Origin of the sequence: Plantactinospora veratri, assembly GCF_036421995.1 — a bacterium.
In the GTDB taxonomy this organism is placed as follows: Bacteria; Actinomycetota; Actinomycetes; order Mycobacteriales; family Micromonosporaceae; genus Plantactinospora; species Plantactinospora veratri.
On record NZ_JAZGQL010000001.1, the window covers coordinates 171,913 to 285,974 of the forward strand.

Consider the following 114,062-nt stretch of genomic DNA (forward strand, 5'->3'; position numbering starts at 1 on the left):
CGGCTGCGCCTGGTCGTCCACCACCTCGGCGCTGACTCCCGGCAGCGGGCGCATCGCGCTGCCCGGCTTGGTCGAGGTCACCCCGGGCAACGGAGAGATCATGATGCCGCCGGTCTCGGTCTGCCACCAGGTGTCGACCACCGGGCACTCGCCCCGGCCGATGTTCTCCCGGTACCAGATCCACGCCTCCGGGTTGATCGGCTCGCCGACGCTGCCGAGCAGGCGCAGCGAGGAGAGGTCGTACTCCCGGGGGATGTCGTCGCCCCACTTCATCATGGTGCGGATCAGGGTGGGCGCGGTGTAGAGGATGGTCACCCGGTGCTTCTGCACCAGCTCCCAGAAGCGGCCCCGGTGCGGGGTGTCCGGGGTGCCCTCGTACATCAGCTGGGTGGCGCCGTTGGCCAGCGGGCCGTACACGATGTAGGAGTGCCCGGTCACCCAGCCGATGTCGGCGCTGCACCAGTAGACGTCGGTCTCGGGCTTCAGGTCGAAGACCGCGTGGTGGGTGTAGGCGACCTGGGTCAGATAGCCGCCGGAGGTGTGCAGGATACCCTTCGGCTTCGCCGTCGTGCCGCTGGTGTAGAGGATGAAGAGCGGGTGCTCCGCGTCGAACGCCTCGGCGGTGTGCTCGGTCGAGGCGGTCTCCACCGTCTCGTGCCACCACAGGTCCTTCTCGTCGTTCCAGGCCACCTCCTGCCCGGTACGCCGGACCACCAGCACCCGTTCGATCGTCGGACACTTGGCGACCGCCTCGTCGACGGTCGGCTTCAGCGCCGACGGCTTGCCCCGGCGGAACCCGCCGTCGGCGGTGATCACGACCTTGGCGCTGGCGTCCTGGATCCGGTTGGTCAGCGCGTCGGCGGAGAAGCCGCCGAAGACGACGCTGTGGGTGGCACCGATCCGGGCGCAGGCGAGCATCGCCGCCGCCGCCTCCGGGATCATCGGCAGGTAGATCGCCACCCGGTCCCCGGCGGTGACCCCGAGGTCGGTCAGCGCGTTCGCCGCCTGGCTGGTCAGGGCCAGCAGGTCGGCGTAGGTGAGGGTGCGGGTGTCCCCGGGCTCGCCCTCCCAGTGGATGGCCACCCGGTCGCCGTGCCCGGCGGCGACGTGCCGGTCCAGGCAGTTGTAGGCGACGTTGAGCTTCCCGCCGACGAACCACTTCGCGAACGGCGGGTTCGACCAGTCGAGGACCTGGTCCCACTCCCTGGCCCAGTCCAGCCGGCCCGCCTGCCGGGCCCAGAACGCCAACCGGTCCCCGGCGGCATCCTCGTAGGCGTCCGCGGTGACGTTGGCGGCGGCGGCAAGGTCGGCCGGCGGCGGGAACTGCCGGGTCTCCTGCAAAAGGTTTGCCAGAGTCTCGCTCATGGTGGGTGGCTCCTCAGGCATCGCGTCAGTGTCGTTCGGTAGGAGGTTAATCGGGCCTGGTAGCCGGGGCGAGGGGTCCATGCCACTCGCGCGACCAGACGCGCCGAATGGCCGCGCTGCGGCGCTCGCCGGTCAGGGCCGCTTCCGGCGCCCGGCGCCGGCCCGCGCTGACCGGCAACTACGGTGACAGCATGGCCGCCGACCCGCTCGCCCCGCTGCTGGACCTCGCCGACGTCGCGCCCGCCGTCGACCGGGCCCGCGAGCGGGTCGACCAGGCGCTGCGGCACCGCGCGTTGCGCCGGCACGGCGGCCAGGTCGCGGCCGAGGTAAGCCTCCGGTCCGCGGTGGCCAGCTCCGCCCTCGAGGGGTACGCCCACGAGCGCGAGACGGTCCGCGCGGGCACCGTGACCGACCCCGTGCTGCAAGGTGCCCTCCGGGTCGCCGGTGCGCTGCCCGGGCTGGCCGACCTCTGGCCGAAGGCCCCCCGTCAGGTGCTCGCCCGGCTGCACACCCTGGCCGCCCGCGCAGCGGTACCGGAGGAGGCGCTCGGCCGCCCCGCCCCGGAGTACGCCGCCGAAGGGGCCGGCGTGCCGCACGCGCTCGGCGCCCGGCTGGACGGGCTGGCCGGACTGGTCGCCGGTGGCACGTCGGTCCCGCCGGTGGTGCTGGCTGCCGTCGTACACGGGGAACTGCTGGCGCTGCGACCCTTCGCCGGGCCGTCCGGGGTGGTCGCCCGGGCCGCCGCCCGGCTCACCCTGCTCTCCACCGGCTTCGACCCGCGCGGCCTGGTCGCGGTCGACCTGGGGCACCTGGAGCGCGAGCCGGAGTACGTCGGCGCGGCCGGCGCCTTCGCCACCGGTACGCCGGACGGGCTCCGCTCCTGGCTCCGGCACTACGCGACGGCGGTGGAGATCGGCGCGGAGCGGCTGACCGAGATCGGCGACGAGGTTCTGGCGAGCCCGCCGCCGGCCGACGGCAGGTAGGAGAGGCGACGGCAGGTGGTCAGGCGGTGGTGGCGCGGGCCCGGCGGTGCCGGCCGTACCAGGCGATGCCGATGGCGACCCCGACGCCGACCCCGATCGCCGCCGCCGCGACCGGCACGGCGGGACGCTCCCGGAGCCGGCGACCGAGCGGTACGGGGTGCCGGAACTCCAGCACCGGCCAGCCGTTCTCCACAGCGAGCTTGCGCAGCGCCCGGTCCGGGTTGACCGCGCTCGGATGGCCGACACACTCCAGCAGCGGGCGGTCGCTGATCGAGTCGGAGTAGGCGTACGACGCGGTGAGGTCGTAGCCGCGCTCCTTGGCCAGCTCGCCGACCGCGTCGACCTTGCTGGGGCCGGCGGCGTAGAACTCCACCTCGCCGCTGTACCGCCCGTCCACCACCGTCATCCGGGTGGCGATCACGTCGGCGACACCGAGGAGTTCACCGATCGGCCGGACCATCTCCTCGCCGGAGGCGGAGACGAGTACGACGTCCCGGCCGGCCGCCTGGTGCTCCTCGATCAGGGCGGCGGCCTCGGCGTACACGTATGGGTCGATCAGCTCATGCAGCGTCTCGGCCACGATCTGCCGGACCTGCTCCACCGGCCAGCCCTTGCACAGGGTCGCCAGATAGTCGCGGGTACGCGCCATCGTCTGCTCGTCGGTGCCACCCAGCCGGAACATCAGCTGGGCGTACGCGGACTTGACCACGTCGCGGCGTGTGATCAGCCCGTCCCGGTAGAACGGCCGACCGAACGCCAACGCGCTCGACTTGGCGATGACGGTCTTGTCCAGATCGAAGAAAGCGGCGCTTCGGCCCACGGCGCGAAAGTCTAGCCGGATGGTCTATGGTCAGCGGGTGCGCGGGGTCACGTTTGGCACCTGCCGACCGGTTACCCCCTGATCGGCCGATCAGCCTCGGCGTGATCACGGTCACAGGGTGAAGGCGGACTTTCGCAGGGAGTGGAAGTTAACGCCACTCGACGTATACGGGTCGACTCAGGCATGCTTGTAGTTGCGACACACTTTCATATCCTCTGTGCTCGGTAGACCTCGGCGGTCGCACCCCCCGTGACCGCCGGGCGGGTTCGGCTCGACCCCCCCGGAGCCGAACCCCAGACGACCCCCGTCTCCCCCCGACGGGGGTCGTCGCTTTTGGCGGTAAAGCGCATTCACGCTGGTCACGATGGTCGAGGCTGTTTCCGGTACCGGGTTGCGGCCGGTCCGCGTTCCCGGACGGCGCCCGTCGCGCCGCGCCACCCGTCGGGCGGAGCACCGGTACCGGGTACGGGCCGGAGCGCGATCCGGTGCTACTCAAGTGATCCCTCGCCTCCTACTCAAACAACGGGCCCCGCTACCCGTGCGGTCGACCCGGTCGCCCGGCGCAGGCGGTTGCCCGGCTCCAGGCCCCGGTTGCACGGTGCCGGCCCGGTTGCTATGCGAAGTCGGCGGCGGTGATTCCGTCGGCGTGTCCGGGTGGCCACTGCACCAACTCGATCCGGTAACCGTCCGGATCGGTGAGCCACGAGGTCTGCGGGCCGTGTGCACCGGCGGGTCGTTCCACCGGGCCCGGCCAGAGGCCAGCCCTGATCAGCGCGTCGACCGTGCCGGCGAGGTCGTCGACCTGGACGACGAGGTGGCTGAACCCGGTGCCCACGTCCACCGGTCCGGCGGCCGGCCGGTGCACCAGCTCCAGCGTCACGACATCCTCGTCCGGAAATTTCAGCACGGTCAGGCTCGCGCCGTCCCCGACGTCGATGCGGCCGACCGGGACGTACCCGAGCGCGGTGTAGAAGGCGAGCGACGCGGCGAGGTCCGAGACGCGGTACGCCGTGTGGAGGGTCTTCACCAGGCCAACCATACGAGGACGGGGCCGATACGGCGCGGCTCCCACCGCCGTCCCGGCCGGCCTGGCGTCGACGTGCGACGATGCGTCGACGTCCCGGCGGGCTACTCGTGGTGCAGGGCCTGGGCGAGCGTCGTCGCGGCCTGGGCGGTGATCGCCTGCGCGGCCTGGGTGGTGGCCAGCGGGTCCAGCATCGCCGCGTCGTGGATGATGCCCTGGTAGCGCACCTGGGTCACCGGTACGCCGGCTCGGCGCAGCTTCGCCGCGTACGCCTCGGCCTCGTCGCGCAGCACGTCCGCCTCGTTGGTGGTGATCAGGGTGGGCGGCATGCCCCGGAGCTGCTCCGGACCGGCCCGCAGCGGTGACGCCATCGGGTCGGACCGCTCGGCCCGGTCCGGCAGGTACTGGTCCCAGAACCACATCATCTGCTCCCGGGACAGGTAGTAGCCGCTGCCGAACTCCTGATAGGACGGGGTGTCGAAATCGGCGTCGGTGACCGGATAGAGCAGTATCTGCCGGGCGAAGCACGGCCCGTCGCGCCGGCTGGCCAGCATCGTCACCACCGTCGCCAGGTTGCCGCCCACCGAGTCGCCCGCGATGGCGATCCGGGTCGGGTCCAGGCCGTAGTCGTCGCCCTCGCTGGCCAACCACTGCGCGACCGCGTAACACTCCTCGATCGCGATCGGATAGCGCGCCTCCGGCGCCCGGCTGTACTCGGGAAAGACGATCGCCGAGTTGGACCGTACCGCGAGTTCGCGGATCAGCCGGTCGTGGGTGAGGGAGTCGCCGAAGACCCAGCCGGCGCCGTGGATGTAGAGCACCGCCGGCAGCATGCCGCCGACCCCGCGCGGCCGCATCATCTCCTCGGCGGCGGCGCGGAGGCGGTCGCCCAGCCCGCCGCCCGGACCGCCGAGCCGGCCGGCGCCCCGGGGCTTGACGATTCGGACCGGTACCTGCCCGGTGGGGCCGCCGGGCACCATGATGTCCTCGATGTCGACCTCCGGGCGGGGGGTGCTGCCCGACTGCATCTCGACCAGCTTCGCCCGCCCCTTCTCCGGTGCGAGCTGGAACGGATACGGCGGGTTGGCCGTCGCCCGGACCACCTCCTGCGCGGCCGGTTCCAGTACCACCGAGGTCATGCGCACGGACTGCGCCATCACGGCTCCCTCTCCCGATCTGCACGGTTGCGTCGCGCGGTAGCGACCACGCGGCTCGGTTACCCCCGCCGGTGGCGAATATGGCCTGGTCGCCGCAGGCCGGCGAACCCCTTCGGGTACGCGGGAAGCCGCTCGTACCCGTCGCCGGGATCGCCGCTGGCGGCGCTGGTGCGCATACCAGATCCACTGACTCGACGGGGGTTGTCCACAACCACCCCAGTTATCCACAGCACGGATTTCCGGTGCCGGCAACGGAGGTTTCGGGACGCCAAGGTGTGGCGGTAACCGGACCGCCCGTTGGAGCCGGATTCCCCCCGCTGGAGGACGTGATGCCACCGCGTACCCCGGTCCGCCCCGGACCGCGCCTGCCCCTGGTCGTGACCTCGGACAACGAGCTACTTGACGAGCTGCTCCGGCTGGCGGCGGCGGGCGGCGGCGAGGTGGAGGTGGCCGCCGAACCGGCGACCGCCCGGTCTCGCTGGGCCGCCGCACCGCTGGTGCTGGTCGGCACCGACCAGGCGCAGGCCTGCCTGCGGGCGAGGTTGCCCAGGAGACCCCGCGTCATCCTGGTCGGCCGCTCCGGGGAGGAGGACGGCGGCTGGGAGGTCGCCGGGCTGCTCGGTGCCGAACACGTCGCCGTGCTGCCGGCGGCCGAGCCGTGGCTCGTCGACCGGTTCGGCGAGTGCGTCACCGGTCGCGGCGGTGCGGTGGGTGGCCCGGCCCGGATCGTCGCGGTGATCGGCGGGCGCGGCGGGGCCGGCGCGAGCGTACTGGCCGGTGGGCTCGCCATCACGGCGGCCCGGTGCGGCCTGCGTACGCTGCTGGTCGACGCCGACCCGCTCGGTGGCGGCCTCGACCTGGTTCTCGGCTGGGAACAGTTGGAGGGGCTACGCTGGCCCGCGCTCACCGAGGCGGACGGCCGAGTCGACGCGCCGGCGCTGGTCCGGGCGCTGCCCAGCCGGGGTGACCTGGTGATGCTCTCCTGGGATCGTGGCGACCTGCTGGCGCTGCCGGTCGAGGCGATGGCGGCCACCATGGACGCCGGCCGGCGCGGCCGCGACCTCGTCGTCGTCGACCTGCCCCGGCAGCTCGACGACGCGGCGGTGATCGCACTCCAGGCGGCCGACCAGGCGTTCGTGCTGGTCCCCGCCGAGTTGCGGGCGACCGCTGCGGCGGCCCGGGTGGTCGCGGTCGCTGGACTGCACTGCGCCAACCTCTCGGTCATCGTGCGCGGCCCCGCTCCGGGCCGACTCAAGGCCCGCGAGGTGGCCCGGGCGCTCGACCTCCCGCTGGTCGGCACGCTGCGGCCCGAGCCGGGACTCTGCCGCAACCTGGAACGCGGCGAGGCCCCGGCGGCGGCCGGACGCGGTCCGCTCGCGGCGCTCTGCCAACGCATCATCACCGACCTCACCGGTGCGGCCGGCGTTCCGGTGGAGGCCCGATGAGCATCCGGAATGGTGCCGCCCGCCGTCACCCGGCTCGGAGGGGTGCCGCCCGCACCGAGGCGGCCCGGCCGTGAGGCACGACCTTGCCGCCCGGGTCCGGCGCCGGTTCGCCGCCGAGGGGACGACGGTGACCCCGGCCGCCGTCGTCGCGGCGGTACGTGCCGAGCCCGGCGCGGCCGTCCTCGGCGACACCACCGTGTTACGGATGGCCACCCGGGTGCACCACGACCTGGTCGGTGCCGGTCCGCTGACGCCGCTGCTCGCCGACGACCAGGTCACCGACGTGCTGGTCAACGGGACCAAGGTCTGGGTCGACCGGGGCACCGGGCTCTCCCCGGTGTCGGTTCCGCTCGGCGGCCCCGACGAGGTACGCCGGCTCGCCCAACGGCTCGCCGCCGCCTGCGGTCGACGGCTGGACGAGGGCAGCCCGTACGTCGACGCCCGCCTGCCGGACGGTACCCGCCTGCACGCCGTACTGCCGCCGGTGGCGACCAGCGGGCCCTACCTGTCGTTGCGTACCTTCCGCCAGCGCCCGTTCACCCTCGACGACCTGGTACGCCACGGCACCCTGCCCGGTGCCGCCGCCGCGCTGCTCGCCGCGGTGGTCGCCGCCCGGCTCGCCTACCTGGTCGTCGGCGGAACCGGTTCGGGCAAGACGACCCTGCTGAACACGTTGCTCGGGCTGGTGCCACCGACCGAACGGATCGTGCTGGTCGAGGACGCCGCCGAACTGCGGCCGGTGCATCCACACGTGGTCGGACTTCAGGCCCGGACCTCGAACGTGGAGGGTGCCGGCTCGGTCGGGCTGAGCGACCTGGTGCGACAGGCCCTGCGGATGCGTCCCGACCGGCTGGTGGTGGGCGAGTGTCGGGGCGCCGAGGTGGTCGACCTGCTCTCCGCCCTCAACACCGGCCACGACGGCGGGGCGGGCACCCTGCACGCCAACGCCCCGGCGGACGTACCGGCCCGGCTGGAGGCACTGGGACTGCTCGGCGGCCTGCCCCGACCGGCCCTGCATGCCCAGGTGGCCGCCGCACTCCAGGTGCTGCTCCAGGTACGCCGCGCGTCGACGGGACGGGTGTTGGAAGCGGTCTGCCTGTTGCTGCCGGCGGGTTCGGAGCGGCTGGTCACCGTCGTACCCGCCTGGCGTCGGGACCGGGGTCTCGGACCAGCCGCTCCGGCACTGGCGGCGCTGCTCGCCGAGCGGGGAGTGCCGGTGCCGCCCCTGCTGGAGGCCGTCGGCACAGGTCGGACCGGTTGCTCCGGTGTCGCCACCGGCACCGCGCCCCGGTCGTGGCCGCAGCCCTCCGCCCGTCGGGAGATCACTCGGGGTGCGCCGTGACGAACTGGTGGCTGGCAGGTGCCTGCCTGGCCGGCGCGGCGCTCCTGGTCGGCTGGCCGGCCGGCCGCGCTCGGGTCCGGCGCAGGGCGGTGGTCGGCCGGCGCGACGGCGTACGCCTCGGGCTGCGGCGCCATCCGGGAGGAGCCGGACCGGCAGCGGTCGACTCGGCAGGTCCGCCGGTCTCCTGGGCGACCGCGCTGGATCGGCTGCTCGCCTCGGTGCCGCCCTGGCGGGCCGTGGTCGTCGGTGTCGTGCTGGGCGGCGTCGGCGGAACGCTGGCCGGCGGCCCGGTCGCGGCGCTCGCCGTGGCCGCCTACACCGGAATGGCGGTCCGCGGTCTGTTGCGCCGCCGGGCCGGCCGGTGGGCCGAACGGGCACACCGCGGCCAGCTCGACGCACTCTGCGGCCTCGCCGCCGACCTGCGAGCCGGGCTGCCGCCGTCGACCGTCATGCTGGCGGCCGACGGATCGGACCGACTCGCCGGTCTCGCCCGGTCGGCGGTACGCCTGGCCGAGCAGACCGGCGCGCCCCTGGCCGACCTTCTGGAGCGGATCGAGGCCGACGCCCGGGCGATGGACCGGGGGCTCGCCGCCGCCGAGGCGCAGGCGGCCGGTGCCCGTGCCACCGCCTGGCTGTTGGCGGGGTTGCCGGCCGGCGGCATCGCGCTGGGCTACGGCATCGGCGTCGACCCCCTGGCGATCCTGTTGCACACCCCGATCGGTGCCGCCTGTGCGGTCGGCGCCGTCACCCTGCAACTCGCCGGCCTGTTCTGGGCGGGCCGGCTCAGCGGCGCCGTCCGTACCGGCAGAACCGACCGTGAGGCCGGCCAGTTCGCTTCGGCCGCCACCTCGGGGCGCTGACGATGATGCGGATGCTGGTCCCGGGAGTTCTGATCGGCCTCGCCCTGCTGCTGGCGCTGGTCGGGGTTCCTGCCCGCCGGTCGTCCCGGGGGCGGCTCTCCGCACTCGGCATCGTCGGGCCGTCCACCCCGGCGGCCAGGCCGGCGGAGTGCCGGGCAGGCCACGCCAGCACCTACCCGCGCAACGTTCTCGACGAGCGCGGCGACCGACAGTCGGGACGCGGACGGGACAGGGGTCGGCGCGGGTGGGGCGAGAGCACAGTGGGCTGGTCGGGCCGGATCGACCTGGTCCGGCTGGCCGCCGGGCTGGCCGGGCTGGCGGCCGGAGTTCTGCTCGGCGGCTGGCTCGGCGTACTGCTCGGAGCGACCACGGCGGTCGGCCTCGACCGGTTGCTCCGCCGGCTCGAACCAGCTGCCGTGCGGCGACGTCGGCTGCGTGAGTCAGCCGATCTGCCGCTCGCGGCCGACCTGCTCGCGGCGGCACTACGGGCCGGCGCACCGGTCGACCGGGCCGTCTGCGCGGTCGCGGAGGCACTCGCCGGTCCGCTCGGCGAGCGGCTCACCGAGGTCGGCCGGACCCTCCGGCTCGGCGGTACTCCGGAGGAGGCGTGGGCGCGCCTCGGGCCGGTGCCGGGCGCGGAGCGGCTGACGTCGGCGGCGGTCCGCTCCTCGGCGAGTGGGGCGGCGCTGGCCGGGGCGTTGACCCGACTCGCCGACGACCTGCGGGCCGACCGGGTCACCGGGGCCGAGGCGGCGGCCAGGCGGGCCGGGGTGCTGATCGTGTTGCCGCTGGGCCTGTGTTTCCTGCCGGCCTTCATTCTCGCCGGCCTGGTGCCGGTGATCGTCGCCGTGCTCGGCGACGTGCTCTGACCGATCCGAGAAGGGAACTCCATGCTGCGCAAGTTGACCGTCCGGCTCCGTGGCGATGCCGGGATGAACACCGCCGAGTACGCCGTCGGCACCCTCGCCGCCGTCGCCTTCGCCGGGATCCTGCTGAAGGTACTCACCTCCGGCCGGGTGCAGGCCGCACTGGCGAGCGTGATCGACCGGGCCCTGTCGTGAACCGGCGCCGGCCGGTCGACCACGACCGGGGCTCGTTCACCGCCGAGTTGGCGGCCGGCCTGCCGGCGCTGGTGTTGCTGCTGCTCGCCGGGCTCACCGCCGTCAACGCGGTGACCACCAAGGGACAGTGTGTGGACGCGGCGCGGGAGGCGGCCCTGGCCACCTCCCGCGGTGCGCCGGGGATACCCGCCGGGGCGCGGGCGGCACCGGCGGGGGCGACGGTGTCGGTCTCGGTGACCGGTGACCGGGTGGTCGCCACCGTACGGGCACCGGTGCGCGCATTTGGTGCGCGGTTGCCCCGGTTGACGGTCAGCGCGATCGCGGTGGCGGCGGTAGAACCGGGTGCACCGGAGCCGCTCTCATGAGAACGGCCGCGGACCGCATCCCGCCCCGGGCCCGTGACGGACTCGACTGGAGTCGGTGCGACCGGCCCCGGTGCCGATCAACTGTGCAGCGTCCGACTGGCCGAGGAGACCACCCGATCTCGCGATCCGGCGGGGCCGATCGGGGCAGCGCCACCCTCTGGCTGCTCGCCGTGGGACTGGTACTCGTGGTGTTCAGCCTTGGCGCGGCGGCGATCGGCGCCGCCCGGGTGGCCCGGCACCAGGCCCGGGTCGCGGCAGACCTCGGTGCGCTCGCCGGAGCCGTCCACGTGCTGGAGGGGCCGGATCGGGCCTGTGCCCGGGCAACGGCCATCGCCGCCGCGAACAGCGCCCGGATCACCGGCTGCACGCTGGACGGCCTCGATCTCCTGGTCACCTCCGAGGTGACGGTCGAACCCCTGCCGGGGATGACCAGGGTCGCCCGCGCGACAGCCCGAGCCGGGCCGGTCCGCGGCGAGGAGACCGGCCCGGTTGCCACCTAGGCGAAGATCACCGGCTCGCCGGCCCTACCGGGCAGCCGGCGGTGTCGGCGGTGGCAGGAGCTGCACGGTGGGACTGCTGCTGGCGTTCCACGACGCGTCGTACGCGACAACGTAGATCGTCTCGTAGCCGCCGCGCGGCGCGATCACGGCGGTGTTGGTGCTGACCTTGGCCTCGACCCGAATCTCGTCCACCGCGAACACGTGGTAGACGTGGTATTCGACCACGCCGATGTCGTCCGTCGCCGGTTCCCAGGCGACCAGGTACCCGTTCGGGGTGACGGCGGTGACCACGGGGGCGCCCGGTGGGCTGGGCGCGACGGTGTTGTCACCGCTGCGCGGGAAGCTCGGCGGCTGCCGGACGGAGGTACGGGCGGAGAACCCCGACGTGTTGCCGGCCGCGTCGCGAGCGGTGACCGAGAAGTGGGTCTGGGCCGCCGTCGGAGCCAGTTGCAGGGTCAGCGGGGCGTTGTCCGGTACGACCCGGGCCAGGTACTGCGTGTAGAACTGGTCGCCCTGGTAGACGTAGTACTGCGTCACTCCGACGTTGTCGGTCGAGACCGGCCAGGTGATGGTGACCGCACCCGGTACGACGGAGAGCACCTGCGGCCGGCCGGGCGTGGTCGGTGGCTGGATGTCCGGGGCCGACGGCTCCACCAGGACGTTGTCGAACCATCCGGTGGCGTAGCTGGTGCTCAGGCCGATCCGGCCCTGGCGGAACTGGCCGTCGATGGCGGTGACCGAGGCGGACCCGAGTCGCCCGACGAGTTGGTCGCCGCGGAGGGCGAGCCGCAGCGTCTGCCAGCCACCGATCGCCGCCGTCACCGGGGCGGAGGCGAGCACGGTGGTCCGACCGGAGACGAGCTTGCCGAGTTCGAGCTGACTGTTCCCGCGAAGGTTCAGGTAGTAGTGGCTGGTCGTGGAGTGGACCCGGGCGAGCAGCCCGATCGAGGAGCGCGCGCTGTCCAGCGCGGTCGGCCTGACCTCTGCGCTGACCGTGTAGTCGGTCCAGTTCGGGTCGCCACTGCGGGCAGTGGCGAGGGCGCTGCCCGAACGCTGCCGGTACGCCTGCGTGGTGTCGCCGCCGACCGACCACTGTCCGCCGACGGTCGACCAGCCGACCGCGTTGCCGTCTTCGAAGTCGTCCGTGAACAGCGGCGCCGCCACCACCCCGGCGCCGGTGAGCCCCGCGCCGTCCGTGAATCCTCTGGTGTCCGGGCGCGCCTTGACGTCCGCGTTCGCGGCCACTGCGGCTTCTGCGGCCACTGCGGCGTCGTCGACCGCGCTGGCGACGGTCGAGGGCAGGACGATCGCGAGGGCGGCGGTGCCGACCAGCACCAGCCCGGCGGCGATCGGAGCCATCGGGGCGTACGGGCGGCGGCGGGCGGGTCGGTCGTGGCCGACCACGGTGCTGACGGGGATGGACACGGCGGCGACCTGCCTTCGGGAGGGTACCGGGCGGAGCCAGAGCCACCGGACCAGCGGCGATGACTGAGCGTGAGGAATATCAACTGTATGTGTGGAAATTTGAGCGTGTCAATGCGATCACGAGGGGTGCGGCTTCGCCCGAATGTGATCGGTGCGCATCTATTGACTTAGTTTGGAGGCAAAACTAAATTTCCGGTGAGCGATGTCGCGCGCGCCATCTCCACGCCGCAGTCGAGCTGTTCGGCTGCTCCGGCCATCCCGGCGTCCGTCCCGTCAGCGCCGGGGGAGACAAGGAGGTCATCGTGCTGCGCACCGCACGTCTGACGATCGGCGCGTTCGCGCTCGCCGTCCTACTGACCGTCACCGCCGCACCCGCACCCGCCCAGGCCGTCGTCTGGAGTTCCAGCGACCGCTGGGGCACCTGGTCCAGCGGCGGTTACACGCTCTACAACAACATCTGGGGCTCCGGCCACGGCTCGCAGACCATCTGGGCCAACTCGCCGAGCAACTGGGGCGTCTGGGCCGACCACCCGAACACCGGCGGGATCAAGTCGTACCCGAACGCGACCCGGTACATCGGGCGCCGGGTGAGCGCCCTGGGCAACGTCACCAGCAGCTTCAACGTGACGGTACCGACCAGCGGCAGCGGCCTCGCCTACACCACGGCGTACGACATCTGGAGCAGCGACCACGCCCACGAGATCATGCTCTGGATGAACAGGTACGGGCCGGTCGGCCCGCTCGGCAGCTTCCAGGTCCGGGCCTCGGTCGGCGGGCACTCCTGGGACATCTACCGGGGTTCGAACGGGTCCAACCAGGTCTATTCGTTCATCCGGACCGGGAACACCAACTCCGGCACGGTCGACATCCGGGCCATCGCGACCTGGATCCGCGACCGTGGCTGGTTCGGTGACGTGACGATCGGGGACGTCCAGCTCGGCTACGAGATCACCTCGTCCGCCGGCGGTCGGGACTTCGTCACCAACAGCTTCTCGGTCTCCGGCTGACGCGGAGACCCCGGCTGCGCGGAAGGGACCCTCTCCGGGAGTACCCGGGAAGGGTCCCTCTGGCGCGCCTGCTCAGCGGATGCTGCCCTCGGTGGCCCGGCGCACCACCCAGCTGTTCAGCACCTGGTGGATGCTGTGCAGCATCTGGTGGATCTGGTCCAGGCGCTCTGCCTGGGCCAGTGCCGCGTACGCCTGGGAGAGCGCGATCTGCTGGTCGACGGTCAGATGTGACTGGTCGATGGTGTACAGCAGTTCGACGGTCTCGGCGATGGTGTCGGCCACGACGTCCTCCTCAGGCGGATCCGTGGAAGCGCTCCCAGCGTAACTTAACCGGTTCCCCATAGATCCATGCATGCGAATACCGACTATCCGCGATCAGCTTGCGGACGCTGGTCGTCGGGCTCCGCCGGAGCCACCCTGGCCAGGTTGGACAACACCACGTCGAGGACCCGGACCGCCTCCGGCTTGGCCAGCGGGTTGTTGCCGTTTCCGCACTTCGGGGACTGCACGCAGGACGGGCAGCCGGTCTCGCAGCCACACTCGGCGATCGCGTCCCGGGTCGCTGACAGCCACTGCGACGCCGCCCGGTACGCCCGCTCGGCGAATCCCGCACCGCCCGGGTGCCCGTCGTAGACGAAGACCGTCGGCGCCTCGGTGTCCGGATGGTTGGCCGTGGAGAGCCCGCCGATGTCCCAGCGGTCGCAGGTGGCGACCAGTGGCAGCAGCCCGATCGCGGCGTGCTCGGCCGCGTGCAGCGCGCCCGGCGCCTCGGCCGCCTCCACCCCGGCCGCCGCCAGCGACTCGGGCGAAACCGTGAACCAGACCGCGACCGTACGCAGCTCCCGGGCCGGCAGGTCCAGCGGGAAGGTGGCCAGCACCTCGCCGGAGGCGAGCCGGCGGCGCTGGTACGACACCACCTGGCTGGTCACGTCGACCTCGCCGAGGAACATCCCGACCGGCCCCGCGTCGAGGTAGGACCGGACCGAGACGACGGAGAGCGAGGTGACGTCCCGGGGATGGGTGGACCAGTCCGGCTCCTCGGCGTGCACCAGCGCGCACGCGTCGTCGAGATCCAGGGCGTCGACCACGTACGACACGCCCTGGTGCAGGTAGACCGCGCCAGGGTGGACCTGGAAGTGCGCCGACGCCGGGTCGACCGTGCCGAGCAGCCGGCCGGTGGACGACTCGACCACGTCCACCGGACTGCCGCCGGTGCCGCGCAGGTCCACCTCGGGCCGCCCGACGTGCCGCCAGTACCAGCCGGTCGGGCGGTGCCGGAGCGCGCCGCCGGCCACCAGCGCCTCGACCGCCTCCTTCGCCCCCTCGCCGAAGAGTTCCAGGTCGGCCGGGGTGAGCGGGGACTCGGCCGCCGCGCAGGCGAGCTGCGGCCCCAGCACGTACGGGTTGGCCGGGTCGAGCACGGTCGCCTCGACGGGCCGGCCGAACAGCGCCTCCGGATGGTGCACCAGATAGGTGTCCAGCGGGTCGTCCCGGGCCACCAGCACCGCCAGCGCCTCCCGGCCGGAGCGCCCGGCCCGGCCGGCCTGCTGCCAGAGTGAGGCCCGGGTGCCCGGGTAGCCGCAGATCAGCACCGCGTCCAGGCCGACCAGGTCGACGCCGAGTTCCAGCGCGCTGGTCGAGGCGAGCCCGAGCAGTTCGCCGCCGAGCAGCGCCTGCTCCAGCGAGCGGCGTTCCTCACGCAGGTAGCCCGACCGGTAGGCGGCGACCCGGGCGCCGAGGCCGGGCACCGCCTCGTCCAGCGAGCGCCGGGCGGTGGTGGCGATCACCTCGGCTCCGCGCCGGGACCGGACGAAGGCCAGCGTCCGGACGCCGGCCGCGACCGTGTCGCTGAGCAGGTCGGCGGTCTCCCGCAGCGCGGAGCGGCGTACCGGGGAGGCGTCGACCCCAGCCGGCACCTCCCCGGCGAGGCCGGCCGGCTCCGGGGCACCCGACGGCGGCGGCAGCAGCGGCGGCTCCCAGAGCGCGAAGGTCAGCCCGCCGCGCGGCGCGGTGTCCTCGGTGACCGCCGTGACCGGCAGCCCGGTCAGCCGCTCGGCCGCCGCGGCCGGGTCGCCGGAGGTCGCCGAGGCCAGCACGAAGACCGGCCCGTCCGGTGCCGGCCCGGGAGCGCCGGTCGCGCCCCGCTGTCCCGGCACCGGCCTGCGGGTACCCGGATAGCGCGCCGCCTGCCGCCGCAGCCGGCGCAGTACGTGTGCCACGTGCGACCCGAAGACGCCCCGGTAGGTGTGGCACTCGTCGACCACCACGAACGCCAGCCGGCGCAGGAAGGCGGACCACTTCGCGTGTCCGGGCAGGATGCCGTGGTGCAGCATGTCCGGGTTGGTCAGCACGAACCGGGAGTGCTGACGGATCCAGTCCCGCTCGGCGCGCGGGGTGTCGCCGTCGTAACACGCCGGTCGTACCCCGTCGAGGCCGAGCGCGGCGACGGCCCGGAGCTGGTCGGCGGCGAGTGCCTTGGTCGGGGCGAGGTAGAGCACGGTGGCCCGGGGGTCGGCCAGCAGCGTGGCCAGCGCCGGGAGCTGGTACGCGAGCGACTTTCCCGACGCGGTGCCGGTGGCGACCACCACGTGCCGGCCGGCGTACGCGTGCCCGGCCGCCTCGGCCTGGTGCCGCCACGGCGCGACCACGCCCTGCTCGGCGAGGGCGGCGCGCAGCTCTGCCGGCACCCACCCCGGCCAGTCGACCGCGGTGCCCGGCCGGGCCGGCACCCGTTCGACGTGCGTGACCGGGGTGCCGCCGGCCCCGCCCGGTGTGCGGGCGCGCAGCAGGTCCAGCAGCTCACCCGCGCCGGGGCGACCGGCCGGGCGGGAGTCCCCGCCCCCGGTCCCGGCCGATACTGTTGCTGGAAACGTCACGCCCTGCACTCTCGCACTCTCGTACGTGCGTCGGAAGGCCGGGTGGCGGCCGGCCGCCCTCGATGCGCGGCCCGCTGGTCGATGGTTAGATGCCCAGGAGCGTTCCTGGCCGGTCAGAGGAGGACTGATGGATCTGTCGCTGACGACCCGCACCATCGGTGATCACACCGTGTTGGAGGTCGGCGGCGAGGTCGACGTCTACACCGCCCCGCGGCTGCGTGAGCGTCTGGTCGAGCTGATCGACGGCGGGGCCCGGGCGATCGTGGTGGATCTGGGCCGGGTGGACTTCCTCGACTCGACCGGCCTCGGCGTGCTGGTGGGGGCGCTCAAGCGGCTGCGTCCGGTCGGCGGGACCTTCGGGCTGATCTGCGACAAGGAGCCGTTGCTCAAGATCTTCCGGATCACCGCTCTCGACCAGGTCTTTCCGATCTATCCCACCCTGGACGCCGCCACGTCGGGCGACTCCTCCGGTGCCGATGCCTGATGTCGACGGTCGACGCGTGATGTCGAGGGTCAGGCTCTCCTTCACCCCGGCCCCGGTCCACGTCCGTACCGCCCGGTTGGTCGGCGTCGCGGTGGCCCGGCGGGCCGGCGTGCCCGAGGAGCTGCTCGACGAGGTACGGCTGGCGATCGGTGAGGCCTGCGCCCGCGCGGTCGCCCTGCACCGGCAGTACGGGCTGAGCGATCTGGTGCTGGTCGAGATGTCGGACGGGCCGGCGTACACGGTCCGGGTGATCGACCGGGCGCCGATCGAGGCCGGGTTGGGGCTGGCCGCGCTGCCGCCCGACGAGTTGGCCGACGAGTCGCTGACCGACGAGGCCCTGACGGTGGGTGTCGGGTTTGCCCTGCTCGCGGGCTTTGTCGAGGACCTCCAGGTGCGCCCGGTGGACGAGGGCATCGGCACCGAGGTCCGGATGGCCTGGCCGCTCGGACGGTAGCCGTCCCCTCGCCCGCCCCCGCTCTAGCAGACCCGCGCGGCTAACACAGCGACGAAGATCATCGCGACCGGGCCGGTCCTAGTTGTGACCCTCAACACGACGGGCCGCTAGAGTACCCGGGGTTATCAGCAAGTGTGCTGGTCCCGTTCCTGTGGGTGGGGGAGCATCGCCGGTCCCGGGAGCCGTGGACCGGCGGAACGCTTGCGAGTTGGCGCTCCACGCGTGGAGACGTCGGGCCGGTTCGTCCGCCGGCCCGACGCGAGTGTTCGGTACAGGAGGACATAGATGTCCGTACATATGGCCGCCGATGGTGGCGGGCTGTCCCTCGGCGGTGAGAACCTGTCGTACGTCGTCGTCGCGGCGGTTATCGCGCTGGTGGCGCTCGGCTTCGCCGGCGCGCTGACCAAGGCGGTGCTGTCGACCGGCAAGGGCACCGACAAGATGCAGGAGATCGCCGGGGCCGTGCAGGAGGGCGCCTCGGCCTACCTGCTCCGGCAGTTCCGCACCCTCGCGATCTTCGTCGTGGTCGCGGTGATCCTGCTCTTCCTGCTGCCGGTGCACGAGACCGAGGGCAGCGAGACGCTGGTGAAGCTCGGCCGCTCCGGCTTCTTCGTGGTCGGTGCCCTGTTCAGCGCCTTCATCGGCGGCGCCGGCATGGCCCTGGCCACCCGGGCCAACCTGCGGGTCGCGGCCGCCGCCCGCGAGCACCAGGGCGGCCGGGAAGCGGCGATGCAGATCGCGTTCCGCACCGGTGGCGTCGTCGGCTTCCTCACCGTCGGCCTCGGCCTGGTCGGGGCGGCGGCGGTCGTCCTGATCTACGAGGGTGACGCGCCGACCGTGCTGGAGGGCTTCGGCTTCGGTGCCGCGCTGCTCGCCATGTTCATGCGGGTCGGCGGCGGCATCTTCACCAAGGCGGCCGACGTCGGCGCCGACCTGGTCGGCAAGGTCGAGCAGGGCATCCCGGAGGACGACCCGCGCAACGCGGCGACGATCGCCGACAACGTGGGCGACAACGTCGGTGACTGCGCCGGCATGGCGGCCGACCTGTTCGAGTCGTACGCCGTCACCCTGGTCGCCGCGCTGATCCTCGGCCGGGCCGCGTTCGGCGAGCACGGGCTGGTCTTCCCGCTGATCGTCTCCACCATCGGTGTGCTGATCGCCATCCTCGGCGTCTTCATCACCCGGCTGCGGACCGGCGACCGGTCCGGGCTCACCGCGATCAACCGGGCGTTCTACGCCTCCGCGGTGGTCTCGGCGATCCTGGTCGCGGTGATGTCCTTCGTCTACCTGCCGGCCACCTGGGCCGAGCTGCTCGGCAACGAGTGGCGCGACGCGCTCGGCCTGGCCGAGGGCGCGGCGGAGCCGATCGACCCGCGGATCCTCGCCATCGGCGCCGTCGTGATCGGCATCGTGCTGGCCGCCGCCATCCAGGCGCTGACCGGCTACTTCACCGAGACCAACCGGCGACCGGTGCAGGACATCGGCAAGTCGTCGCTGACCGGTCCGGCCACCGTGGTGCTGGCCGGGATCAGCGTCGGCCTGGAGTCGGCGGTCTACTCCGCACTGCTGATCGGCGCCGGGGTCTTCGGCGCCTTCCTGCTCGGCGGCGGCTCGCTCACGCTCTCGCTCTTCGCGGTGGCGCTGGCCGGTACCGGCCTGCTCACCACGGTCGGCGTGATCGTCGCGATGGACACCTTCGGGCCGATCTCCGACAACGCGCAGGGCATCGCGGAGATGTCCGGCGACATCGACGAGCAGGGCGCGCGTACCCTCACCGAGCTGGACGCGGTCGGCAACACCACCAAGGCGATCACCAAGGGCATCGCGATCGCCACGGCCGTGCTCGCCGCCACCGCGCTCTTCGGGTCGTACACCGACACGCTGGGCACGGCGCTGCGGGACGCGGGTTCCGACCTGTCGATCGACGCGCTGTTCAACGTGGCCAACCCGCGCAACCTGGTCGGCCTGATCATCGGTGCCGCGGTGGTCTTCCTCTTCTCCGGCCTGGCCATCAACGCGGTCTCCCGCTCGGCCGGCGCCGTGGTGATGGAGGTACGCCGGCAGTTCCGCGAGCTGCCCGGGATCATGGATTACAGCCAGCGGCCGGAGTACGGCAAGGTGGTCGACATCTGCACCCGGGACGCGCAGCGTGAACTGATCACCCCGGGGCTGCTCGCCATCCTGGCGCCGATCGCGGTCGGTTTCGGGCTCGGCCCGGGTGCGCTGGCCGCGTACCTGGCCGGTGCCATCGGGGCCGGCACCCTGATGGCGGTCTTCCTGGCCAACTCGGGCGGTGCCTGGGACAACGCCAAGAAGCTCGTCGAGGACGGCGCGTTCGGCGGCAAGGGCTCGGACGCGCACGCGGCCACGGTGATCGGTGACACGGTCGGTGACCCGTTCAAGGACACCGCCGGGCCGGCGATCAACCCGCTGATCAAGGTGATGAACCTGGTCTCCCTGCTGATCGCCCCGGCCGTGGTGGCCTGGAGCGTCGGCGAGGACAAGAACACCGCGCTGCGGATCGGGGTCGCGGTCGTCGCGGCGCTGATCATCGCCGCCGCGGTGGTCTTCAGCAAGCGCAAGCCGGTGGCCATGTCCGACGGCGACTCGGACGCCGGAGGTGCCGGCAGCGGCAGCTCCGACCAGCAGCCGGAGACGGTCAAGGTCTGAGCCAGGGCAAGTCCGGTCCGGGCCCGTCGCGTACGCGACGGGCCCGGACCCGTCCGCGCCACCGGCGCCCGCCCACCCGGCCGCCGGCCGGTCCGGCCGCTCCGACGTGCGGCGCCGCGAGCCGGCGCGGACGGTCCGGCGGGGGCGCGGAGGCGGCTCGGCCGATTACCCCCCTCGCGGAGCCGGCTCCAACCCGTACGCTGCAACGCATGCGTACCCCCCGCACGGCATCCGCCGGAAGGTTCACGGCGGCCCTGTGCACGATCGCCCTGCTCCTCGGGGGCTGCGCCGGGGGACCCACCCCGCAGGCCTGGGCCGCCGCCGTCTGTGCCGCACTGGCCCCCTGGCGGGCCGAGATCGGGACGCTGACCCGGAGCACCCAGCAGCAGATGACCGCGCAGACCAGCCCGGCGCAGGCCAAGGAGAACCTGGTTCGGCTGCTCCGGGGCGCCGAACAGGCCAGCGAGACGGCTCGACAGAAGGTGGCGGCGGCCGGCGTACCGGACACCGACAAGGGTGAGGCGGTCTCCAAGGGCTTCGTCGCCTCGCTGACCGCCGTCCGGGACGCCTACGGTCGGGCCGGCGCGGCGATCGAGGCACTCGGCACCGGGCAGCCCAGCGAGTTCTACGACGGCGTCAAGGCTGCGGTCGACACCCTCAACCAGGAGTACGACGCCAGTTCGCTCGACACCAGCGAGCTGGATTCGGTGGAGTTGAAGCGGGCCTTCGACGAGGTTCCGGAGTGTCGCTGACGCCGCCCGTCCCGCCCGTACCGGCCGAGTCGCCCGACCCGGCCGGCGCGGCCGCCGAGCCACCCGACCCGCCGCCGGAACCACCCCCGGGCGGAGCGCCCGCGGAGCCGACCGCGCTGATTCCGGCCCAGCCGGAGTCGGCCGACGGTGCGACGGGCGACTCCTCGTCGGTCGGGGTGGCGCAGGAACAGCCTGGGCCGGGTCCCGATCCGGCCGGTAGGGGACGGGAGCGGTCCGGGGCGTCCGCCGGGAGGGCCGCCGCCTCGCCGCCGGCCGTTCCGCCGGTACGGCAGCTCTCGCTCTTCGGGGTGGAGGCCGCCGATCCGTCCGTCGGTGATCTCGCCGGGCTGCTGGCCGGGCCGGGCGAGCTGGTCCGGATGGGCGGGACGGCCCGGATCACCGTCATGGTGGACGCCGCCTGGCGGGTGCACGTACTCGTCGCCGAGCTGGCCCGGCGGGGGTTGACCGCCAGTTGGCTGGGGCGGGTGGCGGAGCAGCACGGGGTGCAGACCTCCTACAGCACCCTGCTCGCCCCGCTGGCGACGAGTTGGCTGCGCGGCACGGTGAAGCGCCCGCCCGGCACCTTCTTCCTGACCGGTCCCCGGCTGCGGCTCTGGGCGGCGGCGGCCGGCACCCCGGAGCCGCTCGGCTTCCTGCTCCGGCTCGGTGCCGCCGACGAGGCGTGCTGGGAGCCGGTCGGCGCGGCGCTGGCCGCTATCGGCCTGCCGGCGGTACTGCTCGACCCGGGGGCGGGCGGTCCGGCGTACCGGATCACCGGGCGGCGTCGGCTGGCCCGGCTGGCGGAGTTGGTGGGTGACCGCCCGCCGACGGCGCCGCCGAGCCAGTGGCCGGGCGGTGTGCCGTGAGTAGTATCGATCGGGTGGCCCAGGTCACGGCTCGGAGGGATCGACCGGTGTCGTATCCCGGACAGCCGGAAGTCAGATTTGTTCGGTTAATCCGGTTACTGACCCACCGAGTGCGACGTGATCCGTCCGGTTGGTCCCGCGCAGATCGCCGGTGGGTGTACGGTGTCGCCGTCCGGCATGACCGCCCGTCCCTTGTTGTTGCACCCGGTGTCACCGCAGCGTAGCGGTGCTCTTCGCGGGCCGCGCAACTCGACGGTCGGGGAGCGCGTTACGTTGGACGTCTGGCCACCGGGCGGCCGATCCGGCCCCGGCGGCGGGCGCGGACAGGGCGGTCCGCAGGGGGAAAGATCGTGAGTGAGGTCAGGAGAGACGTGCCGAGCAACGCCAGGAGCACCCGTCTGGTCATCGTCGAGTCACCGGCGAAGGCCAAGACGATCTCGGGCTATCTCGGCCCGGGATACGTCGTCGAGGCCAGCCTGGGTCACGTCCGTGACCTGCCGCGCAACGCCGACGACGTGCCCGCCAAATACAAGGGCGAGCCGTGGGCCCGGCTCGGTGTGGACGTCGACAACGGATTCGCCGCCCTCTATGTCGTGTCGCCGGACCGCAGGCAGCAGATCAGCAAGTTGACCCGGCTGGCCAAGGAGGTGGACGAGGTCTTCCTCGCCACCGACGAGGACCGCGAGGGCGAGGCCATCGCCTGGCACCTGGTCGAGACGCTCAAGCCCAAGGTGCCGGTCAAGCGGATGGTCTTCCACGAGATCACCCGACAGGCCATCCAGGCGGCGGTGGCGAACCCGCGCGAGATCGACCGCGACCTGGTCGACGCCCAGGAGGCCCGGCGGATCCTGGACCGGCTCTACGGCTACGAGGTCTCCCCGGTGCTCTGGCGGAAGGTCCGCTCCGGACTCTCCGCCGGCCGGGTCCAGTCGGTGGCCACCCGGATCGTGGTCGAGCGGGAACGGCAGCGGATGGCGTTCCGCAGCGCCGAATACTGGGACATCCTGGCCACCCTCGCCGTGCAGGGCGCCGCCGACGGGCCGCGCAACTTCTCCGCCACCCTGGTCGCGTTGAACGGCGACCGGATCGCCACCGGCAAGGACTTCGAGCCGACCACCGGCCAGGTGAAGCCGGGCGCCGGGGTGATGCACCTCGACGAGGCGGGAGCCCGTGGCCTGGCCGCCCGCCTCGACGGGCGGCCTTTCACCGTGACCCGGGTCGACGAGAAGCCCTACCGGCGCCGGCCGTACGCGCCGTTCATCACCTCCACGCTCCAGCAGGAGGCGGCCCGGAAGCTGCGCTTCTCCTCGCAGCAGACGATGCGCACCGCCCAGCGGCTGTACGAGAACGGCTACATCACCTATATGCGTACCGACTCGGTGAACCTGTCGGAGACGGCCATCGCGGCCGCCCGCCGGCAGATCGCCGAGCTGTACGGCGAGCGGAACGTGCCGCCGGAGCCGCGCCGCTACACCGGCAAGGTCAAGAACGCCCAGGAGGCGCACGAGGCGATCCGCCCCGCCGGGGACAACTTCCGCACCCCCGGTGAGCTGGCGAACGAGCTTTCCGCCGAGGAGTTCCGGCTCTACGAGCTGATCTGGCGGCGGACCATCGCGTCCCAGATGACCGACGCGGTCGGCTCCAGCGTCTCGGTGCGGATCCGGGCGGTCTCCGGTGCGGGCGAGGAGGCCGACTTCGGCGCGACCGGCAAGACCATCACCGAGCCGGGCTTCCTGCGGGCGTACGTGGAGTCGTCGGACGACGAGAACGCCGAGGCCGAGGATGCCGAGCGGCGGCTGCCGAACCTGGTCAAGGACCAGCCGCTGACCGCCGAGGAACTGGCCGCGACCGGGCACCACACCCAGCCGCCGTCCCGCTACACGGAAGCGTCGCTGGTCAAGTCGCTGGAAGAGCTGGGCATCGGCCGTCCCTCCACGTACGCCTCGATCATGGCGACCATCCAGGACCGGGGGTACGTCTTCAAGCGCGGCCAGGCGCTGATCCCGTCCTTCCTGGCCTTCGCCGTGGTCGGCCTGCTGGAGCGGCACTACCCCCGGCTGATCGACTACAACTTCACCGCCGCGATGGAGAACGAGCTGGACGAGATCGCCGGTGGTGACCACGCGGCGGTGGACTTCCTGACCTCGTTCTACTTCGGCAGCGACAACGGCGGCGACCAGTCGGTGGCCCGGTCCGGCGGGCTGAAGAAGATGGTCACCGAGAACCTGAGCGAGATCGACGCGCGCAGTGTGAACTCGATCCCGCTGTTCCGGGACGAGGAGGGGCGCGACGTCGTGGTCCGGGTCGGCCGCTACGGCCCGTACCTGCAACGCAGCCTGCCCGGCGCGGAGCCGACGGCCCGGGACACCGGCGACGGCGGCCCGCCCGAGGACACGACTCCGGCCGGCGACCGGGCGCCGATCCCGGAGGGCGTGGCGCCGGACGAGCTGACCCCGGAGAAGGTGCACGAGCTGTTCCTCGGCGGTGGCGGGGAGCGCAAGCTCGGCGAGCACCCGGAGACCGGCGAGCCGATCGTGCTCAAGTCCGGCCGGTTCGGTCCCTACGTCGCCAGTGGCGAGCGCAAGTCGTCGCTGCTGCGCTCCCAGTCGCCGGAGTCGTTGACGATGACGGAGGCGCTGCGCCTGCTCACCCTGCCCCGGGTGGTCGGGACGGCCCCGGACGGTGCCGAGGTGCTGGCCGCGAACGGCCGCTACGGCCCGTACGTGAAGCGCGGCGACGAGTACCGTTCGCTGGAGTCGGAGGAGCAGCTCTTCACGGTCACCCTGGAGGAGGCGCTCGCCCTGCTGGCGGCGCCGAAGACCCGGCAGCGCCGGGCGGCGGCCCCGCCGCTGCGGGAGATGGGTGCGGATCCGCTGACCGAGAAGCCGCTGGTGATCAAGGATGGCCGGTTCGGGCCGTACGTCACCGACGGCGAGACCAACGCGTCGCTGCGGCGCGGCCAGACTCCGGAGGCGCTGACCCTGGAGGAGGCGTCGGAGATGCTGGCCGAGAAGCGGGCCAAGGGTCCGGCACCGCGCAAGCGGGCGGCGAAGAAGGCGACCGCGAAGAAGGCGGCGGCGAAGGCCACCGGCGGCGAGACCGCAGCCAAGAAGACGGCCGCCAAGAAGACGGCGGCGAAGAAGACCACCGCGAAGAAGACCACCGCGAAGGCGACGGCGGCGAAGAAGACCACCGCCGCCAAGAAGGCCGCCCCGCGCAAGGCCACCGCCGCCGCCGACCCGACCGACTGACCTCGCCCGCTCGTGGTCACTGGCCGGGGCGGGGGCGGCGGAAGCCGTAGGTCTGGTGTTCGCGGCGGAAGCCGAGGCCGGCGTAGAGCGCGGCGGCCGGCAGGTTGTCGGCGTCGTAGTTGACGGTCACCGTCGCCATCCCGGCTGCCCGCATCCGGTGCATCGCTGTCAGCATCACCGCCCGGGCGAGTCCGCGCCGGTGGAAGTCCCGGTGCGTGCCGACCGGCTCGAAGTGGCCGATCCGGTTGCGGGCGTCGAGCCAGTAGACGGTGAAGGCGGCGATCCGCCCGTCCGGCGCCTCCGCGACGATCTCCCGTTCCGGGGAGTAGCCGGGCCTGGTCATCACCGCCGAGCGGTAAAGCTCGCCGGTCCAGTCCGCCTCGAACGCGCGGTTGCGGGCCAGGGCGAGTCCGTCGGCGTCGGTCAGCCGGGCGGTACGCAGCACGAATCCCTCCGGCGCGACCGGCGCGTCGAGCGGGTCGGCGAGGTCCCGGACGGTGACGTCGTCCCAGGTGCGGAACCGGGTGAAGCCGAGTTCTTCGAGCAGCCGGATCCGGGTCGTGTCGCAGTCGAAGACGTCGGTCAGCACGTACGGCTCGGCGGCGTGGTCGGCGGTCATTGCCCGGGCGGTCGTCTCGTACGCCGTCCGCAGCATCGCCACCTCGGTGGCGGTGCCGCGCAGCGCCGGGGCGCAGAAGACGTCGAACGCGGCACCGAAGCGCAGGTTGATCGCCAGCCCGACGATCTCGTCTCCGGCCTCCCAGAGCTGGACCAGCTCGCCGACCGGCAGGCCCCGGAGGTTCTCGTAGATCCGGTGCGGCACCTCGCCGACGTGGTCGTATCCGCACCGGCCGGCCTCGGTGATCCAGGCCGCGACGGTCCGGGTCAGGCGGGGCAGGTCGGCGTCGGAGTAGGGCCGCAGCCGTGGCAGGTGGCTCGTCACCGGCCCTGTATACGGCATCGTCCGGGCCGGGGCCGAACGGTTTCCGCCCGGGTCAGGCCCCGAGCACCTGCTCGGTGTAGGAGTTGGCGAAGACCCGGTCCGGGTCGAGCCGGTCCCGCACGGCGAGGAAGTCGGCGAACCGAGGGTACGCCGGCCGCAGCGACTCGGCGTCCCGGTAGTGCAGCTTGCCCCAGTGCGGCCGGCCGCCCAGCCCGGTGGCGATCCGCTCGAACGCCCGGAAGTACGCCTCGGCGGGCATCCCGGCGTACTGGTGGATCGCCACGTACGCCGACTCGCGCCCGTGGCCGTGCGAGAGCCAGATGTCGTCCGGAGCGGTGAACCGGACCTCGACCGGGAAGAGCACCCGGAACGGCAGCTCCTCGATGACCCGGCGCAGCCCGGCCAGCGCCTCCGGCAGGGCGGCCCGGGGCAGGGCGTACTCCATCTCCTCGAACCGGACCCGGCGCGGGGTGCAGAAGACCCGGTCGGAGCGGGCGGTGTAGCTGCGCGCGGTGAGCGCCCGGGCGGAGACGGCGGAGATGGTCGGCACCAGGGCCGGGGCGGCCCGACCGAGCCGGCAGGCTCCGGCGAAGACGGAGTTGGCCAGGAAGTCGTCGTCCAGCCAGCTCCGGAACCGGGGGAGTGGGCGGTCGTCGACGGATACCCGGTTGTTGACCTTGACCTGCACCCGGTCGGTGTACGGGAACCAGTAGAACTCGAAGTGGTCGTTCCCGTCGACCAGTTCGGGCAGCTCGGCGAGGACCTCGGACAGCGGTGCCGGGCGCTCGTCGGCGCGGAGTACGAAGGCGTCGACGCAGTTCAGGGTCACCTCGGTGAGCACGCCGAGGGCGCCGAGCCCGACCCGGGCCGCCGCGAAGACGTCGGGGTTCCGGTCGGCGGAACACTCCAGCACCTCGCCGGTGCCGGTGACCAGGGTCAGCCCGGCGACGAAGGTGGAGAGGCAGCCGTAGCCGGCGCCGGTGCCGTGGGTACCGGTGGAGATCGCCCCGGCGATCGTCTGCGCGTCGATGTCGCCGAGATTGGCCAGGGCCAAATCGTGTCCGGCGAGCACCTCGTTGAGCGCGTGCAGGGTGATCCCAGCCGGTACGGTGATCAGCCGATGGCCGGGATCGACCCGGACCGGTCCGGCCAGCGCGGTGAGATCGACCCGCTGGTCGTCGGGGCGGGCGATCGCGGTGAACGAGTGGCCGCTGCCGACCGGCTTGATCCGCCGGCCGGCAGCCCGGGCGGCCCGAACCGTGGCGACGATCTCGTCCACGGTCGACGGTCGCAGCGCGTCGCCGGTGGCGCGCTGGTTGCCGGCCCAGTTCGACCAGGAGGAGGCGGCTCCGGGTGGTGCGGTACGTCCGCTCATCTGACCTCCGCCGGCTCTGACCAGGTCGCCAATGGATAAATATGAATTAGACTCACGTCAAGGTGTACCAGGGCGAGTAAATCAGGATCGTCACGGCGAGTAAATACCGATATCCGTTCGGCTCGTTAGTCCGGATAGCGTTTCGAAACCGTGACGCCTAGTAACCTTCACCCCGTCGAAAGGGAGTGGCGACGAGTGTCCACGTCAACCGCCACATCCGGTCCACTGCGCCGCGTACCGGTGCAGGGCCGCAGCGTCGCCCGGGTCCAGCGCATGCTCGACGCCTGTGCCGAGATAGTCGACGAGGTCGGCTACGAGGGGCTGACGACGACCCTGCTCGCCGAGCGCGCCGGAGTGGCCATCGGGTCGGTGTACCAGTTCTTCCCGGACAAGCGAGCGATCGTGCAGGCGCTGACCCTGCGAAACATGGAGGCGTACCTGGAGCGGCTCAGCGACCGCTTCTCGCGGGGCGACCTGACCCACTGGTGGGACGGGGTCGACGCCGCGATCGACGAGTACATCACCATGCACCGCAGGGTGCCCGGCTTCCGTACCCTGCACTTCGGTGACGTCGTCGACGTGCACCTGCTGGACGAGGACCGGGACAACAACGGCGTCATCGCCGAGCAGTTGGCCCGGGTGCTGGTCGAGCAGTTCGGCACCGCCGACGCACCCCGGCTGCGCTTCGCGCTGGAGATCGCGGTCGAGGCGGCCGACGCGTTGATCAAACTGGCCTTCCGGCGCGATCCGGAGGGCGACGAGAAGGTGCTGACCGAGGCGACCGCGCTGATCCGGGAGTACCTGCACCGGCACGTCGACGCCGCGCCCGCGGCCGGCTAGCGGGCCGCAAGCCCGTCCGCGGCCGGCCCGGTGCACGCTCAGAGGAAGGCCCGGCCCTCGCCGCGATAGGTCGGCACCGTGCCCACGACCCGGTCCGACTCCACCAGGTGCAGTTCTCCGACATGTTCGGCCAGCTCGCCGGCCTTGGCGTGCCGGAACCAGACCCGGTCACCGACCCGCAGCGACTCGGCGGCGGCACCGGTCACCGGGGTCTGCACCTCCCCGGCGCCCTCGGTGCCGGTCAGCCGCAGACCTGGCGGCAGCCACGGGGTGGGCAACCGGGTCGGGTCGGCCGGCCCGGACGCCACCCAACCACCGCCGAGCAGGGTCACCATCCTGGCGGCGGGACGGCGGACCACCGACAGCGCGAAGAACGCCGCCGGTCGGGGCCGCCAGCTCCGGTAGGCGTCGAAGAGCGTCGGCCCGTACAGGCCCGACCCGGCGGTGATCTCGGTTACCGCCGGGTCCGCCGCGGTCAGCGCGATGCTGCCGGTGCCGCCGCCGTTGACGAACTCCAGGTCGGCGTGCTCGCGTACCGCCGCGACCGCCGCCGCGCGGCGCTGCACCAACTCCCGGTACGACCGCCGTTGCAGCAGCCGGATGGTGGCACCGCGGACGGCCTGCCGGGGCGGTGCGTCGCCGAGCCCGGCGATCTGTGCCTCGTACGCCATCAGGCCGACCAGCCGGAAGCCCGGCCGCTGCGCGATCGTGCCGGCCAGGGTGCCGGCCTCGTCCGCCGAGTGCACGGGTGAGCGGCGGATGCCGATGTGCAGCCGGCCGCCGAAGGTGTCGGCCAGCGGGCGCCAGGACGCGTCCAGGTCGAGGCAGGTCCGGAGTTCCGCCCGGCTGCCGGCGGCCGCGACCGCGTCGACCAGGTCGAGTTGGGCGGAACTGTCCACCATCAGACAGATCTTGGCGGCCAGGTCCGGGTCGGCGGCGAGCTGGGCCAGCGCCTGCCGGTCGGCGGTCGGGTAGCCGAGCAGGACGTCGTCGGTCACGCCGCTGCGTACCAGCCAGATCGCCTCGGCCAGGGTGTACGTCATCACGCCGCCCCAGCCGGGTCCGGCCAGCGCCCGGCCGAGCAGGGCTTGGCAGCGCAGCGACTTGCTGGCGATCCGCAGCGGCTTGCCGCCGGCCTGGCCGGTCAGCGCGCGGGCGTTGGCGTCGAACGCGTCGAGGTCGACCACGGCGAAGGGGGGTTCGAGATGCGCCGTCGCCCGGTCCAGGCGTCGACGCAGCTGGTCGCGTTCGGTGGCCATTCGAGCACGCTAACCCCCGGAGCGATAATGCGAAACTCTCTCGTGTCTCCCGGCGTGGCGTGGCCCGCCCGTAGGAACGCGAGCCGGACCGTCCGAAGACTCGCGAGCGACCCCTAGGCTCCGGCTCCGGGGAATGTCGGGGTCGGGGCTGATCCGTACCGCGATTAGAGTGTGGTCGGGGGAGCCCAGCCATGGGCCGGGGCGCGGAGGGGTACGGCCATCGACGACAACGACAGGAGCGCGGAGCGCACAGCGCAGTCGCCGCCCGGTACACCCACGCCACCCGCCGCCGCCAGCCCGGTCGACCGGACCGGCTACCAGGCGCTCCGCTCGGTCATGCGGATCCGCCCGTTCCGCCGGCTCTGGCTGGTGCTCGGCGCCGCCTCGTTCGGCGACTGGCTCGGCCTGCTGGCCACCTCGATCTTCGCGTCCAGCCAGGTCACCGGCGACACGGCGAAGGGGCTCGCGTTCGGTGCCGTGATCGCGGTCCGGCTGCTCCCGGCCCTGCTGCTCGGCCCGGTCGCCGGAGTACTCGCCGACCGGTTCGACCGGCGCCTCACCATGGTCATCTGCGATCTGCTGCGGTTCGTGCTCTTCGCCTCGATCCCGCTCGCCGCCCTGCTGGACGTCGGCGGTGGACTGGTGGTCGGCTGGGCGGCGGTCGCCACCTTCCTGATCGAGGCGATCACCCTGATCTGGATCCCGGCCAAGGAGGCCGCGGTCCCGAACCTGATCCCCCGGTCCCGGCTGGAGATGGCCAACCAGCTCACGCTGATCACCACGTACGGGGTCACCCCGGTGCTGGCCGCGGTCAGCATCGCCGTACTGGACCGGAGCATCCGGGCGGCCTCCAGCGGTCCGCCGCCCGGCTGGGCCGACCCGACCCAGTTGGCTCTCTACTTCAACTCGCTGAGCCGGTTGGCCACCGCGCTGGTGGTCTTCTTCGGCATCCGGGAGATCAGCGGTCGCAGCGGTCGCCGGGAGAGCATCGAGAAGGTCGAACAGAGCGTGCTGCGCCAGTTCGTCGACGGCTGGCGGTTCATCGGCAAGACCCCGCTGGTCCGTGGCCTGGTGCTCGGCATCTTCGGCGCCTTCGCCGGTGGCGGCGTGGTGATCGGCACCGCGAACTTCTTCACCAAGTCGCTGGCCGCCGGTGACGCGGCCTTCTACCTGCTCTTCGGCTCGATCTTCCTCGGCCTCTCCCTCGGCATCGGGCTCGGGCCGATGATCGTCCGGGAGATGTCCCGGCGCCGCTGGTTCGGCATGAGCATCGTGCTGGCCAGCGCCTCGGTGCTGGTGCTGGCCGGTTCCATCCACCTCTCCATGGCGATCCTCGGCGCGGTACTGGTCGGCGCGGGCGCCGGGATGGCCTTCCTCTCCGGTACCACCCTGCTCGGCGGGGAGATCGCCGACGAGGTACGCGGCCGGGTCTTCGCCGTGGTGCAGACCGGGACCCGGCTGGTGCTGATCCTGGCCATCTCGGTGAGCAGCCTGCTGGTCGGCGTCGGCGGCTCCCGGCAACTGCGCATCGCCGATCTCGGCATCTCGGTCTCCTCGACCCGACTGCTGCTGCTGGTCGCCGGAGCGGCCGGCATCCTCACCGGGATCAAGGCGTTCCGCCAGATGGACGACAAGCCGGGCGTACCGGTGCTCTCCGACCTCTGGGGCTCGATCCGGGGGCGTCCGCTCTTCCCGGCCGAGCCGTTCGCCTCGGCCGGAGCCTTCGTGGTCTTCGAAGGCGGCGAGGGCGCCGGCAAGTCGACCCAGGTGGCCAAGCTGGCCGAGGCGCTGCGCCGGCAGCACCACGAGGTGGTGGTGACCCGGGAGCCGGGCGCGACCGGGGTCGGGGAGCAGATCCGTGGCCTCGTGCTCGGCGGGACCAGCGGTCCGGGCGCGCTCGCCCCCCGGGCGGAGGCGTTGCTCTACGCCGCCGACCGGGCACACCACGTCGCCACGGTGGTCCGCCCGGCGCTGGCCCGGGGCGCGGTGGTGATCAGCGACCGGTACGTCGACTCGTCCCTCGCCTACCAGGGGGCCGGCCGGACCCTGCCGGTCGACGAGATCTCCTGGCTCTCCTCCTGGGCCACCGGCGGCCTCAAGCCCGACCTGGTGGTACTGCTCGACATCGAGCCCCGGACCGGGCTGGCCCGGGTGACCGCCCGGGGTGGTGACCCCGACGTGGTGGAAACCGAGTCGATGGACTTCCACGACCGGGTCCGGTACGCCTTCCTCGACCTGGCCGCCGCCGACCCCAAGCGCTACCTGGTGCTCGACGCCTCCCGCCCGGCCGACGAACTGGCGGCGGCGGTGGCCGAGCGGGTTACCGGGATGCTCGCCGACCCGGACACGAACGGCCATCCGGAACCGGCGAGCCCGCCGGACACCTCGGCCCGACCGGAGTTATCCGACGCCGAGCAGCGGGCGCTGGCGGAATCGCGGGCCGAGGCCGAGACCGAGACCGGGTCGCGCGCCCGACCGGACCTGCCGGTCGCCACCGGGTCGGGCCGGGTCGGCCCGGGCCAGGTCGGTCCGGACCGCACCGGTGACACGACCGGCGGCTTCGAACTCGAACGGCGTACCTGATGCCGGAGGTCTTCGCCGACCTGGTGGGCCAGCCCGAGGCGGTCGACCTGCTCCGCCGGGCCGTCGCCGCAGCGGAGGCGGTCCGGGCCGCCGCGACCGCCGAGGCGGTCTCCGCCGACCGCACCGACCCGGCTGATCCAGCGGTCGGGGGCGACCGGGCCGCCGGTACCGTGGACCCGGCCGGCGCCGGAAGCGCGATGACGCACGCCTGGATCTTCACCGGTCCACCCGGCTCCGGGCGGTCGGTCGCGGCCCGGGCGTTCGCGGCGGCCCTGCAATGTCACCGGGGCACCGGCTGCGGCGAGTGCGCCGGCTGCCACACGACGCTCGCCGGGACCCACGCCGACGTACGGTTCGTGGTGCCCGAGGGGCTCTCCATCGGGGTCGGCGAGATGCGGGCCCTGGTGCTGCGGGCGGCCAGCACGCCGAGCGGGGGACGCTGGCAGGTACTCGTCATCGAAGACGCCGACCGGCTCACCGAGGCGGCCGGCAACGCGCTGCTCAAGGCGATCGAGGAGCCGCCGCCGCGTACCGTCTTCCTGCTCTGCACCCCCTCGACGCACCCGGACGACATCTCGGTGACCATCCGTTCCCGGTGCCGGGTGGTGACCCTGCGCCAGCCGCCGGCCGAGGCGGTGGCCGCCGTACTCCGGGACCGGGACGGCATCGCGTCCGACGTGGCGGCCTGGGCGGCAGCGGCGGCCCAGGGGCACGTCGGCCGGGCCCGCCGGCTGGCCCGGGACCCGGAGGCGCGCAAGCGGCGGGAGGCCGTGCTGGCCCTGCCGCGCAAACTGACCGGCGTCGGTGCCTGCTTCGACGCCGCCTCCGCGTTGATCGAGGCGGCCGAGGCCGAGGCGGCGGCAGCGGTCGCCGAGGCCGACGCGACCGAGCGGGCCGCGCTGGAGACCGCGCTCGGCGCCGGGGGGACCGGGCGGGGCGCGGCGGGCGCGATCCGGGGCGCCGCCGGGCAGCTCAAGGACCTCGAACGCCGGCAGAAGTCCCGGGCCACCCGGGCCCAGCGGGACGCGCTGGACCGGGCCCTGGTCGACCTGGCCGGGTTCTACCGGGACGTACTCACCGTCTCGCTGCGCGCCCCGGTCCAGCCGGTGCACACCGACGTGGCCGGGATCGCCAGCTCGGCCGCCGGGAAGTGGAGCGCCGAGGGCACCCTGCGCCGGCTGGAGGCGGTACTCGGCTGCCGTACGGCGATCGAGACCAACGTCAAGCCACGGATCGCCGTCGAGGCGATGATGCTCGCCCTCTGGCGCGGCTGAGCGGCGTCCCCGCGACCGGGCGCCGAGTCGCCGTACCGCTGGGAGTTCCGTCCTGATCAGGGAGATCTTGGGGCGAAGGGTTCCCTTCGGGCGGGTCGCCCGGTACGGTTCGGTGCCGTAACGCAGCGAAGGTGGCACGCTCGGTGAGCCGATCGGTGCGGTCTCGCCTCGTGCGTCGGGAGTCGGGAAGCGGGCATCGGGAAGCGGGAGGGACCTGCCGGTGACGCGGGAGATCGACCAGTCCTGGGTCGAGGAGGCGATCGAGCGCTATCGGCGCATCGAGGCGCTACAGGCGGAGTTCGACGAGGCGATCCGGCGGGTGCAGGTCACCGTCCGCTCCCCGGACGGGATGGTCGAGCTGGTCGTCACCGCGGACGGATCAGTCGACGACCTGCGGTTCGTCGGCACACCGCAGGTCCGTACCGGCCCGGACCTGGCCCGGTCGGTCCGGGCCGCCATCACGGCCGCCGACGACGCCGCCCGGTGGGCCCGGGAGAAGCTCTACACCGAGACGTTCGGCGAGTACCGCCGGCTGACGGAGGCCTGAGTGGACCGCCTACGGGACCTCGCCCGCCAGCTCGACACCGCCGCTGGGGACCTCGCCGGCCTCGCCCGCCGACTGCCGTACGCCGGGCCGGGCGGTGGTGCCTTCGGCGCCGACGGGCCGGGGCGGCTCGGCGAGATCGGTGCGACCCTGCACCGGCAGTGGTCCGCCGCACTCGACAACCGGGCCCGGGAACTGCTGGCCACGGCGGAGCGGCTCACCGACACCGGTACCGCGCTGCGGGTCGCCGAGACGGCGTACGCCGACAGCGACACGGCGGCGTACCGCCGACGGCCGGCGGAGGCGTGATGGACGTACTCGACCAGCTCGCCGAGCCCGCCGTCGCGCTCTCCGGGCGGGTCGACGACCTCCTCGCCGCCGCCGGTGCGCCGGACCGGCACCGGATCTGGCCGCTGCTGCGCCGACTCCGGGTGCTCCCCGGTGACGCCGTGCGGGCGGTGCTCGGGCTGCGGCCCGGGGCGCTGGCCGACGCCGCCGAGGTGAACGCGGAACTGCGCAGGGCCTGCCACGAGGCCGGGGCGGTGCTGGCCGACGGCGGCTCGTGGCAGGGCCCGGCCGCCGAGGCGTACGCGGCACACCGCACTGCGCTGGCGGGCCAGCTGACCGGCCTGGCGGGCCGGGCGGACGCCACGGCGGCGTACGCCGAGGCGGTCGCCGGGTGGATCGCCGAGAGCCGGTACGCGCTGGCCCGTACCCTCGCCGACGTGCTCGGCTCGGCGGAGGCGGTGGCCGTGACGACGGCCCGGACCGGCGGGAGTGGGTTGACCCCGTCCGGCCTCGCGTCGGGAGGGCTGCCGGTCGAGTCCGCCGCCGCCGAGATCGGCGCCCGGATCCTGGCCACGGTCGCCGAGGCGTACGACCGGGCGGAGGCGCTGCCCCGGCGGTGGGCGGCGGAGCTGGACCTTCTCGACCATCGCTCCCCGGAGTCCCCCGCGCTACGCGTCGACGGCGGCCGGATCGTCCTCTGACCATCGGGGCCCGACCGGCCCGCCGCTGACCTCCCGGGCCCGGGACGAGGTTCAGCGGATGGCCGGATCCGTCGTAGGGTGAGCGCATGGGCATGCTGTGCGCGGTCAGCTTCAACCGTTACGGCCGCCTCTACTACCTCGACCCGGGCGAGCTGCGGCCGGCGGTCGGCGACCGGGTGCTGGTCCCGACCGACGAGGGGACCGAGGTGGCGGAGTGCGTCTGGGCCGCGCAGTGGGTGTCCGAGGACACCAGCGGCTTTCCCCGGCTGGCCGGGCTGGCGGGCGAGGAGGACCTGCGCCGCGACGAGATGCTGCGCAAGCGGAAGGCCGAGGCGAAGGTCGCCGCGAAGCGGCTGATCCGGGAGCACGGGCTCCCGATGAAGGTGGTCGCCGTCGACCACGTCGTCGAGTCGGCGCCGAGCGGGGGGTCGAACAGTTCCCGCACCACCATCTACTTCACCGCGCCACACCGGGTCGACTTCCGGTCGCTGGTCCGCGACCTGGGCGCGACCCTGCACTGCCGGGTCGAGCTGCGCCAGCTCTCTGCCCGGGACTCGGCGCGGGTGCAGGGCGGCATCGGCTCCTGCGGGCGTGACCTCTGCTGCGCCACCTTCCTGACCGACTTCGAGCCGGTGACCATCCGGATGGCCAAGGACCAGGAACTGCCGCTCAACCCGCTGCGCATCTCCGGCGCCTGCGGCCGACTGATGTGTTGTTTGAAGTACGAACATCCCCTGTACCAGAACTTCCAGGCGTCGGCACCGGCGGTCGGCTCCCGGGTCTCCACTCCGGAGGGTCCAGGTCGGGTGGTCGCGCACAGCGTGCCGCGCGACTCCGTGGTGGTCCGGATGGACGCCGACGGGTCGCGCTGCTCGTGCAGCCGCGCCTCGGTCTGCGGCCCGCGCAAGGCCCACGACGAGCACTACGCCGGCTGAGCCGGCTGCCAGCCCCCTGCCCCGCCCTGTCCCGTCCCGGCTGTCGGTCCGGGTCAGCGGAGCGTGAACGGCGGTTCGGCGAGCCGGACCGGCAGCGGTCGGCCCGGCGTCAGCCAGGCCGCGTCCGGGGCGTCGGCCGGCTCGGGCCGCCAGCGCCGGCAGATCCTGTCGACCGCGACCGGATAGCCGGTGAGGGTACCGTCGGCGGCGATGTGCAGCCGGAGGAAGCACTTGGCGTCCTCGATGCCCTGGCCGGCGAAGAGTTCGTTGAGGTTGACCCCGAACGAGCCGGCGACCAGCAGATAGAGCGCGGTGAGCTGGGTGGCCACCAGCCCGGCGATCGGACCGTAGACCACCGCCGCGGCGACCACCGGCAGCGGCCATGGCCAGGCGTGGAAGAGGAACTGGAGCCAGATCCAGCTGCCTGCGGCGGCGAGCCCGATGTGCGCGAAGCCGTGACAGAGCCCGAGGATCCAGTGCCGGGCGTGTCGTTTGCGGCTGGCGCTGGGCGGCTGGGCGAAGAAGACCGCGCCGGCCAGCGTGACGATCAGCATGACGGCCAGCGGAATGCTGAACAGCCGCTGGGCCGTCGCCTCCGAACGCGGGGCCACCACGCCGATCATGGCCAGCATCAGCAGCGTGTGCAACCCGCCGAGCAGGGTGGCGAAGCCCGGGTTGCGCAGCGGTAGCCGGCCGAAGATGCCCCAGCCGTACCGGCGGGAGCGGGCGGCGTCCGGATAGCGGCCGGCCAGCTCGTACGACTGGCTGGTGCTGGCCCGGCGTACCAGGGTGTCCTTCGGGGGCACCTCGATGCGGCCGGGCAGCTTGTGGGTGGGATAGAGGTAGGCGCCGCCGCCACCGCAGGTGACCAGGTCACGGTCCGGTCCGGTGTACCGGGCGTAGTGGTGCAGGTCGCCGGAGAGCAGCAGTCGCACCCGGGCGCCGGTCGGGGCGATCACGGTACGGATGAAGTAGTCGATGGTGTCGTACTCGTGGGGCTTGTCGACGGCCTTGACCCAGCTCGGTTCCGGCACCGCGATGATCACCCGGGACTCGGCGGTGAGCCGCTGCGCCGCCTCCTCGAAGTAGCGCAGTTGCGGGTCGTCGAGATACACCCCGGACTGCCCGTCCAGCCCGAAGAGCCACCAGTCGGACGGCAGCTCGACGGCGAAGTAGGAGCGGCTCTGCGGGGTACGCCAGCCGCCGACGTTGTCGTCCCGGGAGCGGACGAAGAGCCGGAGGAAGGCGGTGAGGCCGTCGTACCAGTCGTGGTTGCCGGGGACGGCGTAGAGCGCCGGGGCCGGGCCGTCGGCCGGCGGCTGCGGCAGGGCCGCCTGGTAGGGGCCCTTGCACCGGTTCTCGTACGCCTCGCCGCTGGCCGTCGGATAGACCTGGTCGCCGCCCATCAGCAGCATCTGGCCGCGCGGCAGCCGGTGCCCGTCGACCTCCAACTCGGGGCGGGTGAGCAGGTAGGCGACCGAGTAGGTGGCGTTGAACCCGTCGCCCAGGTCGGCGACGAAGTCCAGCCACAGGTCGCCGTCCGGGCCGATCTGCCGGGTCACCGTGCCGGGCAGCGAGTTCTGCAACTCCCGCTTGTCCAGGTAGGCGCCGAAGAGCGCCGCCAGCAGGGTGCGCAGCCCGGTGCTGACCAGCAGCAGCGGCGCCAGCCAGGGCACCGGGCGCTGTGGGGTGAAGCCGAGTTCGCGCGGATCGAGGCTGCCCGGTCGGGGTGGGGCCGCCGGCTGCGCCGGGATCGGCGGCGCCTGGTGATCGGTCATCGATGGCAGCCTAGTCGGGGCGTCGCCCGGACCACTGTCCGCCTGCCGACCGATCCGGACGGCGCACCGGGTCACCGGGGCGGCGCCCGACTGTCTGCCCGGGCACACCGTCGGAAACCCCCGAGCCGGGTCGGCGCCCGGTGTCGTACACTTGCCGGCGTTGCCGCCTTAGCTCAGTCGGTCAGAGCGACGCACTCGTAATGCGTAGGTCGACGGTTCGATTCCGTCAGGCGGCTCGGTGAGGAAGCCCAGGTCATCGACCTGGGCTTCGCCGTTCCGGTGCGATCACTCCCCGTTGGCGGGCGAGTCGCCACCCGAAGCTCGCAGACGGCGCCCGAGCGCGGAACGAAGATGCACCCACGGGAGCCGCGGAACGGCCTCAGGCGGCGAACTCGACGCCACCGAGGGAAACGGCGCGATACGCGGCGAGACGTTCAGCCTGTTCGACGATGCTGTCGCGGACGCTGGCCGGCAGCTTCTGCCACGGCTGAACGGTGACCTGCACCGCCTTCCCGGACCTGCGGGGACGCCAGCTGCCGACCAGTTCGCCGTCGACCAGGACGGCCCCGGGACGACCCAACACCGGCCACAACTCCTTGGCGTGCCCCGTGTCGGGCACCAGGGTGGCGCGGTCCCTGGCCTGGAGGAAGAGGTCGAACGGGCCGAGCAGGCGGGTCGCCTTGGCGTCGGCCGATCCCAGCGCCGGCTCGTCGGCGGCGAGGAGCGACCGCCGCTCGCCGTCGACCATCACCTCGATCACATCCTCCGGCCAGCGCGCCTTCACCTCCTTGACCGGGGCATCGAGATGGTCGGCCACGTGCTTGGGGGGTGGCCGGGCCGAGCAGGCGGAGGTACGCGCGGATGACGTCGAACCTCTCGCCTGAGGTGCCGGCTTTCCTGAATCCCGTGATGCGTTCCAGGACCGGCGGCGACGTGTCGAGCCGCAACTCCAGCCCGGCCCGTACGGCGGCCAACCGGAACGGCATCTCGTAGAGGTGGGTGGCGTCGCATGGTCGGCAGAACCGCAGATAGGGCTCGGGCAACAACTCGGCCACGCGCCCGGAGACGTCCCCCTTGACCGTCGGCCTGGTGACGACGGCCCGCAGCTGCGCGGCGACCTCGTCCAGAGCGGCCAGGTTGCCGATGCCGGCCGCCTTCAACGGCTTGGCGGCGTCGTAGATGCGCTTGCCCGCGTCGGCTTGGGAGAACGGCTCGACGGCGGCAGCCACCTTCCCTACCCTCGGCCCGGTCGAGCTGCTGCGCCTGGATGCGGAAGTTCATCACCTGGCGCCGATCGATCATGCCCGCATCCTAGGGAGTGCCCCGGACAGAGAGCAGCATGCCGGCCCGGCACCCGAGAACCGCTGGTGCCGGCGTCCGGGACCCGAAATAGCGGAACAGCCCGGCACGGAGGGTTAGGGGCGGGACAATTCGGGTAGAGCGTCAGCAGTATGCGGAGACGTCGACCTGACGCATCACGACTGCGTCGGAGCCGACGGCTGCGGCGCCGGCATCCGCTGAGCCTGGGAGGCGACGATGATGGAGAGCCGAGTCAAGGTGCTCGGGCACCCGGTCCATCCGATGCTGGTGATGTTCCCGATCGCCCTCTTCGTGTCCGCCACGATCTTCGACATCATCGACGTGGCCGGCGGTCCGGCCTTCCTCGGCGAGCTGGCGTACTGGAACATCCTGGTCGGCCTGATCGGCGGGGTACTGGCGGCGATGGCCGGCGCGGTGGACCTGCTGGCCGTACCGGCCGGGACCCGGGCCAAGCGGGTGGGGGTGGCGCACGCCTCGACCAACATCGCCGTGCTGCTGCTCTTCGCCGCCGTCTGGGCGGTACGGCTGGCCGCGGACACCCGGGCGGCCGGCGGTGCCCTGGTCGCGATCGAGGTGGTGGCGGTCGCCGGTGCGGCGCTCGGCGCCTGGTTCGGTGGTGAACTGGTGGACCGGCTCGGCGTCGGGGTGGACCCGGAAGCCGACCTGAACGCCCCGAGTTCGCTGCGTCCCCGGACCACCGCGGCGGCGGCCGCGGACCGGCCCGAGGAGCGCTGAGCGCTCGGCCCGAGGAGCGGTGAGCGGCCCCGGCGGCGGTGAGCGCTCGCCCGAGGAGCGGGTGAACGGTCCCCGCCCGGACGCGTTGACCGCCCGCAGGACGGGTATCGGAGACGGTGCCGCCGCCCGCTGGAGGGCGGCGCTGCTCCGACGGGTGGCGGGATCGACGGGAGGGAAGACGGCGGGATGGACGAGTCAGGACGTGGCACCGGAGACCGTGGCTGGGATCCGTTGGGTGAGTTGCAGGCACTCCGCGCGGAACTCGGCCGGCTGGTCGGCTCCGCGCTGGTCGGAGGCCGGGGTGGGCAGTCGGACGTCGAGCTGACCCCGAACGACGACGGCTGGACGGTGGTGGCCCGGCTGCCCGGGGTGGCTCCGGAGGAGGTGGCCCTGGAACTCGACGACCGCGAACTGTGCATCCGGGCCCGCTCCGAGGCCGAGGTCAACGCGGACCACGGGATGGCCGGCAGCGGATCGCAGAGCCGGGCCTTCGCGCACCGGGTGCACCTGCCGGCACCGGTCGACCCGGATCGGATCGACGCCGTGATGGACCACGGCCTGCTCACCGTCACGCTGCCGAAGGCACCCCGGCCGGGCCGGCGGACCATCACCATCGGCGGCCGGCGGCACGACCCGGGCCAGCGCGCCGGGCGTACGACCGGAGCCGGCGTCCGACCCGAGGCCGTGGACCCGGCCGCCGACCGGGAACTGCACCGGCCGGACACCGCCGCCGGTACCCCGTCCTCCGGGTTCACGGGCTGAGCGGGCGGCGGAACCGGACCCGATGATCGGCAAGGTGCGGGATCTCGTCGACGACGTCGAGCGGATCGCCGTACTCCGGGCGAACGCGCTCGGCGACTTCATCTTCGCGCTGCCGGCCCTCGACGCGCTGCGGGCCGGCTATCCGGACGCCGAGCTGGTGCTGATCGGCGCGCCGTGGCACGAGCGCCTGCTCCGGGACCGGCCGGGGCCGGTCGACCGGGTACTGGTGGTGCCGCCAGCGCACGGCATCCGGGTGGCCGGACCGGACGAACCGGAGCCGTCGGCGGCCTCGATGGCCCGGTTCCTCGACGCCGCCCGCCGGGAGCGGTTCGACCTCGCGCTCCAGATGCACGGCGGCGGGGCGAACTCGAACCCGCTGGTCGCCGACCTCGGTGCCCGGGTGACGGCCGGGCTGCGCAGCGAGGACGCCCCGCCGCTGGACCGGTGGCTCCGGTACGTCTACTACCAGCCGGAGGTGGTCCGCTATCTGGAGGTCGCCGGCCTGGTCGGCGCCAGCCCGACCGGCCTGGTGCCCCGGCTCGTCGCCACCGAGGCGGACCTGGCCGAGGCCCGCATGGTGCTGGGCGAGCCGGTACGCCCCCGGATCGCCCTGCACCCGGGGGCGAGCGACCCGCGCCGCCGCTGGCCGCCGGAGCGCTTCGCCGAGGTGGCCGATCATCTGGCCGACGACGGGTACGAGGTCCTGGTGACCGGCACTCCGGACGAGCGGGCCATCGCCGAGCAGGTGGTGGCGGCGGCTCGGCTACCGGTCCGCTCGGTGGTCGGCGACCTCTCGCTCGGCGGGCTGATCGGCTGTTACGCCGGCTGCGAGGTGGTGGTCTCCAACGACACCGGGCCGGTGCACGTCGCCGCCGCGCTGGACACCCCGACGGTCGGGATCTTCTGGGTCGGCAACGTGATCAACTGTGCGGTACCGCTGCGCGGCCGTCACCGGCCGATCGCCTCGTGGACCCTCAACTGCCCGGTCTGCGGCCGGGACTGTAGCCGGGAGCTCTATCCGGCCCGGGGCGGCGGCGGCCCGGCCTGCCCGCACCGGGTCTCCTTCGTCACCGACGTACCGGTGCTGGAGGTGCTGGCGGCGGTGGCGGATCTGACGGCGCGGTGACCTCCCAGGCTTCCATGGTCCGCTCGGTCACCGTGGTCGGCGCCTCCAGGTGGTACGCCCCGCTGGGCAGGACGCCGGCTCCGGCGTACCGGGCCATCACGGCGAGCTGGGCGGCCACGTCCTCGCCCTGGTGCCCCGGGTCGAGCCGGGTCCAGAAGTCGAACCCGCCCGCCGCGCGCAGCCGGGACCGGTCGTAGAGCACGCAGCCGCCGATCCAGGAGACCTTGTACGCCCGCCACCGCCCGGCCGGCAGCCGCCGGGCCTCCGTCACGTGCAGCAGGTTCGCGGCCGAGTGGATCCGCGCCCGGTCCCACTCCGGCGTGCCGGGGTGCAGCCGCTCCGGCTCCGGGGGGCCGTCCCACTCGGCGTAGTGCCGATGGGTCTCCGGCCGTACGTCGTCTAGATAGGACAGTCCGTGCACCGCGTTGCCGACGAAGCCGCAGTCGAGTTCGCGGATCGCGGTGAGCAGCCGGTCGACGGTGCCGGGCTCGAGCCAGACGTCGTCGTCGAGGAAGAGCACGTACCGGGCCGCCGAGGCGTCCAGCAGGTAGGCGCGGTGTTCGGCCAGGCCCCGCCTCGGCAGCCGGCGGGTGAGCAGCACCGGATGGCCCCGGTGCCGGAGTACCCGGACCATCGCCGCCGCCGCCGGCGCGGCCCAGCCCGGTTCCCCGTCGGACTGGTCGCTGACCACCACGCCGAATCCGTCCGACCCGTCCCGTGCGGCCGGCGTGCCGTCCTCGGCGGGGCGCTGGGCGGCCAGCCCGGCCAGGGTGACGGCGAGTTCGGCGGGGCGGTTCCGGGTCGGCACCAGCACGTCCAGCAGCCGGGGCGTACGGAACTGGGCCGCACTGCCCCGATCGAGCGGCCGGGTGGTCGTCCTCGGCACCGCGCCGCCCGGGTCGGGGCGTGCCGCCGTACTCACGCCCGCCGGCTCGACCTGGACGCCGCCGGCTGGGTCTCCGCCGAGGCGGGTACGGCCGCCCGGTCGCCGTCCGGCGGGGTGCCCGCGCCGCCCGCGTCCGGGGCGGCGGCCCCGGAGCGGGCCGCCGCCTGTCGCCGGTCGTCGCCGTGCGAGCGGATCCGGTCGATCACCGCCGAGGTGGACCGGTCCGGTACGTAGCCCAGGGTGCGGACCTGGCCGCCGAGCCGGCGTACCAGGGGCGCCTCCGGGACCATGTCCGGCGGGTAGTCGCCGCCCTTGACGTAGACGTCGGGGCGGACCGCCTCGATCAGCCCGGCCGGCGAGTCCTCCTCGAAGACCACCACGTGGTCCACACAGGAGAGTGCGGCGAGCAGCGCGACCCGGTCCTCCACCGGGTTCACCGGCCGGTCCGTGCCCTTGAGCCGCCGTACGCTGTCGTCCGAGTTGACCGCCACCACCAGCAGGTCGCCGAGTTGGCGTGCCTGGTCGAGATAGCGCACGTGCCCCCGGTGCAGTACGTCGAAGCAGCCGTTGGTGAAGACGACGGCCCGCCCCTCGGCCCGGTGCCGCTGCACGAGTTCGACCAGGGCGTCCCGGTCGAGCACGACCCGGGCCGGTTCCCCGCCGGTCGAGCCCAGGGCGGCGAGCAGGTCCTCGCGCAGGCAGACGCAGGTGCCGGTGTCCGAGACGGTGGTGGTCGCGGCGAGCTGGGCCAACTGGGCGGCGGTGGGCAGCGGCGCGTCGGCGGCCAGCGCCAGCGTCATCGCGGCCAGGTAGGCGTCACCGGCGCCGACGGCGTAACTCGCCGGTACCGGAGTGGCGTGGCTGCGCCGGTACCGCCCGTCGGCCCCGCCCACCACCGCGCCCTCGGCGTCCAGGGTCACCGCCACCACGTCGGCGCCGGTGCGTTCCCGCAGCTCGGCGAGGCGGGCCTGGGCGACCAGCGCCCGGCTGGCACCGCCGGCCGCGACCGGACGCCCGCCGGCGGCGCTCGACGTCTCGTCGCCGGCCACCACGATGTCGTCGCCGGAGACCCCGATCTCGTCGCTGGTCACCGTGAGGCCGTCCCCGCCGCCCGGACCGCCGCCCTCGCCGCCGCCCGGCGGGGTGCCCTCCGGGGTGGCCGAGCCGTCGCCGTCCCGGCCGCTGCCCTCCTCGGCGCCGTCGGAGGCGACCGGCGAGGCTGCGCCCTCGGGGTCGTCCTTCCCGCCGGTGGCCACCGTCGAGCCGTCCTCGGCGATGCTGACCCGGGTGCTGGCGACCGCCGACGTCGGGCTGGCCGGGCCGGCCGACACCGCCTCGTTCAGCAGCCGGGTCGCCTCGGCGAAGCTCGGGGTCACCACCGTCGGGGCGAGCCCGCGCCAGTAGGCCAGGTCGTGCGCGTCCAGAGCGACCGTGGCGAAGCAGTCGCGGTGCCGGACCAGCCAGCTCCGTACCGCCTCGGGCAGGGCGCCGAGGCCGTAGTCGCAGACCACCAGGGTCGGGGCCTGCCCGTCGCGGTCGGCCCGCAGCTCCTCGGTCGCCCGGGCGAGCGCGTTCAGCATCCGGTGTACGCCCTCCTCGGGCAGCGTCTCGTCGGCGTCGCCCTCGTCCTCGCGGAGCAGGATCTGGTCGGCGGCGAGCAGTCGCCGTTTCACCGGGGTCGGCCGGCCGGGTTGGCTGATGGTCCGGTCCCAGACCCCGGCCCGGTCCAGGCAGTCGTGCAGTTCGTCACCGGCCACGTCCGCGCCGACCGGGGCGACCAGCGCCGCCCGACCGCCGAGCGCGGTGAGGTTGACGGCGGTGTTCGCCGCACCACCGGCCGCGGTCAGCCGGCGGCGCAGGGTCAACACCGGTGCCGGGGCCTCCCGGCAGAGCCGGTCCGACTCGGCGAAGCGCCATTCGTCGAGCATGGCGTCGCCGACCACGAGTACGCCCCTGCCGAGCCAGCTCTCCACCACCGAGGCCAACCGGCGCTGTTCCGCTGCGTCTGTCGCCATGTGGCGCGGGTCCCCGGTGCCCGGCCGGGCAAACCTGGTACCGCCGCGGCCGTGCGGCCCGGCGGCGGCCGTACGGCGGTTTTGGCGCCTGCCGTACCGGGAACGTCCTTTCCATGAGATGTGACTAAACGGCTTCTCGCCACATATTCCCGTTTTCCCTCCCCGGAAAGGAGAACCAAGATGACCGCGACCTTGCAGGGCAAGCGCATCGCGTTCCTGGCCACCGACGGCGTGGAGGAGGTCGAGTACACCCGTCCCCGGGAGGCGGTCGAGGCGGCGGGGGGCCGGGCCGAACTGGTCTCCCTGGAGGGCGGCCGGATCCAGGCCTTCAACCACCTGGACAAGTCCGGGACGTACGAGGTCGACACGACCGTGGCCGAGGCGGACCCGGCGGCCTACGACGGCCTGGTGCTGCCCGGCGGGGTGGCCAACCCCGACGCCCTGCGGGCGAACCCGGACGCGGTCCGGTTCGTCCGGGCGTTCTTCGACGCCGGCAAGCCGGTCGGGGCGATCTGCCACGCGCCCTGGACGATGATCGACGCTGACGTGGTCAAGGGGCGCACCCTCACCTCCTGGCCGAGCCTGCGGACCGACCTGTCGAACGCGGGCGCGCACTGGGTCGACGAGGAGTGCCACGTCGACAACGGCCTGGTGACCAGCCGCAAGCCGGACGACCTGCCGGCATTCTGCGCCAAGCTCGTCGAGGAACTCGCCGAGGGCCGGCACTGACCCCGTGCCCGGTTCGGCGCCGGCCGCAGGCCGGCGCCGAACCGTGGCCCGGGCCCTGCGACCTGCCCGGTTTTCGGCCGGAAGCAGGACGGGACCGGCGGTAGGCATCTTCTGTGCCATCGGGGGGAGAAGGCACTATGACCACCGCTGAGGACGCGCGGCCGGCCCTGACCCACCGGCAGATCCTGCTGCTGATGAGCGGTCTGATGACCGGCATGCTGCTGGCCGCACTGGACCAGACCATCGTCGGAACGGCGCTGCCGACCATCGTCGGCGAACTCGGCGGGATCAACCACTACTCCTGGGTGGTCACCGCGTACCTGCTGGCGTCGACCGCCTCCACCCCGCTGTACGGCAAGATGGCCGACATCCTCGGCCGCCGCCCGGTCTTCCTCTTCGCCATCGGGGCGTTCCTGGTCGGCTCGCTGGCCGCCGGCTTCGCCCAGGACATGACCCAGCTCATCATCACCCGCGGGGTGCAGGGCCTCGGCGCGGGTGGGCTGATGACGCTCGCCTTCACCATCATCTCCGACGTGGTGTCGCCCCGGGAGCGCGGCCGCTACCAGGGCCTCTTCGGCGCGGTGTTCGGGGTCTCGTCGGTGGCCGGGCCGCTCGTCGGCGGCTACTTCGCCGAGCACAACTGGCGCTGGATCTTCTTCCTGAACGTGCCGCTGGCGGTGGTGGCCATCGTCGTCTGCTACCACGTGATGCGACTGATCCCGTTCCAGCGCCGGCAGCACGCCATCGACTGGCTCGGCGCCGGCCTGCTGGTGGCCGGGGTGAGTTCGCTGCTGCTCGCGCTGAGCTGGGGCGGCAACGAGTACGCCTGGGGCTCCGGGGTGATCATCGGGCTCTTCGTGGCCGGGGGAGTGCTCGGCGTGCTCTTCCTGGTCCAGGAGGCCCGGGTGGCCGAGCCGATCCTGCCGCTCAAACTGTTCCGCCGGTCGACCTTCGCGCTGGCCAACACCGCGGGCTTCATCCTCGGCCTGGTGATGTTCGGGTCGATCATCTTCATCCCGCTCTATCTCCAGATCGTCAAGGGCGCCTCGCCGACCGACAGCGGCCTGCTGATGCTGCCGATGATGGCCGGCGTGATCGTCACCTCGGTACTCTCCGGGCGGGCGATGAGCCGGATCGGCCGGTACAAGTGGTTCCCGGTGGTGGGTGCGGTGGTGCTGGTCGCCGGCATGCTGCTCTTCACCCAGTTGCAGGTCGACACCCCGCTCTGGAACGCCTTCATCTACATGGTGATCATCGGAGTCGGGCTGGGTCTCTGCATGCAGTCGCTGGTCCTCGCCGTGCAGAACGCGGTGGAGATGCGCGACCTCGGCGCCGGTACCTCGGCCGCCACCTTCTTCCGGTCGCTCGGCGGCTCGTTCGGGGTGGCGATCCTCGGTGCGGTGCTCTCGGCCGGGCTCTCCGGCGGGCTGGCCGACCGGCTACCCGGCGCGGTCGCCCAGCTCGCCCCCGCGCAGCAGGCGCAGTTCGCCGGTGCCGGTACGGGCTTCTCGGTCAACGAGCCGGCCCGGATCCTGGCGCTGCCGGCTCCGGTCCGGGCCGCCGTGCAGGAGTCGTTCGTCGACGCGCTGCACACCGTCTTCCTGGTCGCCGGGCTGATCGCCCTGCTGGCGGTGGCGGTCACCCTGGCGATGCCGAACAGCGAGCTGCGCGGCGGACCGCCGGCCGCCTCCGGCGAGCGGCTGGTCCGGGACAGGAAGGGCGACGCGGCCACCGAGATGGAGGCGAACACCCAGACGCTGATCTGACCTGGTTGGCGGGCTACTTCAGGACGACCTGGCCGGTGCGCTCGAACGCGGCCAGGTCGTCCAGGGTCTCCAGCACCGTGTCGGAGACCGGCGCGGGCAGCGTCCCGGGCGGGAAGAAGCGCGCGTCGGTGGTCTCGTCGGTGCTGGTCAGCAGCTCGCCGGACCAGGCGTCGACCCGGAAGGCGACGACGAAGAGCTGGTACGTGTCGCCGTACATGTTGGTGAAGGTGCGCTCCGGGCCGGTGTACATGGCGAACGGGGTGACCTCGGTGGCCTTCAGCCCGGTCTCCTCCCAGACCTCGCGGACCGCGCACTCGGCGATCGACTCGCCGAGTTCCATCGCGCCGGCCGGCAGCGCCCAGTAACCGTTGTCGGAGCGCTCGATCAGCAGTACCTGGCCGGCCGTGTCGCGTACCACGCCGCGGGCGCCGACGAACATCAACGTACGGTCACCGGCGAGGGCGCGGAGCTGGCCGAGGTACGACTCGGCCCACGGGATACTGCTCATCGGCCTGCCTTTCAGGGTGGTCAAGGTGTGAGCTGCGACACTAGGTTGTGCTCCATGCGTAGCACGATGATGGACGCACCCCTGCTGATTTCCCGCATCCTCGAACACGGCAGCACGGTGCACGGCGGTGCCGAGGTGGCCACCTGGCTGGGCGACGGCTCGCGCCGGATGACGTACGCCGAGGTCGGTGCGACCGCAGCCCGGCTCGCGCACGCGCTCCGCGACGATCTCGGGATCACCGGTGACCAGCGGGTGGCGACCTTCATGTGGAACAACGCCGAGCACCTGGTCGCCTACTTCGCGGTCCCGAGCATGGGTGCGGTACTCCACACGCTCAACATCCGCCTCTTTCCCGACCAGGTGGCCTACATCGCCAACCATGCCGAGGACCGGGTGGTGCTGGTCGACTCGACGCTGATCCCGCTGCTGGCCAGGGCGCTGCCCGACATGTCCACTGTAGAGCACGTGGTGGTGGTCGGCGGCGGTGACCCGGCTCCGCTGCGCTCGGCCGGGGGCGGCCGGATCGCCGTACACCACTGGGACGACCTGCTGCGGGACCGGCCGGACCGGTACGACTGGCCCGAGCTGGACGAGCGGGACGCCGCCGCCCTCTGCTACACCTCGGGCACCACCGGCAACCCGAAGGGCGTCGCCTACTCGCACCGGTCGATCTGGCTGCACTCGGTGCAGATCTGCCTGCCGGAGTCCTTCGGGCTCGGCCCGACCACCCGGGAACTCGCCATCGTGCCGATGTTCCACGCGATGTCCTGGGGCATCCCGTACGCCGCCTTCCTCTCCGGCGCCTCCCTGGTGATGCCGGACCGGTTCCTCCAGGGCGCCCCGATCGCCGCGATGATCGCCGCCGAGCGGCCGACCCTGGCCGGCGCGGTGCCGACGATCTGGACCGACCTGCTCAACCACCTGGACGCCAACGAGGTCGACACCTCCTCGCTGACCGAGGTGATCGTCGGCGGCTCCGCCTGCCCGCCCGCCCTGATGCACGCCTTCGCGGAACGGCACCGCATCGACGTGATCCACGCCTGGGGGATGACCGAGATGTCCCCGCTCGGCTCGGTGGCCCGGCCGCCGGCCGGAGCGACCGGCGACGACGCCTGGCGCTACCGCTACACCCAGGGGCGGGTGCCGGCCGGGGTCGCCGCCCGGATCGTCGGCCCGGACGGCACGCAACTGCCCGCCGACGGCAAGGCGGTCGGCGAACTGGAGGTCCGCGGCCCGTGGGTGACCGCCCGGTACGTCGGTGACGACGAGCCCGATCCGGAGAAGTTCCGGGACGGCTGGCTGCGTACCGGTGACGTCGGCACGCTCTCCGCCGACGGTTTCATCACCCTCACCGACCGTGCCAAGGACGTGATCAAGTCCGGTGGTGAGTGGATCTCCTCGGTCGAGTTGGAGAACGCGCTGATGGCGCATCCGGCGGTGCTGGAGGCGTGCGTGGTCGGCGTACCGGACCCGCGCTGGGACGAGCGTCCACTCGCGACGGTGGTGCGCCGGGAGGGTGCCGGGACGGGCGCGGTGGAACTGCGGGAGTTCCTCGCCGAGCGGGTGGCCGGGTGGCAGTTGCCCGAGCGGTGGGCCTTCGTCGACGCCGTACCGAAGACCTCGGTGGGCAAGTTCGACAAGAAGCGGGTACGCGCCGACTACGCCGCCGGCACCCTCGACGTGATCGAACTGCCGACCTGACCCGCACGTCGACGGCCAGCTACGCAGGTCCCCGTCGACCCGTTGCCAAGTCGATGTTGCGGCGGGAAGGATGTTGACCACGTGGAGGGGGCGAGCGATGCGAGCGGTGGCGGTGACGGCACTGGGCGGTCCCGGTGTGCTGCGGGTGGTCGAGTGGCCGGATCCGACGGCCGGCCCCGGCGAGATCCTCGTGCGGGTACGCGCGGCGGCGGTGCACCCCGCCGACCTGGCCGCCCGGACCGGGCGGATCCCCGGCGGCCCGATCGAGCCGCCGTTCCTGCTCGGCTGGGACTTCGCCGGTGACGTGGTCACGGTCGGGGAGGGGGTCACCGGACACCGCCCCGGCAGCCGGGTGGCCGGAATGGTGCCCTGGTATCTCACCCGGGGCGACGTCGGCGCGTACGCCGAGTTCGTGGTCGCCCGGCCGGACTGGCTGGTCGCCGTACCCGACGAGCTGGACGCCGCGGAGGCGGCCACGGTGGGGCTGAACGCGCTGACCGCCCGGCAGGGGCTGGAGATGATGTCGCTGGCTCCCGGGTCGACGGTGCTGGTCACCGGGGCCAGCGGCGGGGTGGGCGGCTTCGCCGCCCAGTTGGCGGCCCGGGCCGGCCACCGGGTGGTCGCGGTGGCCAGCTCCGACGACGAGGAGTGGGTACGCGGCCTCGGCGTCGCCGAGGTGCTGCCCCGCTCCGCCGAGCTGGCCGGCCTCGGGTTCCCGGCGGTCTTCGACGCGGTGCCGGTCGGGGCCGCGGCCGGAGCCGCGGTCGCCGACGGCGGCGTCCTGGTGACGACCCGGCCGGTCCCGCCGCTCGAACCGCCGCGCGAGGTGCGGCAGCAGACGGTCATGATCCGGCTCGACCAGCCGATGCTCGCGGAGCTGATGACCGAGGTGGCCAAGGGGCGGCTGCGGACCCGGATCGCGGCCTCGCTGCCGCTGGCGGAGGCGGCCCACGCGCACCGGTTGGTGGAGGCGGGACGACTGCGCGGAAAGGTCGTCCTCATGCCGTAGCGGCCCGGCCGTCCACCGTCGACACCGCCGTGCGGATGGAACCGCGCCGATGTTGGGCCGGATGGGATAGCGTCGTCGGGTATGAGCGAGCCGTGGCCGGCGGGCCGCGCGGCGCCGGTCGACGGCGGCGCCGATCGCACCGTTCCCGAGCCCGGTCCGGTCGCCGCAACCGGGGAACCGCAGCCGGGACTGCGCGGGGTGGACTACGCCGCCGCCGCCGAGTGCCTCTGGCGGTGGGTGGCGGCGCCCGCCGACGCGGTGGTGACGGCCTTCCTGACCGGGTACGCCCGGCTCGCCGCCGCCGACCGTCGAAGGCTCCGTGCCGAACTTGGGCCCGACGAGCTGTACACGCTGCTCACCTTCGCCCGCCGACGCGCGCTCGCCGCGATCCGTACCGAGGACCGGGCCGAGGTGCTGGTCGCGTTCGACGCGCTCTCCGCGATCGAACTGCACCGGATCGACTGGCGGGACGTCTGGGTCAGCGGCGCCCTGGTGTCGTACGCGGCGGAGCGGCTCGGGCTGCCGCCGGCCGAGGCGGTACGGGGCGCGGCCGAGCGGGCGGATCCGGAACTCGCGGCGCTGCTCGCCGAGGTGACCCGGGACAGCGTCGACCTCGCCGGGGAGTGCGGCTACCGGGTGCTGGCGACGCCGACCGGCCGGGTACTCGTCGACGACGAGGGCGGGGCGTACGCGCCAGCCGCCGACCTGGCCGGGCTCGCCTTCGAGGCCGCCGCGATGCTGGAGGGCGACCGCTACCAGGTCGGCCAGGTGTCGGTGGCGGCCACCCTGCCGACCAGCTGGCTGGACGCCGCCCGGCAGCCGACGGCGCCCGCCGCACCGCACCGGCTCACCGGCTGCGCCTACCTGCACGCCACGCCCGGAGATGCCACCGCCGACCAGCGGTACCTCGGCCTCTTCCTGGCCGAGGCGGGCAGCGAACCGGACGCGGCGACGATCGCCGAGGCGGCGCTGCGGCACCAGGAGCGGGAGGCGGCCGGCTGGGCGGTGGCCGCCGGCCGGCTCTGCGCGGTGCTGGTGGCCCGGTCGACGCTCTCCGGGCTACGGCCGGGCGAGGACCGTAACTCGCTCGCCCGGTTCGGCCCCCGGCTCACCGCCATCCTGTCGGCCGGAGCCGCACCCGTCGGCTGAGCGGTCCACCCTGCCGCCCGCGCCCGGAAGCCCGGTTTCGGGCGAGCCGCCGATTCGGATGTCACCGGATGACCCGCCGGGAGGTCGTACTTGGTGAACGGGCCGGTGGGCAGGGGATGGTGTGGACGGACATCAGGCAATTCGAGAGGTGTACGCGGCTTCGGCGGCGCGGCTGGTGGCGCAGCTCTTCGCGGTGACCGCCGACTACGCCGAGGCGCAGGACGCGGTCCAGGAGGCGTTCGTCCGGGCGCTGACCCGGGCGGGGCGGTTCCGGCAGGTCGACAACCCGGAGGCGTGGCTGCGTACCGTCGCGCTGAACGTGGCCCGGAGCCGGTTCCGGCGGCAGTTGCGGCTCGACCGGCTGATCCGCACCGGCCGGCTGACCGGCGCCGAGGCCAGGGTCCCCGAACTCTCACCCGATCACGTGGCACTGGTCGCCGCACTGCACCGGTTGCCCCGGGCCATCCGGGAGACCGTGGTGCTGCACCACATCGGCGACCTGCCGGTGGCCGAGGTCGCCGCCACGCTCGGCTGCTCGGTGGAGGCCGTCAAGAGCCGGCTGGTACGCGGCCGGCAGGCGCTCGCCGGACACCTGGACGAGCAGACCCGGCCGGCCACCGACGGGCCGACCGCCCGGCCGAGCCGCCGCTGACCCGCCCGATCCCGCAGTCGTCACGTCGTACTCACACCGGAGGATCTCCATGCCGGAACTCGACTTCTCCGGCCTCGGCCAGGCTGCCCAGGCCGCGTTCAAGCCACACTTCGCCGACGTGGAACGCCGGGCGCGGCGCCGACGGCGGCGTACCCGGGTGGCCGGTGCCGCCGCGTTGGCCGCCGTGGTCGCGGTCGGCGGCGGGGTGGTCTGGCGGGCCGTGCCGTCGGACGAGGACGGTGCCCGGTACGGCACCCTCGGCCCGCCGGTCGCGCTCGACAGAACCCCCGACTTCGTCCCGACGCCGGGCCCGAGCGCCTCGCCGGGGGCGCCCACGCCGGCCGCGCCCACCGTGACCGGCCAGATGCTCGTCGGCGACCTGGACCGGCTCTACCTGCGGTACCGCGACTGCCAGGGGGAGAACTGCGCGATCCGGCTCGCCGCCACCGCCGACGGCGGCGCGACCTGGGCGTCGCACCCGCTGCCGGTGCCGGACAACAGCCTGGTCGACCTGCGGGCGGTGGGGCCGCGGACGCTGGTGGCCGAGGTGCAGACGATGCCGAAGCGCGACGACGGGATGATCGAGGCGGACCGGATCCGGCAGTTCTGGCTCGCCAGTACCGACGGCGGGATCAACTGGCGGGAGATCGAGATCACCGAGGCGCCGGCCGTGCCGGAGACGTACCGGCCGGTGGAGTGGATTCCCGAACCCGACGGGCTGACGGTGCTGGCGGCGGACCCGGCCACCGGGGAGGTCGTCCGGCTGGCCGAGAAGCTGCCGCTGCACCACGCGCGGGTGATCGAGGGCGGGACGGCGGCGGGCGGACTCTGGGTGACCGGCTGGACCGACCGGACCATCGGCTCGCGGCAGGAGGAGAACGGCACCGTCTCGGAGAACGTGGCCATCTACAGCGGCAGCGCGATCCGGATCAGTTGGGACGGTGGGCGCAACTGGCGGCAGTCGGTGCTGCCGGAGGAGGTCGAGGCGGGTGGCGACGCGGGGGCCTCCGCACTGGCGGTCGGCGACCAGGTCGCGTACGCGGTCGGCCAGGTCGACGGGGAGTTGCGGGTCTACCGCAGCGTCGACCAGGGGCGGAACTGGCAGCGTACGGCCGCGCGGGCCCAGGTCGGCGACCGGATGATCCACGCCGCGGTCCGGCCCGACGGCGTGCTGCTGATCCAGGCCGGCATCCTGGCCGGCGAGAACCCGATGATGTTCGAGGGCCTCGACCGGGGTGAGCGGCTGCGGGAGATCCCGGTCGGCCCGGGTGCCTCGGCGGTCGCCGTACCGGGCGGCTACGCCCAGACCGGCAACCAGGACTCCTCCGGCGGCTGGCTCTCCCCGGACGGCATCACCTGGTCGTACGTCGGACCGCCCACGATCAAGCGCTGACCCGTCCGGTGGCGTCGGGCCGGGCCCCGGTGTGAGCCCGGCCCGGCAGCGGTCGGAATCCGGCGGCGGTCAGGACTCGCTGGTCACCACCAGCACCTTGCCCACCGCCGAGTTCTGCACGGCGGCGTGCGCCTGGGCCACCTCGTCCAGCGGGTAGTAGTGCAGCGGCAGACCCGCCTCCGTGCCGATCCGGAGCACTCCGGACGACGCGGCGGCGGCGACATCCGTCACGGCCTGCGCCTTGGCCACCACCGGCAGCGTGTAGACCAGCACGAACTGCCAGCGGATATTCGGCACCATCAGCGGGCGTACCGGCAGGGTGAGCGTGGCGCCGCCGTCGTCGGCGTACACCGCGACAGCGCCGTTGGCGCCGATCACCTGACAGTCGATCTCGGCGTTGCGGGCGGCGGCGACCTCGACGATCGCGTCCACCCCGTCCGGCGTGATCTTCCGGACCTCGGCCACCACGTCCTCTTCGCGATAGTTGATCACGTACGAGGCGCCGGCCGCGACCGCGAGCTGGGCCTTCTCGGCACTGCTGACCGTGGCGATGACGGTGGCGTCGGCCCATCGGGCGAGCTGGATGGCGGCGTTGCCGACCGCGCCCGCCCCGCCCTGGACCAGCACGGTGCGCCCGGTGAGCGCGCCGACGTCGAGGTGGTCCGGCATCGTCTCGCCGGCCGTCAGGCAGCGGTGCGCGGTCAGGAACGGGATGCCGAGGGCCGCGCCGAGGTCGAAGGAGGCCGAGCCGAGCCGCACCACCTGCCGGGCCGGTACCACCGTGTACTCGGCCGCGGTGCCCCACGGCCGCTGCCAGGCCGCCTCCCAGACCCAGACCCGCTCGCCGGTCAGCTTCGCGTCGACACCGGTACCGACCGACTCGATGATCCCCGCCCCGTCCTGGTGGGGAATCTGCCAGCCGTGCCCGGGCGGCGCCCCGGAGCCGTCGCCCTGCCGCGACTTCCAGTCGGTGGGGTTCACCCCGGAGACGGCGACCCGGACCAGGACCTCGCCCGGACCCGGCTCCGGCACCGGCCGTTCCACCACCTCGAGCACGGACGGGTCGCCGGTGCGCTGGTAGACGGCCGCCCTCATCGTCGACTTCCCCGGTGCTGTCACGCCGATCACCTCTCGTCTCGATCCGCCGGCCGGCCCGCCGACCGGTGCACGGCGGGCCGCGCACCCCGCACGCGTTACGACCCGATCACCATCTTGCTGCCCGTACGGGTGGATTCGCCGGAGATCCCGTCGCCGGATGCGGGTGGGCGAGGTCACAGATCCGGCCCGACCGCCGGATCCGGGTGGTGGAGCGACGAGGAACACGCCGTGAAAGCCCAGTCAGGGATCGTTCAGGTTTGTCGGGTAGGACTGATGGGCAAGGGTCCGTCTGTCGAGGGCGCCGGCCTGCCGGGCGGTTCCGCCGGAGGTGGCGGCCGGGGCGGACGGCGTTGGCGCGGAGTCGACGGAGGCGTTCCGGGGCGCCCGTGCCAGCGACGTACGAGTCGCCCGGACCGTCGGGCGCGGCCGACCGGAGACGTGGAGACGCAGATGGGAACCTCAGCCGAGCCTGCGGTGACGGCTGCGGTCGTACCGTCGGCCGGCCCGGCCGGGGGCCCGTCGGCGGGGCGGGCGGTGGGCTCGGCCGGTGGTCGGGACCGGTACCTGGACCTGTGGCGGGCGGCCGCGCTGGTCCGGGTGGTGACCTATCACGTGCTCGGCTGGATCTGGCTGACCGTGCTCTTCCCGGCGATGGGGCTGATGTTCGCGCTCGCCGGCTCGCTGATGGCCGGCTCGCTGGACCGTACCGGCCCGGGTGCCGTCGGGCGGCGGCTGCGCCGGTTGCTGCCTCCGCTGTGGGGCTTCGGGGCGGTGACGCTGACGCTGCTGCTGATCACCGGCTGGCGTACGGCGCCGGCCGCGGCACTCGGCTGGGGCGAACTCGTCTGGTGGGTCTTCCCCGCCCGTACCCCGCCGGTCGGCGACCAGTCGTGGGCCTGGGCCTACAACGTGGTGCTCTGGTACATCGTCACCTACCTCTGGCTGGTACTGCTCTCGCCGGTGCTGCTCGCCGCGTTCCGTCGCTGGCCGTGGCAGAGCCTGGCGCTGGCCGTGGCGCTGCCGATCGCCTTCCGGTTCAACATCGTCAACGTCGGCGGGTACTTCAACGAGCAGGCGCTCAACGTCAGCACGTACCTGGCCTGCTGGCTGCTCGGTTTCGCGCACCACGACGGGCTGCTGCGCCGGATCCCGGCCCGGCGGTACGCACTCGCCGTCGGGCTGCTCGCGCTCACCGGGGCCGGTTGGGTGCTGGCGGTCGGCTGGTCGACCGGCAACTACGACCTGAACCGGATCGCGGGCGGCAACACCCTGTGGTCGATGGCGTTCGTCGCGACGGTGCTCCGGTTCCGGCCCCGACTCGACTGGCTGGGCCGGATCCGCCTGCTGGACCGCCTCGTGGAGCTGTTGAACGCCCGGGCGGTCACCATCTATCTGTGGCACCTGCCGCTGGGCGTGCTGGCCGGGGCGCTGATCGCCCCGCTGGCCGTCTCCGGCTGGGTGCAGACCGTCACCGTCCGGCTGGCCGCGGTCTGGCTGCTGGTGGCCGTGGCGGTGGCGCTGTTCGGCTGGATCGAGGATCTGGCCGCCCGCCGCCGGCCGGCGCTGGTGCCGGCCCGGGTCAGCCCGGGCCGGCGTGGGACCGCCCGCGGCGCGCCGTCCGGGAAGGTCGCCGGAGCCGGGGTACCCGCGACCACGGCCGGGACCGCTCCGGCCGCGCCTCCTCCGACGGCCGTGACCCCGGCGGCGGCCGTGACCCCGACAGCCGTGACCGCGGCGGTGCCGGCCGCCTCGGGGGCGCGGCACTGGCACCGGGCGATGGCCTCCACCGTGGCGGTGCTGGCCGTCGGGCTCGGGGTCATGGCGCTCAACCTCTGGCCCGGGGTGACCACCCGCAGCCAGGCCCAGCCGTCCCCGGCCGAGGTCACCTACCACCTCTCCGACCTGCCCATGCTGCTGGACGGCAGTTCGGAGCGGCCGTCGCCGACCCCGGCGACCGGAACGGGCCCCGGCTCGGTCACCGTGCACGGCCAGGTCTATCCGCGTGCGGTGCTGACCGCCGCGCCGAGCCGGGTCCGGGTGCAGCCGCCCGCCGGCTGCGAACGGCTCCGGGCCGTGATCGACGTCGGCGCCGACGACGTCGAGGTCGCCTTCGCGGTACGCGCGGACGACGTGACCGTTTTCGAGTCGGGCGTACGCAGCCGGGCGGACAGTGCCGAGCGGATCGACGTGGCGATCGCCCGTGCCAGCTTCGTCGACCTGGTCACCAGCAGCCCGTCCGGTGGCGCGGTCGGTGTCTGGGCGGATCCCCAGTTCGTCTGCGCCCCGTAACGCCGGCCGAGCGCCGGGGCGGCGGCTGCGCGGGCGGTGTCCGGGGCCGCGACGGCGACCGGTCCGAACGGTGTCCGGACCTGTCGCGGGGCCGGGCGGCCGGCGGTCAGCGTGACCGGAGCACCACGTCCTTGCTGAGGTCGGCCCAGCCGGCCTCCCGGGCCCGGGCGACGGTGTCGCGCAGTTGCGACTCGTCCACCGGCTGCTCCCGGCCGGCCTGCTGGAGGGCGACCGCGAAGTTGGCGCAGAGGTATTTCAGCAGGTCGTCGTCGGCGTGCAGGATCTCGCAGATGCCGGCGACGCGGCGGCGGTGGAAGAGCCCGGCCATTCCCTCCAGGGCGGCCTGCTCGTGCCCCTCTACGTCGATCTTGAACAGCAGCGAGTCGTCGTCGCCGAGCCGGATCCGCTCGTCCAGCCGGAAGCACTCCACCTCGACGCCCCGGTCGTTGTGCACCCGCAGCGAGGCGACACCGGTGTGCTCGTGCAGGTAGAGGCGGGCGGTGCCGGGCCGGTCGCTGGCGGCACCCGCGTGCAGCACGGTGCCCGGATAGTCACCGGTGGCCGCCGCGACCGTCTTGCGCAGCCAGGGCAGGACGGCCGGGTTCGGCTCGACCAGATGCAGTTCGCGCAGGCCGTAGTAGCAGGTCGAGAAGGCCACCTCGCCGTAGTTGGCGCCGACGTCGATTGCCACGGTGGGCCGGATCTCGGAGACCAGGCGCCGCCAGGCGGCGACCGCCTTCCGGTCGAGGTTTCCCTTGTAGACGGCGAGTTCGGTGCCCCGGATGTCGGTGTGGTCGGCGTGCAGCACCACGCCGATCTCGTTGCGGAACGCCCCGGCCCGGGTGCGCAGGGCGATCCGGTGGGCGGCCCGGCGGACGTGGTGCGCACCGGACTGGTGGTAGGCACGGCGCAGCGTCGATCGAAAAGTTGGCATACCGTTGACCGTTCTCGCTGATCATTGGGGTTGTCACACGTCCGGTGGTCCGCCGGCGCTCCCCGGACGGTCCGGCGGCGGTGCCGGCCAGTTTCGTTGCGGTACGGGCGGTGCCGGCCGTGCCGGCTCATCCGCGCCACACCTCGCCCTCCAGCGACCTCCTCCAGTAGGGCCTGCTCCTCGGGCATGTTACGCAGACAATCACCTAGAGCAACAGACCCGATACGCAACGGAGTAATACGCGGGATTCCTTCGGGTTTTCCCTGGTGGTGCCCGGGGTGTGGGACAGTCCCGGCGCACCCGGGCGTACGCCGCACAAACCCCGTTGTCCGGCGCTGTTCTGCCGGCGCCGGAGGTCTACCCCGGGTACCCCGGTGGAGGTGGCCGGCGTCCGGGTCAGCCCCGGCCGTCGGGCCGGCGCGGTCGGAAAGCCGACAGCGGTCTGCTCGACCGTCAGGCGGCCGGTGCCGAGACCAACCCGGCGAGGACACGGTGCAGGCGTGCCGCGGTCTCCGGGTCGAACTCGGGGCGGGTCAGGTCCACCGGCGTGTCCCGCCGGAAGGCCGTGAGCGGTCGGTCGGGCGGGTCGGCCAGCAGGTCGCGCAGTGCCGGGGTGACCTGCTCCACCCGCGCGGCGAAGAGCCGGGCCAGCACCCGGACCAGGGCCCGGGTCGGTTGCCGGAACGGGTCGGCCAGCCCGGTGTCGACGAAGAGCGGGTTGTAGAGCACGTACCGGATCCCGCTGCCGGCGTGCCGGGCCGCGAAGGAGACCCCGAGCAGGTCGTTGGCGCGGGCACCCTGCATGGTGGCCCGGAAGCCGCTGTACCGCCGTCGCAGTTGCAGGTCGTCCCAGTGGATCCGACCGGCCCGGATGCCGCCGGTGCCGCAGAGGTTCAGGATCACCGGCCGGTCCGCCCGGGCCAGCGGCTCGCGCAGCAGTTCCGGCAGCAGGAACCGGCTGAGTACGTACAACGCGAAGGTCCGTTCGAAGCCTTCCACGGTCTCGGCCCGCCCGGTGTGGTAACGGCCGGCGCAGAGCACCAGGGCGTCGATCACCTCGTACCGGGCCCGCAGTTCCTCGGCGAGCGCGGTCGTCCCGGCCACCGAGCCCAGATCGGCCCGGTGGACGGCGAGCCGGTCGGGGTACCCCCGACGGGCCGCCTCGGCCCGCAGCGCCGCGCCGGGCCCTTCGGTGCTGCCGATCGCCACCACCCGGGCGCCACCGTCGAGGAGTTGCCGGACCAGCCCGGCCCCGATGCCCCGGGTACCCCCGGTGATCAGCACTGTCCTCACCCGTCGTCTCCTCCCCGTCGCGGATAACCTGATCCTCGGCTTGCTGACGGACGGGCGAAAGAAGGCACATCGATGTCCCCTGACGAGGTCCCGGCCGAGGCGCCGGCCCCGAGCCCACCGCCGAACCCGACGGTCGGCATCCGGGTGCCGGTCACCGAGGCGGACCGGGCGGCCTGCTCGGCGCAGGACGTGCTGCACCGGGTCGGCGACAAGTGGAGCGTGCTGGTGCTGTCGCTGCTCAGCCGGCGGAGCTACGGCTTCAACGAACTGGACCGGGCCGTCGTCGGGCTCAGCCGGCGGATGTTGACCCGTACGCTGCGCGGGCTGGTTCGCGACGGGCTGGTCAGCCGTACCGGCCCGGTGGCGGTCGCCGGCCGGGTCGAGTACGCGCTCACCGGCCTGGGGCACTCGCTGCTGCCGCTGGTGATCGCGCTCGGCGAGTGGGCGGTGGCCAACCAGCCCGCCATCGTCCGGGCACGGGCCCGGGACGACGCCCGGGCGGGCGGAGAGCTGTCGGCGGCAACCACCCCGCGGGCGGGGAGCACCCGGCACCGATTGCGGTGATCGGGGAGTGCCGTGCCGGCGTACGGGGGACGATGGCCGCATGCGGGCGGTGCTGATGCGACGACACGGCGGACCGGAGGTCCTGGAGATCGTGGAGGTTCCGGCGCCGGAGGCGGGCGCCGGTCAACTCCTCGTGGACGTCGCCGCCGTCGGGGTCAACTTCGCCGACGTCTACCAGCGGCAGGGCGTCCCGCCGTACGCGGGGGAACTGCCGGCGGTGCCGGGGCAGGAGGGTGCCGGCACGGTCGCCGCGCTCGGACCGGGAGTCGAGGACTTCGCCGTCGGCGACCGGGTGGCCTGGGTCGGCGTGCCCGGCGGGTACGCCGAACAGGTCGCGATCCCGGCCGAGCGGGCGGTGCCGGTGCCCGGGCACGTCGACTTCCCGGTCGCGGCGGCGGCGATGATGCAGGGGTTGACCGCGCACTACCTGTCGCACACCACCCATTCCGTGGCGGCCGGCGAACCGGTCGTGGTGCACGCCGCCGCCGGCGGGGTCGGCCTGCTGCTCACCCAGCTCGCCAAGCTGCGCGGCGGTGTCGTCGTCGGCACCACCTCCACCGACGAGAAGGACGAGCTGGTCCGCCAGGCCGGTGCCGACCACGTCGCCCGGTACGACACCTTCCTCGACACGGTCCGCGAGGTGACCGGCGGCGCGGGCACGGCGGTGGTCTACGACGGCGTCGGCCGGGCCACCTTCGACGACAGCCTGGCGGCGCTGCGTCGCCGTGGCCTGCTGGTCGCGTACGGCGCCAGCAGCGGGCCGGTGCCGCCGTTGCAGACCGAGCGGCTGGCCGCCGGAGGCTCGCTCTACCTGACCCGGCCGACCCTGCCGCAGCACATCGAGACCCGGGAGGAGTTGCTCGGTCGGGCCGCCGACCTCTTCGGCTGGATCGGCGCCGAGCGGCTGTCGATCAGGGTCGGCGCGACGTACCCGCTCGCCGACGCGGCCCGGGCGCACGCCGACCTGGAGGGCCGGCGTACCAGCGGCAAGTCCGTGCTGCTGCCCGGCTGAGCCGGGTGCGGGCCCCCGGGGCAGCCGGGGCCGCGCCGTTGTCGGTCAGTTCCTCGACGTCGGCCGGCTGGATTCCCGGCCCGTGCCGGGTGCCGGTTCCGGTCCGGCCCCGGGGTCGGTCGCCGGGACCGTTTCCTCGGTGAGGTCGGTGACGTGCGGCAGGACCACCGCGGCGAGCTGTTCGGCGTCCGGGTCGAGCGGGTACGACCCGTGCGGGATCGCCACCACCCGCATCCCGGCGGCGGCGGCGGAGCGCACCCCGTTGCTGGAATCCTCGACCGCGACGCAGCGACCGGCCGGCACGCCGAGGCGCTGCGCGACCGCGAGGTAGGCGTCCGGGGCCGGTTTGCCCCGGGGCACCTCCTCGGTGGAGAGCGTCACCCGGAACTGCTCGGTCAGCCCCATCGCGGCCAGGGCGACGTCGATCAGCCGGCGCGGGGAGGAGCTGGCCAGCCCGAGCGGCCAGTGCCGGGCGAGCCGGCGGACCACCTCGGGCGCGCCGTCGATGACCGGCAGGCTGCTCTGGTATTCCCGGGCCATCGCGTCGACCACGTCGGTCGCGATCTGCTCGGCGCTGCCGGGTACGCCGAGTTCGCCGAGGTAGCGGGCCCATTCGCCGGTGCTCATGCCCATCAGCCGGCGCTGGGTGTCGGGCTGCCACCGGCCGCCGTTGGTGTCGACGTAGCGTCGACGGACCCGTTCCCAGACCGGTTCGGAGTCCACGAGTACGCCGTCCAGGTCGAAGACCACCGCATCCACCACGGCTCCATCCTGCCCCAGCCGGCCGGTGCCGGCCGCCCGCATCCCGGCGGAACTCGCCTCGGCGGGGGATCACGCGGCGGGCTTGAGCACCACCTTCGAGTAGCCCTCGTCGCGCCTGTCGAACCGGTCGTAGCCCTCCGGCGCCGCGTCGAGCGGCAACTCCTTGCTGACCACGAAGCTCGGCCGGGCCCGCCCGGCGACGATCAGGTCCCGCAGATACCGGTTGTACGCCTTGACGTTGGTCTGCCCGCTGCCCATCCGGAGCCCCTTCTCGAAGAACTTGCCGACCCGGAACAGCAGCTCGCCGTTGCGGGAGTGTTCGTCGGGTGCTCCGGGATCGTGCGGTACGTAGAGTCCCACCACCCCGATCCGACCGGTGGCCCGGACGATTTCGACCAGGCTGTTCAGCACCGACGCGGGCTGCTCCTCGCCGCTGGCCCCGGTGCCCTGGTAGCCAACCGCGTCGACGCCCTTGTCGGTGCCGTTGCCGTCGGTCTGGTCCCGGATCTGCTGGACCGGGTCGCCCTTGCCGAAGTCGACCGGGATCGCGCCGATCGACTCCGCGAGGCGCAGCCGGGACGGCACCCGGTCGACCAGGAAGACCTTGGCGGCGCCGATCAGCATCGCCGAGTACGCCGCCATCAGCCCGACCGGGCCGCCGCCCATCACCGTGATGGTCTCGCCGGGGCGCAGCTCGGTCATCGCCACCCCGTGGTAGCCGGTGGGGAAGATGTCGGCGAGCATCGCGAAGTCGTTCTCGTGCTCGTTGCCGGGTGGCAGTTTCAGGCAGTTGAAGTCGGCGAACGGCACCCGGAGGTACTCGGCCTGACCACCCCGGTACGGCCCCATGTTGACGTACCCGTAGGCGGCGCCGGCGAAGCCGGGGTTGGCGGTGAGGCAGTAGCCGCTGTTGCCGGCCAGGCAGTTCGGGCAGAATCCGCAGGCGACGTTGAACGGCATCGACACCCGGTCGCCCCGCTTGACGTGCGCCACACCGGGGCCGACGTCGACCACGATGCCCATGTTCTCGTGCCCGAAGACGATGCCCGGCTCCGCGCCGGTGCGCCCCTCGTACATGTGCAGGTCGGAGCCGCAGATCGCGCTGCTGGTCACCTGCACGACCACGTCGTTGGGGTCCTGGATCCGAGGGTCCTCGACGTTCTCCACCGCGACCTCGCGCGGCCCGTGGTAGACCACTGCCTTCATGCTCGCTCCCTCCGGCCGGGCGCGGGGCGGTGCTGTCGTCCCCGATCCAGCCTAAGCGGATGATCTTCAGATAACGGGCGAATCACTTCGGGGGCCGGCATTGAAACGATCGTGGTGGGTCGGGGCTGTCGCCCCGGTCACGGATCGCCGCCCGCCGGCAGGGTTCGACCGGCGCCGCACGTCGGTGAGGTATTGACAGGTGCTCATGGGTGCCGCTATTTTCGGCGGGCATGTCTTGAAACGATTCACAGACTGCCGAGTCGAACCGGAGGTCGCCCATGTCCCGGAAGTCGTCGACCAGACACGACCGCCTGCTGGGCGCCGGCACCGCGCTCGCCCTGCTGGTGGCGCTCGGCGCGGCAGCCAGCCCCGCCGCCGCGGAACCCTCGGCGACCGCCGCCGGCCCGGGAACCGTCGCCGGCTCCCCGACCGGGCGGGCCGCGCAGGTCGAACCGACCGTGGTCACCAGCTTCGACACCAGTGCCGCCGGGGGTGGCGCCCGGCCGCTGCTCGGCGACGTGACCGGGGACGGCCGGCTGGACGTGGTGATGATGCAGCCGCACTACACCGCCGACGACCGGTACGAGGGCGCGCTGGTCGCCGCACTGACCGCGTACGACCTGGACGGGCGGCTGCTCTGGCAGGCCGGCACGGTCGACCCGCGCGGGCGCAACAACGGCAGCGACATCCCGGCGCAGGTGCACGACGTCGACGGCGACGGGGACAACGAGGTCGTCGCGATCATGCACCCCGGCGGCGACACCACGGCCGAGGGCCGGTTCATGGTCTTCGACGGCCGGACCGGCCAACTCGTCCGGGACTTCGCCCTGCCGGACCGGCTCGCGCACGACGCGATCATCTTCGCCAACCTCAGCGGCGGGAACACCGCCCGGGAGATCGTGCTCAAGGACCGCTACGACACGGCCTGGGCGTTGGACAACCAGGGCAACCTGCTCTGGACCCACCGGGGCAACACCGGCCACTACCCGTGGCCGTACGACTTCACCGGCGACGGGCGCCAGGAGATCATGGTCGGCTACGACATGCTGAGCCCGGACGGCGAGCTGCTCTGGCGGCACCAGGGCGACGGGCACGCCGACACCATGTGGATGGCGGACATCACCGGCAACGACGAGCTGGAACTGATCCTCGGCGGGGACGCGGCGGTGGCGCACGACGGGCGTACCGGTGCGGAGATCTGGCGCAACGCCGACATCGTCGAGACCCAGAACATCATGACCGGCGACTACCTGCCGGAACTGCCCGGCCTGGAGTCGCTCGGGCTGGACCGGATCGACCGGACCGCGCAGGGCTACGACGGACTCTTCCTGCTCGACGAGCAGGGCCGGCACGTCTGGCGGGAGACCCGCGAGACCCGGGGCTGCTGGGGCTCGATCCCGGAGCCGATCCACAACTGGACCGGCGACTACAGCGATCTGATCATGGTGTGGAACCGGGGCTGCGGTGAGCCAACCACCATCATGAACGGCGCCGGTGACGTGATCAGCACCCTCGACTCCGGCGCCCGGCTCTGGCACGCCGACTTCTGCGGCGACGACAAGGAAGAGGTCATCGAGTACGTACAGGGCCGGTCCGTGACGATCAAGAGCAACGGCCCGTGCGACCTGGCCGCCAAGGTGACCGGGCACCCGCTGCCGCAGGCCAAGCGACTGTCCAACTACACCCGGTACACCGCCGGGGACAGTCCGGTGACGCTCTCCGCCGGCCGCCCCACCGGCACCAGCGGGGCACTGCCCGGCCAGCCCGGAGGGCTCGCCGTGGACGGCGACCCGGCCACCGCCTGGCGGGCCGCCTCCACCGGTACCGGCCAGAGCTGGCAGGTCGACCTCGGCCGCTGGTACACGCTGACCGGGATCGAGCTGACCTTCCCCGCCACCGACCTGCGGGACGCCTGCACCCGTACCCTCTCCGGCCGGCACACCGGGCCGCTGACCGTACCCGCCGGGGTGACCTGCCTGGCCCCCGGCGCGACGGTGACCGGCCCGGTCACCGTGCTGCCCGGCGCCTCGCTGGCCGCCACCGACGCCACCGTGACCGGCCCGGTCTCCACGCTCGGCGCCCGGTCCGTGCAACTGCGCGGGGTGCGGATCACCGGCGCGCTCTCGGTGGTCGGCACCACCGGCCGGCTGGTGGTCACCGGAAACCAGCTGACCGGGCCGGTCAGCCTGGTCGGCAACCGGACCGGCGAGACCCCGGTGATGCTCTCCGCGAACACCGTGCGCGGCGCGCTGGCCTGCGCCGGCAACCTGCCGGCCCCGGTACGCGACGGCGGGCCGAACACCGTCGCCGGGCGGGCGGCCGGGCAGTGCGCCGACGTGCCGGCCGGTGACCCGCACGGCGCCGAGTTCCGGTACGGCTACCTGGTGGAGACCTCCACCGACGGGCAGCACTGGGTACCGGTGCTGGACCGCACCGACAACACGCTGACCAGCTCGACCCAGCGGGGCCTCTTCACCGGGCTCGGCAGGCATGTCCGGGTCACCGTCACCGACCTGCCCGAGGTGCCGTACGCCCGGGCCGGGCTGGCGGAGGTGGCGGTGCTCGGCAACCGCTGAGGGAGATCCATCGACGAAACAGCGCCGGATTGGCCGCCAGGATAGCGGCCAATCCGGCGCTTTTTGCTGGTCGAGTCGGGTATCAGACCAATGTTCCTGACTGGTCACTCAGATTCGGAATGATGTCTGACATTGACATCGATCATCATCTGAGGGGGCGGACATGGGACGGCAGGTGGCGATGCGGGCTCTGCTGGTGGCCACGCTGGGCGTGACGGGGGTGCTGCCGCCCGCCCCACCGGTCGCCGCCGCACCATGGCCGGCCCGACCGGGCGGGGCCGAGGCGCGGGCCGCCGTCCCCGACACCTGCCCGGACGGCGGGACCGGCTGCGTGGACGACACGATCGCGCGACTGCGGGAGCGGTTCGCCGCGCTCGGGCAGTCCTGCGACCACCACGCCACCTTCACCCTCGCCTACCTGCGGACCACCCAGGGCTTCAAGTGGGGGCGGGACCAGGCCGGATACTTCGCCGACAACACCTGGGTCAACCGCGAGGGCGCGCTCTTCGCCGAGTACTACTACCGGGCGTACGACGACTGGGCCGCCGGGCGGCGCTCCGCCGTACCGGGCGCCTGGCTGGCCGCCCTGGACGCGGCCCGGTCCCGCCGGCTCAGCGGGGCCGGTGACCTGATGCTCGGGATGAACGCGCACATCAACCGGGACCTGCCGTACGTGCTCGAACGGGTCGGGCTGACCGCACCGGACGGCAGCAGCCGCAAACCCGACCACGACAGGGTCAACGAGATCCTGGCCGCGGTGATGGACCCGCTGCTGGCCGAACTGATCGCCCGGCTCGACCGGGACGGCTTCGAAACCGGCATCCCGACCAGCGCCGCCCTCGGGCTGCTGGTCAGCTGGCGGGAGCAGGCGTGGCGCAACGCGGTCCGGCTGGCCGGTGCCCGCACCCCCTTCGCCCGGACCCTCGTCGAACTCGACATCGAGTCCAGCGCGGTGGCGATCGCCACCGGAATCGCCACGCTGACCAGCTACGTCCCGCCGTTCACCGGGCCGGGACCCCGGGCCGCGCACTGCGCCGAGCGGCACGACAGCGCGCCGCCGGTGGCGTACCCGTTCGGCGTGCCACCGGCGTACTGAGTCTCCGGTGCCGCTCCGGTACCCGAGCACAACTGATCGGCCGGTTTAAGTAGCGCGGCCGAGGCAAACCGCCGACCGGGGATCGGAAGGGGTATCCGGTGGCGGGAATCGGGCGGGCACCGCGGCAGTGGGCCGGGCGGCGGTGATCGTCCGGGCGGTGCTCATCCTCGTCGCGGTGGCCGGCGGCGCCTTCGTGCTGAGCCTGCTGCTCGGCCGGGCGCTGCGGCCGATCGGCCGGGGACACCGGCTCCGGAACTTCCTCCAGACGGCCCAGGTACGCGGCCAGCGGGCGTTCAGCGTGCTGTCGATGGCGCTGGCGGTGTACTACGCGCTGCCGGCGACCGGACTGCCGGCGGAGACCCTGGAGCACCTTCGGCACTGGGACCTGCTGGTGGCGATCGGCACGGCCGGCTGGCTCACCACCAAGGTCCTGCACGTCGTCGAGGAGTCGATTTACCGGCGGCACCCGCGTACTCCCACCGACGAACGCGTCCGCCGGACGCACACCCAGGTCCGGGTGGTCCGGCGGGCGACCGTGGCGCTGGTCGTCCTGCTCACCATCGGCACGATGCTGCTCACCTTTCGCCCGGTCCGGGTCCTCGGACTGTCCCTGCTCGCCTCCGCCGGGGTCTTCGGCCTCGTCATCGGAGTCGCCACCCGGCCCATGATCTCGGCGGCCATGGCGAGCATCCAGATGGCCTTCACCGACGCGCTGCACATCGACGACGTCGTGGTGGTGGACGGGCAGTGGGGCCAGGTGGAGGAGGTCCAGTTGACGCACGTGGTGATCCGCACCTGGGACGAGCGCCAGCTCATCCTGCCCAGCACCTACTTTGTCAGCAAACCCTTCGAGAACTGGACCCGGTTCGGCGCCAGGGTGGCCGCCGCGGTGGACCTGGTGCTGGACTACACGGCCGATCTGGAGGAACTGCGGGCGGAGGTGGGGCGGCAACTCGCGACATCCTCGCTCTGGGACCGCGCCGGCTGGGGACTCCAGATGACGGACATGTCCGAGCAACACGTGACGGTCCGGATCACCGTCACGGCCGAGGACGGCCCGAGCGCGTGGAACCTGCGGTGCGAACTCCGGGAGGGGCTGGTGAGGTTCCTCCGGGACCACCACCCGCAGTGGATGCCACGCCGCCCGCACTACGAGGCCTGACCGTGAACGTGGCGGTCGGCTCAGGCGGACTTGCGGGGCGCCTTCTTCGGGGCGGCCTTCTTCGTCGCGGCCTTCTTGGCCGTACCCGACTTGGCCGCCGCCTTCTTGGCCCCGGCGGCCTTCTTCGCCCCGGTCGACTTCTCCGCCGTCTTCCCGGCCGCCTTCTTCGCGCCGGTCGCCTTCTTCGCCGCCGCCGCCTTGGCGGACTTGGCCGACGAGATCGGGGTGGGCTGGCCGGCACCGGCCCCGGCCGGCTCCTCGCCCCGGGCCGCCCGGGCCCGGTCCACCGACGCCCGCAGCGCCGCCATCAGGTCGACCGCCGCCGCCGGTGCCTCCTCGACCTCCTCCGGCTGCACCACCTCCCGGCCCTCGACCTTGGCGTCGATGACCTCCTGGAGGGCGGCTCGGTAGTCGTCGGTGAAGACGTCCGGCTCGAACTCGCCGGCCATCGAGTCGATCAGGGAACTCGCCATCGCCAGCTCCGGCGGGCGTACCTTGATGTCCTCGTCCAGGAAGCCGAAGTCGGGGCGACGGATCTCGTCCGGCCAGAGCATGGTGTTGAGCAGCAGCACGCCCTCCCGGACCCGCAGGGTGGCGAGCTGTTCCCGCTGCCGCAGCGCCACCTTGACGATGGCCACCCGCTCCGAGTCGGTCAACGCGTCCCGGAGCAGCACGTACGGCTTGGCGGCCGCACCGTCCGGCTCCAGGAAGTAGGCCTTGTTGTAGAGGATCGGGTCGACCTGCTCGGCGGGGACGAACTCCAGCACGTCGATCGCGTGCGAGGTACTCAACGGCAGCTCGGCGAAATCCTCGTCGGTGAGGATGACCATCTCGCCGCCGCCGATGTCGTACCCCTTGGCGATGTCGTCGTAGCTGACCTCCTCGCCGTCGATCGAGCAGACCCGCTTGTACTTGATCCGCCCGCCGTCGGTCCGGTGCACCTGGTGGAACCGGATGTCCTTCTCCTCGGTCGCCGAGTAGACCCGTACCCCGATGGAGACCAGTCCGAACGAGACCGCTCCGCGCCAGATAGCCCGCATGATCTCGACCTTTCCCCTCTCCGGGCGGATATTCACCCCGTCGAGTGAAAGTGCCCCCGAGCAGCGGGTATCCCGCCGTTTGCCGGTGGGCGACGACCCGTTCGATCCAGGATCGCACCGGATCGAACCGGACGCGAGTGTTTCGGCGTGGACCTAGAGTGAGGATCGTGCCCGGCACCCCGGTCAAGCCGATGCTCGCGGTCACCGGGGAGCTGCCCGCAGGCCCCGGCTGGGTGCATGAGTTCAAGTGGGACGGGGTGCGGGCCGTCTCCGACTTCGCCGGCGACGAGCTGCGGCTCTACGCCCGCTCCGGGGTGCAGATCACCGCCGCCTATCCGGAACTCGCCCCGCTGGGCGCCCAGCTCGCGCAGCGCGGGCTCGCCGACGCGGTACTGGACGGCGAGGTGGTGGTGCTGACCGAGTCGGGGCAGCCGTCGTTCACCGCGCTCGCCGAGCGGATGCACGTGCGGGAGCCGGCCCGGGCCGCCCGGCTGGCGGCGAGCCTGCCGGTGACGTACATGATCTTCGACCTGCTGCGGCGCGACGGGACGGACCTGACCGGGTGGCCGTACCAGCGCCGCCGGGAGGCGCTGGAGGCGCTCGGCCTGGCCGGGCCGCGCTGGGCGGTGCCGCCGGTCTTCCCGGACGGCCGGGCCACCTACCAGGCGGCCGGCGAGCACGGGCTGGAGGGCGTGGTGTCGAAACGGGTCGACGCGGTCTACCGGGCCGGGGTCCGCTCGCCGGACTGGGTGAAGGTGAAACTGGAGGTCACCGACGACTTCGTGGTCGGCGGCTGGCGGCCCGGCGTACGCCGGATCGGCGGGCTGCTGGTCGGGGTGCCGGCGCCGGACGGCGGGCTGGTCTACCGGGGTCGGGTCGGCGGCGGCATCGGCGCGGCGATCGAGCGGGAACTGCTGGCCGTGCTGGAGCCGCTGCGCACCGGATCCTCGCCGTTCGTGACCCCGGTACCCCGGGAGGATGCCCGGGGCGCGATCTGGGTAACTCCCCAGATCGTGGTGGAGGTGAAGTACGGCCAGCGCACGCCGGACGGCCGGCTGCGGTTCCCCCGGATCCGCCGGCTGCGCACCGACAAGACTGTGGCGGACGTCGATGGCGCGTGAACAGCGGGTACGGGTCGAGGTCGAGGGCCGGAGCCTCGAGCTGTCCAATCTGGACAAGGTGCTCTATCCGGCGTCCGGGTTCACCAAGGGGGAGGTGATCGACTACTACACCCGGGTCTCCGAGGCGCTGCTGCCGCACCTGCGGGACCGGGCGCTGACCCGGATCCGCTACCCCAACGGCGTCGACGGGAACTTCTTCTTCGAGAAGAACGCCCCGGCCAGCACCCCGGACTGGGTACGCCTGGAGCGGCTGCCCGCCCCCGGCTCCACCAAGGGCCGGGAGATGCTCGACTACGTCGTCTGCGACGACCTGCCGACGCTGGTCTGGCTGGCCAACCTCGCCGCGTTGGAACTGCACACCCCGCAGTGGCAGGTCGGTGCCCACCCCGACCTGATGGTGATGGACCTCGACCCGGGCGCCCCGGCCGGGCTGGTCGAGTGCTGCGGGGTCGCGCTGCTGATCCGGGAACGCCTCGCCGCCGACGGCATCGCCAGCTATCCGAAGACCTCCGGCAAGAAGGGCATGCAGCTCTCGTGCCCGGTCTCCGGCGGGCAGTCCGCCGACGTCGTCTCCGGGTACGCCCGCCGGATCGCCGAGGAACTCGCCCGCGAGGCACCGAAGTCGATCACCGCTCAGATGGCGAAACGGCTCCGCCCCGGCAAGATCTTCATCGACTGGAGCCAGAACAACGCGGCGAAGACGACGGTGGCGCCGTACTCGCTGCGGGCCCAGCCGACGCCGTCGGTCTCCACCCCGCTGACCTGGGCCGAGGTGGAGGCCGCCGCCGACGGGGAGGCGGGCGCCGTCCGCCAGTTCCCCGCCGCCGAGGTGCTGGACCGGATCGAGGAGTACGGCGACCTGCTGATCGAGCTGCTCGACGGCGGCCCGGAGCTACCCGTCCGGTGACCCCGATCCCGGCCGCAGGGCCGGTGAAGCCGAGGTGAAACCGGCGGCTGCCACCCTCGACCTCGTCGTGTCCGGCCGAGGCACCCGGGGGGAAGCGTGCCGTACTTCAAGGCGGAGCCTGCCGTCATCCGCGAGTTCGGCGCCGAGATCGCCGGCCTGGTCGACGACGCCCGGGCCGCGCAGCGGTACAACGAGCGCTGGCTGGAGATCAGCGGCGCCCGGGGCCCGCTCTACCAGACGGTCTTCGACGCCGTCGCCAGGGTCAAGGGGACGCTGACACTCTCCTACGCCCAGCTCGCGAACGTGCTCACCCTCTCCGCCGAGGAGGTCGACCGGGCCGCGGACTACTACCAGAACACGGACGTCGCGTCGGCCGAGAAGTTCGACCGGACCTACTGAGCGGGCCGCGGAGAGGAGCAGGACCGGCATGGCCGCACCGATGGACGACCTGATCGAGCCGAAGCCGCAGGACCCGATCCCGGACAGCATCGAGAACGTACTCGGCCTACCGCAGTACATCAGTCCGTCGTACTGGCTGGGGCGGGCGGCCGAGTTCGTCTGCGGCACCAACCCGTGGCAGTGGCTCGCCGAGGAGTTCACCGGCGACTGGCAGGCGTTGCAGACGGCCGGCCGGGCGGTGCAGAACCTGGCCGGGTTCAACGACGCCTGCGCCAGCGCCATCAACTCCGCCGTCGCCACCGTCGGGTACGGCTGGGAGGGGAACGCGGCCGACGCCGCCGACGAGTACTTCAGCGAGATCGTCCGGGTACTCAGGGGACAGATCAGCGCCCTGGTCTCGCTCGGCCACCAGCTCGAAACGACCGCGTTCAGCGTGTACGAGACGGCCGGCGCCCTGAAGGGGCTGCTGGAGGGGCTGACCGACCTGCTGATCGCGATCGGCGTCGAGATGGCGGCGACGGCCGCGTCGGCGCCCACCGTGATCGGCCCGATCCTCGGCGGCGCCGGCATCGCCTTCACCGCCAGCCAGGCCGTGGCGAAGTGGCAGCAGATCCTCAGCGTGCAGAACCACATCTGGAACATCGTGCAGGCGTACACCGGGGGTGGTCGCCGGGCTGCTCGGCGAGGTGGAGAACGCGAAGCTGCCGTACCTGCCGGCCCGGGAGTACGACCACCCCGCGGTGCGGCCGCCGCAGCAACCACCCGTTTCCCACCACCGGGACTGAGCCGGAGCCGGAAGAGCCGATGACCCGAGACAACGAGGAAGAACCGCTGATCGACGTCGCCGGAGGCGACCCCGCACTCTCCCGGCGCCTGCGCGAGTCGCTGAGGATCCTCGGCGAGGAGACCGACGACCCGGAGTTCCGCCGGCTGGTCGCCGACGTGCTCGACGGCCGGCGCGGACTGCGCGAGGTGGTCACCTCGCCGGTCTTCGCCTCGGTGCTCGACGCCCGGGTGGACCACTTCGTCCAGCGCTGGGACGAGATCCCCGAAGAGGAGCGGGCCGAGCTGGCGGCACAGGGCGAGCGGGAGCACGCCGCGCTGCGCGAGCGGCTGGAACGGGAACGCCGCGACCGCGAACGCTGGCGCCGCGACCACCCCGACGGCTGGTGAGCCGGATCGTGGGTCGCCGACGGCGCTGCCGGTTCCGTTCAGTCGACGCTGGGCAGCGAGGGGCCGAGCACGTCGTCGGCGTCGACGATCGTGTACGCGTACCCCTGCTCGGCGAGGAAGCGCTGCCGGTGTGCGGCGTACTCGGTGTCGATGGTGTCCCGGGAGACCACCGTGTAGAAGTGCGCCTGTCGGCGGTCCGCCTTCGGCCGGAGCACCCGGCCGAGGCGCTGCGCCTCCTCCTGGCGCGACCCGAAGGTGCCGGAGACCTGGATCGCCACCGCCGCCTCCGGCAGGTCGATCGAGAAGTTGCCGACCTTGGAGATGACCAGGGTGGAGATCTCGCCGGCCCGGAACGCGTCGAAGAGGCGCTCCCGCTCCTTGTTGGTGGTCGAACCCTGCACGATCGGCGCGTCCAGCGTCTCGCCCAGCTCGTGCAGTTGGTCGATGTAGCCGCCGATCACCAGCACCTGGTCGGCCGAGTGCCGCGCGACCAGCGCCTTGACCACCGGGAGCTTCGTCCGGGCGGTCGCCGCCACCCGGTAGCGCTCCTCCGGCTCGGCGACCGCGTACGCCATCCGCTCGGCGTCGGTCAGCGTGACCCGTACCTCGGTGCAGTCCGCCGGGGCGATCCAGCCCTGCGCCTCGATGTCCTTCCACGGCGCGTCGTACCGCTTCGGGCCGATCAGCGAGAAGACGTCACCCTCCCGGCCGTCCTCCCGGACCAGGGTGGCGGTCAGGCCGAGCCGGCGCCGGGCCTGGAGGTCGGCGGTGAACCGGAAGATCGGCGCCGGCAGCAGGTGCACCTCGTCGTAGATCACCAGCCCCCAGTCCCGGGCGCCGAAGAGGTCCAGGTGGGTGAAGGCGCCGCCGCGCCGCGCGGTCAGCACCTGGTACGTCGCGATGGTGACCGGGCGGATCTCCTTGCGCTCGCCCGAGTATTCCCCGATCTCCTCCTCGGTCAGCGAGGTGCGGGCGACCAGCTCCCGCTTCCACTGCCGGCCGGCGACGGTGTTGGTGACCAGGATCAGCGTGGTCGCCTTCGCCTCGGCCATCGCGGCGGCCCCGACCAGGGTCTTGCCGGCACCGCAGGGCAGCACCACCACCCCCGACCCGCCGGCCCAGAAGGTCTGCACCGCCTCCCGCTGGTACGACCGCAGCTCCCAGGCCGGCTTGCCGTCCGAGCCGCCGGTGGCCAGCTCGATCGGGTGCGCCTCGCCGTCCACGTAGCCGGCCAGATCCTCGGCCGGCCAGCCGAGCTTGAGCAGCGCCTGCTTGAGCCGGCCCCGCTCGGACGGGTGCACGACCATGGTGTCGTCGTCGACCTTGGCGCCGAGCATGCCGGCGAGCTTCTTGCTCTTGGCGACCTCGATCAGGACCATCCGGTCCAGCGCCCGCAGCACCAGGCCGTGCGTCGGGTGCGCGGCCAGTTGCAGCCGGCCGTACCGGTCCATGGTCTCGGCGACGTCGACCAGCAGCGCGTGCGGCACCGGATAGCGGGAGAACCGCAGCAGCGCGTCGACCACACCCTCGGCGTCGTGCCCGGCCGCCCGGGCGTTCCACAGGCCCAGCGGGGTCAGCCGGTAGGTGTGCACGTGCTCCGGCGAGCGCTCCAGCTCGGCGAAGGGCGCGATCGCCATCCGGCAGGCGAGCGCGTCGGGATGGTCGACCTCCAGCAGCAGGGTCTTGTCCGACTGCACGATCAGTGGTCCGCCGCTCACGCTCACGCCCTTCCGTCCCAGGTCGGGCGTCTCACGCGCCGACCCTCCAGTCTTGCACGATGGATAACGAACCGGAAAAATTCTTCACCTGGCGCAACCGAAGCGGTACTCCCGTGCGTCTAGCTGTCGACGGCTTCTGGGGAGGGCAGATGGTACTGACGCGTCTCGGCACCGGTCTGATCACTCTAGTGGCGGTCACCCTGTTCGGCGCCGGTGCGTGCGCGTTTGATCCGCAGTCGGACCAGTCGGGAGCCGCCGGGGGGCTCACGCCGGTCGGAGCGGAGAACGCAACGGGGGCGAGCGCGCCGCCCGCGCCGGACCAGGGAGCAGCAACCACCCCCAGCCCGCGCAGGCCCGCGCCGACGACGAAGGCGCCGCCGGTGAAGAAACCGGCGAAGAAGCCGGCCCGGACCGGTTCGCCGAAGCCGCCGGCCGGCTGCCCACAGGGGGAGCGGCAGCGCGAGGTCGAGGGCTACCTGGCCCGGCTCGGTGGATTCGGCGCCGTCACCGTCGACGGCCGGCAGTCGGCCGCCGACTGCGCCGCCATCAAGAAGTTCCAGCGCCGCTACGACATCCGGCCGGCCGAGGGCCGGGCCGGACCGACCACCGCCGACGTGGCGCGGCGACTGGCCCGCACCGACACCGGCAGGTGCAAGGCCGGCAGCGGGACCACCTTCTGCGTCGACCTGACCCAGCAGACCGTCTGGGCGATGCGCGGCGGCAAGGTGGTGATGGCGCCCACCGTCACCCGGACCGGCATGTCGGGGTACGCCACGCCGGCCGGCACCTACAGCGTCAACTTCCGCAACCCGAAGGAGTGGTCGGACCCGTACGAGGTGTGGCTGCCGTACTGGCAGCGCTTCGTCGGCGGGATCGGCTTTCACGAGACGACCACCTACCTGCACAACAAGGCGATCGGCTCGCACGGCTGCGTCAACCTGCTGCCGGTCGACGCGCGGCGGATGTGGCAACTCGGCAAGGTGGGGACCCGGGTGCACGTGCTGGGCCGCCGGCCGGGGACCTGACGCGACTTCGGCCGGTGAACCTGTCATATCGGTCCGCCAGGTGCGAGTCTGGACTCTCCGAACAGACGCCCGCGGCGGGAGGTTCGCAGATGACGGTCGACGGCGAGGTGAGGTCCGAGACAGACCCCCCGACCGCCCCCGGGCCCGTCCCGGCGCCCGTCTCCCGGGCCACCGTCGCCGCCTACGCGACCGTGGCGGTGCTGCTGGCCTGCTGGGTCCTCTTCGGCTGGCTGGTGCAGCAGCAGGGCTTCGTCAACTCGCTCGGCGAAGGGCTCGGCGCCGCCTTCACCCTGCTGCTCATCGTCTCCGTGGTCGGCTCGCTCCGGCAGCACCCCCGGGACTGAGCCGCCCTCACTCGTCCAGCACCGCCGCCGTGATCCGGTGCAGCGCGAAGGTGTGCAGCATCTCGGTGCGCTCGTCCTCGGCCCGCAGGTAGCCGGCGCCGATCGAGACCGGCCGGACCAGCCGGGACGCGGTGGCGCCGTGCGCGTCGACGTAGCCGACCCAGACCAGCGCCTTGTCCCGGACCGCCTGCTGGAGTACGGCCAGCGCCTGGGTGTGCGCGTGCGCGGTCGGCATCCCCGGACCGGTCCCGCCCGGCCGTCCGGCGCCCCGGACCGAACTCGGCGCCCGGCGGGCCGCCCGGGCGGCGGCGTCACCCCGGCGGATCTGCTCCACGATGCCGAGCAGCCGGGGCGTGCTCAGCCTCGGCGTGCCGAGTGGATCGGCGACCCGGTTGGCGACCGAACCCCGGGCCGGCGCCCGCCGTACCTTCGGCCGGGTCAGCACCGTCGCCCCGGACGCGTCCTCGGAGACCGGGGCGTACCCGGCCTCGCGCAGCGCGGCGAGCAGCCGCCCCACCAGGTGCGGGGTGGTGAGCACGGTCGGCGCCAGCCGGCGCAGCGACATCGGGGCGAGCCGACGGTCGGCGAGTACCTCGGTCAGCAGCGCCTCGTCGTCGCTGCGCAGGTACGCCCCGGCGGAGCCGACCCGGAGCCCGCCGTGCTTGCGGGCCACGTCGTCGATCAGGTACGTCAACCCCTGCGGGACCGGCGTGCGGGAGCGGCGCCGGAAGAGCGCGTGCAGGTCGTCGGCGGCGTACCCGGCGTCCAGCGCCCGGCGCACGCTGGCCCCGGTCACCCGGTGCACGCTGGCTCCGCCGGCCGACTCGTGCTCGGCCACCGCCGCGAGTTCGGCGGCGACGGTCGGCTCCGGCGGCCCCGGCACCACCACGGTCAGGTCGGCCTGCACCAGGAAGTGGTCGACCGGTGCCGGCAGCAGCGCGTCCAGGGCCCGGACCGCGGCCGAGCCGCCCCCGGCCGCGCCGCCCGCGTCCGGCCGTACGCCGAGCGGATCGTCGCCGGGCTCGCCGGGCCGGGTCTCCCCGGCGGTCCACTGCGCCAGCAGCAGCCGGCCGTACGTGGTGAGCGCGCCGAGCCCGGTGACGCCGAGCAGCGCCGCCTCGGCGAGTACCTCCCGCTGCCCGGCCTCCCGGCCCAGGCTCCGCCGGGGCGAGCGCCAGGCGAGCAGGTCGACCACCTCGTCGACGCTCGGCGCGGCCCCCGGTTCGAGATCGCCGAGTACGCCGAGGACGGCCCGGCGGACCGCCGGCACCCCGGCCCGTTCCGCCTCGGCCGACAGCACCGTGATCGGCCGGTCCCGGTCGTCGCGCTGGCCGACCAGCCCCACCTGCCGGGTCATGGTGAGCCAGGCCCGGGCCAGGTGCTCCCAGCGGTGCGCCAGCGAGGCGTCCCGCCAGCCCTCGTAACCGGCGGACGGCAGCATCTGCTGGTCCGCACCGTTGCGGGCGGTGACGGCACCGGGCAGGTCCAGCTCGCCGAGCAGCCCCGCCGCGTACGCCACCTCGAGCAGCAGCGCGGCGGTCGGCTCGTCCAGCCCGGCCGCCCGGGCCAGCCGGCGCAGGTCGCGTACCCCGAGCCCACCGGAGCGGAGTACCGGGGCGGGCTCGGCGGCGAGCTGGTCGAGGAGCGCCTCGGTGTGTCGTACCGCCTCCATCGCCTGGCCGGCCCCGGCGGAGTCGGCGGCCTTCGGCTCCCGGGCCGCCCCGGCCACCGTCGGCGGGGTCGGGCGGAGCGGGCCGAGCGGGCCGGAGTCGCGGCGCAGCAGCAGGCCGACCTCCCGGGGGAGTTCGACGGCGGTCGGCTTGCCGGCCGGGCCGCTGGGCTCGGTGACCGGCACCAGCAGGCGGTTCTCGACCAGCCAGGAGACCGGGGAGGCGGCGCCGGACGGTGCGGCGGCCGGCAGCGTGCCGACCGGGGGGCCGGCGGCGAGCCGGTCCAGGATCGCCCGGGCCGGCGGCGGTGCGGCCAGCAGGGTGCGGCGCAACCGGGCCGGGTCCGCGACCAGCGCGGCCGTCTCCGGGTCCAGTTCCGCCGCCGGCCGGCCCAGCCCCGCCGGGTACGGCGAGCAGACCTCGTCCACGCCCGGCACGACCCGCAGGGCCTCCTCCGGCCCGTACAGCAGGAAGAGCGCCCGGAGCCGGTCGACGGCAGACCGCACGGCGGTCCGGTCCGGCTGGCGGCTGGTCCCGGCGGCCAGGGTGAGGATCTGCTCCGTCGACGTCTCGCCATGATCCGCGTCACGGGTGAGCCGGGCCGCGTCCAGGATCCGCAGGGTGAACTCGTCGAGCCCGTCCAGGGCCCGGGCCACCGAGACCCGGGACTGGGCGCGGACCGCCAGGGCGGACAGATCGGTCGGTACCGGCACGACGAGGTCCGGACGCAGCCGGAACAGGGCGGCCAGCGCCTCGTCGGGCAGCGCCCGCAGATGGTCGGCGAGTGTGGTCATCGTCTTTCCACGCTATCCGGCCAGGCGCCGGTCGTGCGCGTCGGTCGCCGAGCGGGACCGAGGTGGCTCCCGCCGATCGTGCGATCATGGCGGCGTGACCACCCCAGCCGTCGGATTCGATCTCGACCTGACCCTGCTCGACACCCGACCGGGGATCGCCGCCGCCTACCGGGCACTCACCGCCGCGACCGGGGTGTACGTCGACGTCGACACCGTCGTCTCCCGGCTCGGCCCGCTGCTCCGGACCGAGATGCAGAACTGGTTCCCGCCGGAGCAGGTGGACGAGGCCGTCGAGGCCTACCGCTCGCTCTACTCGGAGTACGCGATCTCGCTGTCCCCGCCGCTGCCCGGCGCGGTCGAGGCGCTGGCCGAGACGCGGGCGGCGGGTCTGCGGGTGGTGGTGGTCACCGGCAAGTACGGCCCGCTGGCCCGGCAGCACCTGGAACACCTCGGCATGGAGGTCGACGAGCTGGTCGGCGAACTCTTCGCCGAGGAGAAGGCGACCGCGCTGACCGCGCACGGCGCGGAACTCTACGTCGGTGACCACGTCGCCGACATGGTCGCGGCGCGGACCGCCGGCATCCCGGGACTCGGGGTGACCACCGGCTCGCACGACGCCGACGAGCTGCGGGCGGCCGGCGCCGATCTGGTGGTCGCGGACCTTACCGGATTCCCGCAGGCGCTTCGGCGGCTGATGCGGCTAGCCTTGTGAAGGACAGCAATCTCATCAGGGAGTCGAGGTTTTCAGGTGCCGACGGGTCGAGTGAAGTGGTACGACGCCGCCAAGGGATACGGGTTCGTCACCAGTGACGAGGGTGGCGACGTGTTCCTGCCGAAGGGCGCGCTGCCGGCTGGTGTCACCGACCTGAAGGGCGGCCAGCGGGTCGAGTTCGGCGTCGTGGACAGCCGCCGGGGCGCGCAGGCGCTCGGGGTGAAGCTGCTGGACGCGCCACCGTCCATGGCGGAGCTTCGCCGCCGGCCGGCGGAGGAGCTGCACGGCCTGGTCGAAGACATGATCAAGGTGCTGGAGGCGAAGGTCCAGCCGGACCTGCGTCGCGGCCGGTTCCCCGACCGCAAGACCGCGCAGACGGTGGCTCAGCTCGTCCACGCGGTCGCCCGCGAACTGGAGATCTGAGGGGTCAACCCGGCGGCCGCCGCCCGGCCGAGCAGGGCGTCGACCGCGGCCTGGCCCTCGGCGCCCAGCTCGGCGGTGAACTCGTTGACGTAGAGCGCGATGTGCCGGTCGACCACGTCGCGCTCCATCTCCTGGGCGTGCGCGAGCACGTACTCCTCGGTGCCGGCCGGGTCGGCCCAGGCCCTGCGCACCGAGTCGCGGATCCAGCCGGTCGCCTCGGCCGGGTCCACGGCACCCTTGCGGGCCAGGATCGCGCCGAGCGGGATCGGCAGCCCGGTGTCGTCCTCCCACCACTGCCCGAGGTCGACCAGGGCGGTCAACCCGTGCCGGGGGTACGTGAACCGGGCCTCGTGGATGACGAGTCCGGCGTCGTACCGGCCGGCCGCCACGCCCGGCATGATCTCGTGGAACGGGACGACCTCGATCCGCGCCGGTGGCCTCCGCGCCGACCAGAGCCGGAACAGCAGGTACGCCGTGGTCCGGTCGCCGGGCACCGCCACGGTCGCCCCGGTCAGGTCGGCGCGGTCGGTCCCGTCGCCGCTGCCCGCGCTGCCGTCCGGTCCGGCGCCCCGGGTCAGCACCAGTGGCCCGCAGCCCCGGCCCAACGCACCGCCGCAGGGCAGCAGGTGGTAGTCGTCGAGCAGCCAGGGCAGCGCCGCATAGCTCACCTTGACCAGGTCGTACGCCCCACGTTCGGCGGCGGTGTTGGTGACGTCCACGTCGGCGTAGGTCACCTCGACCGGCGGGGCGCCGGGCACCAGCCCGTGCACCAGGGCGTGGAACACGAAGGTGTCGTTGGGGCAGGGCGAGATCGCCAGGGAGAGCGCCACGGCTTCACGCTAGTCCCGACCACACCCGCCACGCCCGGCACCCGCTGCCCGGTTGCCTGGGTCACCTCCGGCCGATACGGCTGACCCTGCGTCGCCCCGGCTGACGAGGCGCGGCTCGGGCCCCGGGTTGGGGCCGGGTCAGAGCTTCGGGCCGACCGTGCCGAAGGCGGCGGTCAGGGCGGCGAAGGCGTCACCGATCCGCCACGCGGAGCGGTCCCGGGGCCCGATCGGGTTGGAGATCGTACGCAGTTCGGCGAAGGGGAGCCCGGCGGCGACGGCGGCGCTGGCCACCCCGTACCCCTCCATCGCCTCGGCCACCGCGTCCGGGTGCCGGGCCAGTAGGGCGGCGGTGGTCGCGGTGGTCCCGGTCACGGTGCCGAGGGTGAGGACCGCGCCGGTGACCGCCTGCGGCAGCCCGGCCCGGAGCACGTCCAGCAGCGCCGGGTCGGCGGGCAGGGTGGTGGTGCCGAAACCCAGCTCGTCGAGGGTGAGGAAACCGTCCGGCGACTCGGCGCCGAGATCGGCCGCGACGCTGCGGGTCGCGATCACGATCCCGCCGACCGGGGCCCGGCCGGGGAAGCCGCCGCCGATGCCGGCGCTGACGACTCCCCGGTACGGCCGTCCGGCCGCCTCGGCGAGCGCGATCAGCCGGGCGGTGCCGGCGGCGGCCGCCGCCGGACCCACCCCGACCGGTGCGACGGTGACCGTGTCGCCGGCCAGGCCGGCCCGTACCGCCTCGGCCTCGGCCGCGACGGCCGTGACCACGAGTATGCCGTCGTGCACTACTTCCCCCGGCTCTCCCGGCGCGAGCCCTCGTCGCCGGGCCCGGTGCCGGGCACGGCGGAGGAGGGACGGTAGATGTGGTAGCCGGGCGGGGCGAGCTCGGTCTCCTCGTCGTCCTGTGGCGCCGGGCCGCCGGCCGGCTCGCCGTCACCGCGCCGGTTGAGCACCGGGGCCGGGGAGGTGGGCGCCGGGTCGTCGGTGGAGCGCCGGTCGTCGGACGGCTCCGCCCCGGCCGCCGGTCCGCCGGGCTGCCCGGGTGCGGGGCGGGCCGGCTCGGTACGGCTGGCCTCCGGCGCGTCCCCCTCGGCCATCGCCCGCCCGGAGAGCCGCTCGCCGCGCAGCCGGGTGGCCACGGCGAACGCCCAGACCGTACCGACGGCGGCGAGTCCGGTGAGCAGGCCGACCCCGATCCGGCCGTCCAGCGGTACGAGACCGAGCCCGCCGCCGGCCACGAAGGCCAGCATCAGCACCGTCTCGGAGTGCGCGAACCCGGTCGCCCGGAGCCGTTCCGGGACCCGTTCCTGGATGGAGGCGTCGACGGCCAGTTTCGCGATGCCGCTGGTCACGGCGGTGACCAGGCAGAGCAGGGCGACCAGCAGCAGGGAGAAGCGGAGCGTGGCCAGCACACCGACCCCGGTCACCACCACCAGGCCGGCGGCCTGGAGCGCGACCGGCCGGTGGATCCGCAGCCGGGTACCGAGGGCGGTGGCCAGGAACGTGCCGACGCCGAGCCCGGCGCCGACCACCCCGAGTGCCACCTCGGCGCCGTACTGGCGGCCGAAGAGTTCGGTCTCCAGGTCACCCGCCTTGATCGCGAAGGCGAGGAAGAGCAGCAGGAAGCCGTAGATGCCGCGCAGGGCGGCGCTTCCGACCAGAGCGCTGATCACCAGCCGGCCGCCCGGGCCGCTGCGGCTGAGCGCCCGTTCCCGCCCGTTCCGGCCGGGGCGGAGCGCCTGGAAGGCCCTCGGCACCGTCTCCGGCGGGTCGGAATCGGCCCGGGGTGGCAGGCGCAACGCGATCACCATGCCGACCAGGAAGATCACCGAGGCGACTCGGAGCGGCCACTGCGGGCCGAACCAGAACGCGGCCAGCCCGATCGGCACGACCGCGCCACCGGCGATCGAGCCGTACACGCTGGCCCGGGCGCCGGCCTGGGAGAGTCCGATCCCCGCCGGCAGCAGCCGGGGCACCGCCGCGGACCGGGCCACCCCGTACGCCCGGGAGAGCGCCAGTACGCCGAAGGCGGCCGGGTAGAGGCCGAAGCCGTGGATGTAGTCCGAGATCAGCCAGGCCAGGAAGGCCCGGCCCAGCATGGTGGCGGCCAGGGCGTAGCGGCGCCCGTGCCGGAAGTGGTCGAGCAGCGGCCCGACCACCGGGGCGAGCAGCGCGAACGGCACCATGGTGATCAACAGGTAGAGCGCGACCTTGCTCCGCGCCTCACCGAGCGGGGCGTTGAAGAAGATCGTCCCGGCCAGGCCGATCGTGATCAGCGTGTCGCCGGCACACGAGGCGGCGTGCAGGTCGAAGAGCCGGACCATCCCGGTCTCGCCGCCGGCGCCCTTCGCGCGTACCCGGGCGACCCGGCGGCCTGTCCAGCGGGCGCTGCCGAGCGAACCCCGGAAGAGCAGTCGGACGGCCCGGATCCCCGTACCGACGACACGCCCGGGGACCGATCGCCCAGAGCGGGTGAACAGCGGCATGAGCATCATCCTCGCCCATCCGGTCGACGACCGTCGGATCTGTGCCGAGATATCTCTGCGGAGAAACGTGCCGGGGAGTGCCGCCGACCCGCCGTCAAGGATAGGCAAGAATGGGTGAGTGACCAGGAGCACCGCGGCCAGAGCCGCCCGTCTCGATCAGGTCTGCGCCAGCGCCGTCGACGTGGCGCGGGAGGGCATCACCGAGGTCGACCCGGCCGACGTCGGCGACCACCAGGGGGCGGTCGTCGAGGGCGACCGGCTCGTGACGCATCTCTTCGAGTGCCGGATGGCCGGCTACCAGGGCTGGCAGTGGGCGGTGACGGTGACCCGGGTGCCGCGCAGCCGGCACGTCACCGTCTGCGAGACGTTCCTGCTGCCCGGCCCGGACGCGCTGCTCGCGCCGAGCTGGCTGCCCTGGCAGGAGCGGCTCCAGCCCGGTGACCTCGGCGTCGGCGACCTGCTGCCCACCCCGCAGGACGACGAACGGCTCGTCCCCGGCTACCTGCTCTCCGACGATCCGGCGGTGGAGGAGACGGCCTGGGAGCTGGGCCTCGGGCGCCCCCGGGTGATGTCCCGGGAGGGCCGGATCGAGACCGCCCAGCGGTGGTATGACGGGGATCACGGGCCGAGCGCGCCGATCGCGGTCGCCGCACCGCGGGCCGCCCGCTGCGGCACCTGCGGCTTCTACCTCCCGCTGGCCGGTGCGCTGCGCCAGTCCTTCGGCGTCTGCGGGAACTTCTTCGCCCCCGACGACGGCCGGGCGGTCAGCGCCGACCACGGCTGCGGGGCGCACTCGGAGACGCTGGTCGAGTCGCCGGAGACGCCGGTCGACGAGTTGCCGACGATCTACGACGACAGCGAGGTCGAGGCGATCGCGGTCAGCCGGGCACCCGGCTCGGTCGAGGCCGCCGAGCCTCCGGAGCCGTACGGGCACGGCTGAGGCAGCTCACCGGCGGGCGCGGCGGCGGTTGGCGTCGTGCCGGAGCATCACGGCCAGCCCGGCGAAGCCGGCGAGGAAACCGGCCAGGCAGGTCCAGAGCCAGTGCTCGCGGCCGGTGTCGGCGAGCCAGTCCCGGAAGAAGACCAGCAGCACCAGCCCGACGACCGCCCAGATCACGATCCCGGCGACGGCGAACGGGACCATCGGCGGGTCGAGCGGCTCGATCCGCGGCTCCTCCTCCGACATCGCTCCAGCGTACGGGCCTGCTGGTGGGGCATGGTAACCGGGAAGGTCTTTGTTGGTAACCGGTGATCTGGGACGATGCCTCGATCAACGATGACCTGAGCACACTCGTACACCCCCTGCGAGGACCTGATGGACAACGCCCCGACAAAGCCGGAGGGCCGCTCCGGCGCCGGTAACGCCTTCGACCGGTACTTCGAGATCACGGCGCGCGGCTCGACGGTGGGCCGGGAGGTGCGTGGCGGGCTCGCCACGTTCTTCACGATGGCCTACATCGTGGTGCTCAACCCGCTGATCCTGGGCAACGCGGTCGACGGTGACGGCGCCCGGCTGGCCATCCCGGCGCTGGCCGCGGCGACCGCCCTGGTGGCCGGGGTGATGACGATCCTGATGGGTGTGGTCGGCCGGTTCCCGCTGGCGCTGGCCGCCGGGCTCGGCGTGAACGCGCTGGTGGCGTTCGAGATCGCCCCGCAGATGACCTGGGCCGACGCGATGGGTCTGGTGGTGATCGAGGGCCTGATCATCGCCGTGCTGGTCTTGACCGGGCTGCGTACCGCCGTGTTCCGGGCGGTGCCGACCCAGCTCAAGACCGCGATCGGGGTCGGCATCGGGCTGTTCCTGACGATCATCGGGCTGGTCGACGCCGGGTTCGTCCGGCGGATCCCGGACGCCGCCAACACCACCGTGCCGGTCGGGCTGGGCATCGGCGGCAAGCTGGTCACCTGGCCGGCCCTGGTCTTCGTACTCGGGCTGCTGGTCACGCTGGTGCTGGTGGTACGCCGGGTGCGGGGCGCGATCCTGATCGGCATCCTCACCTCGACCGTACTGGCGATCGTGGTGGAGGCGATCGCCAAGGTCGGCCCGTCGACGGTGGACGGGAAGCCCAACCCGGCCGGCTGGTCGCTGAACGTGCCGGCGTTGCCGGAGCGGGTGGTGGACGCCCCCGATCTCTCCCTGCTGGGTCACTTCGACCTGCTCGGCTCCTGGCAGCGGGCGGGTGTGCTGGTCGCGCTGATGTTCGTCTTCACGCTGCTGATCACGGACTTCTTCGACACCATGGGCACGATGGTGGCGGTCGGCCAGGAGGGCGGGCTGCTCGACGAGCAGAAGATGCCGCCGCGTACCCGGGAGATCCTGCTGGTCGACTCGATCGCCGCGGCGGCCGGCGGTGCGGCGAGTACGTCGAGCAACACGTCGTACATCGAGAGCGCCGCCGGGGTCGCGGAGGGCGCCCGGACCGGGGCGGCCAACCTGGTCACCGGCGGGTTGTTCCTGCTGGCGATGTTCCTGGCCCCGCTGGTCGTGGTGGTGCCGTTCGAGGCGGCCTCGGTGGCGCTGGTGATCGTCGGGTTCCTGATGATGACCGCGGTGCGGACCATCGACTGGAACGACTACGAGATCGCCATCCCGGCGTTCCTGACCATCGTGCTGATGCCGTTCACCTACTCGATCTCGAACGGCATCGGGGCCGGCGTGATCAGTTTCGTGCTGGTCAAGCTGGCCCGGGGCAAGGCCCGGGAGGTGCACCCGCTGCTCTACGGGGTGGCCGCGCTCTTCGTGGTCTACTTCCTGCGCGGCCCGATCGAGGCTGTGCTGTTCTAGCCTGTGGAACGGCACGGCGCCGGGTCCCGGTGACAGTGGTCATAATCGGTGGTCGTTAGCCAAGCTTATTAGTTAGGCTAACGACCGTGACGGAGTGGACGGTGATGGCGAAGCACATGCCACCGGCGCAGCTCGCGACGTTGTTGCGCGACGCGATCACCCGACTCAACCGACGGGTACGGCAGACCCGGCCGGTCGGCGACCTCACGGGGACCCAGCTCTCCGCGTTGACCAGCCTGGAGCTGGCCGGCGCGCTGACACCCCGCGAGCTGGCCGACACCGAACGGGTCCAGCCGCCGACGATGACCAAGATCGTCGCGAGGTTGGAGGAGCGCGGCCTCGTGCAGCGCACCCCCCATCCGACCGACGGTCGGCAGGTCATCCTCTCGACCACCGACACCGGCCGCGCGATGCTCGCCCAGTTCGACCGGGCCCGCAACAGGTGGCTGGCCGTCCGGCTCGCCGAGCTGACCCCGGAGGAACGCGACGCGCTCCAGCGCGCCGCCGAGATCCTGCAGAAGGTGGCGCGCGACTGACCGCCGCAGACGACCGGGTCCGCTTCGTCCGCTAGGACCTTCCGGCCGCAATGCCGAGGCCGGAGGTCGGGATGACGCGTACGACCCGAGGAGGCGCACCCCGAGTGCGGGCAAAGCTGAGCACCACCTTCCAGTCCCTGACGGTTCGCAACTACCGGCTCTTCGCCACCGGTCAGTTCATCAAGCTGATCGGCGTGTGGATGATGTTCACCACACAGGACTGGCTCGTCCTGGATCTCTCGGACAACTCGGCCTCCGCGCTCGGCGTGGTCATCGCACTTCAGTTCACCCCGGTACTCCTGCTGACCCTGCTCTCCGGCCGCCTCGCCGACCGGTACGACAAACGGGTGCTGCTGTTCATCGCCAACTGCACCTGGAGCCTCCTGGCGCTCGGCATGAGCGTGCTGGTCATCACCGGTGTGGTGCAGCTGTGGCACGTCTTCGTCTTCGCCGGCCTGCTCGGGGTGGCGAACGCGGTCGAGACACCGGTACGCCAGTCCTTCGTCTCCGAACTCGTCGGCACCCCGCTGCTGCCCAACGCCCTGGCGCTCTCCGCGGCCACCTTCAACTCGGCCCGGATCATCGGCCCGGCGGTCGCCGGGGTGGCGATCGCCCTCTTCGACGTCGGCCCGGTCTTCCTGGTCAGTGCGCTCAGTTCGATCGCCCCGGTGGTCTGCGTGGTGCTGATGCGCCCGGCCGAGCTGCACCGCGAGGAACTGCCGCCGCTCGCCGAGCGGGACTCCGCCCGGGTGATCGACGGACTCCGGTACGTCGCCCGCCGCTCCGACCTGGTCCTGCCGATGGTGCTGATGTCGGTGATGGGACTGGCCCTGTTCAACTTCCAGCTCACCCTCTCGGCGCTGGCGAAGACCACTTTCAACACCGGTGCCGCCTCGTTCGGCCTCTTCACCACCGCGCTCGCGGTGGGCGCGCTCGCCGGGGCGCTGGCCGGCAGCGGCCGGCGCAGCCGGCCGTCGGTGTGGGTGGTGCTCGGCGCCGCCGTGGCGACCGGCGCCTGCGGCACCCTGGTCGGGCTCGCCCCGACGTACTGGCTGGTGGTGGCGTTGCTGCCGCTGACCGGGTTCTTCATGGTCTTCTTCGCCCAGGCGTCCAACCAGCGGGTGCAGCTCGGCGTCGACGCGGCCTTCCGGGGCCGGGTCATGTCGCTCTGGGTGCTGGTGTTCCTCGGCACCAACCCGGTCGGCGCGCCGATCATCGGCTGGATCGCCGAGCGCTACGGCGCCGGTGCGAGCATCTGGATCGGCGGCCTGATCTCGCTGGCCACCGCCGGGACGGCGCTGATCTGGCAACTGCACCGCACCGGTACCCGGGTGCGGCTGCGCATCCTCCCGCTGCCCCGCTTCTACGTGGTGCACCCGGCCGACACCTGAGTCACCCGGACGCCGTGCCATCGGCCGTCCACCCGGGCCGTGCCATCGAGGATCCACCCGGACGCCGTGCCATCGAGCGCCGCCGGTCGATGGCGCGGCACCCTGCGGGCGTCGGACCCCTCTGGTTAGCTGGTTCCATGCTGCGCGTGCGACTTCTGGAGTGCCTGGCTGCCGACCAGGCCCGGCTGCGCCAGGTCGCCTCCGCCGATCTGGCCGCCGCCGTGCCGAGCTGTCCGGACTGGACCGTCGCCGACCTGGTCCGGCACGTCGCAATCGTCTACCTGCACAAGGTGGAGTGCATGCGGACCGGTCGGATCCCGTCGGCGTGGCCGCCGGACGTCTCCGGTGAGGAGCCGTTGGCGCTGCTCGACCGGGCATGTCTCGCGCTGCGCGCCGAGTTCGACAGTCGGGATCCGGGCGCGCTCGCCCCCACCTGGTACGACCCGGACCAGACCGTCGGCTTCTGGCTCCGGCGGATGGCACAGGAGACGGTCGTCCACCGGGTGGACGCGGAGCTGGCGGGCGCCGGGCCCGTGACGGAGATCCCCGCCGACCTCGCCGTCGACGGCATCGACGAGGTGCTGCGGATCTTCCTGGGCTACGGCAGCCGGCGATGGCCCGAGCGCTTCACCGACGTGCTCCCCGATCCCCCGATCCGGGTCCTGGCCAGCGCCGGGCCGGCGAGCTGGCAGGTCCGGCTCGGTCCGGAGGGTGCCACGGTCACCGCCGACCGTGCCGCGGTCGCCCGCGCCACGGCGGCGGCGGGCGACGACCGGCCGGAAGCGGCAGCCGCCCGAAGGTCGGCCGGTGCCGGCGGCGGGGCGTCGGCGACCGGCGACGCGGCGACGTCCGGGGCGGCCGACGATCCGCCCCCCGAGGCCGGACCGGCGGCGACCATCAGCGCCACTCCCGAGCAGTTGCTGCTCTGGCTCTGGCGGCGCTCGGCCGACGACGCCGTCCGCTGGGCCGGCGACCGGGCGGCCGTCGACCGGCTGCGCCTGGCGCTCGCTCCGGCGACCCGATGAATGTTCGTTGATTGCAAAACCGGTGGCGGGCCGGGTTGCCGCCGGTTAGCGTCGGAGAACGTGGCCGTCGTGCATGCTTTCGCGCTGCCGCTGGCTCTTCTTGCCATCGCCTGCCTGCCGGTCGTCATCGCCGCACTGATCTGCGCCGACGAGCTGATCGACGGCTCCGCCCGCTGGCTCGCCGGCCACCGGGACAGCCGCCGGTCGCGGCGGGCGATCGAGCGACTCGACCGGGCGTTCGAAGTGGACGCGCCCAGCACCGAGGTCGATCCAACCGAGTTGGACCGGGTGGACCACCCGGCGATCGAACGGATCGCCGCCGACCTGCGCCGGCTGGGCGACCAGCGGCTGCGGATCGCCGGACGGTCCCGGCTCTGGCAGGACGCGGTGCTGGGGGCGTACGACGACCGGCTGCGCCTGGCCAGTCGGTGCCTGGGTGTGGCCGAACACCTCGGCGATCTCGACGGCGTCGACCTGGAGATCGAGCGGGTACGCGTCGAGGGCGAGTTGCAGGCCGCCGGCCTGGTCCTGCCCTCCCCGCACGCCGGCCCCCGTCAGGGTGGCAGTTGAGCCGCCCGCCGGCACGACACCGCCCGGAGCGGCGCTGAGATGCGGCTCTTCGTGGCCGTCTATCCGCCGCCGGAGGCGCTGGACGACATCGTCGCGCAGACGCGCCGGCTCCGGATCGGCGCGGCGGCCGAGACCGGGATCAACGTACGGCTGACCGCCCGGTCGACGCTGCACGTCACGGTCGCCTTCCTCGGCGAGGTGCCGGACGACCGGCTGCCCACGGTGGAGGAGACGCTCTCCCGGGCCGTCGGGGCGTGGCGGCACCCACCGGTCCGGCGTCGGCGCGCGGCCGGACCGGCACCGGTCGCGCCGGGCGGGGCACCGCAGCCGCGGCCGGCGCCCCGGCTCCAGCTCGGTGGCGGTGGGCGGTTCGGGCGGGGACGGTTCACGGTGCTCTGGGTGGGGCTGCTCGGCGAGGTGGACGCCCTGCGCCAGCTGGCCGTGACGGTGCGGCGAGAGCTGCGCAGGTCCCGGCTGCCGTCCGACCTTCGGCCGCTGCGGCCACACCTCACGCTGGCCCGCCCCGGCGACCGACTGGACCGGGAGAGCCTCGACGAGGACCTGCGTACTCTCGACGGATATCTCGGGCCGTCCTGGCCGGCGACCGAGCTGGTGCTGGTACGCAGCCACCTCGGCCCCCGGCCGACGTACGACCGGCTGGCGACCTGGCCGCTCTGACCGCGCGTCCCGCCCCGGATCGGCGCCACCGGGACGCCGTCCGGGCGGGTCAGCACCAGGTGCCGGCCGGCGGCATCGTCCCGGTCGCCAGATAGGCGTTGACGGTCTGGTCGACGCAGGGCAGCGACTCGTCCCCGTTGACCCGGCGCGCGTACATGCCGTGCGCCCGGATGTCGACGGTGACCAGCCGGGACGCGGTCAGCCGCTGGTGCAGGTCGACCGCGAGGTGGTACGGCGAGTTGTCCCGCGTCGCCTGCACCATCAGCACCGGCACGTCGTGCGCCACCCTGACCGGCGCCTCGGCCGGGGTCGGCCAGAAGGCGCACGGCGTGACGTTGTTCCCCAACGGACCGAAGATCGGCTGGCTGCTGCGGCTGTGCTGCACGTTGCGCCAGTACGGCGCGGCACCGTCCGGCCAGCGCGGGTCGGCGCAGAACACCCCGAACGACGAGGCGAGGATGTTCTCGATCATCGGGTCCCGCAGGTCCAGCAGAGTCAGCATCTCGGTCAGCTCCGCCGACCAGCTGACCGTCCGGCCGACGACGGCGGCGACGAGGTCGCCCAGCGTCCGGGCCAGCACCGGGTCGTCGGCCTCGTTCCCCAACCACCTGCGGATCAGGAACGGCAGGATGTTGTCGTCGACCAGGTGGCCGTCGACCTCGACGGGCCGCCGGGCCAGGGCGTCGACCAGCCCACGGACCGTCGCCTGGACCTGGGCTGGGGTGGAACCGAGCCGGTAGCTGTCGTGCCGGGCCGCCGCCCAGCGCGCCCACTCCGCGAGGGCCGCCTCCGCCCGGCCGGCGCCCGCCTGGTTGAGCGCGTACTCCGACTCCACCGCGGAGACGCTGTCGAGCACCATCCGGTCCACCCGGTGCGGAAACAGCTCCGAGTAGACGGCACCCAGGTCGGCACCCCACGAGACGCCGTAGTAGGACATTCGGGATTCGCCCAGGGCGGCCCTGATCCGATCCATGTCCCGGGCGACGTCACGGATGCCGGCGTACGGCAGCAGGTCGGCGTTGCGTTCCCGGCACCGGCGGGCGAAGTCGGCCGACAGCCGGGCCGACTCCAGGAAGCCGGACCGGTCCGTACCGGCCGAACGCCCGACATCGCGGAGGGTCATCGGACCACAGGTGATCGGCGCGCTGCCGCCGACGAACCGCGGATCGAAGCCGATGAGATCGTACTGATCGGCCGCCGCGCCCAGTTCGGGCCGCAACCTGGCAGCGAAGTCCAGCCCGGGGCCACCCGGACCGCCGGGATTGACCAGGAGGATGCCGCGTCGGCGGGTCGGATCGGCGGCCCGGATCCGGGACACCACGAGGTCCACCACGTCGCCGTCCGGACGCGTGTGGCGCAACGGCACCCGCAGTACCCCGCACTCGGCTCCGGCCGCGACCAGCGCGGCGTCCGTGCACGGACCGAAGCTGAGTCGGCCGGCGGATCGACCGTCGGAGGTCGTGGCTCCGGCGGCCGCCGGAGCCGAGGCGGTGGTGCCGAGTACGGCGACGACGGCCGCACCGGCGATCAGTCGCGAAACCCAGGTCATCGACGTTCCTTCCGGGCGAAGGATTGCGGATCACCGGTGACGCTATTGATCGCGGCCTCCACGGTCGACCCGGCAGTCCTCCGGATCGGCGGTACCGCCAGCCGTACCCGGGGCGGTGCGACTACCAGGCCCAGGCCTCCGGGCCGGGACCGCCCTTGCCGAGCGGCGGGAAGAGTTCGTCCAGCCGGGCCAGGGTGTCCTCGGTGAACTCGACCGCCAGCGCGCCGAGCGACGCGTCGAGCTGGTCCAGGGTCCGGGGGCCGATGATCGGGGCGGTCACCGCGGGCCGGGTCAGCAGCCAGCCGAGCGCGACGTCCGCCGGGTCGTGCCCGAGTTCGGCGCAGAACTTCTCGTACGCCTCGATCGCCGGCCGGCGCTCGGCGAGCAGCTTGCTGGCGTGCTCGCTGGTGCTCCGCGCCGCCCCGCCCTCGGCCAGCTTGCGGAGCGCCCCGCCGAGCAGCCCGCCCTGCAACGGCGACCACGGGATGACCCCGAGGCCGTACTCCTCGGCGGCGGGCAGGACCTCCAACTCCACGAAGCGGTTCATCAGGTTGTAGACGCACTGCTCGGAGACGAGCCCGAGGAAGTGCCGCCGGTTCGCGGACTCCTGCGCCCGGGTCAGGTGCCAGCCGGCGAAGTTGGACGATCCGACGTAGAGCACCTTGCCCTGGGCGACCAGGGTCTCCATCGCCTGCCAGATCTCCTCCCACGGGGTGCTCCGGGAGACGTGGTGCATCTGGTAGAGGTCGATCCAGTCCGTCCGCATCCGGCGCAGCGACTCGTCGCAGGCGCGTACGATGTGCCGGGCGGAGAGGCCCTGCTCGTTGGGCCAGTCGCCCATCCGGCCGTACACCTTGGTCGCCAGCACGACCTTCTCGCGCCGGCCGCCGCCCTGGGCGAACCAGCGTCCGAGGATGTTCTCGGTGACGCCCTCGCCGACCTTGCGGCCGTAGACGTTGGCGGTGTCGAAGAAGTTGATTCCGTGTTCCAGGGCGCGGTCCATGATGGCGAAGCTGTCCGGCTCACCGGTTTCCGGCCCGAAGTTCATGGTGCCCAGGCAGAGCCTGCTCACCGACAGACCGGTCCGGCCGAGATTGGTGTATTCCATTGTTTCACCCTGCCACGCCGATCCGCCCAGTGTCGATCATGAGACGGGCGGATCGGCGGAGGTGCGAGGGCGTCAGGAGGTCTCGCGGGCGGCGGGGCCGCTGCCGAAGAGGACGTCGTCCCAGCTCGGCAGGCGCTTGCGCGGCTTGCCGGAGGCGTCACCGGACTCGCCGGAGCCTGGCCCGGTGGCGGCGCGACGCGGCCGGAGCACCGCCAGCGACGGCACCGCCGGGACCTCCTTCGGAGCGTCGGCGTCGTCGTCGAACGCGGAACCGGCGCCGCCGCCGAGCAGCGCGGCGGCACCACCGGCGACCGGACGCTGCCGGGGCGCGTCCGGCGAGGCCATCGACGCGGCCGGGTCGAGACCGCGACCGGCGGTCGAACCGAGCGGCCGGTCGAGCCCGGCGAGCAGCGCGTCCCGGCCGGCCCGGATCGGATCCCGGCCGGGCCGGGCGTGGTCGCCGGCCGCCGCCGGCAGGCCGTGCCCACCACGGCCCGGCTCCACCCGGGACGGACCGGGCAGCGCGTGACCGCCGCGTTCCGGCGCGGGCTCCTGGCCGAGCAGTGGCGCGGGGCGCTCGGCGCAGAGGTACTGCGCCATGTCGTCGTGCGGCGTCACCGCCTGGCGGGCCTTGTCGAGATCCCAGATCGCCTGGGCGGTGGCCTTGCCCGAGGGCCAGGTCGCGATGATCCGCCAGGTGCCGTCGTCGCGCCGGTAGGCGTCCCAGGAGATCTTCTCGGTGTCGATGCCGTGCTGGGAGAGCCGGCCGTCGACGATCTCGGCGAGCGGCGCCTGGTTCTCCGCGTTCTTCAGCCGGGTCCGCCGGGCGTGCTGGGCGAGCATCGCCCGCTCCTGGAGCACGGGGCCGGCATAGCGCAGCACCCGGTCGACCGGAACCCCGGCGATCCGGGCCACGTCCTCGGCGGACTCGCCGGAACGGATCCGGGCCTGGATGTCCCGTGGCGACAGCGAGGGTGCCGGCTCGGTGCCGGGACCGACCGCGGTCAGTGGCGCGCTGCCGGGCTCGTTGTGCAGGACCGTCGCGACCCGTTCGTCGATCGGCAGCGCGAGAAGACGGCCCACCTCGTCGGTGAGCACCATGGCCTGGCCGTCCTCGGAGAGGGCGACGAAGCGTACTGGCCGCATCGCGTTGCCTCCGTCCCGCCTCGCTGGCCCCACGCCACAGGTCAGACACCCGGGCGTCCTCGTCACACGGTACGCTGCTCCGTCACCCGTTGGGGAGAGGCGCGCCCGCATGTCGCGGGTGAGCTGCACGAATTGATCACTCGGGTCGGGCGGTCCGGCCGACCGGCCCGACCCGAGGGACGGTTCGACTCAGAGCCGGTCGACCACGTAGTCGACGCAGGCGGTCAGCGCCTCGACGTCGCTGGGCTCGACGGCCGGGAAGAGCGCGATCCGGAGCTGGTTGCGGCCGAGCTTGCGGTACGGCTCGGTGTCGACGATCCCGTTCGCCCGCAGCGCCTTGGCGATCGCGGTCGCGTCGACACCGTCGGCGAAGTCGACCGTGGCCACCACATTGGAGCGCAGTGCCGGATCGGTCACGAAGGGTGTCGCCACGGCGGAACGCTCGGCCCAGCCGTACACGATCGCGGCGCTCTCGGCGGTGCGCTTGGCCGCCCAGGCCAGCCCGCCCTGCGCGTTCATCCAGTCGGTCTGCTCGGCGGCCAGGAAGATCGTGGCCAGCGCCGGGGTGTTGTACGTCTGCTCCAGCCGCGAGTTGTCGATCGCGGTGACCAGGTCGAGGAAGGCCGGGATGTAGCGCCCCGAGGACTTGATCTCGGTGGCCCGGGCCAGCGCGGCCGGCGACATCAGGGCGAGGAAGATCCCGCCGTCGGAACCGAAGCACTTCTGCGGGGCGAAGTAGTAGACGTCGGTCTCCCGGACGTCCACCTCCAGGCCGCCCGCCCCGGAGGTCGCGTCGACCAGCAGCAGCGCGTCGTCGTCGGCGCCGGCCACCCGGCGGATCGGCACCGCGACACCGGTCGAGGTCTCGTTGTGCGGGGTGGCGTAGACGTCGACACCGGCCTCGGCGACCAGCGACGGCGCGGTGCCCGGGTCGGACTTGCGCACGGTGGGCTCGCCCAGGAACGGCGCGTCCTTCACCGACTTGGCGAACTTGGCGCCGAACTCGCCGAAGCTGGCGAACTGCGCCCGGTCGCGAACCAGTCCGAAGGTGGCCACCTCCCAGAAGGCGGTGGTGCCGCCGTTGCCGAGCACCACCTCGTAACCCTCGGGCAGGGAGAAGAACTCGGCGATGCCGCGACGCAGCCGGGCCACCTGGTCGCGTACGGTCTTCTGCCGGTGCGAGGTGCCGAGGTAGGTCGTGGCGACGTCGGCCAGCGCGGAGACCGCCGCCGGACGCACCTTGGAGGGGCCGCAGCCGAACCGGCCGTCAGCGGGTCTGATCTCGTCGGGAATCCGAATGGTCGATACGTCAGCCACGGTTACGAAGATCCTTCCGGTGGGCCGAGCGGGCCCGGGAGCCGAGCGGTTGATCCGGCGACGCTGCCGCCACCCCATCCTCGCACCTCCGCCGGGCCACCCGGAGGACGATCCCACGCCGCCGGCTGAGTTCTGCCCCACAATCCGTCGGGTGTAAGGAAGGGCCCCCGCTTATACAAAAAGCGATAAGCGGGGGCCCTTCCTTACACCTCAGGCGTTGTGTGGGACGGCGTCCCAGCCCTCCACCTGGGTGGGCTTGCGCGGGCCGGGGCCGGTGTACCGGGCCGCCGGCCGGACCAGCCGCTTCAACTTCTTCTGCTCCAGGATGTGCGCGCTCCAACCGCCCATCCGGGCACAGGTGAACATCGAGGTGAACATGTGCGCCGGTACCTCGGCGAAGTCGAGCACCACGGCCGACCAGAACTCGACGTTGGTGGCGAGCACCCGGTCCGGCTTGCGGTTGTGCAGCTCCTCCAGGGCGGCCTTCTCCAGCGCCTCGGCGATCTCGAAGCGCGGCGCGCCCAGCTCCTTGGCGGTACGCCGGAGCACCCGGGCGCGCGGGTCCTCGGCCCGGTAGATCCGGTGCCCGAAGCCCATCAGCCGCTCACCCCGGTCGAGTACGCCCTTGACGTACCCCTCGGCGTCGCCGCTGCGCTCCACCGCCTCGATCATGTGCAGTACCCGGGACGGCGCACCGCCGTGCAGCGGGCCGGAGAGCGCGCCGATGCCGGACGAGATGCAGGCGGCGGCGTCGGCACCGGTCGAGGCGACGATCCGGGCGGTGAAGGTGGAGGCGTTCAGGCCGTGCTCGGCGGCGGAGATGAAGTAGGCGTCGACGGCCTTGACGTGCCGGGGGTCGGGCTCGCCCCGCCAGCGCTTCATGAACCGCTCGACGATGGTCTCGGCCTTGTCGATCTCCTTCTGCGGTACGGCCGGCAGGCCGAGCCCGCGCGCCGACTGGGCGACGAAGGAGAGCGCGGTCACCGAGACCCGGGCCAGGTCCTCCCGGGCCTGCTCGTCGGAGATGTCGAGGAACTGGGAGAGCCCCCAGTACGGCGCCAGCATCGCCACCGCGGACTGCACGTCGACCCGGATGTCGCCGGAGTGCACCGGCACCGGGAACGGTTCGGCCGGAGGCAGGCCGGGACCGAACCGGCCGTCCACGAGCAGCGCCCAGACGTTGCCGAAGGAGACCTGGCCGATCAGGTCCTCGATGTCGACCCCGCGATAGCGCAGCGCCCCTCCTTCCTTGTCAGGCTCGGCAATGGCGGTCTCGAAGGCGATCACGCCTTCCAGCCCCGGTTTGAAGTCGGACATGCGCGCTCCTGGATCGGTCGTCCGTGCATTCGGGGCTCACCCGGCGGTGCCCGGCGTGAACCCGTGGCGAACTCTGCGATGTATTCGTGCCATCTTGCCTGCTGGGTAACTAACTTTGCGAGAGGTCAGGGTTGTGCTACGCGCGACACGGGGCGGCAACGACGGGCCCGCTCGGGCGCGCCCGACGGCCGACCGGGTCGGCGCGGGTTCCCCGCCTCCAATCGACGGACGAGGATGTGACGTGATGCGGGACACACCGCCGGCCGGGCTGCGTCGGGAGTACGGGTCTGCCGACGGGCTCGCCGAGGACGAGCTGGCGCCCGACTGGTGGACGCAGTTCCACCGCTGGTTCATCGACGCGGTCGGGGCCGGGTTGCCGGAGCCGAACGCGATGGTGGTGGCCACCGCCGACGCGCAGGGCCGGCCCAGCAGCCGCACGGTGCTGCTGAAGGGGTACGACGAGCGCGGGCTGGTCTTCTACACCAACTACGGGTCGCGCAAGGGCACCGAGGCGCGGCTCAACCCGTACGCCAGCCTGCTGTTGCCGTGGTTTCCCATCCAGCGCCAGGTGGTGGTCTGCGGCACCATCGGCCCGGTCGACAGGGCCGAGACCGAGGCGTACTTCGCCGGCCGGCCGCGCGGGTCGCAGCTCGGGGCGTGGGCGAGCCCGCAGTCGGAGGTGCTCGCCGACCGGGCCGCGCTGGACGACCGCTTCCGGGCCGTCGCGCAGCGGTTTCCCGACGGCGTACCGGTGCCGCCACCGCCGCACTGGGGCGGCCTGCGGGTGGTCCCGTCGACGGTGGAGTTCTGGCAGGGACGGGCGAGCCGGCTGCACGATCGGCTGCGCTACCGTCGGACCGGTGCGGACGACTGGATCATTGAGCGGCTGGCGCCTTGACCGCCGCTGACTCCGCCGAGCCGGCCGCCGCCGGGAATCCGCGGTCCGCCGGCCGGTTCTCCCGGTGGGCGATGGACGTACGTCCGCTGCGGGTGCCGGCGTACCGGCGGCTCTGGATCGGCAACGGCGTCTCGATGTTCGGCTTCCAGCTCACCGCCGTCGCCGTACCGGTGGAGATGTTCGCGCTGACCAGGGAGTCGTTCTGGGTCGGCCTGCTGGGTATCGCCGGATTCGTCCCGCTGCTGGTCTTCGGCCTCTGGGGCGGGGCGGTCGCGGACGCGGTGGACCGCCGCAAGCTGCTGCTGGCCAGCTCGATGCTGATGTGGCTCTCCACCGGAGGACTGCTGCTCCAGGCGCTGTTCCGGGTCGGCAGCCCGGTCCTGCTGCTGGTGCTGGTCGCGGTGCAGACCACCGCCTTCGCGGTCAGCTCGCCGGCCCGGCAGGCGATCATCGCCCGGCTGGTGCCCACCTCGCTGGTGCCGTCGGCGAACACGCTCGGCTACACCACCTCCACCGCCGGTGGGGTACTCGGTCCGCTCGCCGCCGGCCTGGTCTTCTCGGCCGGGTCGGTCGAGGCGGTGCTCCCGGTGGCGTACGGGGTGGACGCGCTGCTCTTCACCGTCTCGCTCTGGGCCACCTACCGGCTGCCGTCGATGCCGCCGCTGGACGACGGCGGCTCGCCCCGGCGGGCCGGCCTGGCCAGCATGGTGGACGGGTTCCGCTATCTGGCCACCACCCCGGTCCTGCTGCTCTCCTTCGCCGTCGACATCATCGCGATGGTGCTGGCGATGCCCCGGGCGCTCTTCCCCGAGGTGGCGCAGGAGCGCTTCGGCGGCGGGTCGGCGGTCGGCTGGCTGTTCAGCGCGATCGCGATCGGCTCGGTGCTCGGCGGGCTCACCTCGGGCTGGATCAGCCGGGTCCGCCGGCAGGGCCTGGCCCTGGTCTGCGCCGTGGTCGGCTGGGGGCTGGCGATCGCCGCCGCCGGGCTGGCCCGGCAGCTCTGGCTGGCCGTCCTGCTGCTCGCGGTGGCCGGGGCGGCCGACCTGGTCAGCGCGGTCTTCCGGCAGTCGATGTTGCAGGTCTACGCCCCGGACCGGCTGCGCGGCCGGTTGCAGGGCGTGAACATCACGGTGGTGGCGGGTGGCCCCCGACTGGGCGACCTGCGCGCCGGCAGCACCGCCGCCGCCTTCGGGGTCGGCGTCGCCTGGGTGGGCGGCGGGGTGGCGGCGGCCGTACTCGCGCTGCTGCTGGGGCTCCTCTTCCCGGCGCTGGCGCGCTACCGGGCGCCGCAGCCCGACGACGAGGACGCCGGGGGCGGCGACGGGGACCGGAGGCCGGGTGCGGGGGCCGGTTCCGGGCCGGCCGGTGCGGTCGCCGGCTCCGGCTCCGCCGGCGGCGCGGCGTCCGGCCAGCCGGGCGCCGCCGCCGGGTAACGGCTATCGTCCCGGCATGGACAACGTCACAACGGCGACCCGGCCGCTCTCCGGTGCACAGTGGACGATCTCTGCCGCCGGCCAGGAGGCCGTGGTGGTCGAGATCGGTGGAGGGCTGCGGGCGTACCGGGCGAACGGCGTCGACTACCTCGACGGGTACGCGGAGGACGAGCTGCCGGCCGGCAGCGCGGGTCAGGTACTCGCACCGTGGCCGAACCGGATCCGCGACGGCCAGTACACCTTCGCCGGCCAGGAGTTGCAGCTTCCGCTGACCGAGCCGGCCCGGCACACCGCGATCCACGGTCTGGTCAACTGGCTGCCCTGGCGGCTGGTCGAGCAGCGGCCGGACGCGGTGGTGGTGGGCTGCGAGATGCCGGCCCAGATCGGCTACCCCTGGCCGCTGTCGCTGCGTGCGCAGTGGGAGGTCGGCGCCGACGGGCTGCGGGTACGCCACGAGGCCACCAACGTCGGCAAGACGCCCTGCCCGTTCGGCTTCTCGGTGCACCCCTACCTGCGGCTGCCCGGAGTCGCCGTGGACGACCTGCGGCTGCGGGTACCGGGCCGCAGCCGGCTGCTGCTGGACGGCCGGCTGCTCCCGATCGGGGCGGCGAAGGTGACCGGCGGGGAGTACGACTTCACCGAGCCGCGCCGGATCGGGCCGGCCGTACTCGATCTGGCCTTCGGGGACCTCGACCCGGCGCTGGTGCAGGAGTGGGGTTCCAGCGTCACGCTCTCCGGCCCGGACTCGGCGGTGAGCATCTGGGCCGACCCGTCGTTCGGTTGGTGGCAGGTCTTCACCGGGGACACCCTGACCGGCGACCGCTATCGGCGGTCGGTGGCGGTCGAGCCGATGACCTGCCCGCCGGACGCGTTCCGCTCCGGCCGGGACGTGATCGTCCTCGAACCGGGACAGACCTGGCAGGGGAGCTGGGGCATCCGGCCCGGCGCCTGACGCCTCGGCGGAGCCTGGAGGGGCGCGCGATGGAGTTCTCGACGGTGGTCCGGCGGCGGCGGATGGTGCGCAACTACGACCCGGACCGGCCGGTACCGCCGGAGTTGGTGGACCGGTTGCTGGAGCATGCCGTCCGGGCTCCGTCGGCCGGGTTCTCCCAGGGCTGGGCGTTCCTGGTGCTGACCGAGCCGGCGGACCGCGAGCTGTTCTGGACGGCGACCACCCCGGACCGGGCTGAGGTGTTAGGAGGGGGCCCTTCATCTACCGAAAACGATAAGCGGGGGCCCTTCCTTAACCGGTGGCTGACCGGGATGCGGCGGGCGCCGCTGATCGTCGTACCGCTGGCGGACCGCTCCGCCTACCTGGACCGGTACGCCGAGCCGGACAAGGGGTGGACGGACCGCGACGAGGCCCGCTGGCCGGTGCCGTACTGGTACGTCGACACCGGGTTCGCCGCGCTGCTGATGCTGTTGACCGCGGTGGATTCGGGGCTCGGCGCGTGCTTCTTCGGCATTCCGCCGGAGCGCACCCGGTCGTTCCGGGAGGCGTTCGGGGTGCCGGAGGACTTCACCCCGATCGGCGCGCTGAGCATCGGTTACCCGGCACCGGACCATCGATCACCGTCGTTGCGACGCGGTCGCCGGCCGGTGGAGCAGGTGGTGCACCGGGGGCGGTGGGGCTGACATCTCCGCCGGTGCGGGAACGGCGTTGTCACCGAAGGTAGTAACGAAACTGACATCCGTGGACAAACCAAGAGCTCGTCGGAGGTCGCTAGGCTGACGGACGTCATTGGTACGGTGCGGCTCGGGCAGGTGGCGGGCCGCCGGAGTAGCGGCAAGGGGTCGGGCCAGCACGGCCATGGGGAGGGGAGCGTGCCGTCGTGATCTTCAAAGCGGTTCGGGACGGGCGTCCCTACCCGGACCACGGGCTCACGTTGAAGCAGTGGGCAGAGATCCCGCCACGTCCGCTGCGCCTCGACCAGCTCATCACGACCAAGCGGGAACTCGCGCTGGACAAGCTGCTCGCCGAGGACTCCACCTTCTACGGCGACCTCTTCCCGCACGTGGTGCAGTGGAGCGGCGGTCTCTATCTGGAGGACGGGCTGCACCGCGCGCTGCGCGCCGCGCTCCAGCAGCGCAACCAGATCCACGCCCGGGTGCTGGTGCTGCCGGCCTCCTGAGCCCGGCGGGGCCGCGCTGGCTAGGGTGGCGGTCATGACCGAGGCAACGGCCGGGACACCCCCGCTCGACCTGCTCGACCTGGACGGTTCGCTGACCGAGGAGGACCGCCAGATCCGGTCCGTCGTGGGCCAGCTCGTGGCGACCCGGGTACGCCCGCACGTCGCCGACTGGTACGAGACCGGCCAGGCCCCGGTGCGGGAACTGGCCGTGGAGTTCGGCAGGCTCGGCCTGCTCGGCATGCACCTGACCGGGTACGGCTGCGCCGGCTCCTCTGCCGTCGCGTACGGGTTGGCCTGCCTGGAGCTGGAGGCCGGCGACTCCGGGGTACGGTCGCTGGTCTCGGTGCAGGGATCGCTGGCCATGTACGCCATCTGGCGGTACGGCTCCGAGGAGCAGAAGCAGCACTGGCTGCCCCGGATGGCGACCGGCGAGCTGATCGGCTGCTTCGGGCTGACCGAGCCGGACCACGGCTCCGACCCCGCCTCGATGACGACCCGGGCCCGCCGGGACGGCTCCGACTGGGTACTGACCGGCGGCAAGATGTGGATCACCAATGCGCCGGTCGCCGATCTCGCCGTCGTCTGGGCACGTACCGACGAGGGGGTGCGCGGTTTCGTCGTACCCATGGCGACGCCCGGGGTGACGGCGCGGGAGATCCGGCACAAGATGTCGCTGCGCGCCTCCTCGACCGGAGAGATCGTGCTCGACGGGGTCCGGTTGCCGGCGGACGCCCTGCTGCCGTCCGCGACCGGGCTGCGGGCCCCGCTGAGCTGCCTGACCGAGGCGCGGTACGGCATCGTCTGGGGTGCGCTCGGCGCCGCCCGGGACTGCCTGCACGCCGCGATCGACTACGCGACCAGCCGGGAGCAGTTCGGCCGGCCGATCGCCGGCTTCCAGCTCACCCAGGCCAAGCTGGCCGACATGGCGGTCGAGTTGCAGAAGGGCTACCTGCTGGCGCTGCACCTGGGCCGGCTGGCCGACGCCGGCCGGCTGCGGCCGGAGCAGGTCAGCGTCGGCAAGCTGAACAACGTCCGGGAGGCGATCGCGATCGCCCGGCAGTGCCGGACCATCCTCGGCGCGAACGGCATCAGCGGGGAATATCCGGTGCTCCGGCACGCCAACAACCTGGAGAGCGTGCTGACCTACGAGGGGACGTCCGAGATCCACCAGTTGGTGATCGGGCAGCGGCTCACCGGGCTCTCCGCGTTCGGCGGCTAGCCCGGCGAGCGTGCCGGGTCAGGCCACCTTGCGGGCGGAGCGGAGCGCGGTGGCCAGCGTCTCCAGGGCGGCGGCACTGCCGGCGTACGAGAACCGGGGCTCGCTGTTCCAGCCGACGATCTGGTTGGCCTTGACCGCCGGAAGCTGTTGCCAGGTGGGCTTGCCGGTCAGGTCCTTCGGCTGGAGCGTGGAGCTGCGGTTGTCCAGCAGCAGCAGGTCGGCCGGGTACTTGTCGGCGTTCTCCCAGCTCAGGCTCTCGAAGTAGCCGCCGTCGTCGAGCTTGCCCGGCACCACGACGTCCACGCCGAGGGACTTGTAGTAGAGGATGTCGGAGTTGACGCCCGGGTTCGAGGCGTAGAAGAGGTCCTGTGCGGCGGAGCAGGCGAGCACCCGGATTCCGGGGTTCGCCGCGACGGCCTCCCTGATGCTCGCGGCGGCGGTCTCGAACCGGGCCTTCGCCTCGGTGACCTTCGCCGCGTTCAGGTCGGCGCCGAGCGCGGCGGCGAGTTCGGCGTGCCGGCCGATCACCCTGTCCAGCGGGGCCCGGGAGGCGACCAGCGCCACGGTCGGGGCCAGCGGGACGATCTGGTCCTTGCTCTCGTCCGGCACGTACCAGAGCGAGTTCTTCTCGTACTCGTGCGTGACCAGCAGTTGGGGCTTGACCGAGGCGTACGTCTCGATGTTGAACTCGCCCCAGGTGTTGCCGATGACGGTCAGCCCGGCCACCGGCAGTTCGCCGGCCTGCACGTCGGCGCTGCCGTCGGCGCGCTTCGTCGGGCCGAAGACGCCGACGAGTTGGTCGGTGACGCCGAAGTCGTAGAGCGCGGCGGCGGTGCCGACGAACGCGACGACCCGGTCGGGCCGGCTCGCTGCGGCGGCGGTCTGCCCCCGGTCGTCGGTGAAACTCCACGCGCCGCCGGATCCGGTCTCCGTGCCGGGATCGTCGTCCTGGCCGCAGGCGCCGAGCAGGGCGGTGAGGCCGAGCGCGCCGGCCGCGCCGAGCAGGTTGCGGCGGGTGAACTGACGAGGGTGCGGCATGGCGTGGTGCTCCTTGGCTGACCGCTGCGCACAGCGGAACTCTTCGGTCCGGGGGCGATCTCTGTTCGCCGGGCATGAGGTTAGCCTGACCTAACTTGGAGTTGTCAAGTCGCGGTGGATCCGCGCTGACGCCGCTGACCTGCCGGTTGACCCGGCACGGGGCCCGAACGGAGAGCGCGCGCACTCGCCGCCGTGCCGGGTCCGGGCGGGATTAGAGCCGGCGGCCGGGGGTAGCCCGTCCCGTGGAGGCCGGAGGTATCGCCGAGCACGGGCTGCTGGCCGACGGGCGCAGCGCCGCGCTGGTCGACAGCTCCGGCTCCGTCAACTGGTGGTGCCCCGAGCGCTTCGACGCACCCTCGGTCTTCTGCCGGCTGCTCGACGTCGCGGGTGGGCACTGGTGGATCCGGCCGGCCGGGCGCTTCGAGGTGCGTCGCGACTATCTGCCCGACACGCTGGTGCTGCGTACCGTGTTCCGGACCGAGCGCGGCGAGGTGTCGCTGACCGACGGACTGCTGCTGGAGGCGGGCGCCCGGGGACACGGCATCGGCCGGCGATCCCCCGGAGTACTGGTCCGGGTGGTCGAGGGGCTCTCCGGGACCGTCCCGATGGTGCTGTCCTACTCGCCCCGGTTCGAGTACGGCCGGCGGACCGCGTACCTGGTGTGGCGGGACGGGCAACTCGTCGCCACCTCCGGGCCGACGACGTTGGCGCTGAACGCCCCGATCCCGTTGACCGTGCACGAGTCCGAGGCGACGGCCGGGTTCGCCGTCGGTGCCGGCCAGCGGGACACCTTCGTGCTCGCCTACCGGCCCACCTTCCACGAGATGCCGGTGCACCCGGTCGACGACGCCGACGCGTTCGGCGACACGGTGCAGGGCTGGCGGTCCTGGGCGGCGCACCACGACTACCAGGGCCGCTATCCCGAGCTGGTCCGGCGCAACGCCCTGGTGTTGCAGGGCCTCACCTATGCGCCGAGCGGCGCGGTGGTGGCCGCCGCGACGACCTCGCTGCCGGAAAAACTCGGCGGCGACCGCAACTACGACTACCGGTACGCCTGGCTGCGCGACTTCAGCCTGACCCTGCGGGCGCTCTGGGTCGCGGCCTGCCCGACGGAGGCGAACCGGCTCTTCGGCTGGGTCGCCTCGGCGGTCGGCCGGATCGACGGCCAGCCGGTACCGATCATGTTCGGCGTCGAGGGGGAGCGGGACCTGTCCGAGCGCCGGATCGAGACGCTGCGCGGGTACGCGGACAGCAGGCCGGTCTGGGTCGGCAACGAGGCGTGGCGGCAGCGTCAGCTCGACGTGCCGGGCGAACTGCTGGACGCGGCCTGGCGGCTGCGGGACTACCTCGACCCGATGGGTGCGGAAGTCCGCGACCTGCTGCGCAGCCTCGCCGACCAGACGGTGCACAGCTGGCGGGAGCCGGACGCCGGGATGTGGGAGGCCCGGGACGCCGCCCGGCACTACGTGTCGTCCAAGGTGGGCTGCTGGGTGGCGCTGGACCGGGTGGTGCGGTTCGGTGCCCGGCTGGGCGACCCCGACGACCTGGCCCGCTGGGCGACGGCCCGGGACGAGATCCGGGAGACGGTCCTGCGGGAGGCGTGGAACGCCGAGGTCGGTGCCTACACCGGAGCCTTCGGCTCGGACCAGCTCGACGCCAGCGTGCTGCTCATGCCGATCGCCGGCTTCCTGCCCGCCACCGACGCCCGGATGCGGGCCACCATCCGGCTGGTCGAGGAGCGGCTCTCCCGGGGCGGCCTGGTCCGGCGCTGGGCCGGCGATCCGGCGGCGTTCACGATCTGCTCCTTCTGGCTGGTGCAGTGCCTGGTGCTGGCCGGTGAGCGGGACCGGGCGGCGGCGATCTTCGAGAACGTCGCGGGCGTCGCCAACGACCTCGGACTGCTGGCCGAGCAGGTCGACCCGCACACCGGCGAGCAGCTCGGGAACTTTCCGCAGGCGTTCTCGCACATCGGACTGATCGGTGCGGCCTGGGAACTCACCACCGCCTCGGCCGAGGCGGTACCGGAAGGGGGAGGAAGCTGATGACTGGACGGCTTGCGGGAACGACGGCGCTGATCACGGGTTCGGATTCCGGGATCGGTCAGGCCACCGCGGTCGAGTTCGCCAAGGAGGGTGCCGACGTGGTGGTGCACTACCTGCACGACCACGACGGCGCGCAACATACCCGGGAGCAGGTGGAACAGGCCGGTCGGCGGGCCGTCGTGGTGCGGGGCGACATCAGCGAAGAGGAGCAGGTGGAGGCGATGTTCGACACCGCCCTGGCCGAGTTCGACGAGCTGAACGTGCTGATCAACGACGCCGGGGTGGACGCCTCGGGCATCCCGGTGATCGACCTGGACACCGAGACCTGGGACCGGGCGATCCGGGTCAACGTCTACGGGGCGTTCTTCTGCTCGCGGCGGTTCGCCCGGCACCGCCGGGACCGGGGCGGCAAGGGCAAGATCATTAACATCACCTCGATCCACCAGGAGGTGGCCCGGGCCGGCGGCTCCGACTACGACACCAGCAAGGGCGCGCTGCTCAACCTCGCCAAGAGCATGGCGCTGGAACTCGCGCCGATGGGGATCAACGTCAACAACATCGGGCCCGGCATGGTGCTCACGCCGTTCAACCAGCGGGCCATCGACGACCCGAAGTACCTGGAGGAGCAGGTGCAGAGCATCCCGTTCAAGCGGGCCGCGGAGCCGGTCGAGATCGGTCGGCTGGCGGTCTTCCTGGCCAGCTCCGACGCCGACTACGTCACCGGGTCGACGTACTTCATGGACGGCGGCCTGATGCAGAACCAGGGTCAGGGGGCCTGAGGCGGAGGACCGCAGTCGGGAGGAGAAGCCGTGTCCCGCTATCCACGCAAGATCGTCCCGATCGACCACGTCGAGCCCTGTGACCGGCGGATCCGGGCCCTGCTCAACGGCGAGTGGGTCTTCGACACGGGCGGCGCCCGGTACGTCTGGGAGTGGCAGCACTATCCGCACTACTACATCCCGCTCGCCGACGTACGCCAGGACCTGCTGGTCGACGAGCACGACACCGAGCAGTACGCCGAGGGCACCGCCCGGCAGTACGGGCTCCGGGTGGGCGAGACCTACCACCCGGGCTGTGTACGGGTGCACACCGGAAAGTCCGTCGATGGGCTGACCGACATGGTGCGCTTCAGGTGGGACGCCCTGGACACCTGGTTCGAGGAGGACGAGGAGATCTTCATGCACCCGCGCGACCCGTACACCCGGGTGGACGCGCTGCGGTCGACCCGGCGGGTACGGGTCGAGATCGACGGCGAGGTACTGGCCGAGACGGGCTCGCCGGTGCTGGTCTTCGAGACGGGCGTGCCCACCCGCTACTACCTGAACCGGACCGAGGTGGACCTCGGCCGGCTGATCCCCACCGAGACCGAGACCGCCTGCCCCTACAAGGGCCGGACCAGCAACTACTGGTCGGTCCGGATCGGCGACACCACGCATCAGGACGTGGCCTGGGCGTACGACTTCCCCAGCCACCTGTTGCAGCCGATCGCCGGGATGGTGGCGTTCTTCAACGAGAAGGCCGACATCTTCGTCGACGGCGAGGCGATGCCCCGGCCGGACACCCGCTGGTCGCGGTAGGGCCACCGGGTTGCCCGAGGAACTGCTGGCCCGCGTCGTCCAGGTGCTGGTCACCGTCGTCGAGGCGGTGGGGGCGGCGGTGATTTTCGTCGGCGCGGTCTGGACCGCCGGCCGGTTCGTGGTGGCCGGAATCCGTCACCGGTCGGCCGCCGTCTTCACCCCGATCCGGCTGTCGCTGGGCCGGTTCCTCACCCTGGGGCTGGAGTTCCAGCTCGCCGCCGACATCCTGCGTACCGCCGTCTCGCCGACCTTCGGACAGCTCGGCCGGCTGGCCGCGATCGCCACCATCCGGACGGCGCTGAACTATTTCCTCGGCCGGGAGATCCGGCAGGAGCAGCGGCAGCTCGGCACCGCGGACGGTCCGGCGGCCGACCGGCCCGGCCCGGCCGGCGAGGGGGTCGGACGGCGGTGAAGAATCTCGGCACCCTGCTCACCGCGCTCGCCCTGGTGGCGGCCATGGTGACCCTGCTGACCACCAGATCGTGGCGTACGGCGTTGCGGGTGCTGCTCGACCTGCTGGTGGCGGCCGGTCTGATCCGGCTGGCCACCCTGGAGAGCTGGACCGATCTCGCCGGTGCGGCGATCGTCGTCGCGCTCCGCCAGCTCGTCTCGGCGGCCCTGCTCGGCTCCGGCCGGCCCGGTGTTGGGGCCGGGCCGGCCGGAGACCGGGTGGTGGTGGGATGGTCCAGGATGAGGCGGCCGGGAACGGATACGGGCCGGACCCGCTCCCGACCGACCTCCTAGAAGCCGCGCCTGCTGTTCGGGTCCGAGGCGACGGCGAGTACCTGCTGGAGGCCCCGGTAGGCGGCCTTGGGCTGGAAGTTCTCGTCCAGCGGGGTGGCCGAGCCCTGACCCTCGAAGAAGCCGGGAACCCAGGAGTACTTGTCGGTGAAGCCCCACACCGTGAACATCACGCAGCGCGGGGTGAGCAGGCAGGCCTGGAGCAGGGTGTTGAAGCTACCCACCTGACCGGCTTCCTTGTAGGTGTCGACCGGCAGGAAGAACCGCACGTCGACCTCGGTGAACGCGGTCTCCAGGCCGAGCCTGTCGAACCGGGCCAGGTTCTGCGGCGCGTCGATCGGCAGCGGGTACTGGAGGTCGAGGTGGCCCTGGAAACCCATGCCGTGCAGCGGCACCCGCTGCTTGCGGAGCTGCTTGGCCAGCTCGTAGTAGGCGGTGCTCTTCGGGTTGATGTTGTCGATCGCGTAGTCGTTGAGGAAGAGCTTGGCCCGCGGGTCGGCGGCGTGCGCCCAGCGCAGCGCGTCGGCGATGTAGTTCGGGCCGAGGTGCTGGCGGAAGATGGTGTCCCGGAGCACCGGGGCGTCGCCGTCGGTGAACGCCTCGTTGACCACGTCCCAGGCCCGGACCTTGCCCCGGAAGTGCTTCACCACCGTGGTGATGTGGTTGCGCACGATCTCACGCAGTTCGGCGGAGTCGATCGAGCCGTCCGCGACGCCGTCGGTCAGCCAGGCGGGGGCCTGGCTGTGCCAGATCAGGGTGTGGCCGTGCACCTTCTGCCCGTTGCGCCGGGCGAACTCGACCAGTTCGTCCGCCGGGCCCCAGTTGTAGGTCCCCCGGGTCGGCTCCAGTTCGGCCCACTTCATGACGTTCTCGGCGGTGACCGCGGAGAACTCCCGGGCCGCCCGCTCCCGGTACGGCGCATCGGTGGCCAGCGCGTTCATGTCGATCGCGGTACCGATGCCCAGGCCGTGCTTCCTGGCCAGTACCCGCAGCGGAAGGTCCGTGGACGTCCCACCGGTTACGTGTGCGGCCGAGCCGCCCTTGGTCGCAACGGCGTTGATCGGCGCCTGGGTCGGAGCGGCGGCGGTGGCGGTCGACGGCCCGACCGTGTAGAGGGCGCCGGCCGCGAGCACGCCGACCAGGGCTATCCGAAGTTTTCTCATCGAAGCAAGGCCTCCAGGGTGTGGTTCTCTGTCAGCCGCCGGTCGGAACCGGCGGGAACCGGCGCGCAGGGGACGGATGCGCGTCGATCGCTACCGGAACGCGGATCGGGTACGGATTTGCTGCCGAGCGAACTGTCGGAGATCCGACACTCTGGAGGTTGGATCGATATTGCTCGAAGATCGCCGGAGATGGTGGGAGACGCGAGGGTGGTGGTCAGCCGGTCTGCGCCATCGCCGCCGCGAACTGCTCCGGGGTCAGCTTCCCCTGGAACAGCCGGCGCAGGTTGTCGAGGAGTGCGGTCGCCGCCGCCGGCTCCAGCGCCTGGTCCCAGGCCAGCCCGTACGACGGGGCCCGGGTGACCAACTCGTGCACCGAGGTGGCGAACTCGGCGTGCCGGGTACCGCGCAAGCGCTGCGCCGCATCCGTCACCGGCGGCACCTCGCCGTCGGCGACCAGGGCGTCCAGGTAGTCGTCCGACGCGACGGACCGGACGAACTCCAGCGCCGCCTCCGGATGCCGGCTGCCGGCGACCACCGAGAAGTAGTGGGTCGGCACCCCGACCAGGTCGGCCGGATCCCCGGCCCCGCCGGAGACGGCCGGGAACGGCACGAAACCCAGCTCGCCGGTGGCCACGAAGTCCGGGTTCCGGGCGAGCTGGGTCGGATACTCCCAGGTACCCATGAGCTGCATCGCGGCCCGCCCGCGGGCCAGCCGCCCGGACGCGTCGCCGTCGTCGTAGGCGACGGAGGCGAAGTCGGCACCGAAGGCGCCCCGCTCGACGAGGGCCCGTACCTCCCGCAGCGCCTGCGCCACCGCCGGCTTCGACCAGGCGCCCGGACGGCCGGCGACGATGTCGGCGGTGGTACCCGGACCGCCGATCCGCTCGGCCAGGTACATCACCCACATCAGCTCGGTCCAGCCCTGGGCGCCAGCCAGCGAGATCGGGGTGATGCCGCGCGCCTTGAACGTCTCCACCAGGGAGAGCAGCTCGGCGTAGCTGCCCGGCGGCCGCACGCCGGCATCGGCGAACACGCCCTTGTGGTAGAAGAGCACCACCGGGTGGGTACCACCCATCGGGATGCCGTACTGCCGGCCGTCCACCACCCCGCCGGCCAGAGTGCTGGGCAGGAACCTGCCGGCCGTGCCGGGCTCGTCCCGCAGCGCGGTCAGGTCGGCGAGCAGCCCGTCCCGGGCCATCCCGGACAGGCTCGCCCCGCCCCAGGTGGCGAAGACGTCCGGACCCTCCGAGGAGCCGATCCCGGTACGCAGCTTCTGCTTGTACTCCTCGTTGCCGAAGGTGACGAGTTCGACGTCGAACCCGGCGCCCCGGTTCTGCCGGTTGACCAGTTTCCGCAGCGCGGGCTCGTCGCCCGGCTGGGTGATCGCCCAGACCCGGATCGTCCCCGACGCCTCGTCGGCGGGCGGCGCCACCGGCGGCACCGTCCGGGTCAGTTGCGCCCCGGCCAGGGTCACCGCCAGCACCAGGACCGCCGTCGCCAGGCTGGCCAGTCCGGCCCGCTGTCGACGCCTGCGCCGATAGCGCCCGCGGATCGTGTCGATCGCCCCCGGGTCGGCCGCCGGCAGGGCGTGCTGTGCCTGGGTCAGGGTGGCGGCAAGCTCCCGGTCGAGCCGCCCGTCGTCCACCGGACCTACCTCGTCAACCACGTCCGCTCCGAATCGTCGACTCTGAGGGCGCCAGGTGCGCCCGTAGCACGCGCTTGGCTCTCGCGTACCTGCTGGAAACCGTGCCCGGAGGTTCGTCACAGATCCCGGCGATCTCGCTGAACGTGTAGCGGTACAGCACGTGCAGCACCACGACCGTCCGTTCCGCCTTGCCGAGCTGCTGCAACGCCTGCCAGAGCGCGCCGTTGCCCACCGCGGTCGCGGCCGGATCGTCGGACCGGTGGTCGACCTCGTCGGTCGGCACCTCACGACGCCACCGCCGCCACCGACTCACGTTGCGGGTCACGATCACCTGCCGGGCGTACGCCTCGGGATTCTGCCCGGCCTTCGGCCACCGCTGCCAGACCTCGACCACCGCGATCTGGGCCAGGTCGTCCGCCTCGGCCGCGCTGCCGCTGATCAGGTACGCGAACCGCCGCAAAGCGTCCAGCCGCGCCCGAGCGAACTCCTCGGCGTCGCTGAACGCACCGTGGGCCACAGGGTCCTCCTCCGGGCTCCCAAACGCCGGCCGCCGTCGATTCGCTGCACCTCGAACCTAGCGGTCCGGGTGTTCCGGTTCACCTGTCGGATACGGTGCTCCGCCGCTCGGCCAGTTCGACGGCGTTGCGGAACAGCATCGCCACGGTGGTCGGGCCGACCCCGCCGACCCGGGGAGTGATCGCCCCGGCGACCGAGGCGCACGACTCGTCGAGGTCCGGCAGCAGCCGGCGGCCGGCGTAGCGGATGTGCTGCATCAGGATGGCGTGCACCGCCGGGTCCTCGTTGGTGGGTGTACGACGCGGAGTCGAGCCCGGCGGTCGCTTCCCGGTGGTGCTCCACCCGACGCCAGTCACGACCGCCACGGCGAGCCTACCTCCGCCCCGCTCGGCGCCGCCGCTGATGCCGCCCTGAGCTGCGCAAACATGAGGCGGGCCCGGGTCGGTACTCCTCGACTCGCGGGTGTCGTACCGGGGCCGTACCGTTTTCTCCAGGTGCTCCTTCGACAAGGACGGTGAGGGCGGATGTCCCGAGAAGGCGATGTCAACCAGCCCACGCGTGAGTTCCCCGGTTATGCGAAGGGGCAGGCCACGCCACCCGGCCCGGCCGACCCCTGGTCCGACGGCACGACGCATGAGGAGACCCGGCCGCTCGACGCCGACGAGTCCCGACCGGAGCGCTCCGACCCGGAGCCGACCGGTGGCGGCCGGTGGGGTCGTGGCGTGTTCGTCCTGGTCGGCATCATCGGCGTGGTCGCCGTGCTGGTGCTCGGCGTGCAGGTCAGCGGGATTTTGCCGGACTGGCGCAACCCGTTCGCCAAGGAGGAGACCGACCGCAGCCAGCCGCCGCTGCTGAAGTCGATCCAGGACCTCAGCCGGTACGTCGCGGCGGAGGGGAACTTCGAGGTCGTCGTCGACCTGGAACGCAACCGGAAGTACGTTCCGGACTTCCTGCTCGGCGAGCGCACCCTCTTCGTCGGGGCCGGCACCGTCGACGCGTACGTCGACTTCGGAGCGCTCCGCGACGACGCGGTGGTCGTCTCCGACGACGGGAAGTCGGTGGAGATCAAGCTGCCGGCACCGCAGCTCGGTGAGGTCAACCTCGACCTGGAGCGGAGCTACGTCTTCGCCGAGAAGCGCGGCATCCTCAACCAGCTCGGCGAGGTCTTCGGCGGCGACCCCAACCGGCAGCGCGAGGTCTATCTCAAGGCCGAGCAGAAGATCGCCGAATCGGCCAAGAGCAGCGGGCTCGGCGAGCGCGCCCAGGAGAACACCCGGAAGATGCTGGACCAGTTGCTTCGGTCGCTCGGCTACGAGCGGGTGACCGTCAGCTACGTCCAGCCGTGACCGTCGCCGCCGCCCTGAGCACGCTGGCGGCACCGTCGGCCGACGAGCCGCCGATGCTGTTCGGGGCGGCGATCTGGTCCATCCTGGTCATGGCGGTGGTCCTTGTCGCCAACCTGGTCGTACACCTGCTGCGTAACTGGTTCGGCCCCCTCGACCGGCTGGTCGAGGGGGCCCGGCAGGACGTCTACCTCAACCACGTCCGGGGGCCGGCCGCCGCGGTGCTCGTCGCGGCCACCAGCGGGTACGGCATCAACATCGTCACCGGGGACGCCGGCTCCCTCCTCGGCTACCTCGGCCTGCTGATGGCGCTGCCCCTGCCACTGGCGATGGTCGTCTGGGCCGGTGTCCGGGCGGTACGGCAGGCCGACTTCGAGCAGGTGTGGCCGCCGGAGTCGATCCCGGTCGACGACCGGGTGAAGGTGCGTTACGTGCTCCGGCGGGTACGGGCCGAGGCGGAACGGCTCGCCGGGTTGCCGACCGGGGAGGTGGACCGGCTCGGCAGGCTGTTGACGAGGCTCTCCGACGAGACGGTGCCGGCGCTGCACGCCCGGCGGGACCGTGATCTGCGGCAGTGGCTGCGCGACCATCCCGTCGTCTCGGTCGGGCTCGCGGTCTGGAGCGGGCTCACCGTCGTCGCCGTCGGGATCGCCCTGGCGTCCCGGTACGACGGGTTGTGGCGGCTCGTCGGGGTCCTCGCCACGTTCGCGATCGTGGTCCTCGGCCTCCAGGGCGGGCTGCTGAGCGTACTGCGTCGGCGGAGCCGTTACCGGTCCGCCCTGCTCGCCGACGAGGTGGAGCAGACCGCCGGGGGCATCCGGCGGCGCATCACGCAACTGCGGCTGGGCCTGGAGACCGGGCCGGGTGCCCTGCCCGGCCGGCAGCGCCGGCGGGGCTGACCGCCCGGCCCGTACCGCGGGTCAGTGCGCGGCGACGTAGTGGCGGTCCTCGTTCGGCATGATGATCCAGAGTGCCAGGTAGATGACCACCTGCGTGCCGGGCAGCAGCAGCGAGAGGATGAAGAGCAGTCGCATCATCCCGGCGGACATGCCGAAGCGGCGGGCCAGGCCGGCGCAGACTCCGGCGATCATTCGGTTGTCTCGGGGGCGGGTGAGCTTGCGGCTCATCGACGTCTCCTCTGATAGCGGTGGAACGGGCGGCTGATTCCACGGTAGGAACGGGAGGTCGGGCCGCCCTCGGTCTCCAGACGGATCCGGACACCGCGTACCCGTAGGTACTTACCCGGGCGGGGCCGGCGGACACCCGCGTCCGGTGCCGGCACCCGGACCGATCTGCTCCGGCGGCCGTCCGCGCGGGTCCGGGCCGGGGCCGGGTAGGCTCGCGGACCGGCAGCTCAGGGGCGATGCTTGGGGAGAGTCCCGGCGACCGTCCCGGGGCCAGGGCCGGCAACGGGGCCGGCCGGGAGGAGTTTCGATGATCAGCGCCTTCGACCTGTTCACGGTCGGGATCGGGCCGTCCAGTTCGCACACCGTCGGCCCGATGCGGGCCGCCCGGACCTTCGCGGCCGGGCTCAAGGCCGACGGGCTGCTCGCGGAGACGGCCAGGGTACGGGCGGAACTCTTCGGCTCGCTCGGTGCCACCGGGCACGGGCACGGCAGCGGGCCGGCGGTACTGCTGGGGCTGCTCGGGGAGGCGCCGGAGACGGTCGACCCGGACCGGGTGGCCGAGACCGTGGCCGGGATCCGGGCCAGCGGCCGGCTGGCGGTACTCGGTGCGCACGAGGTCGACTTCGACGCCGACCGGGACCTGGTCCTGCACCGGCGCCGGTCGCTGCCGTTCCATCCGAACGGGATGACCTTCACCGCGTACGACCCGGCGGGTGAACCGCTGCGGGCCCGGACCTACTACTCGGTGGGCGGCGGGTTCGTGGTGGACGAGACCGCGACCGGCGCGGACCGGATCAAGCCGGACAGCACCCGGGTCCGGTACCCGTTCAGCACCGGCGCCGAACTGCTGGCCCTGACCGCCGAGACCGGGCTGCCGATCAGCGGGATCATGCTCGCCAACGAGCGGGCGTGGCGCAGCGAGTCGGAGATCCGCGCCGGCCTGCTGGAGATCTGGCGGGTGATGCGGGAGTGCGTGGACCGGGGCAGCCGGCGGGACGGGACGCTGCCGGGCGGGCTGCGGGTCCGGCGCCGCGCCGCCGAGCTGCGGCGGAGCCTGGAGGCGGATCCCGGTTCGGCCGACCCGTTGCGGGTGATGGACTGGGTGACGCTCTTCGCGCTCGCGGTCAACGAGGAGAACGCCGCCGGTGGCCGGGTGGTGACCGCCCCGACGAACGGCGCGGCCGGGATCATCCCGGCGGTACTGCACTACTACACCCGGTTCGTGCCGGGGGCGTCCGAGGAGGGCGTACTCCGCTTCCTGCTCGCCGCCGCCGCGATCGGGGTGCTGTTCAAGGAGAACGCCTCGATCTCCGGTGCCGAGGTCGGCTGCCAGGGCGAGGTCGGGTCGGCCTGCTCGATGGCGGCGGCCGGGCTGGCCGAGGCGCTGGGCGGTACGCCGGCCCAGGTGGAGAACGCCGCCGAGATCGGCATGGAGCACAATCTCGGGCTTACCTGCGATCCGGTCGGTGGCCTGGTGCAGATTCCGTGCATCGAGCGGAACGCGGTGGCCAGCATCAAGGCGATCACGGCGGCCCGGCTGGCGCTGCGCGGCGACGGGGAGCACGCCGTCTCGCTGGACAAGGTGATCAAGACGATGCGGGAGACCGGCGCCGACATGAAGGTCAAGTACAAGGAGACCGCCCGGGGCGGGCTCGCGGTCAACGTCATCGAGTGCTGAGCGTCGGATACCGGGCCGGTCGCGCATGATGGCGGGCGGGCGCCGTTCGGGTAGCGTTGGCGCGTTACCCGGGACGGTGTCGCAGCCCGGCCGATCCTTATTTGGGGCGATTTTCCCGACTGCTACCCTATGTCGGGCTCGACCGGTCGGACCATGACGAGCACGGGAGGCGGCGGTGACGTCTGGCGTGGCGGCGGTGTGGTCACACCGCAACACGCTCCGGCTGCTCGTCCGGCGGGACCTGGCCGTCAAATACCAGCAGTCGGTGCTGGGCTACCTCTGGTCGTTGATCGAGCCGCTCGGCATGGGCGTCATCTACTTCTTCGTCTTCGGCGTGCTCTACCGGTCGGCCACCGACCGGCACCTCGGTGACGCCGCCGAGTCGTACCCGCTCTTCCTGATCACCGGCATCTTCGCCTGGATGTGGACCAGTTCGGCGATCGGCGAGGCGACCGCCGCGCTGACCGGACAGGCCCGGT

Annotated in this window: 105 protein-coding genes, 1 tRNA gene and 2 pseudogenes (2 of these 108 only partly in view); 70 read left to right on the plus strand and 38 right to left on the minus strand. The window is 73.0% G+C overall.

Annotated features, from left to right (window positions below; all coding sequences use genetic code 11):
- On the minus strand, positions 1–1,365 hold the 5' portion of the coding sequence (gene acs / locus V1634_RS00745; protein WP_331205763.1) for an acetate--CoA ligase. 603 nt of this gene lie to the left of the window's left edge; the window shows 1,365 of its 1,968 coding nt (coding positions 1–1,365); the start codon lies at positions 1,363–1,365; its stop codon lies beyond the left edge, outside the window.
- Between the two features lie 191 nt (positions 1,366–1,556).
- Between acs and V1634_RS00750 the strand changes: the two genes are divergently transcribed.
- Positions 1,557–2,348 carry a Fic family protein gene (locus V1634_RS00750; protein WP_331206091.1) on the plus strand — a complete coding sequence of 264 codons (792 nt, stop codon included), beginning with the start codon at positions 1,557–1,559 and terminating at the stop codon, positions 2,346–2,348.
- Between the two features lie 19 nt (positions 2,349–2,367).
- On the opposite strand, the gene V1634_RS00755 is transcribed toward V1634_RS00750, so the two are convergent.
- The 3 genes from V1634_RS00755 to V1634_RS00765 form a co-directional block, all read right to left on the minus strand.
- Positions 2,368–3,168, minus strand: coding sequence for an HAD family hydrolase (locus tag V1634_RS00755; RefSeq protein WP_331205764.1), 801 nt, complete (start codon positions 3,166–3,168; stop codon positions 2,368–2,370).
- Between the two features lie 613 nt (positions 3,169–3,781).
- Entirely contained in the window at positions 3,782–4,195 is a 414-nt protein-coding gene (locus tag V1634_RS00760) for a VOC family protein (RefSeq protein WP_331205765.1), read from the minus strand.
- 101 nt (positions 4,196–4,296) lie between these two features.
- Positions 4,297–5,349: an alpha/beta hydrolase gene (locus V1634_RS00765; RefSeq protein ID WP_331205766.1), complete on the minus strand. Its 1,053-nt coding sequence runs from the start codon at positions 5,347–5,349 to the stop codon at positions 4,297–4,299.
- Between the two features lie 329 nt (positions 5,350–5,678).
- On the opposite strand from V1634_RS00765, the gene ssd reads away from it, so the two are divergent.
- From ssd to V1634_RS00800, 7 genes are all read left to right on the plus strand, one after another.
- Positions 5,679–6,794 carry a septum site-determining protein Ssd gene (gene ssd / locus V1634_RS00770; RefSeq protein ID WP_331205767.1) on the plus strand — a complete coding sequence of 372 codons (1,116 nt, stop codon included), beginning with the start codon at positions 5,679–5,681 and terminating at the stop codon, positions 6,792–6,794.
- Positions 6,795–6,864: 70 nt separating this feature from the next.
- Positions 6,865–8,136: a TadA family conjugal transfer-associated ATPase gene (locus V1634_RS00775; protein ID WP_331205768.1), complete on the plus strand. Its 1,272-nt coding sequence runs from the start codon at positions 6,865–6,867 to the stop codon at positions 8,134–8,136.
- Positions 8,133–8,996 carry a type II secretion system F family protein gene (locus V1634_RS00780; RefSeq protein WP_331205769.1) on the plus strand — a complete coding sequence of 288 codons (864 nt, stop codon included), beginning with the start codon at positions 8,133–8,135 and terminating at the stop codon, positions 8,994–8,996. The genes V1634_RS00775 and V1634_RS00780 overlap by 4 nt, the downstream gene beginning before the upstream one ends.
- 260 nt (positions 8,997–9,256) lie before the next feature.
- On the plus strand, positions 9,257–9,865 hold the full coding sequence (locus V1634_RS00785) for a type II secretion system F family protein (protein ID WP_331206092.1): 609 nt from the start codon (positions 9,257–9,259) through the stop codon (positions 9,863–9,865).
- Positions 9,866–9,886: 21 nt separating this feature from the next.
- On the plus strand, positions 9,887–10,057 hold the full coding sequence (locus tag V1634_RS00790) for a DUF4244 domain-containing protein (RefSeq protein ID WP_331205770.1): 171 nt from the start codon (positions 9,887–9,889) through the stop codon (positions 10,055–10,057).
- Positions 10,054–10,422, plus strand: a complete 369-nt coding sequence (locus V1634_RS00795; protein WP_331205771.1) for a TadE family type IV pilus minor pilin — start codon at positions 10,054–10,056, stop codon at positions 10,420–10,422. Before V1634_RS00790 ends, V1634_RS00795 begins: the two co-directional genes overlap by 4 nt.
- Before the next feature lie 83 nt (positions 10,423–10,505).
- Complete coding sequence (locus V1634_RS00800; RefSeq protein ID WP_331205772.1) at positions 10,506–10,922, plus strand: Rv3654c family TadE-like protein; 417 nt, start codon at positions 10,506–10,508, stop codon at positions 10,920–10,922.
- Positions 10,923–10,946: 24 nt separating this feature from the next.
- On the opposite strand, the gene V1634_RS00805 is transcribed toward V1634_RS00800, so the two are convergent.
- On the minus strand, positions 10,947–12,347 hold the full coding sequence (locus tag V1634_RS00805; RefSeq protein WP_331205773.1) for a fibronectin type III domain-containing protein: 1,401 nt from the start codon (positions 12,345–12,347) through the stop codon (positions 10,947–10,949).
- 302 nt (positions 12,348–12,649) lie between these two features.
- Here V1634_RS00805 and V1634_RS00810 point away from each other — a divergent pair, with 302 nt between their 5' ends.
- Positions 12,650–13,354, plus strand: a complete 705-nt coding sequence (locus tag V1634_RS00810; protein ID WP_331205774.1) for a GH12 family glycosyl hydrolase domain-containing protein — start codon at positions 12,650–12,652, stop codon at positions 13,352–13,354.
- A gap of 72 nt (positions 13,355–13,426) precedes the next feature.
- Here V1634_RS00810 and V1634_RS00815 read toward each other — a convergent pair whose 3' ends face one another.
- Together V1634_RS00815 and V1634_RS00820 are read right to left on the minus strand one after the other, a co-directional pair.
- Positions 13,427–13,636 (minus strand): hypothetical protein, encoded by a 210-nt coding sequence (locus V1634_RS00815; protein WP_331205775.1) that lies wholly within the window; start codon positions 13,634–13,636, stop codon positions 13,427–13,429.
- A gap of 83 nt (positions 13,637–13,719) precedes the next feature.
- Entirely contained in the window at positions 13,720–16,152 is a 2,433-nt protein-coding gene (locus V1634_RS00820; RefSeq protein ID WP_331206093.1) for a DEAD/DEAH box helicase, read from the minus strand.
- A gap of 205 nt (positions 16,153–16,357) precedes the next feature.
- On the opposite strand from V1634_RS00820, the gene V1634_RS00825 reads away from it, so the two are divergent.
- From V1634_RS00825 to topA, 6 genes are all read left to right on the plus strand, one after another.
- Positions 16,358–16,714 (plus strand): STAS domain-containing protein, encoded by a 357-nt coding sequence (locus V1634_RS00825; RefSeq protein ID WP_331205776.1) that lies wholly within the window; start codon positions 16,358–16,360, stop codon positions 16,712–16,714.
- Positions 16,715–16,730: 16 nt separating this feature from the next.
- Complete coding sequence (locus tag V1634_RS00830; RefSeq protein ID WP_101368439.1) at positions 16,731–17,168, plus strand: ATP-binding protein; 438 nt, start codon at positions 16,731–16,733, stop codon at positions 17,166–17,168.
- Positions 17,169–17,453: 285 nt separating this feature from the next.
- The gene (locus tag V1634_RS00835; protein ID WP_331205777.1) at positions 17,454–19,838 is read left to right on the plus strand and encodes a sodium-translocating pyrophosphatase; all 2,385 of its coding nucleotides are present in this window, start codon (positions 17,454–17,456) and stop codon (positions 19,836–19,838) included.
- A gap of 209 nt (positions 19,839–20,047) precedes the next feature.
- Positions 20,048–20,590, plus strand: coding sequence for a hypothetical protein (locus tag V1634_RS00840; RefSeq protein WP_331205778.1), 543 nt, complete (start codon positions 20,048–20,050; stop codon positions 20,588–20,590).
- Between the two features lie 176 nt (positions 20,591–20,766).
- Entirely contained in the window at positions 20,767–21,456 is a 690-nt protein-coding gene (locus V1634_RS00845; protein WP_407951699.1) for a hypothetical protein, read from the plus strand.
- Positions 21,457–21,827: 371 nt separating this feature from the next.
- Positions 21,828–24,707 carry a type I DNA topoisomerase gene (gene topA, locus V1634_RS00850; protein ID WP_331206095.1) on the plus strand — a complete coding sequence of 960 codons (2,880 nt, stop codon included), beginning with the start codon at positions 21,828–21,830 and terminating at the stop codon, positions 24,705–24,707.
- A 16-nt stretch (positions 24,708–24,723) separates the two neighbouring features.
- Here topA and V1634_RS00855 read toward each other — a convergent pair whose 3' ends face one another.
- Complete coding sequence (locus V1634_RS00855) at positions 24,724–25,650, minus strand: GNAT family N-acetyltransferase (protein ID WP_331205779.1); 927 nt, start codon at positions 25,648–25,650, stop codon at positions 24,724–24,726.
- A 52-nt stretch (positions 25,651–25,702) separates the two neighbouring features.
- Positions 25,703–27,025, minus strand: a complete 1,323-nt coding sequence (locus V1634_RS00860) for a D-arabinono-1,4-lactone oxidase (protein ID WP_331205780.1) — start codon at positions 27,023–27,025, stop codon at positions 25,703–25,705.
- 195 nt (positions 27,026–27,220) lie between these two features.
- On the opposite strand from V1634_RS00860, the gene V1634_RS00865 reads away from it, so the two are divergent.
- Positions 27,221–27,865 carry a TetR family transcriptional regulator gene (locus V1634_RS00865; RefSeq protein ID WP_234361468.1) on the plus strand — a complete coding sequence of 215 codons (645 nt, stop codon included), beginning with the start codon at positions 27,221–27,223 and terminating at the stop codon, positions 27,863–27,865.
- Positions 27,866–27,903: 38 nt separating this feature from the next.
- On the opposite strand, the gene V1634_RS00870 is transcribed toward V1634_RS00865, so the two are convergent.
- A complete protein-coding gene (locus tag V1634_RS00870; protein ID WP_331205781.1) occupies positions 27,904–29,124 on the minus strand; it encodes an amino acid deaminase/aldolase in 1,221 nt (406 codons plus the stop codon).
- A 369-nt stretch (positions 29,125–29,493) separates the two neighbouring features.
- Between V1634_RS00870 and tmk the strand changes: the two genes are divergently transcribed.
- The 6 genes from tmk (at position 29,494) to V1634_RS00900 (ending at position 35,449) form a co-directional block, all read left to right on the plus strand.
- Positions 29,494–31,707, plus strand: a complete 2,214-nt coding sequence (tmk, locus tag V1634_RS00875; protein ID WP_407951700.1) for a dTMP kinase — start codon at positions 29,494–29,496, stop codon at positions 31,705–31,707.
- Complete coding sequence (locus V1634_RS00880; RefSeq protein ID WP_331205782.1) at positions 31,707–32,981, plus strand: DNA polymerase III subunit delta'; 1,275 nt, start codon at positions 31,707–31,709, stop codon at positions 32,979–32,981. The genes tmk and V1634_RS00880 overlap by 1 nt, the downstream gene beginning before the upstream one ends.
- Before the next feature lie 220 nt (positions 32,982–33,201).
- Positions 33,202–33,528 (plus strand): YbaB/EbfC family nucleoid-associated protein, encoded by a 327-nt coding sequence (locus V1634_RS00885; protein WP_331205783.1) that lies wholly within the window; start codon positions 33,202–33,204, stop codon positions 33,526–33,528.
- Positions 33,529–33,834 carry a hypothetical protein gene (locus V1634_RS00890; protein ID WP_331205784.1) on the plus strand — a complete coding sequence of 102 codons (306 nt, stop codon included), beginning with the start codon at positions 33,529–33,531 and terminating at the stop codon, positions 33,832–33,834.
- Entirely contained in the window at positions 33,834–34,514 is a 681-nt protein-coding gene (locus V1634_RS00895) for a hypothetical protein (protein WP_331205785.1), read from the plus strand. The genes V1634_RS00890 and V1634_RS00895 overlap by 1 nt, the downstream gene beginning before the upstream one ends.
- Before the next feature lie 86 nt (positions 34,515–34,600).
- Complete coding sequence (locus V1634_RS00900) at positions 34,601–35,449, plus strand: PSP1 domain-containing protein (RefSeq protein WP_331205786.1); 849 nt, start codon at positions 34,601–34,603, stop codon at positions 35,447–35,449.
- Positions 35,450–35,502: 53 nt separating this feature from the next.
- Here the strand turns inward: V1634_RS00900 and V1634_RS00905 are convergent, their stop codons facing one another.
- Entirely contained in the window at positions 35,503–37,227 is a 1,725-nt protein-coding gene (locus V1634_RS00905) for a metallophosphoesterase family protein (RefSeq protein WP_331205787.1), read from the minus strand.
- Between the two features lie 162 nt (positions 37,228–37,389).
- Here V1634_RS00905 and V1634_RS00910 point away from each other — a divergent pair.
- Positions 37,390–37,463: transfer RNA gene (locus tag V1634_RS00910), tRNA-Thr, on the plus strand.
- A 143-nt stretch (positions 37,464–37,606) separates the two neighbouring features.
- Here the strand turns inward: V1634_RS00910 and V1634_RS00915 are convergent.
- Complete coding sequence (locus tag V1634_RS00915; protein WP_331205788.1) at positions 37,607–38,044, minus strand: DNA glycosylase AlkZ-like family protein; 438 nt, start codon at positions 38,042–38,044, stop codon at positions 37,607–37,609.
- Between the two features lie 722 nt (positions 38,045–38,766).
- Here V1634_RS00915 and V1634_RS00920 point away from each other — a divergent pair.
- The 3 genes from V1634_RS00920 to V1634_RS00930 all read left to right on the plus strand — a co-directional run bounded on the left by V1634_RS00920 (position 38,767) and on the right by V1634_RS00930 (position 41,170).
- Positions 38,767–39,282: a DUF2231 domain-containing protein gene (locus V1634_RS00920; RefSeq protein WP_331206097.1), complete on the plus strand. Its 516-nt coding sequence runs from the start codon at positions 38,767–38,769 to the stop codon at positions 39,280–39,282.
- Between the two features lie 186 nt (positions 39,283–39,468).
- A complete protein-coding gene (locus V1634_RS00925) occupies positions 39,469–40,044 on the plus strand; it encodes an Hsp20/alpha crystallin family protein (RefSeq protein WP_331205789.1) in 576 nt (191 codons plus the stop codon).
- A 22-nt stretch (positions 40,045–40,066) separates the two neighbouring features.
- On the plus strand, positions 40,067–41,170 hold the full coding sequence (locus tag V1634_RS00930) for a glycosyltransferase family 9 protein (RefSeq protein WP_331205790.1): 1,104 nt from the start codon (positions 40,067–40,069) through the stop codon (positions 41,168–41,170).
- Here the strand turns inward: V1634_RS00930 and V1634_RS00935 are convergent.
- Complete coding sequence (locus tag V1634_RS00935) at positions 41,112–42,056, minus strand: glycosyltransferase family 2 protein (protein ID WP_331206098.1); 945 nt, start codon at positions 42,054–42,056, stop codon at positions 41,112–41,114. The two genes, V1634_RS00930 and V1634_RS00935, sit on opposite strands and share 59 nt — an antisense overlap.
- Positions 42,057–42,088: 32 nt before the next feature.
- The gene (rfaE2, locus tag V1634_RS00940) at positions 42,089–44,071 is read right to left on the minus strand and encodes a D-glycero-beta-D-manno-heptose 1-phosphate adenylyltransferase (RefSeq protein WP_331205791.1); all 1,983 of its coding nucleotides are present in this window, start codon (positions 44,069–44,071) and stop codon (positions 42,089–42,091) included.
- Between the two features lie 180 nt (positions 44,072–44,251).
- Here rfaE2 and V1634_RS00945 point away from each other — a divergent pair, with 180 nt between their 5' ends.
- On the plus strand, positions 44,252–44,800 hold the full coding sequence (locus V1634_RS00945) for a type 1 glutamine amidotransferase domain-containing protein (RefSeq protein ID WP_331205792.1): 549 nt from the start codon (positions 44,252–44,254) through the stop codon (positions 44,798–44,800).
- Between the two features lie 137 nt (positions 44,801–44,937).
- Positions 44,938–46,566, plus strand: a complete 1,629-nt coding sequence (locus V1634_RS00950) for an MDR family MFS transporter (RefSeq protein ID WP_331205793.1) — start codon at positions 44,938–44,940, stop codon at positions 46,564–46,566.
- A 13-nt stretch (positions 46,567–46,579) separates the two neighbouring features.
- Here the strand turns inward: V1634_RS00950 and V1634_RS00955 are convergent, their stop codons facing one another.
- Positions 46,580–47,074, minus strand: coding sequence for an NUDIX domain-containing protein (locus tag V1634_RS00955; protein WP_331205794.1), 495 nt, complete (start codon positions 47,072–47,074; stop codon positions 46,580–46,582).
- Between the two features lie 54 nt (positions 47,075–47,128).
- On the opposite strand from V1634_RS00955, the gene V1634_RS00960 reads away from it, so the two are divergent.
- The 5 genes from V1634_RS00960 (at position 47,129) to V1634_RS00980 (ending at position 52,978) form a co-directional block, all read left to right on the plus strand.
- Positions 47,129–48,775, plus strand: coding sequence for a long-chain fatty acid--CoA ligase (locus V1634_RS00960; RefSeq protein ID WP_331205795.1), 1,647 nt, complete (start codon positions 47,129–47,131; stop codon positions 48,773–48,775).
- 97 nt (positions 48,776–48,872) lie between these two features.
- Entirely contained in the window at positions 48,873–49,784 is a 912-nt protein-coding gene (locus V1634_RS00965) for a quinone oxidoreductase family protein (RefSeq protein WP_331205796.1), read from the plus strand.
- An 81-nt stretch (positions 49,785–49,865) separates the two neighbouring features.
- A complete protein-coding gene (locus V1634_RS00970) occupies positions 49,866–50,933 on the plus strand; it encodes a hypothetical protein (protein WP_331205797.1) in 1,068 nt (355 codons plus the stop codon).
- A gap of 148 nt (positions 50,934–51,081) precedes the next feature.
- Positions 51,082–51,585 carry an RNA polymerase sigma factor gene (locus V1634_RS00975; protein WP_331205798.1) on the plus strand — a complete coding sequence of 168 codons (504 nt, stop codon included), beginning with the start codon at positions 51,082–51,084 and terminating at the stop codon, positions 51,583–51,585.
- Between the two features lie 49 nt (positions 51,586–51,634).
- The gene (locus V1634_RS00980; protein ID WP_331205799.1) at positions 51,635–52,978 is read left to right on the plus strand and encodes a beta propeller repeat protein; all 1,344 of its coding nucleotides are present in this window, start codon (positions 51,635–51,637) and stop codon (positions 52,976–52,978) included.
- 69 nt (positions 52,979–53,047) lie between these two features.
- Here V1634_RS00980 and V1634_RS00985 read toward each other — a convergent pair whose 3' ends face one another.
- Complete coding sequence (locus V1634_RS00985) at positions 53,048–54,073, minus strand: NADPH:quinone reductase (RefSeq protein WP_331206099.1); 1,026 nt, start codon at positions 54,071–54,073, stop codon at positions 53,048–53,050.
- Between the two features lie 453 nt (positions 54,074–54,526).
- On the opposite strand from V1634_RS00985, the gene V1634_RS00990 reads away from it, so the two are divergent.
- Positions 54,527–56,365, plus strand: a complete 1,839-nt coding sequence (locus V1634_RS00990) for an acyltransferase family protein (RefSeq protein WP_331205800.1) — start codon at positions 54,527–54,529, stop codon at positions 56,363–56,365.
- 106 nt (positions 56,366–56,471) lie between these two features.
- Here the strand turns inward: V1634_RS00990 and V1634_RS00995 are convergent, their stop codons facing one another.
- Both V1634_RS00995 and V1634_RS01000 read right to left on the minus strand, forming a co-directional pair.
- Positions 56,472–57,299 (minus strand): FkbM family methyltransferase, encoded by an 828-nt coding sequence (locus V1634_RS00995; protein WP_331205801.1) that lies wholly within the window; start codon positions 57,297–57,299, stop codon positions 56,472–56,474.
- Positions 57,300–57,752: 453 nt separating this feature from the next.
- Positions 57,753–58,592 carry an SDR family NAD(P)-dependent oxidoreductase gene (locus V1634_RS01000; protein WP_331205802.1) on the minus strand — a complete coding sequence of 280 codons (840 nt, stop codon included), beginning with the start codon at positions 58,590–58,592 and terminating at the stop codon, positions 57,753–57,755.
- Positions 58,593–58,664: 72 nt separating this feature from the next.
- On the opposite strand from V1634_RS01000, the gene V1634_RS01005 reads away from it, so the two are divergent.
- Positions 58,665–59,156: a winged helix-turn-helix transcriptional regulator gene (locus tag V1634_RS01005; protein ID WP_331205803.1), complete on the plus strand. Its 492-nt coding sequence runs from the start codon at positions 58,665–58,667 to the stop codon at positions 59,154–59,156.
- 40 nt (positions 59,157–59,196) lie between these two features.
- Positions 59,197–60,168 carry a quinone oxidoreductase family protein gene (locus V1634_RS01010; protein WP_331205804.1) on the plus strand — a complete coding sequence of 324 codons (972 nt, stop codon included), beginning with the start codon at positions 59,197–59,199 and terminating at the stop codon, positions 60,166–60,168.
- Between the two features lie 45 nt (positions 60,169–60,213).
- On the opposite strand, the gene V1634_RS01015 is transcribed toward V1634_RS01010, so the two are convergent.
- Both V1634_RS01015 and V1634_RS01020 read right to left on the minus strand, forming a co-directional pair.
- A complete protein-coding gene (locus V1634_RS01015) occupies positions 60,214–60,930 on the minus strand; it encodes an HAD family hydrolase (RefSeq protein WP_331205805.1) in 717 nt (238 codons plus the stop codon).
- A gap of 69 nt (positions 60,931–60,999) precedes the next feature.
- On the minus strand, positions 61,000–62,136 hold the full coding sequence (locus V1634_RS01020; RefSeq protein WP_331205806.1) for a glutathione-independent formaldehyde dehydrogenase: 1,137 nt from the start codon (positions 62,134–62,136) through the stop codon (positions 61,000–61,002).
- A gap of 278 nt (positions 62,137–62,414) precedes the next feature.
- Here V1634_RS01020 and V1634_RS01025 point away from each other — a divergent pair, with 278 nt between their 5' ends.
- The 3 genes from V1634_RS01025 to V1634_RS01035 all read left to right on the plus strand — a co-directional run bounded on the left by V1634_RS01025 (position 62,415) and on the right by V1634_RS01035 (position 66,970).
- Positions 62,415–64,712 carry a discoidin domain-containing protein gene (locus V1634_RS01025; RefSeq protein WP_331205807.1) on the plus strand — a complete coding sequence of 766 codons (2,298 nt, stop codon included), beginning with the start codon at positions 62,415–62,417 and terminating at the stop codon, positions 64,710–64,712.
- 163 nt (positions 64,713–64,875) lie between these two features.
- Positions 64,876–65,808 (plus strand): DUF5995 family protein, encoded by a 933-nt coding sequence (locus V1634_RS01030; RefSeq protein WP_331205808.1) that lies wholly within the window; start codon positions 64,876–64,878, stop codon positions 65,806–65,808.
- Between the two features lie 157 nt (positions 65,809–65,965).
- A complete protein-coding gene (locus V1634_RS01035) occupies positions 65,966–66,970 on the plus strand; it encodes a mechanosensitive ion channel family protein (RefSeq protein ID WP_331205809.1) in 1,005 nt (334 codons plus the stop codon).
- A gap of 20 nt (positions 66,971–66,990) precedes the next feature.
- Here the strand turns inward: V1634_RS01035 and ku are convergent, their stop codons facing one another.
- Positions 66,991–68,010 (minus strand): non-homologous end joining protein Ku, encoded by a 1,020-nt coding sequence (gene ku, locus V1634_RS01040; protein ID WP_331205810.1) that lies wholly within the window; start codon positions 68,008–68,010, stop codon positions 66,991–66,993.
- 167 nt (positions 68,011–68,177) lie between these two features.
- Here ku and ligD (V1634_RS01045) point away from each other — a divergent pair, with 167 nt between their 5' ends.
- The 5 genes from ligD (V1634_RS01045) to V1634_RS01065 all read left to right on the plus strand — a co-directional run bounded on the left by ligD (V1634_RS01045) (position 68,178) and on the right by V1634_RS01065 (position 71,610).
- Positions 68,178–69,131 (plus strand): non-homologous end-joining DNA ligase, encoded by a 954-nt coding sequence (gene ligD / locus V1634_RS01045; protein WP_331205811.1) that lies wholly within the window; start codon positions 68,178–68,180, stop codon positions 69,129–69,131.
- Entirely contained in the window at positions 69,121–70,038 is a 918-nt protein-coding gene (gene ligD / locus V1634_RS01050; protein ID WP_331205812.1) for a non-homologous end-joining DNA ligase, read from the plus strand. The genes ligD (V1634_RS01045) and ligD (V1634_RS01050) overlap by 11 nt, the downstream gene beginning before the upstream one ends.
- 96 nt (positions 70,039–70,134) lie before the next feature.
- Positions 70,135–70,437 carry a type VII secretion target gene (locus V1634_RS01055; protein WP_331205813.1) on the plus strand — a complete coding sequence of 101 codons (303 nt, stop codon included), beginning with the start codon at positions 70,135–70,137 and terminating at the stop codon, positions 70,435–70,437.
- Between the two features lie 28 nt (positions 70,438–70,465).
- Positions 70,466–71,245, plus strand: coding sequence for a WXG100 family type VII secretion target (locus tag V1634_RS01060; protein ID WP_331205814.1), 780 nt, complete (start codon positions 70,466–70,468; stop codon positions 71,243–71,245).
- Positions 71,242–71,610, plus strand: coding sequence for a hypothetical protein (locus V1634_RS01065; protein WP_331205815.1), 369 nt, complete (start codon positions 71,242–71,244; stop codon positions 71,608–71,610). The genes V1634_RS01060 and V1634_RS01065 overlap by 4 nt, the downstream gene beginning before the upstream one ends.
- A gap of 38 nt (positions 71,611–71,648) precedes the next feature.
- On the opposite strand, the gene V1634_RS01070 is transcribed toward V1634_RS01065, so the two are convergent.
- Complete coding sequence (locus V1634_RS01070) at positions 71,649–73,328, minus strand: DNA repair helicase XPB (protein ID WP_331205816.1); 1,680 nt, start codon at positions 73,326–73,328, stop codon at positions 71,649–71,651.
- A gap of 149 nt (positions 73,329–73,477) precedes the next feature.
- On the opposite strand from V1634_RS01070, the gene V1634_RS01075 reads away from it, so the two are divergent.
- Together V1634_RS01075 and V1634_RS01080 are read left to right on the plus strand one after the other, a co-directional pair.
- Positions 73,478–74,353: a L,D-transpeptidase family protein gene (locus V1634_RS01075; protein WP_331206100.1), complete on the plus strand. Its 876-nt coding sequence runs from the start codon at positions 73,478–73,480 to the stop codon at positions 74,351–74,353.
- A gap of 89 nt (positions 74,354–74,442) precedes the next feature.
- Positions 74,443–74,697, plus strand: a complete 255-nt coding sequence (locus V1634_RS01080) for a hypothetical protein (protein ID WP_331205817.1) — start codon at positions 74,443–74,445, stop codon at positions 74,695–74,697.
- 7 nt (positions 74,698–74,704) lie between these two features.
- Here the strand turns inward: V1634_RS01080 and V1634_RS01085 are convergent, their stop codons facing one another.
- Complete coding sequence (locus V1634_RS01085; RefSeq protein ID WP_331205818.1) at positions 74,705–77,161, minus strand: helicase-associated domain-containing protein; 2,457 nt, start codon at positions 77,159–77,161, stop codon at positions 74,705–74,707.
- Between the two features lie 94 nt (positions 77,162–77,255).
- Between V1634_RS01085 and V1634_RS01090 the strand changes: the two genes are divergently transcribed.
- Positions 77,256–77,873 carry an HAD family hydrolase gene (locus V1634_RS01090; protein ID WP_331205819.1) on the plus strand — a complete coding sequence of 206 codons (618 nt, stop codon included), beginning with the start codon at positions 77,256–77,258 and terminating at the stop codon, positions 77,871–77,873.
- 36 nt (positions 77,874–77,909) lie between these two features.
- On the plus strand, positions 77,910–78,296 hold the full coding sequence (locus V1634_RS01095) for a cold-shock protein (RefSeq protein ID WP_101368382.1): 387 nt from the start codon (positions 77,910–77,912) through the stop codon (positions 78,294–78,296).
- Here V1634_RS01095 and V1634_RS01100 read toward each other — a convergent pair.
- From V1634_RS01100 to V1634_RS01110, 3 genes are all read right to left on the minus strand, one after another.
- Positions 78,257–79,126 carry a 1,4-dihydroxy-6-naphthoate synthase gene (locus tag V1634_RS01100; RefSeq protein WP_331205820.1) on the minus strand — a complete coding sequence of 290 codons (870 nt, stop codon included), beginning with the start codon at positions 79,124–79,126 and terminating at the stop codon, positions 78,257–78,259. The genes V1634_RS01095 and V1634_RS01100 overlap by 40 nt on opposite strands.
- A 138-nt stretch (positions 79,127–79,264) precedes the next feature.
- Positions 79,265–79,909, minus strand: coding sequence for a futalosine hydrolase (locus V1634_RS01105; protein WP_331205821.1), 645 nt, complete (start codon positions 79,907–79,909; stop codon positions 79,265–79,267).
- A complete protein-coding gene (locus V1634_RS01110) occupies positions 79,909–81,609 on the minus strand; it encodes an MFS transporter (protein WP_331205822.1) in 1,701 nt (566 codons plus the stop codon). The genes V1634_RS01105 and V1634_RS01110 overlap by 1 nt, the downstream gene beginning before the upstream one ends.
- Positions 81,610–81,727: 118 nt before the next feature.
- Between V1634_RS01110 and V1634_RS01115 the strand changes: the two genes are divergently transcribed.
- The gene (locus V1634_RS01115) at positions 81,728–82,549 is read left to right on the plus strand and encodes a DUF3027 domain-containing protein (protein WP_331205823.1); all 822 of its coding nucleotides are present in this window, start codon (positions 81,728–81,730) and stop codon (positions 82,547–82,549) included.
- A gap of 6 nt (positions 82,550–82,555) precedes the next feature.
- Here V1634_RS01115 and V1634_RS01120 read toward each other — a convergent pair whose 3' ends face one another.
- Positions 82,556–82,795 carry a DUF2530 domain-containing protein gene (locus tag V1634_RS01120; protein WP_107262327.1) on the minus strand — a complete coding sequence of 80 codons (240 nt, stop codon included), beginning with the start codon at positions 82,793–82,795 and terminating at the stop codon, positions 82,556–82,558.
- A gap of 129 nt (positions 82,796–82,924) precedes the next feature.
- On the opposite strand from V1634_RS01120, the gene V1634_RS01125 reads away from it, so the two are divergent.
- The 6 genes from V1634_RS01125 (at position 82,925) to V1634_RS01150 (ending at position 88,594) form a co-directional block, all read left to right on the plus strand.
- Positions 82,925–84,394, plus strand: coding sequence for an NCS2 family permease (locus V1634_RS01125; protein WP_331205824.1), 1,470 nt, complete (start codon positions 82,925–82,927; stop codon positions 84,392–84,394).
- A gap of 86 nt (positions 84,395–84,480) precedes the next feature.
- The gene (locus tag V1634_RS01130) at positions 84,481–84,930 is read left to right on the plus strand and encodes a MarR family winged helix-turn-helix transcriptional regulator (RefSeq protein WP_199853022.1); all 450 of its coding nucleotides are present in this window, start codon (positions 84,481–84,483) and stop codon (positions 84,928–84,930) included.
- 104 nt (positions 84,931–85,034) lie between these two features.
- A complete protein-coding gene (locus V1634_RS01135) occupies positions 85,035–86,321 on the plus strand; it encodes an MFS transporter (protein ID WP_331205825.1) in 1,287 nt (428 codons plus the stop codon).
- 146 nt (positions 86,322–86,467) lie between these two features.
- Positions 86,468–87,346 (plus strand): maleylpyruvate isomerase N-terminal domain-containing protein, encoded by an 879-nt coding sequence (locus V1634_RS01140; RefSeq protein ID WP_331205826.1) that lies wholly within the window; start codon positions 86,468–86,470, stop codon positions 87,344–87,346.
- A gap of 60 nt (positions 87,347–87,406) precedes the next feature.
- Complete coding sequence (locus tag V1634_RS01145) at positions 87,407–87,916, plus strand: hypothetical protein (RefSeq protein ID WP_331205827.1); 510 nt, start codon at positions 87,407–87,409, stop codon at positions 87,914–87,916.
- A gap of 39 nt (positions 87,917–87,955) precedes the next feature.
- Positions 87,956–88,594, plus strand: a complete 639-nt coding sequence (locus V1634_RS01150) for a 2'-5' RNA ligase family protein (RefSeq protein ID WP_331205829.1) — start codon at positions 87,956–87,958, stop codon at positions 88,592–88,594.
- A 49-nt stretch (positions 88,595–88,643) separates the two neighbouring features.
- Here the strand turns inward: V1634_RS01150 and V1634_RS01155 are convergent, their stop codons facing one another.
- The 5 genes from V1634_RS01155 to V1634_RS01175 all read right to left on the minus strand — a co-directional run bounded on the left by V1634_RS01155 (position 88,644) and on the right by V1634_RS01175 (position 95,031).
- Entirely contained in the window at positions 88,644–90,143 is a 1,500-nt protein-coding gene (locus V1634_RS01155) for an alpha/beta hydrolase (RefSeq protein WP_331205830.1), read from the minus strand.
- A gap of 121 nt (positions 90,144–90,264) precedes the next feature.
- Positions 90,265–91,251 carry an aldo/keto reductase gene (locus V1634_RS01160; protein WP_331205831.1) on the minus strand — a complete coding sequence of 329 codons (987 nt, stop codon included), beginning with the start codon at positions 91,249–91,251 and terminating at the stop codon, positions 90,265–90,267.
- 72 nt (positions 91,252–91,323) lie between these two features.
- Complete coding sequence (sepH, locus tag V1634_RS01165; RefSeq protein WP_331205832.1) at positions 91,324–92,397, minus strand: septation protein SepH; 1,074 nt, start codon at positions 92,395–92,397, stop codon at positions 91,324–91,326.
- A gap of 189 nt (positions 92,398–92,586) precedes the next feature.
- A complete protein-coding gene (serC, locus tag V1634_RS01170; protein ID WP_331205833.1) occupies positions 92,587–93,714 on the minus strand; it encodes a phosphoserine transaminase in 1,128 nt (375 codons plus the stop codon).
- Positions 93,715–93,924: 210 nt separating this feature from the next.
- Positions 93,925–95,031: a citrate synthase 2 gene (locus tag V1634_RS01175; RefSeq protein ID WP_331205834.1), complete on the minus strand. Its 1,107-nt coding sequence runs from the start codon at positions 95,029–95,031 to the stop codon at positions 93,925–93,927.
- A gap of 244 nt (positions 95,032–95,275) precedes the next feature.
- Here V1634_RS01175 and pdxH point away from each other — a divergent pair, with 244 nt between their 5' ends.
- From pdxH to V1634_RS01205, 6 genes and pseudogenes are all read left to right on the plus strand, one after another.
- Positions 95,276–95,929: a pyridoxamine 5'-phosphate oxidase gene (gene pdxH / locus V1634_RS01180; RefSeq protein ID WP_331205835.1), complete on the plus strand. Its 654-nt coding sequence runs from the start codon at positions 95,276–95,278 to the stop codon at positions 95,927–95,929.
- 71 nt (positions 95,930–96,000) lie between these two features.
- Positions 96,001–97,233: pseudogene (locus V1634_RS01185) on the plus strand (MFS transporter); the annotation flags it as partial.
- Positions 97,234–97,378: 145 nt separating this feature from the next.
- A complete protein-coding gene (locus V1634_RS01190) occupies positions 97,379–98,314 on the plus strand; it encodes an aldose 1-epimerase family protein (RefSeq protein WP_331205836.1) in 936 nt (311 codons plus the stop codon).
- A gap of 29 nt (positions 98,315–98,343) precedes the next feature.
- Positions 98,344–98,997 (plus strand): nitroreductase family protein, encoded by a 654-nt coding sequence (locus V1634_RS01195; protein WP_331205837.1) that lies wholly within the window; start codon positions 98,344–98,346, stop codon positions 98,995–98,997.
- Between the two features lie 197 nt (positions 98,998–99,194).
- On the plus strand, positions 99,195–99,494 hold the full coding sequence (locus tag V1634_RS01200) for a type II toxin-antitoxin system VapB family antitoxin (protein ID WP_107262346.1): 300 nt from the start codon (positions 99,195–99,197) through the stop codon (positions 99,492–99,494).
- 34 nt (positions 99,495–99,528) lie between these two features.
- A complete protein-coding gene (locus tag V1634_RS01205; protein ID WP_331205838.1) occupies positions 99,529–100,713 on the plus strand; it encodes an acyl-CoA dehydrogenase family protein in 1,185 nt (394 codons plus the stop codon).
- An 18-nt stretch (positions 100,714–100,731) separates the two neighbouring features.
- On the opposite strand, the gene V1634_RS01210 is transcribed toward V1634_RS01205, so the two are convergent.
- Positions 100,732–101,751, minus strand: coding sequence for an ABC transporter substrate-binding protein (locus V1634_RS01210; RefSeq protein ID WP_331205839.1), 1,020 nt, complete (start codon positions 101,749–101,751; stop codon positions 100,732–100,734).
- Between the two features lie 242 nt (positions 101,752–101,993).
- On the opposite strand from V1634_RS01210, the gene V1634_RS01215 reads away from it, so the two are divergent.
- From V1634_RS01215 to V1634_RS01235, 5 genes are read left to right on the plus strand one after another with little or no spacing between them, the layout of a single operon-like run.
- Positions 101,994–103,793, plus strand: a complete 1,800-nt coding sequence (locus V1634_RS01215; RefSeq protein ID WP_331205840.1) for a glycoside hydrolase family 15 protein — start codon at positions 101,994–101,996, stop codon at positions 103,791–103,793.
- Positions 103,793–104,572: a glucose 1-dehydrogenase gene (locus V1634_RS01220; protein ID WP_331205841.1), complete on the plus strand. Its 780-nt coding sequence runs from the start codon at positions 103,793–103,795 to the stop codon at positions 104,570–104,572. The genes V1634_RS01215 and V1634_RS01220 overlap by 1 nt, the downstream gene beginning before the upstream one ends.
- Before the next feature lie 30 nt (positions 104,573–104,602).
- Positions 104,603–105,370 (plus strand): DUF427 domain-containing protein, encoded by a 768-nt coding sequence (locus V1634_RS01225; protein WP_331205842.1) that lies wholly within the window; start codon positions 104,603–104,605, stop codon positions 105,368–105,370.
- A 10-nt stretch (positions 105,371–105,380) separates the two neighbouring features.
- Complete coding sequence (locus tag V1634_RS01230) at positions 105,381–105,782, plus strand: DUF1622 domain-containing protein (protein ID WP_331205843.1); 402 nt, start codon at positions 105,381–105,383, stop codon at positions 105,780–105,782.
- Positions 105,779–106,114, plus strand: coding sequence for a hypothetical protein (locus tag V1634_RS01235; RefSeq protein ID WP_331205844.1), 336 nt, complete (start codon positions 105,779–105,781; stop codon positions 106,112–106,114). The genes V1634_RS01230 and V1634_RS01235 overlap by 4 nt, the downstream gene beginning before the upstream one ends.
- Here V1634_RS01235 and V1634_RS01240 read toward each other — a convergent pair.
- The 4 genes and pseudogenes from V1634_RS01240 to V1634_RS01255 all read right to left on the minus strand — a co-directional run.
- Positions 106,111–107,274: an endo-1,4-beta-xylanase gene (locus V1634_RS01240; RefSeq protein ID WP_331205845.1), complete on the minus strand. Its 1,164-nt coding sequence runs from the start codon at positions 107,272–107,274 to the stop codon at positions 106,111–106,113. The genes V1634_RS01235 and V1634_RS01240 overlap by 4 nt on opposite strands.
- 214 nt (positions 107,275–107,488) lie before the next feature.
- A complete protein-coding gene (locus tag V1634_RS01245) occupies positions 107,489–108,940 on the minus strand; it encodes an ABC transporter substrate-binding protein (RefSeq protein WP_331205846.1) in 1,452 nt (483 codons plus the stop codon).
- Positions 108,933–109,436 carry an RNA polymerase sigma factor gene (locus V1634_RS01250; RefSeq protein ID WP_331205847.1) on the minus strand — a complete coding sequence of 168 codons (504 nt, stop codon included), beginning with the start codon at positions 109,434–109,436 and terminating at the stop codon, positions 108,933–108,935. Before V1634_RS01250 ends, V1634_RS01245 begins: the two co-directional genes overlap by 8 nt.
- Positions 109,437–109,515: 79 nt before the next feature.
- A pseudogene (locus V1634_RS01255) lies at positions 109,516–109,683 on the minus strand (bifunctional 5,10-methylenetetrahydrofolate dehydrogenase/5,10-methenyltetrahydrofolate cyclohydrolase); the annotation flags it as partial.
- Positions 109,684–109,959: 276 nt separating this feature from the next.
- Between V1634_RS01255 and V1634_RS01260 the strand changes: the two are divergent.
- Positions 109,960–110,781, plus strand: a complete 822-nt coding sequence (locus V1634_RS01260) for a DUF4230 domain-containing protein (RefSeq protein ID WP_331205848.1) — start codon at positions 109,960–109,962, stop codon at positions 110,779–110,781.
- A complete protein-coding gene (locus V1634_RS01265; protein ID WP_331205849.1) occupies positions 110,778–111,677 on the plus strand; it encodes a hypothetical protein in 900 nt (299 codons plus the stop codon). The genes V1634_RS01260 and V1634_RS01265 overlap by 4 nt, the downstream gene beginning before the upstream one ends.
- A 21-nt stretch (positions 111,678–111,698) precedes the next feature.
- Here the strand turns inward: V1634_RS01265 and V1634_RS01270 are convergent, their stop codons facing one another.
- Complete coding sequence (locus tag V1634_RS01270; RefSeq protein ID WP_331205850.1) at positions 111,699–111,905, minus strand: PspC domain-containing protein; 207 nt, start codon at positions 111,903–111,905, stop codon at positions 111,699–111,701.
- Positions 111,906–112,212: 307 nt separating this feature from the next.
- Between V1634_RS01270 and V1634_RS01275 the strand changes: the two genes are divergently transcribed.
- A complete protein-coding gene (locus tag V1634_RS01275) occupies positions 112,213–113,583 on the plus strand; it encodes an L-serine ammonia-lyase (RefSeq protein ID WP_331205851.1) in 1,371 nt (456 codons plus the stop codon).
- Between the two features lie 175 nt (positions 113,584–113,758).
- On the plus strand, positions 113,759–114,062 hold the 5' end (the start) of the coding sequence (locus tag V1634_RS01280; RefSeq protein ID WP_331205852.1) for an ABC transporter permease. The gene runs 524 nt beyond the window's last position; only the first 304 of its 828 coding nucleotides appear in the window; the start codon lies at positions 113,759–113,761; its stop codon lies off the right edge, out of view.

Coding starts and splice junctions, on each gene's coding strand:
- V1634_RS00750 (WP_331206091.1), top strand. CDS start 1,557: ATGGCCGCCGACCCGCTCGCCCCGCTGCTGGACCTCGCCGACGTCGCG.
- V1634_RS00765 (WP_331205766.1), bottom strand. CDS start 5,349: ATGGCGCAGTCCGTGCGCATGACCTCGGTGGTACTGGAACCGGCCGCG.
- ssd (WP_331205767.1), top strand. CDS start 5,679: ATGCCACCGCGTACCCCGGTCCGCCCCGGACCGCGCCTGCCCCTGGTC.
- V1634_RS00790 (WP_331205770.1), top strand. CDS start 9,887: ATGCTGCGCAAGTTGACCGTCCGGCTCCGTGGCGATGCCGGGATGAAC.
- V1634_RS00825 (WP_331205776.1), top strand. CDS start 16,358: ATGGATCTGTCGCTGACGACCCGCACCATCGGTGATCACACCGTGTTG.
- V1634_RS00835 (WP_331205777.1), top strand. CDS start 17,454: ATGTCCGTACATATGGCCGCCGATGGTGGCGGGCTGTCCCTCGGCGGT.
- V1634_RS00840 (WP_331205778.1), top strand. CDS start 20,048: ATGCGTACCCCCCGCACGGCATCCGCCGGAAGGTTCACGGCGGCCCTG.
- V1634_RS00860 (WP_331205780.1), bottom strand. CDS start 27,025: ATGAGCGGACGTACCGCACCACCCGGAGCCGCCTCCTCCTGGTCGAAC.
- V1634_RS00870 (WP_331205781.1), bottom strand. CDS start 29,124: ATGGCCACCGAACGCGACCAGCTGCGTCGACGCCTGGACCGGGCGACG.
- V1634_RS00880 (WP_331205782.1), top strand. CDS start 31,707: ATGCCGGAGGTCTTCGCCGACCTGGTGGGCCAGCCCGAGGCGGTCGAC.
- V1634_RS00895 (WP_331205785.1), top strand. CDS start 33,834: ATGGACGTACTCGACCAGCTCGCCGAGCCCGCCGTCGCGCTCTCCGGG.
- V1634_RS00900 (WP_331205786.1), top strand. CDS start 34,601: ATGGGCATGCTGTGCGCGGTCAGCTTCAACCGTTACGGCCGCCTCTAC.
- V1634_RS00905 (WP_331205787.1), bottom strand. CDS start 37,227: ATGACCGATCACCAGGCGCCGCCGATCCCGGCGCAGCCGGCGGCCCCA.
- V1634_RS00920 (WP_331206097.1), top strand. CDS start 38,767: ATGGAGAGCCGAGTCAAGGTGCTCGGGCACCCGGTCCATCCGATGCTG.
- V1634_RS00925 (WP_331205789.1), top strand. CDS start 39,469: ATGGACGAGTCAGGACGTGGCACCGGAGACCGTGGCTGGGATCCGTTG.
- V1634_RS00930 (WP_331205790.1), top strand. CDS start 40,067: ATGATCGGCAAGGTGCGGGATCTCGTCGACGACGTCGAGCGGATCGCC.
- rfaE2 (WP_331205791.1), bottom strand. CDS start 44,071: ATGGCGACAGACGCAGCGGAACAGCGCCGGTTGGCCTCGGTGGTGGAG.
- V1634_RS00945 (WP_331205792.1), top strand. CDS start 44,252: ATGACCGCGACCTTGCAGGGCAAGCGCATCGCGTTCCTGGCCACCGAC.
- V1634_RS00950 (WP_331205793.1), top strand. CDS start 44,938: ATGACCACCGCTGAGGACGCGCGGCCGGCCCTGACCCACCGGCAGATC.
- V1634_RS00955 (WP_331205794.1), bottom strand. CDS start 47,074: ATGAGCAGTATCCCGTGGGCCGAGTCGTACCTCGGCCAGCTCCGCGCC.
- V1634_RS00960 (WP_331205795.1), top strand. CDS start 47,129: ATGCGTAGCACGATGATGGACGCACCCCTGCTGATTTCCCGCATCCTC.
- V1634_RS00965 (WP_331205796.1), top strand. CDS start 48,873: ATGCGAGCGGTGGCGGTGACGGCACTGGGCGGTCCCGGTGTGCTGCGG.
- V1634_RS00970 (WP_331205797.1), top strand. CDS start 49,866: ATGAGCGAGCCGTGGCCGGCGGGCCGCGCGGCGCCGGTCGACGGCGGC.
- V1634_RS00980 (WP_331205799.1), top strand. CDS start 51,635: ATGCCGGAACTCGACTTCTCCGGCCTCGGCCAGGCTGCCCAGGCCGCG.
- V1634_RS00985 (WP_331206099.1), bottom strand. CDS start 54,073: ATGAGGGCGGCCGTCTACCAGCGCACCGGCGACCCGTCCGTGCTCGAG.
- V1634_RS00990 (WP_331205800.1), top strand. CDS start 54,527: ATGGGAACCTCAGCCGAGCCTGCGGTGACGGCTGCGGTCGTACCGTCG.
- V1634_RS00995 (WP_331205801.1), bottom strand. CDS start 57,299: ATGCCAACTTTTCGATCGACGCTGCGCCGTGCCTACCACCAGTCCGGT.
- V1634_RS01005 (WP_331205803.1), top strand. CDS start 58,665: ATGTCCCCTGACGAGGTCCCGGCCGAGGCGCCGGCCCCGAGCCCACCG.
- V1634_RS01010 (WP_331205804.1), top strand. CDS start 59,197: ATGCGGGCGGTGCTGATGCGACGACACGGCGGACCGGAGGTCCTGGAG.
- V1634_RS01020 (WP_331205806.1), bottom strand. CDS start 62,136: ATGAAGGCAGTGGTCTACCACGGGCCGCGCGAGGTCGCGGTGGAGAAC.
- V1634_RS01025 (WP_331205807.1), top strand. CDS start 62,415: ATGTCCCGGAAGTCGTCGACCAGACACGACCGCCTGCTGGGCGCCGGC.
- V1634_RS01030 (WP_331205808.1), top strand. CDS start 64,876: ATGGGACGGCAGGTGGCGATGCGGGCTCTGCTGGTGGCCACGCTGGGC.
- ku (WP_331205810.1), bottom strand. CDS start 68,010: ATGCGGGCTATCTGGCGCGGAGCGGTCTCGTTCGGACTGGTCTCCATC.
- ligD (WP_331205812.1), top strand. CDS start 69,121: ATGGCGCGTGAACAGCGGGTACGGGTCGAGGTCGAGGGCCGGAGCCTC.
- V1634_RS01060 (WP_331205814.1), top strand. CDS start 70,466: ATGGCCGCACCGATGGACGACCTGATCGAGCCGAAGCCGCAGGACCCG.
- V1634_RS01065 (WP_331205815.1), top strand. CDS start 71,242: ATGACCCGAGACAACGAGGAAGAACCGCTGATCGACGTCGCCGGAGGC.
- V1634_RS01075 (WP_331206100.1), top strand. CDS start 73,478: ATGGTACTGACGCGTCTCGGCACCGGTCTGATCACTCTAGTGGCGGTC.
- V1634_RS01080 (WP_331205817.1), top strand. CDS start 74,443: ATGACGGTCGACGGCGAGGTGAGGTCCGAGACAGACCCCCCGACCGCC.
- V1634_RS01085 (WP_331205818.1), bottom strand. CDS start 77,161: ATGACCACACTCGCCGACCATCTGCGGGCGCTGCCCGACGAGGCGCTG.
- V1634_RS01110 (WP_331205822.1), bottom strand. CDS start 81,609: ATGCCGCTGTTCACCCGCTCTGGGCGATCGGTCCCCGGGCGTGTCGTC.
- V1634_RS01120 (WP_107262327.1), bottom strand. CDS start 82,795: ATGTCGGAGGAGGAGCCGCGGATCGAGCCGCTCGACCCGCCGATGGTC.
- V1634_RS01125 (WP_331205824.1), top strand. CDS start 82,925: ATGGACAACGCCCCGACAAAGCCGGAGGGCCGCTCCGGCGCCGGTAAC.
- V1634_RS01150 (WP_331205829.1), top strand. CDS start 87,956: ATGCGGCTCTTCGTGGCCGTCTATCCGCCGCCGGAGGCGCTGGACGAC.
- V1634_RS01155 (WP_331205830.1), bottom strand. CDS start 90,143: ATGACCTGGGTTTCGCGACTGATCGCCGGTGCGGCCGTCGTCGCCGTA.
- V1634_RS01160 (WP_331205831.1), bottom strand. CDS start 91,251: ATGGAATACACCAATCTCGGCCGGACCGGTCTGTCGGTGAGCAGGCTC.
- sepH (WP_331205832.1), bottom strand. CDS start 92,397: ATGCGGCCAGTACGCTTCGTCGCCCTCTCCGAGGACGGCCAGGCCATG.
- V1634_RS01175 (WP_331205834.1), bottom strand. CDS start 95,031: ATGTCCGACTTCAAACCGGGGCTGGAAGGCGTGATCGCCTTCGAGACC.
- pdxH (WP_331205835.1), top strand. CDS start 95,276: ATGCGGGACACACCGCCGGCCGGGCTGCGTCGGGAGTACGGGTCTGCC.
- V1634_RS01190 (WP_331205836.1), top strand. CDS start 97,379: ATGGACAACGTCACAACGGCGACCCGGCCGCTCTCCGGTGCACAGTGG.
- V1634_RS01195 (WP_331205837.1), top strand. CDS start 98,344: ATGGAGTTCTCGACGGTGGTCCGGCGGCGGCGGATGGTGCGCAACTAC.
- V1634_RS01205 (WP_331205838.1), top strand. CDS start 99,529: ATGACCGAGGCAACGGCCGGGACACCCCCGCTCGACCTGCTCGACCTG.
- V1634_RS01210 (WP_331205839.1), bottom strand. CDS start 101,751: ATGCCGCACCCTCGTCAGTTCACCCGCCGCAACCTGCTCGGCGCGGCC.
- V1634_RS01220 (WP_331205841.1), top strand. CDS start 103,793: ATGACTGGACGGCTTGCGGGAACGACGGCGCTGATCACGGGTTCGGAT.
- V1634_RS01240 (WP_331205845.1), bottom strand. CDS start 107,274: ATGAGAAAACTTCGGATAGCCCTGGTCGGCGTGCTCGCGGCCGGCGCC.
- V1634_RS01260 (WP_331205848.1), top strand. CDS start 109,960: ATGTCCCGAGAAGGCGATGTCAACCAGCCCACGCGTGAGTTCCCCGGT.
- V1634_RS01270 (WP_331205850.1), bottom strand. CDS start 111,905: ATGAGCCGCAAGCTCACCCGCCCCCGAGACAACCGAATGATCGCCGGA.
- V1634_RS01275 (WP_331205851.1), top strand. CDS start 112,213: ATGATCAGCGCCTTCGACCTGTTCACGGTCGGGATCGGGCCGTCCAGT.